The organism is Streptomyces sp. NBC_00271 (assembly GCF_036178845.1).
Taxonomy (GTDB): Bacteria; Actinomycetota; Actinomycetes; order Streptomycetales; family Streptomycetaceae; genus Streptomyces.
This window is the reverse complement of record NZ_CP108070.1, coordinates 10,035,929-10,149,032: the sequence shown is the minus strand read 5'-3', so window position 1 is coordinate 10,149,032 and position 113,104 is coordinate 10,035,929. Positions and strand designations below refer to the sequence as shown.

At 70.4% G+C, this 113,104-nt stretch carries 111 protein-coding genes, 9 pseudogenes and 1 riboswitch (2 of these 121 cut by a window edge); of the genes and pseudogenes, 50 read left to right on the top strand and 70 right to left on the bottom strand.

Features of this window, described 5'->3' with window-relative positions; translation table 11 throughout:
* A protein-coding gene (locus OG798_RS46210; RefSeq protein ID WP_095850996.1) for a sugar ABC transporter ATP-binding protein crosses the window boundary here: on the bottom strand, nt 1–506 show its start. Its footprint begins 1,012 nt before the window's first position; 506 of the gene's 1,518 nt are visible here — the first part of the coding sequence; it begins with the start codon at nt 504–506; its stop codon lies off the left edge, out of view.
* Nucleotides 507–835: 329 nt separating this feature from the next.
* On the opposite strand from OG798_RS46210, the gene rhaI reads away from it, so the two are divergent.
* The 7 genes from rhaI (at nt 836) to OG798_RS46175 (ending at nt 9,808) form a co-directional block, all read left to right on the top strand.
* Nucleotides 836–1,996, top strand: coding sequence for an L-rhamnose isomerase (gene rhaI / locus OG798_RS46205; RefSeq protein WP_095850997.1), 1,161 nt, complete (start codon nt 836–838; stop codon nt 1,994–1,996).
* Between the two features lie 146 nt (nt 1,997–2,142).
* Complete coding sequence (locus OG798_RS46200) at nt 2,143–4,182, top strand: bifunctional aldolase/short-chain dehydrogenase (RefSeq protein ID WP_328759052.1); 2,040 nt, start codon at nt 2,143–2,145, stop codon at nt 4,180–4,182.
* Nucleotides 4,179–5,627: a rhamnulokinase gene (locus OG798_RS46195; protein ID WP_328759051.1), complete on the top strand. Its 1,449-nt coding sequence runs from the start codon at nt 4,179–4,181 to the stop codon at nt 5,625–5,627. The genes OG798_RS46200 and OG798_RS46195 overlap by 4 nt, the downstream gene beginning before the upstream one ends.
* A gap of 96 nt (nt 5,628–5,723) precedes the next feature.
* Complete coding sequence (locus OG798_RS46190) at nt 5,724–6,479, top strand: (Fe-S)-binding protein (RefSeq protein WP_097223753.1); 756 nt, start codon at nt 5,724–5,726, stop codon at nt 6,477–6,479.
* Entirely contained in the window at nt 6,476–7,957 is a 1,482-nt protein-coding gene (locus OG798_RS46185) for a LutB/LldF family L-lactate oxidation iron-sulfur protein (RefSeq protein WP_328759050.1), read from the top strand. The genes OG798_RS46190 and OG798_RS46185 overlap by 4 nt, the downstream gene beginning before the upstream one ends.
* A complete protein-coding gene (locus tag OG798_RS46180; RefSeq protein ID WP_121414037.1) occupies nt 7,954–8,601 on the top strand; it encodes a LutC/YkgG family protein in 648 nt (215 codons plus the stop codon). The genes OG798_RS46185 and OG798_RS46180 overlap by 4 nt, the downstream gene beginning before the upstream one ends.
* Before the next feature lie 22 nt (nt 8,602–8,623).
* On the top strand, nt 8,624–9,808 hold the full coding sequence (locus OG798_RS46175; RefSeq protein ID WP_120986569.1) for an ABC transporter ATP-binding protein: 1,185 nt from the start codon (nt 8,624–8,626) through the stop codon (nt 9,806–9,808).
* 145 nt (nt 9,809–9,953) lie between these two features.
* Here OG798_RS46175 and OG798_RS46170 read toward each other — a convergent pair whose 3' ends face one another.
* Nucleotides 9,954–10,352: a hypothetical protein gene (locus tag OG798_RS46170; RefSeq protein WP_121414038.1), complete on the bottom strand. Its 399-nt coding sequence runs from the start codon at nt 10,350–10,352 to the stop codon at nt 9,954–9,956.
* A complete protein-coding gene (locus OG798_RS46165) occupies nt 10,349–10,897 on the bottom strand; it encodes a hypothetical protein (protein ID WP_328759049.1) in 549 nt (182 codons plus the stop codon). The genes OG798_RS46170 and OG798_RS46165 overlap by 4 nt, the downstream gene beginning before the upstream one ends.
* A gap of 400 nt (nt 10,898–11,297) precedes the next feature.
* On the opposite strand from OG798_RS46165, the gene OG798_RS46160 reads away from it, so the two are divergent.
* Nucleotides 11,298–12,137, top strand: coding sequence for a DUF1206 domain-containing protein (locus tag OG798_RS46160; RefSeq protein WP_120986565.1), 840 nt, complete (start codon nt 11,298–11,300; stop codon nt 12,135–12,137).
* Between the two features lie 25 nt (nt 12,138–12,162).
* On the opposite strand, the gene OG798_RS46155 is transcribed toward OG798_RS46160, so the two are convergent.
* The 21 genes and pseudogenes from OG798_RS46155 to OG798_RS46060 form a co-directional block, all read right to left on the bottom strand.
* The gene (locus tag OG798_RS46155; RefSeq protein WP_328759048.1) at nt 12,163–13,098 is read right to left on the bottom strand and encodes an ABC transporter substrate-binding protein; all 936 of its coding nucleotides are present in this window, start codon (nt 13,096–13,098) and stop codon (nt 12,163–12,165) included.
* Entirely contained in the window at nt 13,095–13,766 is a 672-nt protein-coding gene (locus OG798_RS46150) for an ABC transporter permease (RefSeq protein WP_097223759.1), read from the bottom strand. The genes OG798_RS46155 and OG798_RS46150 overlap by 4 nt, the downstream gene beginning before the upstream one ends.
* A complete protein-coding gene (locus OG798_RS46145) occupies nt 13,763–14,443 on the bottom strand; it encodes an ABC transporter permease (RefSeq protein ID WP_067360371.1) in 681 nt (226 codons plus the stop codon). The genes OG798_RS46150 and OG798_RS46145 overlap by 4 nt, the downstream gene beginning before the upstream one ends.
* 463 nt (nt 14,444–14,906) lie before the next feature.
* A complete protein-coding gene (locus OG798_RS46140) occupies nt 14,907–15,701 on the bottom strand; it encodes a SigB/SigF/SigG family RNA polymerase sigma factor (protein WP_351527002.1) in 795 nt (264 codons plus the stop codon).
* Nucleotides 15,702–16,468: 767 nt separating this feature from the next.
* Nucleotides 16,469–17,290, bottom strand: a complete 822-nt coding sequence (locus tag OG798_RS46135) for an SDR family oxidoreductase (protein WP_328760166.1) — start codon at nt 17,288–17,290, stop codon at nt 16,469–16,471.
* 384 nt (nt 17,291–17,674) lie between these two features.
* Nucleotides 17,675–18,763: a hydrogenase expression/formation protein HypE gene (hypE, locus tag OG798_RS46130; RefSeq protein ID WP_328759047.1), complete on the bottom strand. Its 1,089-nt coding sequence runs from the start codon at nt 18,761–18,763 to the stop codon at nt 17,675–17,677.
* Complete coding sequence (hypD, locus tag OG798_RS46125) at nt 18,756–19,880, bottom strand: hydrogenase formation protein HypD (protein WP_095851011.1); 1,125 nt, start codon at nt 19,878–19,880, stop codon at nt 18,756–18,758. The genes hypE and hypD overlap by 8 nt, the downstream gene beginning before the upstream one ends.
* On the bottom strand, nt 19,877–20,185 hold the full coding sequence (locus OG798_RS46120; RefSeq protein WP_095857564.1) for a HypC/HybG/HupF family hydrogenase formation chaperone: 309 nt from the start codon (nt 20,183–20,185) through the stop codon (nt 19,877–19,879). Before OG798_RS46120 ends, hypD begins: the two co-directional genes overlap by 4 nt.
* Nucleotides 20,186–20,205: 20 nt before the next feature.
* On the bottom strand, nt 20,206–22,611 hold the full coding sequence (gene hypF / locus OG798_RS46115) for a carbamoyltransferase HypF (RefSeq protein WP_328760165.1): 2,406 nt from the start codon (nt 22,609–22,611) through the stop codon (nt 20,206–20,208).
* A 14-nt stretch (nt 22,612–22,625) separates the two neighbouring features.
* Nucleotides 22,626–23,396, bottom strand: a complete 771-nt coding sequence (gene hypB, locus OG798_RS46110) for a hydrogenase nickel incorporation protein HypB (RefSeq protein WP_328759046.1) — start codon at nt 23,394–23,396, stop codon at nt 22,626–22,628.
* Between the two features lie 3 nt (nt 23,397–23,399).
* Complete coding sequence (gene hypA / locus OG798_RS46105; RefSeq protein ID WP_120986554.1) at nt 23,400–23,795, bottom strand: hydrogenase maturation nickel metallochaperone HypA; 396 nt, start codon at nt 23,793–23,795, stop codon at nt 23,400–23,402.
* A gap of 172 nt (nt 23,796–23,967) precedes the next feature.
* Nucleotides 23,968–24,072, bottom strand: coding sequence for a DUF6893 family small protein (locus OG798_RS56765; protein WP_373558897.1), 105 nt, complete (start codon nt 24,070–24,072; stop codon nt 23,968–23,970).
* Nucleotides 24,073–24,083: 11 nt separating this feature from the next.
* Complete coding sequence (locus OG798_RS46100) at nt 24,084–24,644, bottom strand: hydrogenase maturation protease (RefSeq protein ID WP_095851014.1); 561 nt, start codon at nt 24,642–24,644, stop codon at nt 24,084–24,086.
* The gene (locus OG798_RS46095; RefSeq protein ID WP_121414045.1) at nt 24,641–26,089 is read right to left on the bottom strand and encodes a hypothetical protein; all 1,449 of its coding nucleotides are present in this window, start codon (nt 26,087–26,089) and stop codon (nt 24,641–24,643) included. Before OG798_RS46095 ends, OG798_RS46100 begins: the two co-directional genes overlap by 4 nt.
* Complete coding sequence (locus OG798_RS46090) at nt 26,086–26,793, bottom strand: DUF6084 family protein (protein ID WP_097223765.1); 708 nt, start codon at nt 26,791–26,793, stop codon at nt 26,086–26,088. Before OG798_RS46090 ends, OG798_RS46095 begins: the two co-directional genes overlap by 4 nt.
* Nucleotides 26,790–27,446, bottom strand: coding sequence for a DUF5947 family protein (locus OG798_RS46085; protein WP_095851017.1), 657 nt, complete (start codon nt 27,444–27,446; stop codon nt 26,790–26,792). The genes OG798_RS46090 and OG798_RS46085 overlap by 4 nt, the downstream gene beginning before the upstream one ends.
* Nucleotides 27,443–28,054: a hypothetical protein gene (locus OG798_RS46080; RefSeq protein ID WP_095851018.1), complete on the bottom strand. Its 612-nt coding sequence runs from the start codon at nt 28,052–28,054 to the stop codon at nt 27,443–27,445. Before OG798_RS46080 ends, OG798_RS46085 begins: the two co-directional genes overlap by 4 nt.
* Nucleotides 28,051–29,835 (bottom strand): nickel-dependent hydrogenase large subunit, encoded by a 1,785-nt coding sequence (locus tag OG798_RS46075; protein ID WP_054232508.1) that lies wholly within the window; start codon nt 29,833–29,835, stop codon nt 28,051–28,053. Before OG798_RS46075 ends, OG798_RS46080 begins: the two co-directional genes overlap by 4 nt.
* A gap of 85 nt (nt 29,836–29,920) precedes the next feature.
* Complete coding sequence (locus tag OG798_RS46070) at nt 29,921–31,009, bottom strand: hydrogenase expression protein HypE (protein ID WP_095851019.1); 1,089 nt, start codon at nt 31,007–31,009, stop codon at nt 29,921–29,923.
* A gap of 49 nt (nt 31,010–31,058) precedes the next feature.
* On the bottom strand, nt 31,059–32,870 hold the full coding sequence (locus tag OG798_RS46065) for an enoyl-CoA hydratase-related protein (RefSeq protein WP_328759045.1): 1,812 nt from the start codon (nt 32,868–32,870) through the stop codon (nt 31,059–31,061).
* A gap of 160 nt (nt 32,871–33,030) precedes the next feature.
* Nucleotides 33,031–34,268: pseudogene (locus tag OG798_RS46060) on the bottom strand (family 43 glycosylhydrolase).
* A gap of 124 nt (nt 34,269–34,392) precedes the next feature.
* Between OG798_RS46060 and OG798_RS46050 the strand changes: the two are divergent.
* The 3 genes from OG798_RS46050 to OG798_RS46040 all read left to right on the top strand — a co-directional run bounded on the left by OG798_RS46050 (nt 34,393) and on the right by OG798_RS46040 (nt 36,322).
* Nucleotides 34,393–35,283: an LLM class F420-dependent oxidoreductase gene (locus OG798_RS46050; RefSeq protein WP_328759042.1), complete on the top strand. Its 891-nt coding sequence runs from the start codon at nt 34,393–34,395 to the stop codon at nt 35,281–35,283.
* 173 nt (nt 35,284–35,456) lie between these two features.
* On the top strand, nt 35,457–35,855 hold the full coding sequence (locus OG798_RS46045) for a hypothetical protein (RefSeq protein ID WP_095851021.1): 399 nt from the start codon (nt 35,457–35,459) through the stop codon (nt 35,853–35,855).
* Between the two features lie 71 nt (nt 35,856–35,926).
* A complete protein-coding gene (locus OG798_RS46040) occupies nt 35,927–36,322 on the top strand; it encodes a hypothetical protein (protein WP_328759041.1) in 396 nt (131 codons plus the stop codon).
* A 2-nt stretch (nt 36,323–36,324) separates the two neighbouring features.
* Here the strand turns inward: OG798_RS46040 and OG798_RS46035 are convergent, their stop codons facing one another.
* From OG798_RS46035 to OG798_RS46025, 3 genes are all read right to left on the bottom strand, one after another.
* Nucleotides 36,325–37,197: a class I SAM-dependent methyltransferase gene (locus tag OG798_RS46035; protein WP_328759040.1), complete on the bottom strand. Its 873-nt coding sequence runs from the start codon at nt 37,195–37,197 to the stop codon at nt 36,325–36,327.
* A 19-nt stretch (nt 37,198–37,216) separates the two neighbouring features.
* Nucleotides 37,217–38,034 (bottom strand): IS5 family transposase gene (locus tag OG798_RS46030; protein WP_443054100.1). Its coding sequence is split into 2 segments (ribosomal slippage): nt 37,217–37,702 and nt 37,705–38,034, totalling 816 coding nucleotides; the frame shifts between segments, so codons are not numbered across the junction.
* Nucleotides 38,035–38,177: 143 nt separating this feature from the next.
* Nucleotides 38,178–38,771, bottom strand: coding sequence for a helix-turn-helix domain-containing protein (locus tag OG798_RS46025; RefSeq protein WP_328759039.1), 594 nt, complete (start codon nt 38,769–38,771; stop codon nt 38,178–38,180).
* A gap of 215 nt (nt 38,772–38,986) precedes the next feature.
* Between OG798_RS46025 and OG798_RS46020 the strand changes: the two genes are divergently transcribed.
* On the top strand, nt 38,987–39,445 hold the full coding sequence (locus OG798_RS46020) for an ATP-binding protein (protein ID WP_120986547.1): 459 nt from the start codon (nt 38,987–38,989) through the stop codon (nt 39,443–39,445).
* A 70-nt stretch (nt 39,446–39,515) separates the two neighbouring features.
* Here the strand turns inward: OG798_RS46020 and OG798_RS46015 are convergent, their stop codons facing one another.
* The 4 genes from OG798_RS46015 to OG798_RS46000 form a co-directional block, all read right to left on the bottom strand.
* On the bottom strand, nt 39,516–39,851 hold the full coding sequence (locus OG798_RS46015; protein WP_095851026.1) for a hypothetical protein: 336 nt from the start codon (nt 39,849–39,851) through the stop codon (nt 39,516–39,518).
* Nucleotides 39,852–40,108: 257 nt separating this feature from the next.
* Nucleotides 40,109–40,477, bottom strand: coding sequence for a hypothetical protein (locus OG798_RS46010; protein ID WP_095851027.1), 369 nt, complete (start codon nt 40,475–40,477; stop codon nt 40,109–40,111).
* Nucleotides 40,478–40,577: 100 nt separating this feature from the next.
* The gene (locus OG798_RS46005) at nt 40,578–41,012 is read right to left on the bottom strand and encodes an ATP-binding protein (RefSeq protein ID WP_121414052.1); all 435 of its coding nucleotides are present in this window, start codon (nt 41,010–41,012) and stop codon (nt 40,578–40,580) included.
* A gap of 113 nt (nt 41,013–41,125) precedes the next feature.
* The gene (locus OG798_RS46000) at nt 41,126–41,386 is read right to left on the bottom strand and encodes a WhiB family transcriptional regulator (protein ID WP_095851029.1); all 261 of its coding nucleotides are present in this window, start codon (nt 41,384–41,386) and stop codon (nt 41,126–41,128) included.
* A gap of 258 nt (nt 41,387–41,644) precedes the next feature.
* Between OG798_RS46000 and OG798_RS45995 the strand changes: the two genes are divergently transcribed.
* The 3 genes from OG798_RS45995 to OG798_RS45985 all read left to right on the top strand — a co-directional run bounded on the left by OG798_RS45995 (nt 41,645) and on the right by OG798_RS45985 (nt 42,995).
* Nucleotides 41,645–42,349 (top strand): GAF and ANTAR domain-containing protein, encoded by a 705-nt coding sequence (locus OG798_RS45995; protein ID WP_095851030.1) that lies wholly within the window; start codon nt 41,645–41,647, stop codon nt 42,347–42,349.
* A 132-nt stretch (nt 42,350–42,481) separates the two neighbouring features.
* Entirely contained in the window at nt 42,482–42,748 is a 267-nt protein-coding gene (locus OG798_RS45990; RefSeq protein ID WP_121414053.1) for a DUF6400 family protein, read from the top strand.
* On the top strand, nt 42,735–42,995 hold the full coding sequence (locus OG798_RS45985) for a hypothetical protein (protein ID WP_054232522.1): 261 nt from the start codon (nt 42,735–42,737) through the stop codon (nt 42,993–42,995). The genes OG798_RS45990 and OG798_RS45985 overlap by 14 nt, the downstream gene beginning before the upstream one ends.
* Nucleotides 42,996–43,005: 10 nt before the next feature.
* Here the strand turns inward: OG798_RS45985 and OG798_RS45980 are convergent, their stop codons facing one another.
* From OG798_RS45980 to OG798_RS45970, 3 genes are all read right to left on the bottom strand, one after another.
* Nucleotides 43,006–44,106 (bottom strand): PP2C family protein-serine/threonine phosphatase, encoded by a 1,101-nt coding sequence (locus OG798_RS45980; RefSeq protein WP_328759038.1) that lies wholly within the window; start codon nt 44,104–44,106, stop codon nt 43,006–43,008.
* A 361-nt stretch (nt 44,107–44,467) separates the two neighbouring features.
* Nucleotides 44,468–45,058, bottom strand: coding sequence for an ester cyclase (locus OG798_RS45975; protein WP_328759037.1), 591 nt, complete (start codon nt 45,056–45,058; stop codon nt 44,468–44,470).
* 95 nt (nt 45,059–45,153) lie between these two features.
* Nucleotides 45,154–46,185 (bottom strand): medium chain dehydrogenase/reductase family protein, encoded by a 1,032-nt coding sequence (locus tag OG798_RS45970; RefSeq protein ID WP_095857568.1) that lies wholly within the window; start codon nt 46,183–46,185, stop codon nt 45,154–45,156.
* Between the two features lie 214 nt (nt 46,186–46,399).
* Here OG798_RS45970 and OG798_RS45965 point away from each other — a divergent pair.
* Nucleotides 46,400–47,567: pseudogene (locus tag OG798_RS45965) on the top strand (S1 family peptidase).
* 77 nt (nt 47,568–47,644) lie between these two features.
* Here OG798_RS45965 and paaK read toward each other — a convergent pair.
* Nucleotides 47,645–49,000 (bottom strand): phenylacetate--CoA ligase PaaK, encoded by a 1,356-nt coding sequence (paaK, locus tag OG798_RS45960; RefSeq protein WP_097223770.1) that lies wholly within the window; start codon nt 48,998–49,000, stop codon nt 47,645–47,647.
* Nucleotides 48,997–49,386: a hydroxyphenylacetyl-CoA thioesterase PaaI gene (gene paaI / locus OG798_RS45955; RefSeq protein WP_121414055.1), complete on the bottom strand. Its 390-nt coding sequence runs from the start codon at nt 49,384–49,386 to the stop codon at nt 48,997–48,999. Before paaI ends, paaK begins: the two co-directional genes overlap by 4 nt.
* Nucleotides 49,387–49,533: 147 nt before the next feature.
* Here paaI and paaN point away from each other — a divergent pair, with 147 nt between their 5' ends.
* The 10 genes and pseudogenes from paaN to OG798_RS45905 all read left to right on the top strand — a co-directional run bounded on the left by paaN (nt 49,534) and on the right by OG798_RS45905 (nt 59,354).
* Nucleotides 49,534–51,258 carry a phenylacetic acid degradation protein PaaN gene (paaN, locus tag OG798_RS45950; RefSeq protein WP_121414056.1) on the top strand — a complete coding sequence of 575 codons (1,725 nt, stop codon included), beginning with the start codon at nt 49,534–49,536 and terminating at the stop codon, nt 51,256–51,258.
* Nucleotides 51,251–52,473, top strand: a pseudogene (locus OG798_RS45945) (thiolase family protein). Before paaN ends, OG798_RS45945 begins: the two are co-directional and overlap by 8 nt.
* 38 nt (nt 52,474–52,511) lie before the next feature.
* The gene (locus OG798_RS45940; protein WP_328759036.1) at nt 52,512–53,258 is read left to right on the top strand and encodes an enoyl-CoA hydratase/isomerase family protein; all 747 of its coding nucleotides are present in this window, start codon (nt 52,512–52,514) and stop codon (nt 53,256–53,258) included.
* Nucleotides 53,255–54,130 carry a 3-hydroxyacyl-CoA dehydrogenase family protein gene (locus OG798_RS45935; RefSeq protein ID WP_328759035.1) on the top strand — a complete coding sequence of 292 codons (876 nt, stop codon included), beginning with the start codon at nt 53,255–53,257 and terminating at the stop codon, nt 54,128–54,130. The genes OG798_RS45940 and OG798_RS45935 overlap by 4 nt, the downstream gene beginning before the upstream one ends.
* Nucleotides 54,131–54,241: 111 nt before the next feature.
* Nucleotides 54,242–55,240, top strand: a complete 999-nt coding sequence (gene paaA, locus OG798_RS45930; protein WP_328759034.1) for a 1,2-phenylacetyl-CoA epoxidase subunit PaaA — start codon at nt 54,242–54,244, stop codon at nt 55,238–55,240.
* The gene (gene paaB / locus OG798_RS45925) at nt 55,237–55,539 is read left to right on the top strand and encodes a 1,2-phenylacetyl-CoA epoxidase subunit PaaB (protein WP_067360480.1); all 303 of its coding nucleotides are present in this window, start codon (nt 55,237–55,239) and stop codon (nt 55,537–55,539) included. Before paaA ends, paaB begins: the two co-directional genes overlap by 4 nt.
* A 10-nt stretch (nt 55,540–55,549) precedes the next feature.
* Entirely contained in the window at nt 55,550–56,377 is an 828-nt protein-coding gene (gene paaC / locus OG798_RS45920; RefSeq protein WP_328759032.1) for a 1,2-phenylacetyl-CoA epoxidase subunit PaaC, read from the top strand.
* A complete protein-coding gene (paaD, locus tag OG798_RS45915; RefSeq protein WP_328759030.1) occupies nt 56,371–56,889 on the top strand; it encodes a 1,2-phenylacetyl-CoA epoxidase subunit PaaD in 519 nt (172 codons plus the stop codon). The genes paaC and paaD overlap by 7 nt, the downstream gene beginning before the upstream one ends.
* The gene (gene paaE, locus OG798_RS45910) at nt 56,889–58,007 is read left to right on the top strand and encodes a 1,2-phenylacetyl-CoA epoxidase subunit PaaE (protein ID WP_328759029.1); all 1,119 of its coding nucleotides are present in this window, start codon (nt 56,889–56,891) and stop codon (nt 58,005–58,007) included. Before paaD ends, paaE begins: the two co-directional genes overlap by 1 nt.
* A gap of 456 nt (nt 58,008–58,463) precedes the next feature.
* Nucleotides 58,464–59,354, top strand: coding sequence for a CAP domain-containing protein (locus OG798_RS45905; protein ID WP_328759028.1), 891 nt, complete (start codon nt 58,464–58,466; stop codon nt 59,352–59,354).
* Between the two features lie 341 nt (nt 59,355–59,695).
* Here OG798_RS45905 and OG798_RS45900 read toward each other — a convergent pair.
* Both OG798_RS45900 and OG798_RS45895 read right to left on the bottom strand, forming a co-directional pair.
* Nucleotides 59,696–60,850: pseudogene (locus OG798_RS45900) on the bottom strand (PP2C family protein-serine/threonine phosphatase); the annotation flags it as partial.
* 98 nt (nt 60,851–60,948) lie between these two features.
* Nucleotides 60,949–61,707 (bottom strand): IclR family transcriptional regulator, encoded by a 759-nt coding sequence (locus OG798_RS45895; RefSeq protein ID WP_121414063.1) that lies wholly within the window; start codon nt 61,705–61,707, stop codon nt 60,949–60,951.
* Between the two features lie 205 nt (nt 61,708–61,912).
* On the opposite strand from OG798_RS45895, the gene OG798_RS45890 reads away from it, so the two are divergent.
* Nucleotides 61,913–64,342, top strand: a complete 2,430-nt coding sequence (locus tag OG798_RS45890; RefSeq protein ID WP_328759026.1) for a SpoIIE family protein phosphatase — start codon at nt 61,913–61,915, stop codon at nt 64,340–64,342.
* 55 nt (nt 64,343–64,397) lie between these two features.
* Here OG798_RS45890 and OG798_RS45885 read toward each other — a convergent pair whose 3' ends face one another.
* On the bottom strand, nt 64,398–65,411 hold the full coding sequence (locus tag OG798_RS45885; RefSeq protein ID WP_328759025.1) for a helix-turn-helix transcriptional regulator: 1,014 nt from the start codon (nt 65,409–65,411) through the stop codon (nt 64,398–64,400).
* Nucleotides 65,412–65,507: 96 nt separating this feature from the next.
* Between OG798_RS45885 and OG798_RS45880 the strand changes: the two genes are divergently transcribed.
* Nucleotides 65,508–65,906 carry a VOC family protein gene (locus tag OG798_RS45880; protein WP_095851047.1) on the top strand — a complete coding sequence of 133 codons (399 nt, stop codon included), beginning with the start codon at nt 65,508–65,510 and terminating at the stop codon, nt 65,904–65,906.
* 61 nt (nt 65,907–65,967) lie between these two features.
* On the opposite strand, the gene OG798_RS45875 is transcribed toward OG798_RS45880, so the two are convergent.
* The 4 genes from OG798_RS45875 to OG798_RS45860 form a co-directional block, all read right to left on the bottom strand.
* Complete coding sequence (locus OG798_RS45875) at nt 65,968–66,864, bottom strand: hypothetical protein (protein WP_257017432.1); 897 nt, start codon at nt 66,862–66,864, stop codon at nt 65,968–65,970.
* A 334-nt stretch (nt 66,865–67,198) separates the two neighbouring features.
* The gene (locus OG798_RS45870; RefSeq protein WP_095851049.1) at nt 67,199–67,951 is read right to left on the bottom strand and encodes a CbtA family protein; all 753 of its coding nucleotides are present in this window, start codon (nt 67,949–67,951) and stop codon (nt 67,199–67,201) included.
* A 23-nt stretch (nt 67,952–67,974) separates the two neighbouring features.
* Nucleotides 67,975–68,196 carry a CbtB domain-containing protein gene (locus OG798_RS45865; protein ID WP_054232543.1) on the bottom strand — a complete coding sequence of 74 codons (222 nt, stop codon included), beginning with the start codon at nt 68,194–68,196 and terminating at the stop codon, nt 67,975–67,977.
* A gap of 35 nt (nt 68,197–68,231) precedes the next feature.
* A riboswitch (cobalamin riboswitch) is annotated at nt 68,232–68,380 on the bottom strand.
* Between the two features lie 120 nt (nt 68,381–68,500).
* Complete coding sequence (locus OG798_RS45860; protein WP_121414066.1) at nt 68,501–69,811, bottom strand: MFS transporter; 1,311 nt, start codon at nt 69,809–69,811, stop codon at nt 68,501–68,503.
* 81 nt (nt 69,812–69,892) lie between these two features.
* Here OG798_RS45860 and OG798_RS45855 point away from each other — a divergent pair, with 81 nt between their 5' ends.
* Nucleotides 69,893–70,867, top strand: a complete 975-nt coding sequence (locus tag OG798_RS45855; RefSeq protein WP_328759024.1) for a phytanoyl-CoA dioxygenase family protein — start codon at nt 69,893–69,895, stop codon at nt 70,865–70,867.
* Here the strand turns inward: OG798_RS45855 and OG798_RS45850 are convergent.
* Genes OG798_RS45850 through OG798_RS45820 form a run of 7 tightly spaced genes read right to left on the bottom strand, consistent with a single transcriptional unit; the run spans nt 70,854 to nt 78,148 of the window.
* Entirely contained in the window at nt 70,854–71,972 is a 1,119-nt protein-coding gene (locus OG798_RS45850; RefSeq protein ID WP_328759023.1) for a hypothetical protein, read from the bottom strand. The two genes, OG798_RS45855 and OG798_RS45850, sit on opposite strands and share 14 nt — an antisense overlap.
* 18 nt (nt 71,973–71,990) lie before the next feature.
* A complete protein-coding gene (locus tag OG798_RS45845) occupies nt 71,991–73,166 on the bottom strand; it encodes a GNAT family N-acetyltransferase (protein ID WP_095851053.1) in 1,176 nt (391 codons plus the stop codon).
* Between the two features lie 57 nt (nt 73,167–73,223).
* A complete protein-coding gene (locus OG798_RS45840) occupies nt 73,224–73,760 on the bottom strand; it encodes an adenylate kinase (RefSeq protein WP_143669650.1) in 537 nt (178 codons plus the stop codon).
* Entirely contained in the window at nt 73,748–74,563 is an 816-nt protein-coding gene (locus OG798_RS45835) for an HAD family hydrolase (protein WP_183121363.1), read from the bottom strand. Before OG798_RS45835 ends, OG798_RS45840 begins: the two co-directional genes overlap by 13 nt.
* A gap of 5 nt (nt 74,564–74,568) precedes the next feature.
* Nucleotides 74,569–75,252, bottom strand: coding sequence for an SAM-dependent methyltransferase (locus tag OG798_RS45830; protein ID WP_095851056.1), 684 nt, complete (start codon nt 75,250–75,252; stop codon nt 74,569–74,571).
* Between the two features lie 33 nt (nt 75,253–75,285).
* Nucleotides 75,286–77,136, bottom strand: coding sequence for a B12-binding domain-containing radical SAM protein (locus OG798_RS45825; protein WP_147474132.1), 1,851 nt, complete (start codon nt 77,134–77,136; stop codon nt 75,286–75,288).
* A 19-nt stretch (nt 77,137–77,155) separates the two neighbouring features.
* Nucleotides 77,156–78,148: a thymidylate synthase gene (locus tag OG798_RS45820; protein ID WP_097223783.1), complete on the bottom strand. Its 993-nt coding sequence runs from the start codon at nt 78,146–78,148 to the stop codon at nt 77,156–77,158.
* Between the two features lie 378 nt (nt 78,149–78,526).
* Between OG798_RS45820 and OG798_RS45815 the strand changes: the two genes are divergently transcribed.
* Genes OG798_RS45815 through OG798_RS45800 form a run of 4 tightly spaced genes read left to right on the top strand, consistent with a single transcriptional unit; the run spans nt 78,527 to nt 81,682 of the window.
* Nucleotides 78,527–79,222: a hypothetical protein gene (locus tag OG798_RS45815; RefSeq protein WP_177324041.1), complete on the top strand. Its 696-nt coding sequence runs from the start codon at nt 78,527–78,529 to the stop codon at nt 79,220–79,222.
* Nucleotides 79,223–79,263: 41 nt separating this feature from the next.
* Nucleotides 79,264–80,004: an energy-coupling factor transporter transmembrane component T family protein gene (locus OG798_RS45810; RefSeq protein ID WP_179436343.1), complete on the top strand. Its 741-nt coding sequence runs from the start codon at nt 79,264–79,266 to the stop codon at nt 80,002–80,004.
* The gene (locus OG798_RS45805; protein WP_328759021.1) at nt 80,001–80,870 is read left to right on the top strand and encodes an energy-coupling factor ABC transporter ATP-binding protein; all 870 of its coding nucleotides are present in this window, start codon (nt 80,001–80,003) and stop codon (nt 80,868–80,870) included. The genes OG798_RS45810 and OG798_RS45805 overlap by 4 nt, the downstream gene beginning before the upstream one ends.
* Entirely contained in the window at nt 80,870–81,682 is an 813-nt protein-coding gene (locus tag OG798_RS45800; protein WP_097223784.1) for an energy-coupling factor ABC transporter ATP-binding protein, read from the top strand. The genes OG798_RS45805 and OG798_RS45800 overlap by 1 nt, the downstream gene beginning before the upstream one ends.
* A 253-nt stretch (nt 81,683–81,935) precedes the next feature.
* On the opposite strand, the pseudogene OG798_RS45795 reads toward OG798_RS45800, so the two are convergent.
* Nucleotides 81,936–83,716 (bottom strand): annotated as a pseudogene (locus tag OG798_RS45795) (FAD-binding dehydrogenase).
* Between the two features lie 160 nt (nt 83,717–83,876).
* Here OG798_RS45795 and OG798_RS45790 point away from each other — a divergent pair.
* Nucleotides 83,877–84,395, top strand: coding sequence for a PadR family transcriptional regulator (locus OG798_RS45790; protein ID WP_328759020.1), 519 nt, complete (start codon nt 83,877–83,879; stop codon nt 84,393–84,395).
* Between the two features lie 19 nt (nt 84,396–84,414).
* Complete coding sequence (locus tag OG798_RS45785; RefSeq protein WP_328759019.1) at nt 84,415–85,395, top strand: NADPH:quinone reductase; 981 nt, start codon at nt 84,415–84,417, stop codon at nt 85,393–85,395.
* Between the two features lie 79 nt (nt 85,396–85,474).
* Here the strand turns inward: OG798_RS45785 and OG798_RS45780 are convergent, their stop codons facing one another.
* The gene (locus OG798_RS45780; RefSeq protein ID WP_328759018.1) at nt 85,475–85,834 is read right to left on the bottom strand and encodes an Lrp/AsnC family transcriptional regulator; all 360 of its coding nucleotides are present in this window, start codon (nt 85,832–85,834) and stop codon (nt 85,475–85,477) included.
* Nucleotides 85,835–85,990: 156 nt separating this feature from the next.
* Here OG798_RS45780 and OG798_RS45775 point away from each other — a divergent pair, with 156 nt between their 5' ends.
* The 3 genes from OG798_RS45775 (at nt 85,991) to OG798_RS45765 (ending at nt 87,954) form a co-directional block, all read left to right on the top strand.
* Nucleotides 85,991–86,758 carry an AzlC family ABC transporter permease gene (locus OG798_RS45775; RefSeq protein ID WP_328759017.1) on the top strand — a complete coding sequence of 256 codons (768 nt, stop codon included), beginning with the start codon at nt 85,991–85,993 and terminating at the stop codon, nt 86,756–86,758.
* A complete protein-coding gene (locus OG798_RS45770; RefSeq protein WP_121414075.1) occupies nt 86,751–87,077 on the top strand; it encodes a branched-chain amino acid transporter permease in 327 nt (108 codons plus the stop codon). Before OG798_RS45775 ends, OG798_RS45770 begins: the two co-directional genes overlap by 8 nt.
* 70 nt (nt 87,078–87,147) lie before the next feature.
* Complete coding sequence (locus tag OG798_RS45765; protein WP_328759016.1) at nt 87,148–87,954, top strand: thioesterase family protein; 807 nt, start codon at nt 87,148–87,150, stop codon at nt 87,952–87,954.
* A gap of 24 nt (nt 87,955–87,978) precedes the next feature.
* On the opposite strand, the gene OG798_RS56760 is transcribed toward OG798_RS45765, so the two are convergent.
* Both OG798_RS56760 and OG798_RS45760 read right to left on the bottom strand, forming a co-directional pair.
* Nucleotides 87,979–88,044 (bottom strand): multicopper oxidase domain-containing protein, encoded by a 66-nt coding sequence (locus OG798_RS56760; RefSeq protein WP_121418177.1) that lies wholly within the window; start codon nt 88,042–88,044, stop codon nt 87,979–87,981.
* A gap of 14 nt (nt 88,045–88,058) precedes the next feature.
* A pseudogene (locus OG798_RS45760) lies at nt 88,059–88,289 on the bottom strand (IS110 family transposase); the annotation flags it as partial.
* Between the two features lie 306 nt (nt 88,290–88,595).
* Between OG798_RS45760 and OG798_RS45755 the strand changes: the two are divergent.
* The gene (locus OG798_RS45755) at nt 88,596–89,216 is read left to right on the top strand and encodes a transposase (RefSeq protein ID WP_328759015.1); all 621 of its coding nucleotides are present in this window, start codon (nt 88,596–88,598) and stop codon (nt 89,214–89,216) included.
* A gap of 563 nt (nt 89,217–89,779) precedes the next feature.
* Here OG798_RS45755 and OG798_RS45750 read toward each other — a convergent pair.
* Together OG798_RS45750 and OG798_RS45745 are read right to left on the bottom strand one after the other, a co-directional pair.
* Nucleotides 89,780–90,538: a PIG-L family deacetylase gene (locus OG798_RS45750; protein WP_121418178.1), complete on the bottom strand. Its 759-nt coding sequence runs from the start codon at nt 90,536–90,538 to the stop codon at nt 89,780–89,782.
* Nucleotides 90,539–90,579: 41 nt separating this feature from the next.
* The gene (locus OG798_RS45745; protein ID WP_095851070.1) at nt 90,580–91,626 is read right to left on the bottom strand and encodes a LacI family DNA-binding transcriptional regulator; all 1,047 of its coding nucleotides are present in this window, start codon (nt 91,624–91,626) and stop codon (nt 90,580–90,582) included.
* A 108-nt stretch (nt 91,627–91,734) separates the two neighbouring features.
* Here OG798_RS45745 and OG798_RS45740 point away from each other — a divergent pair, with 108 nt between their 5' ends.
* The 3 genes from OG798_RS45740 (at nt 91,735) to OG798_RS45730 (ending at nt 94,171) form a co-directional block, all read left to right on the top strand.
* Nucleotides 91,735–92,913, top strand: coding sequence for a phytanoyl-CoA dioxygenase family protein (locus OG798_RS45740; protein ID WP_328759013.1), 1,179 nt, complete (start codon nt 91,735–91,737; stop codon nt 92,911–92,913).
* Between the two features lie 92 nt (nt 92,914–93,005).
* Nucleotides 93,006–93,152 carry a hypothetical protein gene (locus tag OG798_RS45735; RefSeq protein ID WP_179856957.1) on the top strand — a complete coding sequence of 49 codons (147 nt, stop codon included), beginning with the start codon at nt 93,006–93,008 and terminating at the stop codon, nt 93,150–93,152.
* A complete protein-coding gene (locus OG798_RS45730; protein WP_328759012.1) occupies nt 93,152–94,171 on the top strand; it encodes a Gfo/Idh/MocA family protein in 1,020 nt (339 codons plus the stop codon). The genes OG798_RS45735 and OG798_RS45730 overlap by 1 nt, the downstream gene beginning before the upstream one ends.
* 63 nt (nt 94,172–94,234) lie before the next feature.
* Here OG798_RS45730 and OG798_RS45725 read toward each other — a convergent pair whose 3' ends face one another.
* Genes OG798_RS45725 through OG798_RS45715 form a run of 3 tightly spaced genes read right to left on the bottom strand, consistent with a single transcriptional unit; the run spans nt 94,235 to nt 96,818 of the window.
* Nucleotides 94,235–95,254 carry a Gfo/Idh/MocA family protein gene (locus OG798_RS45725; protein WP_328759011.1) on the bottom strand — a complete coding sequence of 340 codons (1,020 nt, stop codon included), beginning with the start codon at nt 95,252–95,254 and terminating at the stop codon, nt 94,235–94,237.
* A gap of 11 nt (nt 95,255–95,265) precedes the next feature.
* Nucleotides 95,266–96,138, bottom strand: coding sequence for a sugar phosphate isomerase/epimerase family protein (locus OG798_RS45720; protein ID WP_443054094.1), 873 nt, complete (start codon nt 96,136–96,138; stop codon nt 95,266–95,268).
* A gap of 47 nt (nt 96,139–96,185) precedes the next feature.
* Nucleotides 96,186–96,818, bottom strand: coding sequence for an aldehyde dehydrogenase family protein (locus OG798_RS45715; protein ID WP_328759009.1), 633 nt, complete (start codon nt 96,816–96,818; stop codon nt 96,186–96,188).
* 628 nt (nt 96,819–97,446) lie between these two features.
* Here OG798_RS45715 and OG798_RS45710 point away from each other — a divergent pair.
* Nucleotides 97,447–99,795, top strand: a complete 2,349-nt coding sequence (locus tag OG798_RS45710) for a GH92 family glycosyl hydrolase (protein WP_328759008.1) — start codon at nt 97,447–97,449, stop codon at nt 99,793–99,795.
* Nucleotides 99,796–99,818: 23 nt separating this feature from the next.
* Here the strand turns inward: OG798_RS45710 and OG798_RS45705 are convergent.
* Nucleotides 99,819–100,068, bottom strand: a pseudogene (locus tag OG798_RS45705) (MFS transporter); the annotation flags it as partial.
* 11 nt (nt 100,069–100,079) lie between these two features.
* On the opposite strand from OG798_RS45705, the pseudogene OG798_RS45700 reads away from it, so the two are divergent.
* Nucleotides 100,080–100,268: pseudogene (locus tag OG798_RS45700) on the top strand (IS5/IS1182 family transposase); the annotation flags it as partial.
* Here OG798_RS45700 and OG798_RS45695 read toward each other — a convergent pair.
* From OG798_RS45695 to OG798_RS45655, 9 genes and pseudogenes are all read right to left on the bottom strand, one after another.
* Entirely contained in the window at nt 100,265–101,650 is a 1,386-nt protein-coding gene (locus OG798_RS45695; protein WP_328759007.1) for an ankyrin repeat domain-containing protein, read from the bottom strand. The pseudogene OG798_RS45700 and the gene OG798_RS45695 sit on opposite strands and share 4 nt — an antisense overlap.
* A 511-nt stretch (nt 101,651–102,161) precedes the next feature.
* Nucleotides 102,162–102,821, bottom strand: coding sequence for an NADPH-dependent F420 reductase (locus OG798_RS45690; protein ID WP_328760163.1), 660 nt, complete (start codon nt 102,819–102,821; stop codon nt 102,162–102,164).
* An 81-nt stretch (nt 102,822–102,902) separates the two neighbouring features.
* Complete coding sequence (locus OG798_RS45685; protein ID WP_121414084.1) at nt 102,903–103,838, bottom strand: SDR family oxidoreductase; 936 nt, start codon at nt 103,836–103,838, stop codon at nt 102,903–102,905.
* Between the two features lie 165 nt (nt 103,839–104,003).
* Complete coding sequence (locus tag OG798_RS45680) at nt 104,004–104,138, bottom strand: hypothetical protein (protein WP_328759006.1); 135 nt, start codon at nt 104,136–104,138, stop codon at nt 104,004–104,006.
* Between the two features lie 57 nt (nt 104,139–104,195).
* The gene (locus tag OG798_RS45675; RefSeq protein WP_306458578.1) at nt 104,196–104,411 is read right to left on the bottom strand and encodes an NAD(P)-binding domain-containing protein; all 216 of its coding nucleotides are present in this window, start codon (nt 104,409–104,411) and stop codon (nt 104,196–104,198) included.
* Nucleotides 104,412–104,460: 49 nt separating this feature from the next.
* Nucleotides 104,461–105,084, bottom strand: coding sequence for an NADPH-dependent F420 reductase (locus tag OG798_RS45670; protein WP_121414085.1), 624 nt, complete (start codon nt 105,082–105,084; stop codon nt 104,461–104,463).
* A gap of 246 nt (nt 105,085–105,330) precedes the next feature.
* Nucleotides 105,331–105,714 (bottom strand): annotated as a pseudogene (locus tag OG798_RS45665) (SDR family NAD(P)-dependent oxidoreductase); the annotation flags it as partial.
* 29 nt (nt 105,715–105,743) lie between these two features.
* Nucleotides 105,744–106,571 (bottom strand): HARBI1 family protein, encoded by an 828-nt coding sequence (locus OG798_RS45660; RefSeq protein ID WP_328756145.1) that lies wholly within the window; start codon nt 106,569–106,571, stop codon nt 105,744–105,746.
* Nucleotides 106,572–106,673: 102 nt separating this feature from the next.
* Entirely contained in the window at nt 106,674–107,078 is a 405-nt protein-coding gene (locus OG798_RS45655) for an SDR family NAD(P)-dependent oxidoreductase (protein ID WP_328759005.1), read from the bottom strand.
* 208 nt (nt 107,079–107,286) lie between these two features.
* Here OG798_RS45655 and OG798_RS45650 point away from each other — a divergent pair, with 208 nt between their 5' ends.
* From OG798_RS45650 to OG798_RS45630, 5 genes are all read left to right on the top strand, one after another.
* Nucleotides 107,287–108,198: a LysR family transcriptional regulator gene (locus OG798_RS45650; RefSeq protein ID WP_328759004.1), complete on the top strand. Its 912-nt coding sequence runs from the start codon at nt 107,287–107,289 to the stop codon at nt 108,196–108,198.
* Nucleotides 108,199–108,505: 307 nt separating this feature from the next.
* Entirely contained in the window at nt 108,506–109,039 is a 534-nt protein-coding gene (locus OG798_RS45645; protein WP_328759003.1) for a GNAT family N-acetyltransferase, read from the top strand.
* Between the two features lie 138 nt (nt 109,040–109,177).
* Nucleotides 109,178–110,050: an IS110 family transposase gene (locus tag OG798_RS45640; protein ID WP_328759002.1), complete on the top strand. Its 873-nt coding sequence runs from the start codon at nt 109,178–109,180 to the stop codon at nt 110,048–110,050.
* A 300-nt stretch (nt 110,051–110,350) separates the two neighbouring features.
* Nucleotides 110,351–110,530 (top strand): hypothetical protein, encoded by a 180-nt coding sequence (locus tag OG798_RS45635; protein ID WP_328759001.1) that lies wholly within the window; start codon nt 110,351–110,353, stop codon nt 110,528–110,530.
* A 441-nt stretch (nt 110,531–110,971) separates the two neighbouring features.
* Nucleotides 110,972–111,202 (top strand): LuxR C-terminal-related transcriptional regulator, encoded by a 231-nt coding sequence (locus tag OG798_RS45630; protein WP_328760162.1) that lies wholly within the window; start codon nt 110,972–110,974, stop codon nt 111,200–111,202.
* Here the strand turns inward: OG798_RS45630 and OG798_RS45625 are convergent.
* Entirely contained in the window at nt 111,150–112,259 is a 1,110-nt protein-coding gene (locus tag OG798_RS45625) for an MFS transporter (RefSeq protein ID WP_328759000.1), read from the bottom strand. The two genes, OG798_RS45630 and OG798_RS45625, sit on opposite strands and share 53 nt — an antisense overlap.
* A 305-nt stretch (nt 112,260–112,564) precedes the next feature.
* On the opposite strand from OG798_RS45625, the gene OG798_RS45620 reads away from it, so the two are divergent.
* Nucleotides 112,565–113,104 carry the 5' portion of an AraC family transcriptional regulator gene (locus OG798_RS45620; RefSeq protein ID WP_121414091.1) on the top strand. The gene runs 534 nt beyond the window's last position, so the window shows 540 of its 1,074 coding nt (coding positions 1–540); it begins with the start codon at nt 112,565–112,567; its stop codon lies off the right edge, out of view.

Below are 113,104 nucleotides of genomic sequence, written 5' to 3'. Positions count from 1 at the left end.
CGGGCGTCGAAGGAGAGCGCCTTGGCGATCTCGACGATCTGCTGGTCGGCGATGGACAGTCCGCGCGCCGGGCGGTCGGGGTCGAGTTCGACACCGAGTCGCTTCATCAGGGCGGCGGTCGCCTCGTGGGTGGCCTTGTGGTCGATACGGCCGAGGGCGCGCCGGGGCTGGCGGCCCATGAAGATGTTCTCCGCGATCGACAGGTCGGGGAAGAGGGTGGGCTCCTGATAGATCACCGCGATGCCCGCGTCGCGGGCGTCGGCGGGACCGTGGAAGACGGTGGGCTCACCGTCCAGCAGCACCCGACCGGCGTCCGGTCGGTGCACGCCGGCGAGCGTCTTGATGAGGGTCGACTTGCCCGCGCCGTTCTCACCGGCGAGAGCGTGCACCTCGCCGGGGAACAGTTCCAGGGACACGTCCCGCAGGGCGCGTACCGCGCCGAAGGACTTGGAAATGTCCTCCAGCGCCAGTACGGGGGCCGGACCCGCGTCGGACCGGTGGGTCATGTGAGCTCCTCAACGACGCGGGCGGCGAGGCCTCACGACGTCGTGAAAGGTTTCAACTAGGTTGCCGGGACGTTAGGCAGGTTGCCCAGGTCACGTCAATGGGTGCGGGTCGAAATTTTCGATAGCCGATGGTCACAACCGAGTCACGAAGGGCGGTCTTCATCCAGGGGCTTGACACGCCTTCGGACGGCTCATAGCTTCGGCGTTCTGAATCGTTTCAGATCGTTTCAGACGGAAGAGCTGTTCCGATCAGGCAGAAGTGCAGTTCGGACCCGACTCCACAAGTCGTTCGAAACCGAAGCCACACCCGAAGTCACAGGAGCCCCGAAGTGACCGAGCTTGCCGCGGTGAAGACCGCCCTCAAGACCCAGGCAGTAGAGACGCCCTCGTGGGCGTACGGGAACTCGGGAACCCGCTTCAAGGTGTTCGCGCAGCCCGGAGTCCCGCGCAATCCGCGCGAGAAACTGGACGACGCCGCCCAGGTGCACGCCTTCACGGGGGCCGCGCCGACCGTCGCGCTGCACATCCCCTGGGACAAGGTCGACGATTATGGGGCGCTGGCGAAGTACGCGCAGGAGCGCGGCCTGAAGTTGGGCGCGATCAACTCCAACACCTTCCAGGACGACGACTACAGGCTCGGCTCGATCTGTCACCCGGACGCCGCCGTCCGCAGGAAGGCCCTCGATCACCTGCTCGAGTGCGTGGACATCATGGACGCGACGGGTTCGAAGGACCTGAAGCTCTGGTTCGCCGACGGTACGAACTATCCCGGTCAGGACGACATCCGTGAGCGCCAGGACCGGCTGGCCGAGGGCCTGGCCCAGGTCTACGAGCGACTCGGGGACGACCAGCGAATGCTGCTGGAGTACAAGTTCTTCGAGCCCGCCTTCTACATGACGGACGTCCCGGACTGGGGCACGGCGTACGCGCACTGCCTCAAGCTCGGCCCGAAGGCGCAGGTCGTCGTCGACACCGGGCACCACGCGCCCGGCACCAACATCGAGTTCATCGTCGCGACGCTGCTGCGCGAGGGGAAGCTCGGCGCGTTCGACTTCAACTCGCGGTTCTACGCCGACGACGACCTGATGGTCGGTGCTGCCGATCCCTTCCAGCTGTTCCGGATCATGTACGAGGTGATCCGCGGCGGTGGCTTCACGCCGGACGTCGCCTTCATGCTCGACCAGTGCCACAACATCGAGGCGAAGATCCCGGCGATCATCCGTTCCGTGATGAACGTGCAGGAGGCGACGGCGAAGGCGCTGCTCGTGGACGGTGCGGCGCTGGCCGACGCGCAGCGTACCGGGGATGTGCTCGCGGCCAACGCGGTGATCATGGACGCGTACAACACCGATGTGCGGCCGTTGCTGGGTGAGGTGCGCGAGGAACTGGGGCTGGATGCGGATCCCGTCTCGGCGTACCGCCGATCCGGGTGGGGGGAGAAGATCGCGGCGGAGCGAGTTGGTGGGCAGCAGGCGGGGTGGGGGGCCTGAGCAGCTGAGTCTCGTCTGCCTGGTTCGGCTTGTCGCAGGCTGCGGGCCTTATGTGGCTGGTCGCGCAGTTCCCCGCGCCCCTGAGGGGCGCGCCGCAGCACAGGTACGTCACTCTCTTCACTCTTCTTTCTCTAAGGATTAGGAACATGACATCCCATCCCGAAGCCGCCGCTCTGTTGGCTCGGTCGCACCGGCTCGGTGCTGATCCTCGTAATACCAACTACGCGGGCGGCAATGCCTCCGCGAAAGGCACCGACACCGACCCTGTGACCGGCGGTGATGTCGAGCTGATGTGGGTGAAGGGGTCGGGTGGGGATCTCGGGACGCTGACCGAGTCGGGGCTCGCCGTGCTGCGGCTTGACCGGCTGCGGGCGATGACGGAGGTCTACCCGGGGGTGGAGCGAGAGGACGAGATGGTCGCCGCGTTCGACTACTGCCTGCACGGCAAGGGCGGCGCGGCCCCGTCCATCGACACGGCGATGCACGGGCTGGTGGACGCGGCCCACGTCGACCATCTGCACCCCGACTCCGGGATCGCGCTGGCCTGCGCGGCGGACGGCGAGAAGCTGACCGCCGAGTGTTTCGGCGACAGTGTGGTGTGGGTGCCGTGGCGCCGGCCCGGCTTCCAGCTGGGTCTGGACATCGCGGCGGTCAAGGAGGCCAACCCGCGGGCGATCGGCTGCGTCCTGGGCGGGCACGGCATCACGGCGTGGGGCGACACGGCGCAGGAGTGCGAGCGGAACTCGCTGCACATCATCCGCACCGCCGAGGCGTTCCTCGTCGAGCGTGGCAAGGCGGAGCCCTTCGGGCCCGTCGTCGAGGGGTACACGGCCCTGGAGGCGTCCCGGCGCCGGGAGCGGGCCGCGGCGCTGGCGCCGTACGTCCGGGCCCTCGCCTCGCAGGACAAGCCGCAGGTCGGTCACTTCACCGACTCCGACGTCGTCCTCGACTTCCTCGCGAGCGCCGAGCACCCGCGCCTCGCCGCGCTCGGCACCTCCTGCCCCGACCACTTCCTGCGGACCAAGGTCCGGCCGCTCGTCCTCGATCTGCCGCCGACCGTGGAACTGGACGCGGCGATCGCGCGGCTGACGGAGCTGCACGGTGAGTACCGCGAGGAGTACGCCGCCTACTACCAGCGGCACGCCGACGCCGACTCCCCCGCGATGCGCGGTGCGGACCCGGCGATCGTGCTCATCCCCGGTGTCGGCATGTTCTCCTTCGGCAAGGACAAGCAGACCGCGCGCGTGGCCGGCGAGTTCTACGTCAACGCGATCAACGTGATGCGGGGCGCCGAGGCGGTCTCGGCGTACGCGCCGATCGAGGAGTCGGAGAAGTTCCGCATCGAGTACTGGGCGCTGGAGGAGGCCAAGCTTCAGCGGATGCCGAAGCCGAAGCCGCTCGCCACCCGGGTGGCGCTGGTGACGGGGGCGGGCAGCGGGATCGGCAAGGCGATCGCCGAGCGGCTCGTCGCCGAGGGCGCGTGCGTGGTGATCGCCGATCTCGACGCGGAGAACGCCGCCGAGGTCGCCTCCTCGCTGGGCGGCCCCGACAAGGCCGTCGCCGTCACCGTCGACGTGACCTCCGAGGAGCAGATCGCCGAAGCCTTCAAGGCGGCGGTGCTCGCCTTCGGCGGCGTCGACCTGGTGGTGAACAACGCCGGCATCTCCATCTCCAAGCCGCTGCTCGAGACCACCGCGAAGGACTGGGACCTCCAGCACGACATCATGGCCCGTGGCTCCTTCCTCGTGTCGAGGGAGGCGGCGCGGGTGATGATCCAGCAGAAGCTGGGCGGGGACATCGTCTACATCGCGTCCAAGAACTCCGTCTTCGCCGGTCCGAACAACATCGCGTACTCCGCCACCAAGGCCGACCAGGCGCATCAAGTACGGCTCCTTGCCGCCGAGTTGGGCGAGCACGGCATCCGGGTGAACGGCATCAATCCCGACGGGGTCGTGCGCGGCTCGGGCATCTTCGCGGGCGGCTGGGGCGCACAGCGCGCGGCGACCTACGGCATCGAGGAGGAGAAGCTCGGCGAGTTCTACGCCCAGCGGACGATCCTCAAGCGCGAGGTGCTGCCCGAGCACGTGGCGAACGCCGTGTTCGCCCTGACGGGTGGGGATCTGACCCACACCACCGGTCTGCACGTCCCGGTCGACGCGGGTGTCGCGGCGGCCTTCCTGCGATGAGCGAGCACGTGAAGAGCTTCGCCGCGGTCGACCTCGGCGCGTCCAGCGGGCGCGTCATGGTCGGCCGCATCGGCCCCGAGGCGCTGGAGCTGACGGAGGCGCACCGCTTCCCGAACCGGCCGGTGCGGGTACCCGAGGGGCTGCGGTGGGACATCCTCTCGCTGTACGCGGGGGTGCTCGACGGACTGCGGGCGGCCGGGCAGGTCGACTCCGTCGGCATCGACAGCTGGGCCGTGGACTACGGGCTGCTGGACGCCGACGGCGCGCTGCTCGGCAACCCGGTGCACTACCGCGACGCCCGCACCGAGGGGGTCGCGGAGAAAGTGTGGGCCACCTTGCCCGCCGCCGAGCTGTACGCGGCGACCGGGCTCCAGTACGCGCCCTTCAACACCCTGTACCAGCTCACGGCGGCCCGCTCGACGGCACAACTCGGCGCCGCCGAGCGGCTGTTGCTCGTTCCCGACCTGCTGGCGTACTGGCTCACGGGCGAGGCGGGCACGGAGATCACCAACGCGTCGACCACCCAGCTGATCGACCCGCGCACCCGTGACTGGTCCCACGACCTCGCGGACCGGCTCGGGATCGACCTCAAGCTGTTCGCGCCGCTGCGGCAGCCGGGCGACCCGGCCGGTCTGCTGCTCCCGCGGGTCCTGGAGGAGACCGGGCTGAGGAGCCCGGTCCCGGTGACGACCGTCGGCTCGCACGACACCGCGTCCGCGGTCGCCGCCGTCCCGGCGGCGGGCGAGCGGTTCGCGTACATCTGCACCGGCACCTGGTCCCTGGCGGGTCTGGAGCTGGAACGGCCGGTCCTCACCGAGGCGAGCCGCGCGGCCAACTTCACCAACGAACTGGGCCTCGACGGCACGGTCCGCTATCTGCGGAACATCATGGGGCTGTGGCTGCTCCAGGAGTGTGTACGGGAATGGGGGCAGCCCGATCTGGGTGAGCTGCTGCGGGCCGCCGCGGAGGTGCCCGCGCTGCGGTCGGTGGTGGACGCGGGCGACGCCGCCTTCCTGGCCCCCGGCCGGATGCCGGAGCGGATCGCCGACGCCTGCCGGGAGTCGGGACAGCCCGTGCCCGCGTCGCGCGCCGAGATCACCCGTTGCATTCTCGACTCCCTCGCGCTCGCCCATCGCAGGGCGATCCGCGAGGCGGAGGCGCTCGCCGACCACCCGGTCGACGTCGTCCACATCGTCGGCGGCGGCACCCGCAACGAGCTCCTGTGCCAACTGACGGCCGACGCCTGCGGACTGCCGGTCGTGGCCGGCCCGGCGGAGGCCGCCGCGCTCGGCAACGTCCTCGTCCAGGCCCGCGCACACGGTCTGGTCGGCGACCGTACGTCGATGCGGCGACTCCTCGCCCGTACGCAGCCGTTGCGGCGGTACGAGCCCCGGGGCGACGCGGCGGCCTGGCGCGCCGCGGAGGACCGGCTCACCCGTCCGTGAACGGCGACTCGCCCGTGTCCATGAAACAGGGGCTCCCCTGCCGCTCTCGCTCCGCGTACCCTGCACTCATCCGATGATCGATCCCAAGGAGCCGCGATGCGTGTCGCCCTGTTCCTGACCTGTGTCAACGACACGCTCTATCCGGACACCGGCCGCGCCGTGGTGAAACTGCTGACCAGGCTGGGCGTCGAGGTCGACTTCCCGATGGCGCAGACCTGCTGCGGGCAGGCACACTACAACACCGGTTACCGGCATGAGGCCGAGCCACTGGCCCGGCATTTCTCCGATGTCTTCGGTGAGTACGAGGCGATCGTGACGCCGTCCGGGTCGTGCGGCGCGATGGTGCGGGAACTGTATCCGCGGATGGGTGAGCGGGCGCGGGCGGAGGGCCGCGGGGACACCCTCGCGGCCACGCTCGCCCCGGTCGTGCCGAAGACGTACGAGCTCACCGAGTTCCTGGTGGATGTGCTCGGCGTGACGGACGTCGGCGCGTACTACCCGCACACCGTCACCTACCACCCCACCTGTCACGGGCTGCGCAGTCTCGGGCTCGGCGACCGGCCGCGCCGGCTCCTCCAGGCCGTCAAGGGGCTCGAACTGCGCGAGTTGCCGGGCGCGGACGAGTGCTGCGGCTTCGGCGGCACGTTCGCCGTCAAGAACCCCGATGTCTCGGCCGCGATGGGCGCCGACAAGGTGCACAACGCCGAGTCGACGGGTGCGGAAGTGCTGTGCGCCGCCGACAACTCCTGTCTGATGCACATCGGCGGCACGATGGCCCGGCTGGAGACGCGGATGCGGCCCGTGCACATCGCGGAGATCCTGGCCGGTACGGAAGAGGAGCCGAGCGCATGAGCGGTGGCACGTTCGTCGGTATGCCCGCGTTTCCCAAGGCGGCGCACGAGGCGGTCAACAACCCGACCCTGCGCGGCAATCTGCGCCACGCCACCCACACGATCCGCGCCAAGCGGGCGGTCGCCGTCGCGGAACTCGACGACTGGGCCGCGCTGCGCGAGGCCGGCAAGCAGATCAAGGACCACACGCTCCGTCATCTCGACCGCTACCTCGTGCAGTTGGAGGAGTCGGTCACCGCGGCCGGGGGCATCGTGCACTGGGCCGCCGATGCCGACGAGGCCAACCGGATCGTCGCCGACCTGGTGAAGATGACCGGGGAGAGCGAGGTCGTCAAGGTCAAGTCGATGGCCACGCAGGAGATCGGCCTCAACGAAGCCCTGGAGGCCGAGGGCATCCACGCCTACGAGACCGATCTCGCCGAGCTCATCGTGCAGTTGGGCAAGGACCGGCCCTCCCACATCCTCGTCCCGGCCATCCACCGCAACCGCGGCGAGATCCGCGACATCTTCGCGCGCGAGATGGGCGAGTGGGGCCGGCCGGCGCCGGAAGGCCTCACCGACACGCCCGCCGAACTGGCCGAAGCCGCCCGACTGCACCTGCGCGATAAGTTCCTGCGCGCGAAGGTCGGCATCTCCGGCGCCAACTTCATGGTCGCCGAGACCGGCACCCTGATGGTCGTGGAGTCCGAGGGCAACGGCCGGATGTGCCTGACCCTCCCCGAGACGCTGATCTCGGTCGTCGGCATCGAGAAGATCGTGCCGACCTGGCAGGACCTGGAGGTCTTCCTCCAGACCCTTCCCCGCTCCTCGACCGCCGAGCGTATGAACCCGTACACCTCGATGTGGACGGGCACCACGGATGCGGACGGCCCCCAGACCTTCCACCTGGTCCTCATCGACAACGGCCGCACCGACACGCTCGCCGACGAGGTCGGCCGCCAAGCCCTGCGCTGCATCCGCTGCTCGGCGTGTCTCAACGTCTGCCCGGTGTACGAGCGCGCGGGCGGCCATGCCTACGGCTCGGTCTACCCCGGCCCGATCGGGGCGATCCTCAGCCCCCAACTCCGGGGCACCGCAAGCGAGATCGACGCCTCGCTCCCGTACGCCTCCTCGCTCTGCGGCGCCTGCTACGAGGTCTGCCCGGTCGCCATCGACATCCCGGAGGTCCTCGTCCACCTGCGCGAACGGATCGCCGAGGGCGGTCAGGCGACGCGGGAGGGCAACAAGGTCGTCCTCAAGCCCGCCAAGGGGCACGCCGCCGAGCGGGCGGCGATGCGGGCAGCCCGCTGGGCGTTCAGCCACCCCGGCGCGCTGCGCACCGGCCAGCGGCTCGCCTCCCGGACCCGCCGCTTCCATCCACGCTCGCTGCCCGGTCCGGGCAAGGCATGGAGCGACACCCGGGATCTCCCGACAGTGCCCGCGGAGCCGTTCCGCGACTGGTGGCAGCGTACGCACGGCGGAAAGGACACGGACAAGTGAGCAGCAGGGATCTGATCCTGGGGCGGGTGCGGCGCGCGCTCGCCGACGTGCCGCGGGACGACACGCCGTACGAGCAGGCCGTTGAGCGGGGGTACCTGCGCGAGCACGGGGGGCGGAGTGTCGAGCAGACGGTGGATCTGCTGGCGGAGAACCTGGCGGACTACCGGGCGATCGTGCACCGCACAGACGCGGAAGAACTGCCGTACCTCATCATGCGGCTGCTCGCCGCGCGGGGACCCCAGTACGTGCTCGTTCCCCCGGGGCTCCCGCCGGAGTGGATGTCGGCCGCCGATCCCACCCGCGTGCACGACCGCGCCGCGAGCACGCCGCACGAACTCGACAAGGTCGAGAGCGTGGTCACGGGCTGCGCGCTCGCCATCGCCGAGACCGGCACCCTCGTCCTGGACGGCGGCCCGGACCAGGGACGCCGTCGCATCACGCTGGTCCCCGATCACCACATCTGTGTCGTCCGCGTCCCCGATCAAGTCGTCTCCTCCGTGCCTCAGGCCCTGGAGCGCCTGGATCCGACCCGCCCGCTGACCTGGATCTCCGGCCCTTCGGCGACCAGCGACATCGAGCTCGACCGGGTCGAGGGGGTGCACGGTCCGCGCACCCTGGAAGTGGTGCTGGTGAGCGGGGAGTGACCTGCGCGGTTAGCGTGAGGAGATGATCCGGTTCGAACAGGTCACCAAGCGCTACCCGGACGGCACGACGGCCGTGGACGGCCTCTCGTTCGAGGTCGCGGAGGGCGAACTCGTCACGCTCGTCGGCCCGTCGGGCTGCGGCAAGACGACGACCATGATGATGGTGAACCGGCTGATCGAACCGACCTCCGGCCGGATCTTCGTGAACGGCCAGGACGTCGCCACGGTCGACCCGGTGCGGCTGCGGAGGCGGATCGGGTACGTCATCCAGCAGGTGGGCCTGTTCCCGCACCGGACGATCCTCGACAACACGGCGACCGTGCCGACGCTCATCGGCTGGAAGAGGGCGAAGGCGCGGACGCGCGCCGCGGAGCTGCTCGATCTGGTGGGCCTGGACCCGAAGACGTACGGCTCGCGCTATCCGGAACAGCTGTCGGGCGGCCAGCGCCAGCGGGTCGGGGTGGCCCGGGCGCTCGCCGCCGATCCACCCGTACTGCTGATGGACGAGCCCTTCGGGGCCGTCGACCCGGTGGTCCGGGAACAGTTGCAGGACGAGTTCCTGCGCATGCAGGAGGCCGTGCGCAAGACGGTGCTGCTGGTCACGCACGACATCGAGGAGGCGGTACGGCTCGGCGACCGCATCGCGGTGTACGGGCAGGGCCGCATCGAGCAGTTCGACACGCCGGGGGCCGTGCTGGGCACCCCGGCCACTCCCTACGTCGCCGAGTTCGTCGGCGCCGACCGCGGGCTGAAGCGGCTGTCGGTCACCGACATCGAGCCCGGCGACCTGGAACAGCCGCCCGTCGCCCGCCTTGACGAGCCCGCCGAGACGGCGGTCGCCCGCTTGCGCGCGCAGGGCGCGCGATGGGCGGTCGTCCTGGACGCGGAGGACGATCTGCACGGGTGGGTGGGCGTCGACGAGTTGGCGGCGGGCGGGTCCGTCGGCGACCGCGCCCACCGAATGCTGCACTCTCCGGGGGACACCCCCGGCCCCCCGGCATGGGTCCCGGTGGGCGCCCCGCTGAAGCAGGCCTTCAGCGTGATGCTCCAGCACGACGCGGGCTGGGTCGCGGTACTGGACGGGACCCGCTTCCTCGGCGTACTCACCCCGGCGAAACTGCACGAGGCGCTGCGGCGGTCGGTGGACGCGGATGCGCGGGGGGTGCGGCGGGGGCAGGTGTCGTTCGACTCGATCTCCGATGCGTGAGCGCTCCGCTGGGTTGGGCCGTGGGGTGCGGGTCGGATTTTGGCTGCGGAGTGCGGGTCGTGCTTTGGCTGCGGGGCTGTTGTGGCTGAGCGCGCAGTTCCCCGCGCCCCTTCGGGGCGCCCCTTGGAGCGTCCCCCGGCGCGACTCAGGGCAGGGCGTTCTGCAGGTCGACGAGCACGGCGTGTGCCAGCTCGGCCGCTCCGGTGCCGGCGCCCGCGGCAGCCCCCGTGGCCGCGCCGGCCGCCACCGATGCGAGTACGGTCCTGATCCGGCCCAGCAGACCGCGCAGGCGTCCCACGTCCGGCTGGGACCGGGCGGCCTCCGCCAGAGCGGCCTCGGCGTCCTGGCGCACGGCGGTCTCGTCCTCGGCCGCCAGGCCGAGCGTCTCCAGCGCCGCGAGCAACGACCGTACGACCTCGGCGAGCCTGGCGCTCGCCCCCTCGTCGGCCGTCACGTACTGATGCTGGGTCACGTGGTGACCGCCGATCGCGATCTGGCTGCCGTGAATGGGCCCGTGGAACTGGGCACCGCCCGAACTCGTCAACGTACGCCTCCTGAACCGGAGTTCTCTTCCGGCGCGCTACCGAGGACAGCCTCCAGGCGAGCCGACAGGGCCGCCAGACGGGCGGTGAGCGGGGCGCCGCCGAGCTGCCCGGCCAGGCAGGCGAGGATCTGCTCGACGGCCCTGCGGACACGTTCCTCATTGATCCGGGGGCGGCCCAGCTCCACCTTGATCACCGCCGCGGCCTGCCGAATGACGTACTGCGAGTAGAGGTCGAGCCCCAGCCGATCGACTTCGACCCGCAGCGTTTCCACCACCTGTACGGGGTCGGCACGCCGCGCCGGCTGGAACTGCGCCCGGTACAACTGCTCGGGCCGTAAGTCGGTCCGATTCTGGGTGACATTCCCTTGGGAGTTGATCGCCACCTGGCTGTCGGTGATCGGGCCGAAGACATACACCAACGGAGTTGTCGGCTCGTCGGGACGCAGGCGGCTGATCTGCTCGGGGCTCGGCTCACGGGCCAGGCGCAGCAACCTGTCGTAGTCGGCGTAGTCGATGAGCGGGTGCACGTCCGAGTTGTCTCGCACGCGCCGAACCTCCTGCACTCGACTGGTCGGCTGCCGCGCCGGCGGCTCAACCTCGTGCCATCGGCTGGTGGGCTGCCTCGGTGGCAGCTCAACCCCTTGCCCCTGACTGGTCGGCTGCCGCGCCGGCGGCTCAACCTCGTGCCATCGGCTGGTCGGCTGCCTCACTTCCGGCTCAGTCTCGGTGGTGGGCCGGGGCGTGGCCTTGGCCTGAGTAGATTTGCTCTGAGTCCGGAATCGCGCACTGCCCATGTGAACCCCCCGTGGCAAAGCATCCCTCTCCAGCGTAGCGAGCCAAGGGCCGGGAGGAAGGCCTCATCCGGCATCGGAACGCCGCAATCTGGCCACTCCCGCACACGTATGTCTCTCCGATGCGAGGGCACCCGTTCCGCGGGAGGTCCACATGAACGCAAGTGCGACGGCACGGACCGGACGCATCAAGGCTCGGCGCGCGGCGAGGGGCTCGGGGGTGGAGTACGCCGCCCGGGCGGGTCTGACCGCGCGGGGCGTGATCTACCTGCTGGTCGGTGTGCTGGCACTGCGGATCGCCTTCGGGGACGGGAAGAAGCAGGCGGACCGCAACGGTGCCGTCGCGGAGATCGCGCAGCAGCCCTTCGGCGCGGTGCTGCTGTGGGCGCTGACTGTCGGCCTCGTCGGCATGGCGTTGTGGCGGCTGTCCGAGGCGTGCTTCGGTTCCGCCGGGCCGGACGGCCGGGCGGCGAAGAAGCGACTGCTGTCGGCCGTGCGCTTCGTGTTCTACGCGTTCGTCGCCTACTCGGTGCTGTCGTTCGCGGCGGGCTCGGGCAGTGGCGGGAAGGGTTCGAGCGACCAGCAGTCGCGGGATGTGACGGCCAAGGTGCTGGATCTGCCTGCGGGGCAGTGGATCGTCGGAGCCGCCGGAGTCGGCATCGTCGTGGCGGGTCTGCTGATCGGCGGGCGGGCCGTGTTGCGCAAGTACCACAAGAAGCTGAAGCTCGGTCAGATGTCGGCGCGCACGCGGCGGCTGGTGGATGTGACCGGTGTGGGCGGTGGCGCGGCGCGCGGGCTGGTGTTCGCCGCGGCGGGGTGCTTTGCCGTGCGCGCGGCGATCGACTACGAACCCGACCGGGCGAAGGGACTGGACGACACGATCCGCTCGTTCGCCCACACCCCGGCGGGACCGTGGCTGCTGGTGTGCGTCGCCGCCGGCCTCGTGCTGTTCGGTCTGTTCTCCTTCGCGATGGCCCGCTGGCGCCGGGTCTGAGGGCGCCTGAGGGCCTCTGAGGGCGTCACTTCAGCAGACCCTTGTCCTTCAGATAGGTCCGCGCCACGTCCTCGGGCAGCCGTCGCCAGCTGTCCACCTGCCGGTTCATCGATGCCAGGTCCGCGGTGGTGAGTACGTCGTTGAGCTTGCCGAGTGCCTTGGTGACGCCCTCGCTGCCGGCTCGCGAGCGGTTGATGACGGGCACGATGTAGTCGGCGTTCTGCAGATGTTTGTCGTCGGCGAGGAGGACGAGGCCGAACTCGTCGAGCGTCGCGTCCGTCGTCGTGGTCAGGAGCATCTGGTCCTGACCACTCTGCACGGCCCGCTTCGCCTGGGTGGTGCCCACGCCCTTCGGGTCGACGCCGGTGATGTCGATGCCGTACGTCTTCTTCAACCCCGGCTCGCAGTAGGGCCGTTGGACGCACTCGTCGCCCGCCGCGAGCCGTACCGGAAGATGGGACGCGCCGAGGTCGCTGAGCGTCTTCAGGTGATGCTGCCCGGCGTACGCCGCCGTCACCGCGAAGGCGTTCTGGTCGACGGCCCTGCCGGGGTCGAGGACGGTGAGGCCGCGCGGTGCGGCGAGCGACCGGAGCGCCTTCATCGTGGTGGCGAGATCGGGTGAGCCGACGGGCGGCGCGTCCGCCCCGTGGGTCTTGGCGTTCAGCCAGTCGGCGAAGGTGGCCGCGTACTCCGGTACCACGTCGATCTGGCCGGATTCCAGGGCGGGTTCGTAGAGTTCGCGGTTGGCGACCGTCAGCATGGAGGTCTTGTATCCGGCCTGGTCGAGCAGCAGCGCGTACATCTGGGCCAGCAGGTCGCTCTCGGTGAACCCGGCCGAGCCGATGGTCAGGTGCTTGCTGTCGCCGGGTGGCGCGGTGACCGCGCCGCGGTTCTCCAGGGACGGGCCGCTGCCGCAGCCGGTCAGCAGGACCAGGCTCAGCAGGGCCCCGCCTCGCCTCATCGGATGCCCCTCGCCCAGCGTGGTGCCAGCCGTTCGGCGATCTCGAAGATTCCCTCGACGATCAGGGCGAACACGGCGACGAGTATCGCGCCGGCGACCACCTGCGGGGTGCTCGCCAGGTTGAAGCCCGCGGTGATGATCCGGCCGAGTCCGCCGCCGCCCGCGAGCGCGGCGATCGTGGCGGTCGCGACGAGTTGGACCGCGGCGATCCGTACGCCGTTCATGACCATCGGGAGCGAAAGCGGCAGTTCTACGTGCAACAGCATCTGTCGGCCGGTCATCCCCATGCCTCGCGCCGAGCGCACCACGCTCCGGTCGACCTCGCGCATCCCGACGTAGGCGTTGGTGAGCAGCGGTGGTACGGCGAAGAGGACCAGCGCGACGACGGTCGGGCCCTCGCCCCACTTGCCGAGCGGGGTGAGCAGCAGGAGGACCAGTACGGCGAAGGTGGGGACGGCGCGGCCGATGTTGGAGATGTTGACGGCGAGCGCGCCGCCCTTGCCGAGGTGGCCCAGGACGAGGGCGACGGGCAGCGCGACGAGGCAGCTGATGACGAGGCAGACGACGGTCAGGACGAGGTGCTGGGCGAGGCGGTGCCAGACGCCGTCGTCCCCGGACCAGTGCGTGGGGTCGCCGAGCCAGTCCCAGGCCCCGGTCAGGGCGTTCATCCGCGGGCCGCCCGCGTCCAGGGGGTGATGAGCCGCTGTACCGCGAGCAGAAGGAGGTCCGCGGCGACGGCGATGACGACGCAGAGTACGGACGCGGTGAGGACCTGCGCCTTGAAGTAGGTGTTCATGCCCGCGTAGATGAGATTGCCGAGTCCCCCGAAGCCGACGATCGCGCCGACCGTCACCAGTGAGACCGCCGAGACGGTGGCGATGCGCAGTCCGGCCATCGAGGCGGGCACCGCGAGCGGCAGTTCCACGGTGAGCAGGAGGCGGATGGGCCCGTATCCCATGCCGCGGGCGGCCTGCCGGGTCTCCTCGGGGACGGCGCGCAGGCCCGCGAGGATGTTGCGGACGAGGAGGGTCAGCGAGTAGAGGACGAGTCCGGAGACGACCAGCGTGGCCGACAGCCCGTACACGGGCAGGAGCAGCGAGAACATCGCGAGGGACGGGATGGTGTAGAGGATCGTGGTCACCGCGAGGACGGGTCCGGCCGCCCAGCCCCAGCGCCGGGCCAGGACGGCCAGCGGCACCGCGATGACGAGTCCGACGAGCACGGAGACCGCCGTGAGCTGGAGGTGCTGGACGACCGCGTCCAGGAGGATCTGGCGGCGCGTGCTCAGATACTCACCGCAGATCCACTCGTTGCGGGCGAGACAGTCGTCCGGGGGCGCGGTCACGCGTCCATTCCATCGGAGGCGGGCGGGAGTCGGCGCGTTCTGGTGACCCGTACGGGGTGTCGCTGAGTACACCCCGCGCTACGGTTTCCGCCGCCAGGATCCAGGCTCCGGAGGGGACGATGACGTCAGACGCCCGTTCGGGAGGCGCCGAACCGTGCGACACGCCGCAGGAGTCGGCTTCGCCTTCCGACACGGCGGACCGGATGGTCGAGCTGTGGGAAGAGGCCGACCAGCACAGCACACGACCTGGAGGACACGCTCGACAAGTACGGACCCACGCAGATCCCCGACAGTCACCCGGCCCCATAGGCGCGGAATTTGTTTGGATCTGATCCTCCCAGGTAGTTCAGAAAGAGGTGGCCCGCTGGCCAACCGCTCCCGGGAGGGTTCGGCAGTGAGCTCGCCTCCGACCGCCCGGCCGGGGCAACCCCCCGGGCGGCCGGGTGTGCCCACCACCCGTGGGCTATGCCGCATCGGAGAGCACCTGTTCGCGCAGGGTGGCGCAGCAGTCGCTGAGGAGGCGCGAGACGTGCATCTGCGAGATGCCGAGCTGATCGGCGATGCAGCTCTGCGTCATGCCCTGGAAGAAGCGCAGGTAGAGGATGGCCCGTTCGCGCTCGGGGAGCTCGTGCAGGGCCGGCTTCACCGACTCGCGATCGATGACCAGGTCGAATCCGGTGTCGCGCGCGCCCAGCGCGTCGTTGAGCGCGTAGCCGTCGTCCCCGCCCGGCAGTTCGGCGTCCAGGGAGAGCGCGGAGAAGCTGTCCAGGGCCTCGAGACCGGTACGTACCTCGTCCTCGGTCAGGTGCGCGTACGCGGCGATCTCGGCGACGGTGGGTCGTTGGCCCTGCATCGTCTGCGACAGGTCCTTGAGGGCCGCGCGCACCCTGTTGCGCACGTCCTGGACGCGGCGCGGGACGTGCAGGGTCCACATGTGGTCGCGGAAGTGGCGCTTGATCTCGCCGGTGATGGTCGGGACGGCGTAGCTCTCGAAGGCGTTGCCGAGCTCGGGGTCGTAGCGGTCGACGGCCTTGACCAGGCCGAGCGCGGCCACCTGATTGAGGTCCTCGACCGACTCGCCCTTGCCCCGGTAGCGGCCGGCTACACGCTCCGACATGGGCAGCCAGGACCGGATGATCTCCTCGCGAAGCGCCTCCCGCTCGGGCCCGGCGGGCAGGCCCGCGAGGCGGACGAAGGCCGCGGCGGTGTCGGGGGCGTCGTCATGGGGGTGTCTTTTGGTGCCGGACGTCATGCGCATAGTGCTCACAACTCCCTCAGGGGTTGCCGACGGGGCAGTCCCCATGGGAGGGCGCGCACAAAAAACCGGACGGGAGACCATCCGGCGATCTGGCGGACCAGCTCCCACGGACGTGCCTCCTGTCCGAAGCACTGATAGGACAATTCCCCCATACCGGTCACCCAAACAAGCGCGAAACAATCCCGGAGAATCATCCAAGGGGAGTGACGCCGGGCGAGGGGGCGATTCTGGAGCGTCATGCATCGTCCGCGAATCCATATCCGTACGCCGCGAATTCACCGCACGATCTCCGCCTCCGCGACGCGCGATTTCCACGCTCTCCGCAATGCCGCCGAGCAATTCACCGCGCAACGCGTCGCGCGAACGAGCGATTCGGCGCCGGATTCACGGGGCGGATCCGAGGCGGGGCGCATCGGCACAGGTGACGAGCCGACCCGCCGGAACAACGCGCGTACGAGTCGCGCCCCACGGGCACGTGACCCCGGATTCACCCGGACCTCCGCCGACCGTTCACGGGGCAGCCGCACCGTGGAAATCTAATACTCATTGAGGAGAACGCAATTCTCGCCTGTGCGACCGTAACTGTTCAGTCAACGCCCATATCGGAGGACTGACGCGATAGCCCTTTATCCGAAGCCGGCCGAGGGCAGCTGGACCGAGCACTACCCGGACCTGGGAACGGGAGTGGTGTCCAGTTCAAGGAGTTCGCGCTCCAGGACGCCGGCACCCTCGTGGGCATCCAGCGGGCGCTGGAGTCGCGTAGGGACTCACGTGCGGCCGGCTCGGGTCCGGACGGCGGCGCACACCCCGCCGTCCACGAGGAGGTCGATCCCGCTGAGGAAACCGGCCTCGGACGACAACAGGAAGGCGACGGCCGCGGCGACGTCCTCGGACCGCCCCTGCCGGCCGAGCGGAGTCTGCCGCAGCAACCTCTCCGTCCCCGGATGGCTCACGGATTCCTGCCGCCCCTGAGGAGTGTCGATCAGCCCGGGGGACACCGAGCAGACACGGGCACCGAGCGGGCCGATGCGCACCGCCTCGCGCTGGACGAAGCGGTGCACCCCGCGCTTGGCCCACGCGTACGCGATGCCGGTGTCCTCGACGCCCGGCCCGACGGCCTCCTGGACGCGGTCGAGGAACCCCTCGTCGAGCGGGTCGTCCAGCACCGCGTCGACGGCCGGGGCGGGACCGGTGCCGCCGAGCAGCGGGGCCATCGACGCGAAGCACACCAGGGCCGTGCCCTCGGTCGCGAGCGGGCGAAGCGTCCGGGCCAGCAGCGCGGTCCCGACGAGGTCGACGGTGAAGATACGACGCCAGTCGGCCATGGTGGGCGAGATGCCCGCGGCGTGGGCGACGGCACGCAGGGTGCCCAGTTCGCCGACGCGTGCGGCGAGTCCGGCCAGAACCGCGGCATCGGTGATGTCGAGGACGAACGGTTCGACGACGGCCCCCTGCCCGGTGGCGGACAGGTCCCTGGCGGCCGCGGTCACGGTCGCCTCGTCCCGGTCGACGAGGAGCAGCCTGTCCACCTGGTCGGCGAGCCGCCGCGCGCAGGCCAGACCCATCCCGCGGCCGGCGCCGGTGACGATCCCGACGGTCGTGCGCTCATCCCCCAGAACCGTTCCAGGCTCTGCTGGGCCACCCGGCTCACCAGCTCGACGCGGTAGCCGCTGGCCGGGCTGCGCAGGAACACGAACGGGGCGCCGCCGGTACCCTTGCGCGTCGCCTCCCGGACGAAACCGTGGCGTTCCAGTTCGACGGCGTGATGCACGGCGCCGCCGACCGCCGGCTCCCACAGGGTCCCCGGGACGCGTCGGACGATCTCGAGACGGGGTGTCGTCGTTGAGTTCAACCGCAGCAAAGAAGTTCGTTCTTCAAAATGAGAACGATATTCTCACGTGCGGTCGGGCAGCGCAATGGAAGGACGGGAGCGCGGGTGAGACGGGGCGCCCGCGCCGCCGTCCCGCCACGCGTCAGCAGATCCTCGGCAACTGTTCCCCGATCGGCAGGTCGACCACCCGGGTGCCGCCCAGCCCGGTGCGGGCCACCACCATGCCCGGATGGGCGTCCACGGCCTCGCCGATGATCCTCGACTCCGTGCCCAGCGGGTGCGCCCGCATGGCGTCCAGAACGGCGTCGGCGTGCTCGCGGGGCACGAACGCCACCAGCTTGCCCTCGTTGGCCACGTACATCGGGTCGAGGCCCAGCACGGCGCAGGCGTTGGCGACGGCCGGTGGGACCGGGACGTCACGCTCCCGGATGACGACGCCGGTGCCCGAGGCCGCCGCGATCTCGTTCAGGGCGGCGGCCAGCCCGCCCCGGGTGGGATCGCGCAGCACATGCAGATCCGGGGTGACGGCGAGCATGGCGTCGACCAGACCGCCGAGCGCCGCACAGTCGCTCTCGATCTCCACCCCGAACTCCAGGCCCTCACGCACGCTCATGATCGCCACACCGTGCACGCCGATCGCACCGCTGACCAGCACGACATCGCCGGGCACGACCCGCTGCGGGCGCAGGTCGACGCCCGCCGGGATGAGCCCGATCCCGGCCGTGTTGATGAAGATCCCGTCGCCGTGCCCGGCCTCCACCACCTTGGTGTCGCCGGTCGCGACCTCGACGCCCGCGGTCCGCGCCGCCGCGCCGAATGCCTCGGCCACGCGGGCGACGGTCTCCATCTCGACGCCCTCCTCCAGGATGAAGCCGCAGGAGAGGTAGGCGGCCCGGGCGCCGCTCATGGCGAGGTCGTTGACGGTGCCGTTGACGGCGAGGTCACCGATGCTGCCGCCGGGGAAGAACAGTGGCCGCACCACGAAGGAGTCGGTGGAGAAGGCCATCCGGACACCGCCCAACGACAGTGCCGCGGCGTCGCCCAGCTGGGCGAGCACGTCACCGCCGAACGCGGGCGCGAAGACGTGCTGGACGAGTTCGGCGGACAGGGCTCCGCCTCCCCCGTGGCCCATGACGATCCGCGGCTGGTCGCGCAGCGGCGCCGGGCAGGTCCAGGCGGCGGGGTCGAGTACGGGCGTACGGAGTTCGGTGGTGCCGATGGTCTCAGACAACGGGGGTCGCCTCCCGGGGCGCGGGGGTGAGGTCCAGGCGCCGGTAGAGGTAGTACGCGGCGCAGGCGCCCTCGCTGGAGACCATGGTGGCGCCGAGCGGGGTGCGAGGGGTGCAGAGCGTGCCGAACGCCTCGCACTCGTGCGGCTTGAGCAGGCCCTGCAGGACCTCGCCACTGCGGCAGGCGGCCGGTTCGCGGGTCTGGATGCCGTCGACCGAGAAACGGTGCTCGGCGTCGTACTCCCGGTACTTCGGGGACAGCCGCCAGCCGCTGTCGGGGATCACCCCGATGCCGCGCCAGGCCCGGTCGGTGACCTCGAAGACATCCTCCAGCATGGCCCGCGCCGCCGGATTCCCTTCCGGGCGGACGGCACGGGGGTAGGCGTTGTCGACGGTGTGCTCGCCGCGCTCCAGCTGCGCCACGGTCCGGCGTACGCCTTCGAGGATGTCCAGGGGCTCGAATCCGGTCACGACGATCGGGACCCGGAAGCGCTCCGCCAGTTCCGGGTACTCCCCCACCCCCATCACGCTGCACACGTGCCCGGCCGCCAGGAAGCCCTGGACGCGGCAGGTCGGTGACTGCATGATCGCCTCGATGGCGGGCGGTACGCGGACGTGGGACACCAGCAGGCTGAAGTTCGGGATGCCGAGCTTGCGGGCCTGATACACCGTCATCGCGTTGGGCGGCGCGGTCGTCTCGAAGCCGATGCCGAAGAAGACGACCTCGCGGTCGGGGTTCTGCTGGGCGATCCGCAGGGCGTCGAGCGGCGAGTACACGACCCGTACGTCGCCGCCCGCGCTCCGCACCTGGAACAGGTCCCGTCCCGTGCCGGGCACCCGGAGCATGTCGCCGAAGGAACAGAAGATCACCCCCGGCCGGGAGGCGATCTCCAGCGCCTTGTCGATGACCTCCAACGGGGTCACACACACGGGACACCCCGGACCGTGGATCAACTCGACCTGGTCCGGCAGGAGTTGGTCGATGCCGTGGCGGATGATGGTGTGCGTCTGTCCGCCACAGACCTCCATCAGCGCCCATGGCCTGGTCACCGTGGAGTGGATGTCGTCGAGCAGCCGACGTGCCAGGTCGGGGTCCTGGAACTCGTCGATGTACTTCACTTCCGCGCCTCCTCTCCCGCGGACGGCAGGGTCTCGCCCACCTCTGCGGCCATCTCCCAGGGGTCGCCGAACTCCTCCTGCAGCAGGCCGAGGGTGGCGAACAGTTCGAGCGTCTGCTTCGCCGACTCCTCGTCGAGGCGCTGCAGGGCGAATCCGACGTGCACGATGGCGTACTCACCGACCTGGAGGTCGGGCAGGTACTCCAGGCACACCTCCTTGACCACACCGCCGAAGTCGACGTTGGCCATCCGGGTGCCGTCCCGTTCCTCGATGTCCAGCACTCTGCCGGGTACCGCCAGGCACATGAGCCTCTCCTCGCTGTTGGTCAGTCGTTGGCTCGGGTACGGTCCTCGGCGCGCGCGGCCACCACTAGCTGCCCGAGGGCCAGACCGCCGTCGCCCGGCGGGACCAGGCGGTGGCGCAGGACCGTGAATCCGTCCGCGCCCAGGGCCGCCGCGCAGGCGGAGGACAGCAGCGAGTTGGCGAACACCCCGCCGGTCAGGGCCACCGTCTCCACCGCGTGCCGTTCGCGCGCCAGCACACAGACGCGGTGCACGAGACCGGCGACGGCCCGATGGAAGCGCGCCGCGACGACGGCCGGTCCGGCCCCCGAGCGCAGGTCCTCGACGATCGCCGCGAGCACAGGTGCGGGATCCGCGAGGACGGGGCCCTCATCCGCACCGCCGCGTGAACGGTCGGTCATTCCTGCCGGTCGTAGGGCGAACGCGTACGCGACAGGGTCCCCGGCGGGAGCCTCCAGCGCCGCGGCCTCCAGCTCCATCGCCGCCTGGGCCTCGTAGCCGGCCGCGTGGCACACGCCCACGAGGGAGGACACCGCGTCGAAGAGGCGGCCCATGCTGGAGGTGGGGACACAGTTCAGGTCGCGCTCCAACTGCCGCTTCAGCACGCGCCGTTCGTCGGGCGGGCAGGCACTCGCGCAGGCCAGCTCGTCCGACCAGTCGATCCCCGCCGCGCGCAGATGCGCGAGCGCCATCCGGTACGGCCGTCGCACCGCCGCGTCACCGCCGGGCAGCGGCACATACGCGAGGTGCCCGAACCGGGTGAAGCCGTCGTAGTCGGCGAGCAGGATCTCCCCGCCCCACACCGCCCCGTCGTCGCCGTAACCCGTGCCGTCGAAGGCGACCCCGATCACCGGCCGGCCGCCGTCGAGCCCGTGTTCGGCCATCGCGGCGGCGACATGGGCGTGGTGGTGCTGGACGCGTACGACGGGCCTGCCCGACGCGTTCCGGTCGGCCCAGCGCGCCGAACGGTATGCGGGGTGCCGGTCCGCCGCGAGCAGTTCGGGACGTACGGGGGTGATGGACTCCAGTTGGGCCACGGCGCGTTCGAAGGCGTGCTGGGTGGCGAGGTCGTCCATGTCGCCGATGTGGGCGGAGAGCCAGGCCCGGCGGCCCTCGCCGAGGCAGAGCGCGTTCTTGAGGTCCCCGCCGACGGCGAGGGCCGGACGCACCGGGACCGGCAGGGTCAGCGGCAGGGGCGCGTAGCCGCGGGCACGGCGCAGCGGCAACAACGCGCCGTCGCACACGCGCACCACGGAGTCGTCGCACGGCACATGGATCGGCCGGTCGTGGGTGAGCCAGCCGTCGGCCAGCCGCGCCAGCCGCTCCAGCGCCTCCCCGTCGTCGGTGACGATCGGCTCACCGGACACGTTGCCGCTGGTCATGACGAGCAGTAGGGGTCCCTCGGGGTCGCCGGGCAGTCCGAACAGCAGGTGGTGCAGGGGGGTGTACGGCAGCATGACGCCGAGGTCGGGGCTGCCGGGCGCGACGGAGTCGGCGGGCCGTGGTGCCCCCGCCACGGGTACCTCCCTGCGGCGGCGCAGCAGCACGATGGGCCGGGTGGCGCCGTCGAGCAGGCTCCGCTCCTCGGCGCCGATCCGTACGAGGTGCCAGAGGTCGTCGAGGCTTCGGGCCATGACGGCGAAGGGTTTGTCCCCTCGGGCCTTGCGGCGGCGCAGCAGGGCGACGGCTTCGGGGTTCGTGGCGTCGCAGGCCAGGTGGTAGCCGCCGAGGCCCTTGACCGCGAGGATCGCGCCGCCCGCCAGGAGCCGGCGAGCCTCGGCGACCGGGTCCGCTCCGGCGACGGGCTCCGGAGGGCCGCTCACGCCCGGTCGGGGGACGAGCAGCCGCAGTCGCGGGCCGCAGGCCGGGCAGGCGACGGGTTGCGCGTGGAAGCGGCGGTCGGCCGGATCGGCGTACTCGCGGGCGCAGTCGGAACACATCGGGAAGCCGGCCATGGTGGTGTGGGAGCGGTCGTAGGGCAGGCCGGTGACGATGGTGAACCGGGGGCCGCAGTGGGTGCAGTTGATGAAGGGGTGGCGGTGACGCCGGTCGGCGGGGTCGGCGAGTTCACGCAGGCAGTCGGCGCAGGTGGCGGTGTCCGGCGGGATCAGGGTGCCCGCCGGGCCGCCCGTGCGGGAGGCGAGGATGGTGAACGCGGCGTCACCGGTGACGGGTACGTCGTCGTGGTGCACGGAGTCCACGCGGGCCAGCGGCGGTGCCTGGACGGCGATGCGGTCGCAGAAGCGGGCGACGGCCGAGGGGGCGCCCTCGACCTCCGCGATGACGCCCTCGGGGGTGTTGGTGACATGGCCGGACAGTTCGAGGCCGGTGGCGAGGGTGTAGACGTACGGGCGGAAGCCGACGCCCTGCACGACACCCCGTACGGTGACCCGTCGGCGCAGCGGTGTCCCGTCGGCGACGGCGGCCATGGAGGGCGGACCGCTCACGATTGGGTGTGCGCCATGGCGCCGGCGCCGTGCGGGTGCTCGTGGCCGTGATGTGGGTGGGTGTGTGAGGCGCCGTCGGGTCGGCGTGCCATGACGGGCTCGTGGAGCGGGACGCCGTCCGCGGCCGCCAGCGCCCGGTCGAGCAGGGCTCCGACGCCCCGGTTCCGGCGGGCCGAGGTCAGCAGCACGTCCACTCCAGGGTTGACCCGCTGGACGTTCGCGCGGAACGCCGCCTCGTCGAACTCGACGGCCTCGGCGATGTCGGTCTTGGTGACCACCACCAGGTGGGCGAGGCCGAAGGCGGTGGGGTACTTGAGCGGCTTGTCCTCGCCCTCGGTCACGGAGGCGAGCACCACTCTCAGGGTCTCCCCGAGGTCGTAGGAGGCCGGGCAGACGAGGTTGCCGACGTTCTCGACGAACAGGAGCCGGGTGTCGTCGGGCAGCCAGTCCTCCAGGTGGCGGCCGAGCATCGCGGCCTCCAGGTGGCACAGCCCGTCCGTGAGGACCTGCTTGACCGGGACGCCCGACCGGGCCAGCCGCTGCGCGTCGTTCTCGGTGGCGAGGTCGGCGGTGAGCGCCGCGACGGGCACGGACCGCTCGCGCGCGAGCCCCAGTTCACCCTCCAGCAGGGCGGTCTTGCCGCTGCCGGGGCTGGAGAGCAGGTTGACGACCGTGGTGCCGCGGGCCGCAAGGCCGGCGCGCAGGGTGTGCGCGGTCTCGTCGTTCTTGGCCAGGACGGCCTGCTGCAGGTCGACCACACGGCACATGGTTCAGCGCTCCTCGGAGATCGGTTCGCGGGGGTGGGCGTGCGTCGGGCCGTCCTCCCACTGCACGCTGAGGATCTGGAGTTCCCTGCCCGTCAGTAGCTGCGTGGTGGATCCGCCGCATCGCGGGCAGGTCAGCGCGGGCGGCATGCCGACGGCCCATTCGTGCGCGCAGGGTGCGCAGCGGGCCCGTCCCGGCACGGCCTCGGTGACCAGTTCGGCGCCTTCCAGCACGGTTCCGGCGCAGGCCAGTTCGAAGCAGAAGGAGAGGGCGTCGGGTACGACACCGGCCAGTTCGCCCACCTGAAGCCGCACCGAGCGCACGGCCGTGACGTCACCGGCCCGCTGTGCCGCCTCTTCCACCTGGCCGATCACCGCCATCGCGAGGGACATCTCGTGCATCGATCGGTCTCCGTCTCGGGCAGGGCGTCCGCCGCCCCTCATTAGAGGGGAGGCGTCCGAGGGCGGCGGACCGGCACGCCGTCGCCGGCCGGCCGCGTACGCCGTTCGCCGCAACGGCACGGCGCGGTGCGGCAGAAGACGGCGGAGGGCGTACGACCGGGAGGACGTCGGCTCACATGCTCCTGATCCGCAGGTAGCGTCTGAGGTCGGGCAGGATCTGCACGAGGACGGCGGTGACAACGGCGGCCAGCGCGCCGCCGACGAGGGTCTTGATCATGGCTTCTCTCCTCACTTCGCGGCTTCGCCGACCGTGGCCCGCGGCGCGGACTCTCCCGGTTCGTCGGCCCGCAGCAACTCTTCGATCAGCCGGACGGCCTCCGGCACGGCGGCCGACACCGGCGGGCTGAGCCCGATTCCCTCCTCGACGGAGGCGGGTTCGCATCCCACGACCAGCGTGCGGCGCGGCGGCTGCCCGCCGGTGGTGGCGCAGAGGGTCCCCAGCAGCGCGAGCACCGTGTCGGGGGTCATCCGGTGGCCGTCGAGCGCGACGCCGTGCGGCTCGCCCGCGTCGGCACTGTCGTGTTCGATGACGTACAGGGTGCCGGGGCGCTCGCCGCGCGCGGTGGCGTCCACCAGGATCAGGGTGTCGTAGCCGTCGAGGACCTGGTACGCGAGGTGCACGCCTCGTACGCCGATGTCCACGGCCTCGACGTGCGGGGGCAGTTGCCGCCCGGCGAGTGCGCGCACGGTCTCCACGCCGAAGCCGTCGTCCCCGAGGAAGATGTTCCCGATCCCGGCGACGAGGACCTTGCCGCTCTCCCGGCGGGGTGGGTCCGCGGGCGGGCTCATGCCTCGTCCTCCAGCGGTTCGACCTCGTCGGGCTGGAAGTAGAGGAAGCGGCCCTGTTCGCGGCGGATGTCGGCGCCCGGATCGTCCTCGACCGTCACCGCCAGGTGCACTCCGCCGTCCACGTCGTGCAGCACGGCCTCGACCTTCGCCGTACGGCCCGCCACGAACAGGTCCTGTGCGTCGGTGCGGCGCAGCCCGGGCCGCAGCAGCACCCTGCTTCCCGCGCCCAGCGAGCGGCCGTCGACGACGATCCGGTCCTGCCCCGGGTCGAAGCCGGCGTCGCTCGCCGGGTCCCACCACGGGGTGTCGGGACGCGGCACGCCGAACTCGTCGGGGAAGCCGTCCGCGACGGGAGCGGACGCCCTTCCGGTCGCCGCGCCCGCTCCGGTCACCTCGCGCAGACTGCGCACCGCCCCGTGGAGGCGCTCCAGGACCTCGGGCGGCATGGTGTCCGCCAGGTCGATCACGGCGGCCGCCCGGTCGTCGGTGCCCCGGGCCTCGCGCTTCTCCTCGTCGGTGAGCGCGGCGGTGCGCAGGGCGAGGATCTCGTCGATCTCGGTGGCGTCGTACAGGGCCCCGGGGCTTTCCGGGGCGATCGCCGGGTGGTCCTCCAGGATGATCGGCGAGGACAGCACCACGTCCGCGCGCCCGGGTTCACCGGCGAGGACCGGCCAGGTGTGCAGATTGCGGCAGGACGCGACCGCGTGCTTCGCCCACTCGGGGGGATCCGTCATCGACAGGAACGACCCCGCGCCGAGTCCCATGAGGAGGTGGGTGGCGACCAGGGAGCGCGGGAGGGCCGCGTCCCGGTCGGCCGCGGTGCCGTCCGGGGGTGTCCAGGTGCTGGTGTTCTCGACGATCGCGGTCAGCCGCAGCACGCGGTAGGGCCCGTCGAGTTCGCTCGCGGACAACCGGAGTACGCCGCTCGTCTCCTCGTAGCGGCGGACCATCCGGCCGACGACGCGACCGCTCTCGTCGAGGACGGGCTCGGTGTCCTCACCCGCGGGGCGGTCGAAGGGGACCCGCACGCCGTCGCCCAGGAGTTCGTCGACGGGCACGACCGCCTCGACGCGCTCCTCCGTTCCCTCGTCCCAGGGGACCAACGTCCGGTCGCCGAGCCGGAGTTCGGGAACCGTCTCGAAGCCGCCGTCCGGGCGCGCCCGCTGGACCGTGCGGCGCCGGGCGCGCAGGAAGCGCAACTCGACCGCGAGGGTGGCGTCCGCCTTGGGTTCCATCAGGCATTCGGTGTGCTGGAACTCGTGCTCCTCGCAGTCGGCTCCCCAGGCGGGCGGGACGAGCACGCCGAACTGCCAGCGCAGCCGGTTCTTGGCCGCGGAGGCACGGTACGGGTAGAGCACATAGCCCTCGAAGAGGACGGCGTCGGCCACCTGCCGGGCGACGGCGAGGCGGGCCTCGGTCTCCGGGGCGAACGTGGTCACGCTCACGGAGCGGTCCTTCCGGTGGTGCTGGTAGTGCTGGTGATGCCGGTGAGACTGAATCTTCGGGGTGGTGCGGGAGCCGCCCCGCCGCTCTCGTCGAGCAGGGCCCGCACGGTCGCCTCCCAGGAGGGCAGGGCCCGTCGGGAGCGGAAGGCGAGCAGGGCGTCCATGGTGTCGCGGGGCAGCCGGATCCAGCCGCAGCCGGGGAAGTGCTGTTCGACCATCTCCCGCCAGGTGGCCACCGGCATCCGGAAGACCGCCTCCCGGTCCCACGGGACGGGTTCGACGCGAAAGCCGCCCGCTCCGGTGAACGCCGTGCCGGAGAACAGCATCAGCAGCGGCACTTCACCGCTGGTCAGCGCATCGAAGTAGCGGGTCGCGGCGATGTCCATGTCGTAGGTGCACGGCACGACGAGGTCCGTCTCGGTCTCCCCGGTGAAGGCGGGGACCATGACGGAGACCTGGGCGAACTGCACCGGTTGGAGGGTGCTGCCCCAGCGCGAACGTTCGCCGAAGAGATCGGCGAGCCCCTCGGCCTCCGCGGTCTCGTAGCCGCGCTTGGCGGGCTCGATACGGATCTGGCAGCGCAGCGCCATGGCGTGGACCGGTTCGTCGCCGGTCGCGGTGATGCGCAGCCGGAAGACCAGGGTCGGTCCGGCGGCGAACCGGTCCGCGCGCACGCCGGTGCAGGTGAAGGCGAACTCCGTCACGCCGGGCCCTCCTCGCGTACGGGGCGGGCGCGTCGCTCGACGTGTGCGAAGAAGGTGTCGAGGGCGGCGCGGGCCTCGGCGCCGCCGTCGAAGCCCTGCCACAACAGGCGCATCCGGCCGACCAGTTCGTAGCAGATGTCGACGGGCACGAGATAGCACTCGCAGCGGCCCTCGTGGCGGCGCAGCAACAGCGCCTCCACATCGGGTTCGAGCAGTTCGGCGAGGCGGCTGTCACCGAGGACGGAGCTCCATGTCGCCGGATCGAGTTCGCTCTCGGTGGCCCCGGCCGGGCTCGGATAGAGGGCCACCAGCCGGTCGAGCGCGGCGTTGCGGAAGAAGAAGGCGACGCCGACCGGGATCTGCAGCGCCTCCCAGGCGCCCTCGTCGAGCTGGTGGTCCGGGTCGGTGAGATAGCGGTCCGGAACCGCGCGGAAACGGCCGCGTGCGGCGCCCGGCTGTTCCATCAGCAGGGCGCAGGACGTACAGGCGCAGACGATGGCCCGGTGCTCGATGTCCACCAGGTGGCGGTGGCGTGCCTCGTCCACCGCCACCGCGCACAGTCCGCACCGCTCCGGCCGCGGTTCACGTCCGGTCAGGAACCTGCGCAGCCCGGAGTCGCGCGTGGCCGGTCGGGGGGCCGGGGGCGCGCTCATGGGGCCTTCGCCGGTGCCGGTCCCGCGGTGGTGGCGGTGCGGGTTCCGGGCCCGTTGCCGATCTGGAGCAGCGTGGGCTCCCCCGTGCGGCCGGCGGCCTGTACCTCGACCGCCGTGACCTCCGGCGCGAAGCAGGCCAGCGCGTCCTCGGCCGCCTGCTGGGCCGTCGTACCGCTCGCCGCGCAGCCGCATCCGCCGCCTCCGGCCGCCCGCAGCCGGAGGGTGCCCGTCTCCTCGTCGAAGTCCACGACGTCCAGTTCGTGATTGCGGACGCTGTCGAGCGCGCGGGTGATGCGGGTCGTCCGGTCCTCGGGATGCAGGTCGTGCAGGACGAGGAGACTCGCGACCAGTTCGTCGCCGAGCAGGCCCGCCAGGGGATCACCGGGGGTTCTGCGGCCCACGGGCGTGGACAGCAGGTGGAGCATCCGGGCCAGGCCCGCACCGTAGAAGTCCATGAGGGCCTGGACGAGTTCCTCGGCCGCCGCGCGGGCGGCCGGGTCACCGGTGGTGGCGAGCCGGTCGAGTACGTCCTCGATCCGCTGCCCGGTGCGCACCGCGTCGACCGCCGGTGCCGTCCTCGTCGCGTCGATGGTCGTGCCCGCGCTCATCCGCCCAGTCCGCTCAGGCCGGTGGGCATGTGCATCTTCTGGACGGTCTTGCCGCCACCGACGTACATGTGCACGCCGCACGGCAGACAGGGGTCGAAGCTGCGGACGGCACGCATGATGTCGATGCCCTTGAAGTTCTCCGGGGAGTTCTCCTCGAAGATCGGCGTGTTCTGCACGGCGTCCTCGTACGGGCCGGGCGTGCCGTAGGTGTCCCGGGTGCTGGCGTTCCACGGGGTCGGCGGGTACGGGTGGTAGTTGGCGATCTTGCCGTCACGGATCACCATGTGGTGGGAGAGCACACCGCGGACCGCCTCGGTGAAGCCGACGCCGATGCTCTCGTCGGGCACCTCGAACTTCTCCCAGGTCTGGGTGCGTCCGGCGCGGACCTCCTCCAGCGCCTTCTCCGCGAAGTGCAGGGCGACGGCGGCGGTGTAGGCCTGGAAGTAGGTGCGTGCGCGGTTGCGTTCCAGCGCGTTGCTCCAGCGCGGGATCTTCCACTCGAAGGTGGTCTCAGGCTTGGTCATGGTGCGCGGCAGGTTGATGACCACGCTGTGGCCGGTCGCCTTCACATAGCCCGTGTCGACGAGGCCGGACAGGGCGGTGGACCACAGACGGGCGATGGGGCCGCCGCCGGTGTCGAGGGCGAGGTGGTCCTTGCCGTCGAACCAGCGGGGCGACATGACCCAGCTGTACTTGTCGTCGAAGTTCCGCTTCTGCGGGGCGGGGATGGTGTGCTGGTTCCACGGGTGGCGCGGGTCGACCGGGTTGCCGAGCGGGTCGTGGGTGACGAACTGCTCCTGGCCCTCCCAGTCCTCGTAGTACGAACTGCCCAGCAGGATGCGGATACCGAGGTTGATCTTGGTGAGGTCGTTGGTGACGAGCTTGCCGTCGACGATGATGCCGGGGGTGACGAACATCCGCCTGCCCCAGTCCGTCATGTTGGCGTAGGTGAAGTCGCAGTACTCGGGGTCGTTGAGCGCGCCCCAGCAGCCGAGCAGCACCCGTCGGCGTCCCACTTCCTCGTACCCGGGCAGGGCCTCGTAGAAGAAGTCGAACAGGTCGTCGTGGAGGGGGACGACGCGCTTCATGAACTCGACGTAGCGCATCAGTCGGCTGAGGTAGTCCGTGAAGAGCTGGACGGAGGCGATGGTGCCGACGCCGCCCGGGTAAAGCGTGGAGGGGTGCACATGGCGGCCCTCCATGAGGCAGAACATCTCCCGGGTGTAGCGGCTCACCTGGAGCGCCTCGCGGTAGAACTCGCCTTCGAGGGGGTTGAGGGACCGCATGATGTCGGCGATCGTCCGGTAGCCGTGCTCGGCGGCGTGCGGCGCCTCGGTGCGCTCGGCGAGTTCGAGGACGCCCGGGTTGGTCTCCTTGACCATCTTCTCGCAGTAGTCGACCCCGACCAGGTTCTCCTGGAAGATGTTGTGGTCGAACATGTACTCGGCGGACTCGCCGAGGTTGATGATCCACTCACCGAGGTGCGGGGGCTTCACGCCGTACGCCATGTTCTGCGCGTACACCGAGCAGGTGGCGTGGTTGTCCCCGCAGATCCCGCAGATGCGGCTGGTGATGAAGTGCGCGTCGCGGGGATCCTTGCCGCGCATGAAGACGCTGTAGCCACGGAAGACGGACGAGGTGCTGTAGCACTCCGCGACCCGCTTCTGCTTGAAGTCGATCTTCGTGTGGATGCCCAGGCTGCCCACGATCCTCGTGATCGGGTCCCAGGCCATCTCCATCAGGCCGCTACCGTCGCCGGCCGCCTTCGTCTTCGGTGCCATCGTGTGTGTCGTGCCCTTCTTCGCGCGGGTGGTCCGGGAGGGTGTGGACGGGCTGGTGGAGCTGTGTCTCAGGTGGGGCGGGGGTTCACCACGGCGGCCGGTATCCAGTGGTGATCTTGTCTCCCGTGTGGCGCCACTTCGGCTCCTTGTCCACGGTGTTGGTCGTGAGCGACCTGAGTCTGCGGATCACCGCCCCGTAGGCGCCGCTGGCCGTGACGGACAACTTCGCGCCGGGAGGTTCGTCCATGAACGGCATGAACTTGTCGGGGAACCCGGGCATGGTGCAGGCGATGCAGATGCCGCCGACGTTCGGACAGCCGCCGATGCCGTTCATCCAGCCCCGCTTGGGCACGTTGCACTTGACGACCGGTCCCCAACAGCCCAGCTTCACCAGACACTTGGGCGAGTCGTAGGTCGTCGCGAACTCACCCTGCTCGTAGTAGCCCGCGCGGTCGCAGCCCTCGTGCACGGTGGCGCCGAACAGCCAGGACGGGCGCAGCTTGTCGTCGAGCGGGATCATCGGGGCCGAGCCGGCCGCCTGGTAGAGCAGGTACGTCAGCGTCTCGGCGAAGTTGTCGGGCTGGATGGGGCAGCCCGGGACGCACACGATGGGGATGCCCGCGTGCGACTTCCACTCCCAGCCGAGGTAGTCGGGCACGCCCATCGCGCCGGTCGGGTTGCCCGCCATGGCGTGGATGCCGCCGTACGTGGCACAGGTGCCGATGGCGACGACGGCGAGCGCCTTGGGCGCGAGCCGGTCGATCCACTCGCTGGTCGTGATCGGCTGGCCGGTCTCGGGGTTGTCGCCGAAGCCGCACCAATAACCCTCGGGCTTGATCGACTCGTTGGGGATGGACCCCTCGACGACCAGCACGAACGGATCGATCTCGCCCCGCTCGCCCTTGAAGAACCACTCGATGAACGTGTCCGCGCCGCCGACCGGACCGCATTCGAAGTCGATGAGGGGCCAGTGAACGGCGATCTTGGGCAGCCCCGGCAGAGCGCTGAGCGCGATCTGTTCGATGCTCGGCTGCATGGCCGCCGTCAGCGCGACGGAGTCACCGTCGCAGCTCAGCCCGGCGTTGATCCAGAGGATGTGGATCGTGGGCGTCTCGTCGGCGGGCGCACCACCGGCGTTCGTCGCGCCGGCCGTACTGGGTGTCGCCGCTGTCATGGGACCGCCTCCTCGGGGAGGTGAGGGACAAAAGCTTATATTTCGACCATCAGCTCTCTTCGTACCAGCCATCCGGCCGACGCGAGAGGTCATCCAGGGCCGTTCCAGTGACACGCGCCCTCGTGGACCGGTCCGCTCCCGCCGCCGCCCTCGTGGCCGTGGTCGCCGCGAGGCCGAGGTGCGGCGGGGTGGACTCCGGTCGGCGCTTGTGGACGAAGGCGCGGCGCAGTGCGTGGTAAGGGGCGTCCGGGTCGTCGAAGGTGCGGCGCATCCTGCTCAGCTCCCGCTCCCGGAAGGCGGCCAGGGGCTCGCCGCACTCCTGGCGTTCCAGTTCGGCCTTCTTCGCGGCGATCCGGGACGGTGATCCCGGCAGCGCCGCCAGCCGGGCCGCGAGGCGGCCGACCTCCGCGGCGAAGTCCCCGGGGCCGCAGTCGACCACCCGGTCGACGAGCCCGAGGTCGCGGGCGCTCGCCGCGCTCATCGGCAGGGCCTCGCCCAGCAGCCGGTCGGCCGTCGCCCCACCCACGCGGCGCGGCAGGGTGTACGTCCAGTACTCCGAGCCGTACAGGCCCATGAGCCGGTAGTGCGGGTTGAGTACGGCGCCGGCGCGGCACCAGACCTCGTCGGCGGCGAGGGCGAGCATCATCCCGCCCGCCGCGGCGTTGCCCGCGACGGCGGCGACCACCAGGCGGTCCGTGGTGGTCAGGACCGCCTCGACGAGGTCGTCGACGGCGTTGATGTTGGCCCAGGACTCGGCGGCGGGGTCCTCGGCGGCCTCGATGACGTTGAGGTGGATTCCGTTGGAGAAGAAGTCCCGCTGCCCGCCCAGCACCAGCACCGAGGTGGGCCGCGCGCATGCCTGCCGGTAGGCGTCGAGAAGGCGTCGGCACTGCGTGGTGCTCATCGCTCCGCCGGGGAACGAGAACGAGAGGACTCCGACGCTCCCCTCCTCCCGGTACCCGATGTCCGTCCAGGTGCGCCGGCGCGGGTCCGCGCAGTCCGGTGCGGCGAGCTCCGGCAGGGACGGCAGCCGGTCGCCGAGGGCCTGTGCGGCGGGCAGTTTGTAGGTGGGCGGCTGTCCCTGAGCGCGCCTGCGCCGCAGCTCGGGGATCCAGACGGCGCCGTCCGTCGTGGCCCGGCAGACCGCGCCGGCCCGGGTGGCCAGCAACTCCCCCGGGGCACCGCGCAGGCCGCCCTCGGGGTGGCCGCCGTGCAGGTACCACTCGGCGCCGCACAGCACGTCCAGCACGCCGGGCTGCGAGTCCGCCGCGCGCAGCTTGCGCAGGACGGTCTCCGTGGAGTCGGCGTCCCAGTCGATCCGCCGGACGCTCTGGTCGAGGTACGGCCGGATGCGCACCGGGGTGTATTGGGCGTGGGCCGGGCCCTGTGGTCGCGGGGTGTGGGTCCCGGAGGCGAAGCGTTCCACGGCGAGCAGGACGGCCGTGAGCGCGGCGTCGGCGATCTCGCCCCGGTACAGGTCACTCTTGCCCACCGGCGGGACCACGCAGTCGACGGACGCCCAGACGTCCCCGGCGTCCATGTCCTCGACCGCCTGAAGGACCGTCACCCCCCATCGGTCGGCGCCCCGCTGGATCGCCCAGTCCAGCGAGGACGGCCCCCGGTCCCCGAAGGGCCCCGGGTGGACGATGAAGCACGGGTACGCGGCCCACACCTCGCGGGGGATCGCCGTCTTCAGCATCGGCGCGAGCACGAGGTCCGGCGTGTGCCGTCGGACGGCCTCGGCCAACGGGTGCCCGGGCAGCGCGAGTTCCACCGCGACCGTGTGCCCGTGGTCGCGCAGTTCGACGTGGACGCGCTGGGTGAGGCTGTTGAAGGCGCTGGCCACGAGCAGGATGTGCACGGCGGGCTCCGGCGGCGGACGGTGCGGGCGGCGACGCCCCGGTCGACTGCGATGCTCGGACACGCCGGACCGCCGGGCCCCGACGACAGGCTGAGGGGTCACCCGAAAGCGGACGCCTACCCGCCACCCGGCGGCCCGGTCCTGATCCGAACGACAGGCCCTACATGCGGTACGTCGCCTCGTCGAAGTCGGCGGGCGGGCCACCCCCGGTCAGGTCCCAGGCCCAGAGTCCGACGAACGCGCCGGTGAACCCGAGGACGCGGATCCGGTCGCCCTCCAACTCCTCGGCGTGTTCGTCGGAGAACACGGTCGCGTCGAGTGTCGGGCCGAGGGGACGCCAGCCGGGGCCCGTGTCGTAGCGGAAGCGCAGGGCTGATCCGTCGAGGTCGAGCCCGAGGCGCAGCCGCGTGGTGTCGCCGAGGGGTTTCCCGCCCGCTTCGTCGACGGTGAGCTCGCCCCGGTCGCATGCCGCCACGCGCAGCACCGCACGCCCCTCGCCGTCCGCGGTGACGTGCAGGAAGTACCAGTTGCGGGTGTTGCCGTCGTGGCCGTCGTGGCCGTCCGGGCGTGGGTCTGTGCCGTCGGTAAGTGGGTCGGGGGCCGGTATCTCCAGGGCGGGCAGGCCGCTGGGGGTGCGCGGCCATCCGTCCGGGGTCCAGGTGACGGGTGCCAGCGCGGTCTCGCGGCCCAGGCCGCACGGTCCGTGCCGTGTGTGCGGCCGGGCGACGAGGTAGGCGAGGTACGACAGGCCGCCGGGGGTGTCCACCAGGCTGCCGTGCCCGGCCTTCTGGAGGGGCAGGTCCGGGTGGTGGCGGGCGGTGATCAGGGGGCCCGCGGGGTCGCGTTCGTAGGGGCCGGTCAGGGTGCGCGAGCGGGCGACGGTGACCTGGTGGTCGTAGCCCGTGCCGCCGTCCGCGGTCAGCAGGTGGTACCAGGGGCGACGCCAGTCGTGGACCAGGTTCAGCAGCCGGCTGTCGGCGCCGTCGTGGAAGAGGGAAGCGTCGAATCCGCGCGCGTGCAGCGGCACCGGGTCGGACCAGGGCCCGTCGTTCGACTTCGCGGTGACCAGGTGGTTGGGGCTGTCGGTGAAGCCTCCCGCGTGCGTCGACACATTGCTGTGGACGAGGTGGAACAAGCCGTCGGCGTGGCTCAGGTTCGGCGCCCACACCCCGCCGGAGTCGGGACACCGGTCAGGTCGAGCAAGCGGGTGCTGTCCAGGGCGCCGCCCAGGGGCCGCCAGTGCACGAGGTCCCTGGAATGGTGCAGCCGTACCCCCGGACACCACTCGAACGTCGAGGTCGCCAGGTAGAAATCGGCTCCCACGCGGAGGATGGACGGGTCCGGATGCGAGCCGGCCAGGACCGGGTTCCGGACGACCTGCGCGGTCCGCTGCCGCATACGTCTCCTTCGACGGGCGATGATCGAGAGCAGGTGATCGAAGAGGACCGTAGTGTCGAACACGTTCGCAGGCAACGGTGGTTCCTCCGCCGGCAGCCCGTACACACCGAAGGGATCGGAATCGATGAACGACGTCACGACCGAGAGCCAGGTCCGCTCGCTCAAGGAGGCCGTCGGGCGGTACGGCATCTGGAGCGGGGGCCTGCGCTCGGAGGATCCGCAGGGGCGTGGCGAGCGCGCCGAAGCCGCCGCCGAGCTGGAGCAACTCGGCTTCGGCGCCGCCTGGTTGGGCGGAAGCAGCAGCGCGGAGAACGCGGCGCCACTCCTCGCGGCGACCGAGCGGCTCATCGTGGGGACCAGCATCCAGAGCATCTGGACACAGGACGCCTTCGCGAGCGCGGCGGGCTTCGCGGAGCTGGAGACGGCCCACCTCGGCCGCTTCGTGCTCGGCCTCGGGGTGAGCCACGCCAAGATCGCGGACCAGTACCGTCGCCCCTACGCGAGCATGGTCGCGTATCTGGACGAGCTGGACGCGAAGGGAGTGCCCGCGGGACGCCGGATGCTCGCCGCCCTCGGCCCGAAGATGCTGGAGCTCTCACGTGACCGCGCCGCCGGGGCGCTCCCCTACCTCGTGACGCCGGAGCACACCGCGCAGGCCCGCGAGATCCTGGGCGAAGTCCCGCTGCTGGCACCGGAGTTCAAGGTCGTCCTGGAGACGGACCCGGACCGCGCCCGCACGCTCGCCCGGGGCGTCCTCTCCTTCTATCTGTCGCTGCCGAACTACACCAACAGCTTTCTGCGGCTGGGCTTCGCCGAGTCCGACTTCGCGGACGGCGGCAGCGACCGTCTCGTGGACGCGATGTTCGCCTGGGGCGACGAGGACCGTATCCGTGCCCGTGTCGAGGCCTTCCACGCGGCGGGCGCCGACCATGTGGCGCTCCAGGTGGTGACCGGACAGACCCCCGACTCCCTCCCGCGCGAGGAGTGGCGCCGACTGGCGGGCATCCTGCTCTGACTCTCCCCCGCGCTTCCAGGTCCTCGCCGGTCCCCTCCGTGGTGGCTCACATGGTGTAACGCGCTACACCATCGATCCGGGGGGCCGGTCCCTCGTGGCGGCGGGCGGGCGACGGGATCGTTGACGGCAGAGATCGCAACGGACCAGCGCGTCCCCTGCCGAAGGAAAATCCCGTGAAGTCACTGCTCGCCGCCGTACGGTCGTTCGTCGCCAACCTGCTGCTCTGGTCGTTCTTCGTGGGCGGCCTCGCCGCGAGTTCCGCCTCCGGCGCCGTCCTCGACGGCACGCAGAAGGACGTGGCCACGTACGCCGGTATCGCCGTGTCACTGGTGGCCGGCTCGCGCATCGCGAAGAAGCCGCAGATCAAGGCGTTCCTGTCGACGCCGCCGGTGCTGTGGTTCCTGTTCCTGTTCAACGGCGCCGTGGCCACGGTCTGCTACTTCACCATGGACGGCGTGAAGGGAATCATGGCCGCCGTCGGCATGGGTCTGGTCTCACTGGGCGCCGCCGGCGGCCTCGTCGCAGGCCGCCGGAAGAAGCTGGTCCGGGCGGTCGACCAGCCCTGGTACTGACCGGCCGGCCCACCCCGCTTCCGCTGCCCCCTCGCCCCGTCACGCCCGAATTCCTCTGAAGGGACCCTCCCATGGCCACCGCCCGCCGACGTGGACGCCGCGTCGCCGCCACCCTGGCCACCGTCGCCCTGACCGCCGGGCTCGCCACCGGCTGCGACGGCGTCGACAACTCACTGGACTGCCTGCAGAACGCCGACACGATCGCCGACAGCCTCAAGGCGATCAACGAGGCCGGCCTGGACGCCGCGAAGGATCCCGCCCGGACCGACAAGTCCATCGAGACCATCTACAAGAACCTCGACAAGATCGACGACAAGACGAACGACGGCAAGGTCGACAAGGCGGTCGACAAGCTCGACAAGGCCGTCGCCGACTACAACAAAGCCATCCTGAACGGCGACACGAACCCGGACTCCAGCAAGATCAATGACGCGGCCGAGGAGCTGAAGAACGTCTGCACGTCGTAACGTCAGGTGCGGCGTGCGGCCCACACCGTGCGCTCGGTGCGCACCCTCAGGTCGATGCGGCGCAGGATGCTGTGCGGGCTGCCGGTGTCGAGCAACCGGTCGAGAGCGGCCAGGTCCTCGACCGTCAGGGCGGATGCGACGCCGCCGCGCATACGGCGCAGACTGCTGAGCGCGTAACGGCCTGCCGCTTCGGTGCGGGGCGGGCCGATGTCGACGGTGACGGTGCGCTCGCCTTCGACGGTGAAGCCGGCCTTTGTCAGCTTGGTTCCCCAGTCGGCGCCGCGGTGGGGGACCTGCTCGGCATGATGGTGGTCGAGTGCGGCATGGCAGCGCTCCTCCAGACCGGGAGCGTCCTCCGGGGCGTCTTCGGGCAGGAACCGGGGGAAGCCGGCCAGCTCGACGACGGCGAACAGCCCGCCCGGTGCCAGCAGGTCGTGGACCTGGCGCAGGGTGCGGTCGGGGTCGGGCATGTGGTGCATGGAGGCCGACGCCCAGACCAGCTCCGGCGTGCCGAGTTCGGGCCACGCCGTCGCGTCGAGGTCGGCCCGCACGATGCGCACACGGTCGGCCGCACCGGCTGCGGCTGCCTTCTCGCGCAGACGGTTCAGGTGGGCGGCCGACAGGTCGACAGCCGTCAACTGCGCCTCGGGAAAGCGCTCGAGCAGAGCGAGGGTCCCGGCTCCGGTCCCACAGCCCAGATCCACGATGCGGCGGGGGTCGGTCCCGATCGGCAGCCAGGTGGTGATGGACGCGAGGTGTTCGGCGAGCACTTCCGCGTCCAGGTCGAGGATCTCCACCTGGTCGCCTGTGTCGTGCCCGTGCTCGTGAACATGGTGCGCGCCGTGGGGCGCTGGGTGCGGGGAGGGGTGGTTCATGCGCCCACGCTAACTGGCCCTAACAAAGCCGCTGTACGTGTCGGTGGGTGATCAGGCAGACGGCGAGACCGAGGAAAGCTTCGTGGATGTCGTCACGCCGTTCCCAGCGGATGCGCAGGCGGCGGAAGCCGTGCAGCCAGGAGATTGTGCGCTCGACGACGTAGCGGAAGATGCCCAGGCCGGAGCCGTGTGGCTGGCCTCGTTTCGCGATCACGGGGCGGATCCCGCGTTGCCAGAGCAGGCGGCGGTACTTGTCATGGTCGTAGCCGCGGTCGGCCAGCAGCGCGTCGGGCCGTCGGCGAGGTCTGCCGACCAGGCCGGCGACCGCCGGGATCTTGTCGAGCAGGGGCAGGAGCTGGGTGACATCGTTGCGATTTCCGCCGGTCAGCGTTACCGCGAGCGGGATGCCCTGCCCGTCGACGATGAGGTGGTGCTTGCTGCCCGGCCGTGCGCGGTCGACCGGGCTGGGACCGCTTTTGGGCCCCGCCGAGCAGCCCGGACGTGGGAGGAGTCGATCACCGCCCGCGACCAGTCCAGCTGGTTCTTCGACCGCAGTTCCTTCAGCAGCACCACGTGTAACTGGTCCCAGACGCCGGCCTCGTTCCAGGCGGCCAGCCGTCGCCAGCAGGTCATTCCCGAGCCGAAGCCCAACTCCTGCGGCAGATACTCCCACTGGATGCCGGTGTGCAGCACGAACAGGATCCCGCACACTGCCTGCCGGTCCGGCACTCGAGGTCTGCCTTCCACCAGCTTCGGTCCCGGCGCGGGCAGCAACGGCTCGATGAGCGACCACAGTTCATCCGACACGATCCACGGCCTCGACTGACGTTTCCCCACGACCAGACCAACGAGCAGACAAGCCAACAGTCACATGATCAACAGCTTTTGTTAGAGCCAGTAAGCGGGCCCTCCGCGTGTGAACTGGCGGGTTGCTGAATACGCAAGACGATGGCCTGCTGGACTGCGGAACACGCAAACGGTCACGCTGACGGGCGGTTCACTTTCCCGACGTCCTCGCCACGCTGGTGACCGCGGCGGGCGTCACGGTCGAAGATGCCCAGGATCTCGCACGGTCCGCCCTCGGCGCCGATGGCGTGCGGGAGCATCGTGGGGAACTCCGCCGCCTGGTTGGTCTCGATCCGCAAGCGCCGATTGCCCAGCAGCAGGCACGCGGTGCCGGAGAGGACGACGAGCCATTCGCGGCCCGGGTGGGCGCGCATGCGCGAGGGGTTGTCGGGCGGCGGGTCGGTCATGCGCTGGCGTACAACGGTCATGCCGGGTTCCGCCTTGATGGGCCAGCGCATCAGCCCGTGGGCCGCGTCGATCATCGGGTGGGAGACGACGTCGTCCGCGGCGGTCTCGACCAGTTGGTCGAGGGAGGTGTCCAGGGCGCGGGCGAGGGTGACGAGCTGGTCCAGCGCCAGGCGGCGCCGGCCGTTCTCGATGCGGCTGAGCGTGGACTGGCTGACCCGGGCGCGGGCGGCCAGCTCCTCCAGGGACCAGCCCTGAGCCACGCGCAGGGCGCGAATGCGTTTGCGTACCAGGCTGTCCAGCTCACCGTTGTCTTGCGCCATGGGCAACATCGTATGCCTCTACGGCAAGGTGCCGTCAGCCTCGTAGATCGTGGCGGCCACCGTGCTCGTCGCGCAGGGCGGCCGTGTCGGAGCGGTCGCCCCACACGGAAGGTGTACGTGTGACCGTCACGGTCCGACAGCGTCCTGCCGCAACGGACAGGTTTGCGCTGGGCCTCCCAGGTCAGGCGTAGTGGTAGAACGCAGAGGAGAGAGGCATGTGTGCGGAGCACCGGACGAACTCCCCCGACACCACGACCGTCCCCGGCCGGCTGCGTTCACCCGGACCGCGCAGCCCGGCCGAAGTGCGCGAGGCGGTCAGGCACGCGCTCGAAGAAGACGTACGACGGTCCGGCGGGCGCGACAGCGCGGGCGATGCCCTCGCCGTCGGCGACGCCCTGCTCGTCGCCTCGGAACTCACCACCAACGCGATGCTGCACGGCGGCGGTGTCACCGAGTTCGAGGTGATGCTGGCCGACCGGGAAATACGTCTGTCGGTGAGCGACCACAGCCGGGAACTGCCCACACCGGCAGAGCACCCCGACGAGCCGGGATCCATGAGGATCGGAGGCCATGGCTGGCCGATCATCTGCCGCCTCGCCCGCGACATCACCATCGCGGAACTCCACACCGGCGGCAAGCGCATCACGGCCGTCGTACCGCTCTCACCGCACTAGGGCTGGGACCACCAGGGCTGGGACGACGACACCGTCGTACTCCTGTGGTCGGCCGCGGCTCGGAACGAGTTCACGCCGTGAGGGCCTGGCGGGGCGTGCCGGTCGCGGAGGGTGCGCCTCGCACCACGGGGCGCACGGGGTACGTGGTCTTCGCCGGATCCACCACCGGGTCGCCCAGCTCGATCCGACCCGCCGCGTGCAGCGCGTCGCACTCGTCCGTGGGCAGGGCCACGTAACAACCACCGCGCCCGGAACCGGAACTGAGGGGCTGCCAGTAGCCGTACCGGCGCCGCCCGTTGGCATGCACGGTGAGGCAGACGGCAACGCGCTGGACGGTGATCAGACGCAGGACCTCGGCATCGCCGGGGCCGAGCGGAGCGGGCGTGCGCGGGAGGGATCGGAGCATCGTCAGCGGTCTCCGTTCAGGGCTCGCGGCACGGCACGGCGTCGGAGAGCGGGCGTCATGTGCGGGCGGCCTTTCGACGGACGGGTTCGATCGCGTACCGCCGGGAGCGGTGACGTTCTCGCTGCTCAGCATTGTTGCGGAGGGCACTGACAATGCGGTCGGGGTTGCTCCGGGGCACACCGCACACCGCCGATCCAGGTCCTGAACCCGGTCCCGGTCCGGGTCCGGTCCGGGTCCGGTCCGGTTCCGGGTCCCGTTCACCGCTGGTGCGGCAGTGGCTCTACGCGAGGGGCAACGGGGGCACGGCCGTCGCGAGCGTCCTGCTCGCCCTGGACGAAGGGGTCGTCGGCGGGGTCGTAGGGTCCCTCGTGGTCGGCGAGTGTCCCAGTGACCCGCTCCCACTCCTCGGCCTCCGACCGTGCGACGACCGCGTCCCGGCCGGTGAGCGAACCCGCGCGAGCCGCCTTGCGGGCGGTGGCCAGCGCGGACCTCGCCTCGTGGTGGCGCATTCCCGTGGCCGCGCGGCGTACCCGCGCCCAGGCGGCACGCTCTTCGTCGGAGGGCTCCGGCACCTCGTCACCCGTGTCGTCGACGGGACCGGACGCTCGGTGCTGCTCCAGGCTCACTGCTCCACCTCGTTCAGGTGCGGGGGCTGCTGATGTGTCCTTCGGCAGTCCCGTGTGCCCCGGTCGCGCGAACCGACACCTGCCGGCGGCGAAGAAGCGCTCACCAGGGCAGGAAGGCGTGCACGTCCTTGCCGTCGGGCCGCACCACGACGCTCACCTGGTGGCAGAGCGCGTGGACGAGGTGCCAGCCGATTCCGCCCGCGCCGTGCGCCGGGTCGACGCGGCGCGGCGCGGGCGGCGTCGTGCTGCTGTCGCGGAGCGTGACATGCACGCCGTCGAAGGTGGGGCGGATCCGGAGTTCGAAGGGGCCGGGAGCGTACTGGACGGTGTTCGCCGCCAGCTCCGTCACCACCAGCAGGATGTCGTCCCAGTGCTCGGCCGCTCCGGGCGGTGACGTCCGCGCGAGTGCGCACAGATAGTCGTCCGCCACGAGGCGGGCGTCGGTCACGTTGCGCAGCTGTCCGGGAAAGGTGCTGGTGAGGCCCGGGGGCTCGTCGCCCGGCACCTTCTCGTCCCCGTTCGGGTCGCTTTCCATCGCGCCTCCCCGGTCTCGTCGGCGGGATGTCTTGCTCTTCCTCGCCCCACGCGCCTTCGCACAGGGTGTCCTCGCACCGCGCGGGCGTCGCCCACCCTTCGCGACCCGCGTGCCTACGATCCGGTGTCCCGGGACCTGCGGGCGACCGTACGCCGCCTCAGCGCGCGCCGTTCGGTCTCACTCGTACCGCCCCAGACGCCGATGGTCTGCCCCGTGTCGAGCGCCCAGCTCAGGCACTCCTCACGGACGGGGCAGTGCCGGCAGACGGCCTTCGCCTCCTCGATCTGCGGCAGCGCGGGACCTGTGCTGCCGATGGGGAAGAACAGATCGGGGTCGACGCTCCGGCAGGCCGCGGACTCGCGCCAGTCGTTCATGGGGGCCTCCTGTGATCGCGATGGTCTTGCGCGATCCGTTGTTCGTCGGACTTCGGTCCTCCTTCGGGTCACCCTTGATCGCACCTGCGAAACAGACGGTTTCGCGGGGACGGCGCGGTTTGAACGAGGAACGACGCGGACAGCCGTGTACGGGCACGGCGCCCCCACCCGCCCGTCCGGCGCGGCGGGGACGCCCGAGTGGCAAGATGGGATCGCGGATGAGCGTCGGCGGCGCTTCGACGAACAAGCAGGTGGCACATGTCCCATGAGCCCGGCGAGGTCTGGGAGCAGTTCGCCGTCGCCCTGGCGGACATGGCGCGGGATCTGCTGGCCCAGGACACGGTCCAGGGCACACTGGACCGCGTCGTGGAGCATGCGTCGGTTCTGATCAACGGCTGCGACGACGCCGGCATCCTCACCGTGCGGCGGGGCGAGGTGCGTCCTCTGGCGGCGACGAGCGACGTGGTGCGACGTGCGGACCGGATCCAGCAGGATCTGCGGGAAGGCCCGTGCTTCGACGCCGTGACCGACCGTCAGCAGATCTACACCATCGAGGACCTGAGCCGGCCGCATGAGCGCTGGTCCCACTTCGCCCCCGAGCTGAGAAGGCTGGGCATGGGGAGCGTGATGGGCTTCCTCCTCTTCACCGAGGACGACGAGCTCGGGGCCCTCAACCTGTACTCCCGCCGGCCGCGCACCTTCGACGAGGCCGCTCAGCGGGCCGGCTGGATCCTCGCCTCGCACGCGGCCGTGGCCTTCTCCGCGGCCCGTACGCATCAGCAGCTCGGTGACGCCCTGGAGACCCGTCACGAGATCGGCGAGGCCATGGGCATCCTCATGGAGCGCTACGCGCTGACCGAGGACTCGGCGTTCAAGCTGCTCAAGAAGGCGTCCCAGGACCACAACATCAAACTGCGCGAGATCGCCCGCCGCATCTGCGAAACCGGCGAAAAGCCCAGTTGACCGCTCCGGGCGCAACGGGCGGCGATCCGGCATGAGCGACCCGGCAAAGACCGTCGAAACCGCCGCCGACCTGCTGTGACTTCGACCACCCCCTCTTGCCCCGGCAAAGAAGGCATACCTAAGTTTCGTTTCATGGCCCCACATAACCCCCCGCCCCCCGACGGCACCCCCGCGCTGGTCGACTTCTCCGTCGACCTCAGCGCGCAGGAGGTGCAACGACAGGCCCAGGTCCTGGCCGCCCTCGGCCCCGACTGGGACCCGATGGAGGTCATGCGCGGCGAGGAGGCCGCGTACGACCTGCTGTACTCCGGTCTCGACGAGGAGCAGCAACGCCTGTACGACGACCTGGTCGCGGCCGGCGTGCTGCCCCCGCGCGGAGGCGGCCATGCTGCCGCTTGACCCGCAGGCGGACCGCGGGCGCCGTGCCTGGGTGAGCTGTCCGAACTGCAACGACAGTCGCGGCTGCGCACCGTGCGAGCAACGGCGCACCTGCTCCGACCACTGGCGCTATCTGCTCTCCAACACCGGCAGCCTGCTCCACCTTCAGTGCCCGTCCTGCACGCACGTGTGGGTCCACGAGAGCGGCTTCGGTGCCACCCGCTCCCTGTGGAACCGCATCACGAGCGGCCGCCCGGATCCTCGCTGATCGCCCCGGCTCAGAGCACGTGCGGGTCGGTGGGTGCCCGCGGTCCGTCGGGGATGTAGTAGGCGATGAGGGCGGCCGTGTCGTCGTTGAGACGGTTGTCGCTGTAGGCGAGCAGATCGTGGTGGAGCCGGTCGAGGAGTTCTCGGGGCGGGAGGAGGCCCCAGGAGCGGATGCGCTGGACGAGCGGGTAGAAGGCGCCGTCCCGGTCGCGTGTCTCGGTGACGCCGTCGGTGTACAGCAGGAGCTGGTCGCCCGGCCGAAAGGGATGTTCGTCGGTGCGGTACGGCTCACCGACGAGCACACCGAGGTTGAGGGGCGGTGAGGACCGGTCCGTCTCCAGTTCGGTGACTTCGGCGGCGCTGATGAGCAGAGGGGGCGGGTGGCCGCAGTTGACGATCCGCACGACACGGTCGGGACTCACGATTTCCGCGAAGACCGCGGTGACGAAGCGCTCGGCCATGTCGCTGCTGGCGTAGTCGGCGGCCCGGCGGCTCATGCTGGTCTCCACCCGGCCCGCCAGGGCGGCGAGGTCGGGCTCGTCGTGGGCGGCCTCCCGGAAGGCGCCGAGCAGGGCGGCGGCGGTCTCCACGGCGAACAGACCCTTGCCCCGGACGTCGCCGATCACGAGGCGCAGGCCGTACGTCGTGGGCACCGCCTCGTAGAGATCGCCTCCGACGTGTGCCTCCGCGTCGGCGGAGAGGTAGAAGCTCTCCACCAGGATGTCACCGACGCGGTGCGGAACAGGCCTGAGCAGGACGCGCTGGGCGATCTCGGCCACGAAGCGCACGGTGGCCAGCGTGCGCTCCCGTCGCATCCGGCTGACGGCCAGGATGGTTCCCAGAGTGCCGATGAGAACGGTGCAGAAGTAGGCGGCCACGTAGTGGCGGTCCCACAGGTAGCCGACGGAACGTCCCGCACAGCACGGGGTACCGGCCAGAACCCCTTCGAGCGCCACGGCGAAGACGGTGACACAGACGACCATCACGGGGCCGTGGGCGAAGGCGGCCACCAGCGGGAGAGCGATCAGCAGGAAGCTCACCGGCCACTGCACGGGCGTGATGGGCTCGATCAACAGGACGGCCGCGACGTAGAAGAGGGGGAGCCAGCGCATCCACATGGGGGGTGCCGGCAGTGAGCGGCCCGTGCTGTTCGGGTGCGGCGCTGGGCTCGCCGCCTCCGCGCCACGGCCCCGCCACCTCACGGTGTCCCGCGACGCTGTGCGAGGGGCGGGAGCGCGGACACCAGCAAGGCAGGGGAGTGCACCGAGAGCGGGCCCGCGAGCGGACGACACGACTGACGGCTCGTTTCATGCAGCCTGTTCACACGGAACTCCTGGCACACGGTTTCGGCAGGACGCCCAGCCTGCTGCGCCGCGGCACGGCGTACCCGTCATTGCTCCACTCAGCGGCATGTCAGGCACCGGACCGTGCCGACGACACACCCGTCACCGTCCCTGCCTCGGGGGGCGTGCTTCAGAGTGCCTGGAGCTGGGTGAGCAGGCTCAGGGTGTCGGTGTTGACCCAGTACTCCGCGAACCTGCCGTCCCGCATGCGGAGTGTGTCGGTGCCGGTGAAGGTGACCACGGTCCCCGGCTGGGCCTTGGCGCCGGGGAAGCCGCCGGCGTAGGTGCCGGTGGCCGTCCAGCGCACCGATGCGTAGCGGCCGTCGACCAGCGGGGGGACCTCGATGGTGAAGCGCAGGTCGCGGAATGCCGCGCGGGTCTGGCCGATCCAGGCCACCACGCCGTCGACGCCCCGGATGGAGCTGCCGTCACCGCCGTCGAGGAGGGCGGCGTGGACCCGGAAGCCGGGAGAGATGATGCCCGGGGCCTGGGCGACGTCGCCGTTCCAGAGCCGCAGCCACGCGTCGAGCATCGCCTTCGGCTTCTGCTCGGCCGCCCCACGGTCGTGAGCCGTGGCCGTCCGCTCGGCCGCGGTGGTCGGTGAGGTGTCCGCGGCGGCCGTCGTGGCGGTGAAGGCGAGGACGGCGATCGCCGCGGGGACGAGCAGTCGCGCCCGGTGACGCCTCGGGGTGGCGGGGGTCGCGGTGGGGGTGGCGGACATGGCGGTTCCTCGCGTTTCGGGTGAGGGAGGGATGGCAGGGGTGAGGTGTGCGATCGGCGGCAAGGTGCGCGTTCGGACGGCTGCGGAAGAACCTGCTACGGGTTCAGCACGACCTTCCCGGCGACGGTGCCGGACTCGGCCAGTCGCAGAGCGTCGGCGGCGCGGGTGAGGGGCAGTTGGGCGGCGATCTGGGCGGTGACGTCACCGCGCTGGAGGGCTCCGAAGACCTGGGTGAGGTCGGCGCGCAGTTGGGCCCGGAACCGGTTCTTGGCCAGCGCCCGCCCGGCCCAGACGTTGAAGAAGTAGGCGCGGCGACGGTTGGGCAGCGCGTTCCACAGCCATACCCGGCCGAGCAGCTTGAGCACGGGCCACTGCTTGGAGCCCTCGTCGTCCCGGGTGGAGGCGCTGCCGTACGAGACGAGCGTGCCGCCGGGCGCGAGGAGGTGCCAGGAGTCGACCGCGCTGCGGCCGCCGACGTGGTCGAAGACGGCGTCCACCCCGGCGGGTGCGAGCTCGCGGACCCGTGCGGCCACGTCCTCGGTGCGGTAGTCGACGGGGATGACGCCCCGCTCCCGCAGCGCGTCGTGGTGACGCGCGGACGCCGTGCCGATCACCTTCACGTCCGCGGCCTGGGCGAGCTGGACCAGGACCGAGCCGACGCCGCCGTTGGCACCGTGGACCAGGATGGTCTGCCCCGCGCGGACGCGTGCCTTGCGGTGCAGCATCTGCCAGGCGGTGATGCCGTTGACCACCACGGTCTCCGCCTCCGCCGCGCCGATCCCGTCGGGCACCGGCACCACGTCCGCCGCGTCGACGAGCACGTGGCTCGCCCAGCCGCCGACCTTGACCAGCGCGGCGACCCGGGTGCCGGCCAGAGCGGGCTCGACGCCGTCGCCGGTCGTGAGGATGGTGCCGACCAGGTCGTAGCCGGGCACGAACGGGAACGCAGGCTGGTCGTAGTACCGGCCGCGGCGCATCTGCTGCTCCGCGAAGGAGACCCCGGTCGCCTCCATCCGGATCACGACCTGGCCGGGGCCCGCGGCGGGCACGGCTCCGTGCCGGATCTCCAGCCCTTCCGGCTCCACCTTGCCCGGCAGTACGACCTCGACGAGTCCTTCGGCGTTCATGACGACCTCCACTGCGCTCCGCGTTGGTTACTCACTTCTGCGTTCGTTAGAAGTTATAACTCAACACGAAGGGGAGAGTCAATAAGTTTAGTGACACCCTCTAACTACAGGCGGCGACGGAACGACACCATTGACATGCACGCAACACGCTTCCAACACTGAACCCCAAAGGTCCATACCTTCTCCGGCAGTTGAGAATGGAAGGGGTTCACCCATGCGACGTGTTACGCGTCTTCGCTGGGGCCTGTCCGTCCTGTTGGCCCTCGGCACGTGCACTCTGGGGCTGTTGCCCGTCGACACGGCGACGGCACAAGCGTCCAGTTCCCGCCCCCTCTCCCCCGGCCTGGTCACCGCCATGCAGCGGGACCTCGGCCTCACCGCGTCGCAGGCCCGCACCAGGGGCGAGCGTGAAACCGCCGCCGCCGAGCTCGCACCACGGGCCGAACGGGCGGCGGGGCGGACGTTCGGCGGTTCCTGGTACGACCCGGCGCGCGGCACCCTCGTCGTAGGAGTCACCGACACGGGCACCGCGGCGGCCGACGCCGTACGAGCCACCGGCGCCACGGTCGTACGGGTCGCGCACAGCGCCCGGATGCTGGACGCGGCCAAGGCCGCCCTCGACGACACCGCCACGTCGGACGGCGCCCCCACAGCCGTCCGCAGTTGGCATGTCGACCCGCGCACCAGCAGCCTGGTGGCCGAGGTCCGCAAGGGCGCGGAACACAGCGCGACGGTCACGGCGTTCCTGGCGCCCGCGCGCGAGGCGGGTCTGCTCACGGTCCACAGCTACGCCACCGGGCAGACGCCGCGCACGTTCTCCGCGGGCACCGTAGGCGGCGACCCGTACTACATCAACGGCAACACCCGCTGCTCCATAGGCTTCTCCGTGGTGGGCGGCTTCGTGAGCGCCGGACACTGTGGCTCGGCCGGCAGCTCGGTGGCCGGCTGGGACGGCTCGGCGATGGGCCGCCGGATCGTCGTTCCCGGGCAACGACTACTCGTACATCCGGATCGGCAACGGCTGGTGGACCGTACCGGTGGTGCTCGGCTGGGGCACCGTCAGCGACGTACTGGTCCGCGGCTCGGCCGTGGCCCCCGTCGGCTCGTCCATCTGCCGCTCCGGCTCCACCACCCACTGGCACTGCGGCACCGTGCTCACCCAGAACGAGACCGTCAACTACAGCCAGGGAGCCGTCTACGGCCTGACCGGCACCAGCGTCTGCGCCGAACCCGGCGACTCCGGCGGCTCGTTCATCACCGGCGACCAGGCCCAGGGCGTGACCTCGGGCGGCTGGGGCAACTGCACGAGCGGCGGCCAGACCTGGTTCCAGCCCGTGAACGAGATCCTCAGTACGTACGGACTCACCCTCGTCACCGCCTGACGGCCATGGGCCGCGGGCCGAGCGTTCCCCGCTCGGCCCGCGGCCCGTGGAGAAACGCTCCCGCGGTCACCCGCAGGTCACTGCTGACGGAGATCCTTCACCCGGCGGAGCTTGCCCATCGAGCGCTCCAGGGTCTCCGGGTCGACGATCGCCACCTCGACGGTGACCCCCACGCCGTCCTTGACGCCCTGGGCGATCGTCTTCGCGGCCGCCTCCCGCTGCTCGGCCCCGGCCCCGGGACGCGCCTCGACGCGGACGGTCATGTGGTCCATCCGGCCGCGCCGGGTCAGCTGCACCTGGAAGTGCGGGGCGACCGCGGGTGTGCGCAGCACGATCTCCTCGATCTGACTCGGGAAGACGTTCACACCGCGCAGGATGATCATGTCGTCGGAGCGGCCGGTGATCTTCTCGATGCGGCGGAAGGCGGGCCGGGCGGTGCCGGGCAGCAGCCGGGACAGGTCGCGGGTCCGGTAACGGATGATCGGCAGGGCCTCCTTGGTGAGGGACGTGAAGACCACCTCGCCCTCCTCGCCCTCGGGCAGCACGGCGCCGGTGAACGGATCGACCACCTCGGGGTAGAAGTGGTCCTCCCACACATGCAGCCCGTCCTTGGTCTCGACGCACTCCTGCGCCACCCCAGGGCCGATCACCTCGGACAGGCCGTAGATGTCGACCGCGTGGATGTCCATGCGCTCCTCGATCTCACGGCGCATCGCCTCCGTCCACGGCTCGGCCCCGAAGATGCCCACCTGGAGGGAGGTCGTGCGCGGGTCGACGCCCTGCCTCTCGAACTCGTCGAGCAAGGTGAGCATGTAGGACGGGGTGACCATGATGATCTCGGGCTCGAAGTCCTGGATGATCTGCACCTGGCGGGCCGTCATGCCACCGGAGGCGGGGATCACCGTACATCCGGCGCGCTCGGCGCCGTAGTGCGCGCCCAGGCCGCCGGTGAACAGGCCGTAGCCGTAGGAGATGTGCACCTTGTGCCCGCGCCGGCCGCCGGCCGCACGGATGGAGCGGGCGATCATGTCGGCCCACATGGAGAGGTCGTTCTCGGTGTATCCGACGACCGTGGGGCGGCCCGTGGTGCCACTGGAGGCGTGGATGCGCCGCACATCCGCCATCGGGACGGCGAACATGCCGAAGGGGTACGTCTCCCGCAGATCCGCCTTGGTGGTGAAGGGGAACCGCGACAGGTCCTCCAGGGAGCGGCAGTCGTCGGGCTTGATCCCGGCCTCGTCGAACTTCCTGCGATACAGCTCCACGTTGGCGTACGCGTGCCGCAACGTCGCCCGCAGTCGGTCGAGTTGGAGCTCCCTCAGCTGCTCACGGGTGAGGCGCTCGCCCTCGTCCAGCAGATCCTGGGGAAGCGGCTCTCCCAGGCGGTCCGGGCGGGGTCCCGTGGCCGCGCCGGCCGTCGCTGCGGTGTTCATCGCGACTCCTTCGTCGTCGTGCCTCTGATACTGCGGCTGCGTCCGCGGAACTCCGCGATCACCTCGTCGCCGCGCAGCACGCTCACGTCGTAGATGCCGCTGCGGCCGAACCGGGTGCGCTCCCGTGCCGTGGCCACCAGGGCATCACCCTCGTACGCCGGGGCGACGAAGTCGATGTCGGCCCCGGCCGCGACGGTCACCGGTCCGTGGCTGTTGCAGGCGCAGGCGAAGGCGGTGTCGGCGAGCAGGAACAGATAGCCGCCGTGGGCGATCCCGTGTCCGTTCACCATCGCCGGCGTCACGGTCATCCGGAGCACGGCGGTCCCTTCACCCTGCTCGAGAAGCTCGATGCCGAGCGCCCGGGACGCCTCGTCCGCGGCGAACATCGCCTCCGTGGGCGTCGCCCCGGCCGATGTCGCACCTGTGGCCTGCGTCACCTTTTTCACCACCTTGTGTCCCGACCGAACATTCGGTTAGCGTGCGGCACGGCCTAGTAATCCAGCATCACCACTGCCTGTCAAGAGGTGGAACGCATGCCCCAGAACCTCCCCGAGCGTCCGGACTTCTTCGCCCGTCACCGCGCCCTGCTGGAGCAGGCGGTCGCCGCCACCGCGAGCCGCGGCCACTGGACCCCGTATCCGGAGTCGCCCAGCAAGTCGGTGTACGGGGAGGACGCGGCGAAGGCCGGGGAAGCGGCCTTCCATGAGCGGCTGGGCGGTCACTTCGAGCTGCCCGGCCACCCGGCGAGCGGCACGACATCCGCCACGGAAACCTCCCCGTACGGCTTCCCGCTCGATGTCACCTACCCCCGCCTCGCACCGGACGAGGCCGTGACCGCCGCGCAGGCCGCCACCGGCCCCTGGCGTGCCGCGGGCCCCGACGCCCGGGCCGGTGTGGCGGCGGAGATCCTGGCCCGGCTGAACGCCGCGAGTTTCGAGATCGCGCACGCCGTGCAGCACACCACCGGCCAGGCCTTCGTGATGGCGTTCCAGGCGGGCGGACCGCACGCCCAGGACCGCGGTCTTGAGGCGGTGGCGTACGCCTGGGCGGAGCAGAAGCGCCACCCGGGGGCGGCCCGCTGGAGCAAGCCGCAGCGCAAGGGCGGTCCGCTGCTGATGGAGAAGAAGTTCACGCCGGTCGGACGCGGGGTGGCGCTGCTGATCGCCTGCAACACCTTCCCGACCTGGAACGGCTACCCCGGTCTGTTCGCCAGTCTGGTCACCGGCAACCCGGTCGTCGTCAAGCCGCACCCGGGCGCCGTCCTGCCCCTGGCGATCACCGTGCGGATCGCGCGCGAGGTGCTGACCGAGGCCGGCTTCGACCCGAACCTGGTGATCCTCGCGGCGGAGGGCGCCGAGGAACGTACGGCTGCGGCGTACGCCCTCCACCCGGACGTACGGATCATCGACTTCACCGGCTCCACCGCCTTCGGGGACTGGCTGGAGACCCACGCCCGCCAGGCCGCCGTGTACACGGAGAAGGCGGGCCTGAACACCGTCGTCCTGGATTCGACGGACGACTACCGCGGGCTGCTGGGCAACCTGGCCTTCTCGCTGTCCCTCTACAGCGGGCAGATGTGCACCACCCCGCAGAACCTCCTCGTCCCCCGGGAGGGCTTCGCCACCGACCAGGGCGTGAAGACCGCCGACGAGTTCGCCGCCGACCTCGGCGCGGCGCTCGACAAGCTGCTCGGCGACCCCGCCCGCGCGGCCGGCACACTCGGGGCGATCGTCAACGACGGGGTGCGGGAGCGACTGGAGGAGGCGGCCGGGCTCGGTCGTACGGTGCGGGCGTCCGCGCCGGTCGAGCACCCCGAACACCCGGACGCGGTCGTCCGTACGCCGCTGGTGGCCCGGCTGGACGCGGACGCCGACCGGGAGACCTACACGCGCGAGTGGTTCGGGCCGATCTCCTTCGTGATCGCCACCGACTCCACCGAGCACAGTCTGCGGATCTTCCGGGAGACCGTGCGCGCGCACGGCGCGCTGACCGCCGCCGTCCACTCCACCGACGAGGACGTGCTCGCCGCCACCGAGCTGGCGGCCCTCGACGCGGGAGTGCACCTGTCGGAGAACCTCACCGGCGGCGTCTTCGTCAACCAGTCCGCCGCCTTCAGCGACTTCCACGGCAGCGCAGCCAACCCGGCGGCCAGCGCCACTCTCTCCGACCCCGCCTTCGTCACCGGCCGTTTCGCCACGCTCCAGTCGCGTCGGCCCGCCACCGCCGAGGAACACACCGAGGAGTCCGCAGATGCCTGACGAGGTCTTTCTGATCGACGGTGCCCGCACCCGCAGGGCCGGTACGGGGGCGCGCTGGCCTCCGTACGGCCGGACGACCTGGCGGCCCTGGTCGTCGGCGAGGCGGTGCGGCGCAGTGGGATCCCCGGCGAGGCCGTGGACGAGGTGGTCCTCGGCGCGGCCAACCAGGCCGGTGAGGACAACCGGGACGTGGCCCGCATGGCCGTACTGCTCGCCGGCCTCCCGCACACCGTGCCCGGCTACACCGTCAACCGGCTGTGCGCGTCCGGGCTGACGGCGGTCGCGAACGCGGCCCAGGCGATCCGGTCCGGGGAAGCCGACCTCGTCGTCGCCGGCGGTGTGGAGTCGATGACCCGCGCACCCTGGGTGATGGCCAAGCCCGGCACCCCGTGGGCCAAGCCGGGCGAGGTGCACGACACCTCGCTGGGCTGGCGCTTCACCAACCCGCGTTTCACGTCCACCGACCGCGCCGTACCGGCGGGCGCGGGTCCCGAGACGGCCAAGGTGACCCTGTCGATGGGAGAGACGGCCGAAGAGGTCGCCGCGCTCGACGGCATCACCCGCGCCGACTCCGACGCCTTCGCGCTGCGCAGCCACCAGCGGGCGGTGGCCGCGCAGGAGGCCGGCCGCTTCGACCGCGAGATCGTGCCGGTGCGGGTGAAGGACGGCGAGGTCACACGCGACGAGGGTCCGCGCCCCGGCACGACCCTGGAGAAGCTCGGCACCCTGCGGACCATCTTCCGGCCGGACGGCATCGTCACGGCCGGCTCCTCCTCGCCGCTGTCCGACGGCGCAGCCGCGCTGGTGGTGGCGAGCGCGGCGGCCGTCGAGCGGTACGGGCTCACCCCGCGCGCCCGGATCATCACCGCCGCCTCGGCCGGCGTACAGCCCAACCTGATGGGGCTCGGCCCCGTCCCCGCCACCGAGAAGGCCCTTGCCCGGGTTGGTCTGGAGAGCGGGGACCTGGACGCGGTCGAGCTGAACGAGGCCTTCGCCGCGCAGGCACTCGCGGTGATACGGCGGTTGAAGCTCGACGAGGAGAAGGTCAACGCCGACGGCGGTGCGATCGCGCTCGGCCATCCCCTCGGCTGCTCCGGCGCCCGCATCCTGCTCACGCTGATCGGCCGCCTGGAGCGCGAGGACGCCCGCCGGGGCCTGGCCACCCTGTGCGTGGGTGTCGGCCAGGGCGTCGCGATGCTCGTGGAGCGCGTGTGAGCGCCGCGGACGAGTCCCCCGCCGGTCGAGGAGCGCCTATGAGCGGCATGTACGAGACGTTGCTGGTCGAGGAGCGCGACGACCGGGTCGTCGTCACCCTGCACCGCCCCGAGGCCCGCAACGCCATCAGCGGGCTGATGATCCGTGAACTGCACGCCGTGTGCGACCTGCTGGAACGTGACCCGAAGTTCCTGCTGCTGACCGGGCACGGCGGTGTCTTCGCGGGCGGCGCCGACATCGCGGAGCTGCTGCGACGCGGGCGCGACGAGGCCCTTCAGGGCATCAACAGCCGCCTGTTCGAACGGGTACGCAGACTGCCCATGCCGACCCTCGCCGCCGTCGACGGCTGGGCGCTGGGTGGCGGCGCCGAACTCTCGTACGCCTGCGATCTGCGCATCGCGGGACGGGAGGCGGTGTTCGGCAACCCCGAGCCGGGGCTCGGCATCCTCGCCGCGGCCGGGGCCTGCTGGCGGCTGCCCGAGCTGGTCGGCGAGTCGGTGGCCAAGCAGGTGCTGCTCGCCGGACGGAACCTGGACGCGCGGGCGGCGCTGGCGGCCGGGCTGGTCATCGATGTCGTACCGGCCGACCGGCTCCTCGAGGAGGCGCACGCGCTGCTGGACCGGATGGCCCGCTCCTCGGCCGCGGCCCTGCGCCTGACCAAGCTCGTGGTCGACTCGCCGGGCGCCCATCCGGTCGCCGACGACCTGGCGCAGGCCGTGCTGTTCGAGGGACAGGACAAGCGGGAGCGGATGACTCGCTTCCTGGAGAAGAGGAGCAGCGTATGAACACCGCCGTCACCGGCACCGCGTCCGCACCCTCCGTCGTGGGTGTGATCGGCGGCGGCCGGATGGGCGCCGGTATCGCCCAGTCGTTCGCGGCCGCTGGCTCGTCCGTGACCGTCGTGGAGAGCGGCGAGCACGCCGCGGCCGCCGCGCTGGACCGGGTCGCCACCGGGCTGACGCGGGCCGCCGAGCGCGGCAGGCTCGACGCGCCCGCCGAGGACGTGCTCGGCCGGGTCACCGTCGTCGGCTCGGTCGACGAGCTGCCACGGACGTCCGACCTCGTCGTCGAGGCCGTCCCCGAGGACGCCTCGCTCAAGGCCCGGCTGCTCGCCGCCGCCGAGCGGGCCCTGAGCCCGGCGACCGTCCTGGCCAGCAACACCAGCTCCCTGTCGGTCACCGACCTCGCGTCGGCGCTCTCCCGCCCCGGGCGCTTCCTCGGCATGCACTTCTTCAATCCGGTACCGGCCTCCGAGCTGATCGAGATCGTCGTCGCCCCGGAGACCGAGGACGCGACCGTACGGCTGGCGCTCGCCTGGACGCACGCCCTCGGCAAGAAGGACGTCGTCGTCAAGGACTCCCCCGGGTTCGCCAGCAGCCGCCTCGGCGTGGCGCTGGGCCTCGAGGCGATCCGCATGGTCGAGGAGGGGGTCGCAGGGCCGGAGGCCATCGACGACGCCATGAGTCTCGGCTACATGCACCCCATGGGCCCGCTGCGCCTGACCGACCTGGTCGGACTGGACGTACGCCTCGCCATCGCCGAGCACCTGCACGCCACGCTCGGGGAGCGCTTCGCGCCGCCGCGACTGCTGCGTGACAAGGTCGCGCGCGGCGAGCTCGGGCGGAAGACGGGACAGGGCTTCTACGCCTGGCCCTGAGCGGCCCCGGCGGCGCCTCGGGCCCTGCCCGGCCGCACGAAAGTCTTGCCCGTCCGGAAGAAACCCGTCACACTGGAACCGAACGAATGGTCGGTAGGGAAGCTGGTATCGATGACCACGACACACTCCGCCGCCACCGGCGCCGACGGCGTCGGGCCGGCGGCCGAAGAGCGGCTCCAGGAGCAGTTCGACGCGACCGTCGCGCGTGATCAGCGGGTCGAGCCGCGCGACTGGATGCCCGACGGCTACCGCAAGACGCTGATCCGGCAGATCGCGCAGCACGCGCACTCGGAGATCATCGGCATGCAGCCGGAGGGCGAGTGGATCACCCGCGCGCCGTCGCTGCGCCGCAAGGCCATCCTGTTCGCGAAGGTCCAGGACGAGGCCGGGCACGGGCTGTATCTGTACTCGGCGGCCGAGACCCTGGGCGCGGACCGGGCCGACCTCACCGAGCGGCTCATCGAGGGCCGGCAGAAGTACTCGTCGATCTTCAACTACCCCACCCTGAGCTTCGCCGACGTCGGTGTGATCGGCTGGTTCGTCGACGGCGCCGCGATCTGCAACCAGGTGCCGCTGTGCAGGAGTTCCTACGGCCCGTACGCGCGCGCCATGGTGCGGGTCTGCAAGGAGGAGTCGTTCCACCAGCGCCAGGGGTACGAGCTGCTGCTGACCATGATGCGCGGCACCGACGCCCAGCGGGCGATGGTGCAGGACGCGGTGGACCGCTGGTGGTGGCCGTCGCTGATGATGTTCGGGCCACCCGACGACAACTCCCCCAACTCGGCCCAGTCCATGGCCTGGAAGATCAAGCGGCACAGCAACGACGAACTGCGCCGGCGCTTCGTGGACATGACCGTGCCGCAGGCCGAGAAGCTGGGCGTCGTCCTGCCCGACCCCGAGCTGCGCTGGAACGAGGAGAGCGGACACCACGACTTCGGCACCCCGGACTGGGACGAGCTGATGCGGGTCATCAAGGGCGACGGACCGTGCAACGCCGAGCGGATCTCCCGGCGGCGGACGGCCCACGAGGAGGGCGCCTGGGTCCGCGAGGCGGCCACCGCCCACGCGGCCAAGCAGAGCGAGCGAGCCCGGAAGGAAACGGCGGCATGAACGACATCGACGGCAAGAAGGACGGCTGGCCGCTGTACGAGGTGTTCGTACGGGGCAAGCGCGGACTGAACCACGTACACGTCGGCTCGCTGCACGCCGCCGACGACGCGATGGCCCTGACCCACGCCCGTGACCTGTACACGCGGCGCAACGAGGGCGTGAGCATCTGGGTGGTGCGCTCGGAGCACATCGCCGCCTCCACCCGCGACGAGAAGGACCCGTTCTTCGCGCCGAGCGCCGACAAGGTCTACCGCCATCCGACCTTCTACGACATCCCCGACGACGTCCCGCACATCTGAGGAGCAGGGCATGAGTGACGACCACGTCTACCTGACCCTCGCCGAGGGACACGAGGACGACACCCGCTGGGCGTACGGCACCGGCTTCGAGGACCCCCTGCACGGGGTCGACACCACCGTGCCGGACGGGCTGGACGCCGCTGAGCTGGCGGCCTGCTGCGTCGTGCTCGCCGACGACGCGCTCGTGTCCGCCCAGCGACTGGCCGAGTGGACCACCCGTGCCCCCGAGCTGGAGGAGGAGGTGGCGCTCGCCAACATCGGCCTCGACCTGCTCGGCCAGGCCCGCCTGCTCTACGCGCGCGCCGGCCAGGTGGACGGCACGGGCCGCGACGAGGACGCCTACGCCTACTTCCGCGACGCCGACGACTTCCGCAACGTACGCCTGGCCGAACTTCCCAACGGGGACTTCGCGTTCTCCGTCGTGCGGCTCCTGGCACTGTCCAGCTGGCGACTCGCACACTTCGAGCGGCTCGCCGCGCACCCCGACCCGGTGCTCTCCGCCATCGCCGCGAAGGGCGTCAAGGAACTGGCCTACCACCGCCAGTACGCGGCCGAGTGGGCCGTGCGGCTCGGCGACGGTACGGCGGAGTCCCACCGCAGGATGCGTACGGCGCTGGAGCGGGTCGCCCCGTACCTGGGCGAGTTGTTCACGGCCTACGACGTACGGGACGAGGTCGTCGCCGTGTTGCGTCAGGTGACCGAGGCGGGCGGACTGCCCATGCCGGTGTACCGGCCGCTGCCCGGCTGCGGACGCGCGGGCGAGCACACCGAGCATCTGGCGCCGCTGCTGGCCGAGTTGCAAAGCGTGGCCCGCGCCCACCCGGGGGCGACATGGTGAGCGTACTGACCGATGCGCGACGGGCCCGGCACATCGCCGAACAGGTGCCCGACCCCGAGCTGCCCATGCTCACCCTCGCCGACCTGGGCGTGCTGCGCGAGGTGTCGCTCGCCCCCGACGGCACGGTCGTCGCGAGCCTCACGCCGACCTACTCGGGCTGCCCGGCGATGGCGGAGATGCGCGCCGACGTGGCCGCGCGGCTTGCCGCCGCGGGATACGAGCGCGTCGAGATCCGTACCGTCCTCGACCCGCCGTGGACCAGCGACTGGATCACCCCGGCGGGCCGCCGCAAGCTCGCCGCACACGGGATCGCCCCGCCCGGCGCCGCGCCTCGGCGCCCGGCCGGTCCGGTACCGCTCGTGCTCACCACCACCCGGCGGGCCGCCGTGCCCTGCCCGCGCTGCGGCTCGGCGGACACGGAGGAGACCTCCCGCTTCGCCGCCACGTCCTGCAAGGCGCTCTGGCGCTGCCGCGCCTGCCTGGAACCGTTCGAGTACGTCAAGGAGATCTGATGGACGACCTGATGGAGTCGGCCGCCCCCGCCCCGGCGGTACGCCCGCGTACCCGCCGTCGGCCGGCCTTCCACTCCCTGCGGGTCGCCGCCGTGCAACCCCTGTGCGAGGACGCGGCCGCGGTCAGCTTCGACATCCCTGCGGAGCTGGCCGAGGAGTTCGCCTTCGCCCCCGGGCAGTCGCTCACCCTGCGGCGCGAGATCGACGGCCGTGACGAGCGCCGCTCGTACTCCATCTGCTCGCCGGCCGGATCGGTGCCGCGCATCGGGGTGCGGGTGGTGCCCGGCGGTCTGTTCTCCGCCTGGCTGGTGCGGGAGGTACGCCCCGGAGACATGGTCGAGGTCATGGCCCCGACCGGCGCCTTCACGCCCGACCTCGCCACCCCCGGCCATCATGTGCTGATCGCCGCGGGCTCCGGCATCACCCCCATGCTGTCCATCGCCGAGTCGGTGCTGGCCGCGGACTCCCGCTCGACGGTCACCCTCTTCTACGGCAACCGGCGCACCGACACCGTGATGTTCGCCGACGAGCTGGCCGACCTGAAGGACCTCTACCCGGCCCGGTTCCAGCTCGCCCACGTCCTCTCCCGCGAGCCCCGCGAGGCCGAGGTGCTCTCCGGCCGGCTGGACGCCGAGCGGCTGTCGGCGCTCGTCGGCTCGCTGGTCGACGTGGCGGGCGCGGACCACTGGTGGCTGTGCGGCCCGCACGGCATGGTCCGCGACGCCCAGCGGGTGCTGGCCGGGCTCGACGTGCCGGCCGACCGGGTCCACCAGGAGCTGTTCTACGCGGACGACGAGCCCGTGCGGGAGGTGCACCACCAGGACACGGCCGCCGTGGGCCCGGTCAGCGAGGTCACCATCACGCTCGACGGCCGCACCACGACCGCCGCCCTGTCCCGCGGTCGGAGCATCCTCGACGGCGCCCAGAAGACCCGCCCCGACCTGCCCTTCGCCTGCAAGGGCGGCGTGTGCGGCACCTGCCGGGCCCTGGTCACCGACGGCAAGGCCGACATGCGCCGCAACTTCGCCCTCGAACCCGCCGAGGTCGACGCGGGGTATGTCCTTACCTGCCAGTCGTTCCCGGTCACGGAGACGCTCGCCGTCGACTACGACAGCTGACGCGGTCCTCCATCACCATCGCGATCTCCATCGTCGGGAATGGTTGTGGCAGCTCGGCGTGACATCCGTCACGCCGAGTTCGCGTATCAACGTGGTGCGGTAGTACATGGCGCCTGGGCGATATAGCCAGACTTGCCACCCGCAATCCGACATACGTGCGCATGTCCCTCTGACATATGCCAACCGTGATCGCGTCACGCCGCCCTCCGGGCACATGAAGCCTTCTGACGGATCGTCAGGCCATGGCGCGCTCCGGTCAGCCGGGTCTGCACACCCATACGCCCGATTCAAGGACGTTCGGGGTCTACGAGGCCGGGTAGTAGTCGCGCTCGTTGCCGCTTACTCACGCAGGTTTTAACAATGGCGGCCCCAAATGGCGTCACCACAGCTCAGGCACAGTCCCGGTGCGGAGCCGGCCCACCGGTGGCGCCCCCGCGACGACCGAGCGAGGCCCGCATGAGCAAGCACCGCAGGAAGACGCGCCACCGGCAGATCACCATCGCTGCCGTCGTGCTGAGCGCGCTGGCAGTACCGACCGCCGCCATGGCGTGCATGAACGACCAGAGCGCCCCGGACGCGAAGTCCTCCGGTCAGCGGCAGAGCTGGAAGAACTGGCAGAACGCGTCCCTGCAGGAGCGCGCGTCCCTGAAGGAGCGGCGGAAGGGCGGCGGGTGGACCGCGCATCCCCAGAAGCCCACTTCGCAGGCCACCACCGCGCCCTCCGCGCCGGTCGCGACGGAGCCCGCCGCGCCCGAGGCACCCGCCTCCGCGACTCCCGCCGCACCGGAGGCGCCCGCCTCGACGGCACCCTCCGCGCCCGAGGCCCCTGCCTCGTCGGCACCCTCCGCGCCCGAGGCCCCTGCCTCGTCGGCACCCGCCACACCCGAGGCACCCGCCTCTACGGCACCCTCCGCGCCTGAGGCCACCGCCAGCGCGTCCCCGAGCACCGCGGGCACGACGGCCCCGGCATCCGCCGCCGTGACTCGTGTCGTGGCCCTGGTCAACAGTGAGCGCGGCAAGGTCGGCTGCTCCCCGCTGACCCTGAACGCGAAGCTCTCGAAGGCCGCCCAGGATCACAGCGCGGACATGGCGAGCCACCAGAACATGTCGCACACGGGCTCCGACGGTTCGGATCCCGGCCAACGCATCACGACCGCCGGTTACACCTGGAGTGCGTACGGCGAGAACGTCGCGTTCGGATACTCCACCCCCGAGGCGGTCATGGCGGGCTGGATGTCCAGTCCCGGCCACAAGCGCAACATCCTGGACTGCGACTTCAAGGAGATCGGCGTGGGTCTCGCACAGCCCGGCAGCTACTGGACGCAGGACTTCGGCGCGGCCCGTTGACCTACGCCTCGCGGCGGCCCTCGTCAGCCTCCTCCGTTGCGCCCGCACGGTGTGAAGGAGCCGAGCGCAACACCCGGGTCCGCCGGTTCGCCGACCCGCTCGGCGAACCGGATCCGGCTGCCCCGGGGCGGGACGGAGCCGGGGCAGCCGTCGCGACCGGTCTCGGCCACCGGTTCGGGACCGGCCGTGTATGGAACGCCCGGGTAAGGAAGGGCCGGGTCGTGCGCCGCCGGGTCGGAAGCTGCCAGGTCGGAAACTGCCGGGTCCTGGACCGCCGGGTCCTTAACCGCCAAGTCGGCAACCGCCAGCCCGGAAACCGCCGGGTCCTGGACCGCCGGATCGGCACCCGCCGGGTCCGCAACCGCCGGCTTGTGGAGCAGGAGCAGCGCCGCGTCGTCGTGCAGTCGGCCGCCCACATGCGCCAGCAGTTCGTCGTGCAGCGCGGTGAGCGTGCGCGCCGGTTCGTCGCACAGGTGGCGCGCCAGTCCCTCGGCCAGCGGGTAGAACTCACGGTGGTGGTTGCGGGCCTCGGTGACCCCGTCGGTGTAGAGCAGCAGCTGATCCCCGTCGGCGAAGGGCAGCACCTGGAGGCTGGGAGTCTCGCCCGTGAGAGCGCTCAGCCCGAGCGGCGGGGCGGGATGGGTGGGATCCACCGGCACGACACCCCCGGACGCACGCACCAGCAGCGGCGGCGCGTGTCCGCAGTTCACCACCTCCAGATGCCCTGCCTGCGGGTATCCGGCCACAACGGCGGTGACGAAGTCGTCGGTACCGAGGTTGCGCGCCAGGCTCCGCTCGATCCTGGCGACGACGGCGAGGAGGTCGGGCTCGTCGTAGGCGGCCTCCTGGAAGACACCCAGGACGAGTGCGGCGGTGCTCACGGCCGGCAGCCCCTTGCCGCGCACATCCCCGACGATCAGCCTGACGCCGTACGGAGTGGGCACCAGCGCGTAGAGATCCCCGCCGATACGGGCCTCCGCCGCCGCCGCGCTGTAGCGGACCGCCACCTGAAACGGCCCGACCGTCGCCGGTACCGGCCTCAGCAGCGCGTGCTGGGCGGCCTCTGCGACCGAGCGGACGGCCGCGAGCACCCGCTCACGACGTCCCCGCAGCGCGCCGGACAGGCCACTCGCGAGAGTGACGGCCGCCAGCGCGGACAGCACGGCCACCAGTTCGCGGCCCGGCACACCGTCCCGCATGCCGAGCGCGGCACCCAGCACCGCGGCGAGGAGACCGACGCAGAAGACCCCGCGCGGCCCGCTGGTCGTGGCTGCCAGCGCGGGCCCGGCCACGAGCAGGGAGAGCCAGATCACGCCTGCTCCGCCGACGAGGCCGACGAGCACGACCCCGAGAACGATCAGCACGGACAGTACCGGCGTACCAGAAGCCAGGTGTGCGGCAGCGCGTGTCCGGGCCGACGCCCCGGGACCGGCCACACGGTTCCTGAACAGCCCTATCGGCCAGGGGGCGCCGCCATGGTCTCGGGCCTGACTCATGTTTCGTCCGCAGTCCTCACCGTGCGCCACCCGCACTCCTAAAATGTCCGTTTCATCCAGGAAACGGGTTCGGGTCGGACGCGACAAGGACAGGGATTTCAGATAGTGAGCGAGAGGCTCCTGGTCACGCGGTTCGCGGTCGGCGTCAACCGCTCCAGAACCTCCTCGAGCCGGGAGAGCCGGTTCACCGGCAGCGAGACACCGAGCGAGCCGAGTGTCTCCCCGCTGTACACCGGCACCGCGACACACACCGTCCCCAGCGAGTACTCCTCCAGATCCGTGACGGCCGGAGCCATCGGCGAGGAGTCCAGCCGCCGCAACAGTTCCCACGGACTCGTGATCGTCCGTGGCGTGAGATCCGCCAGGGGATGCCGCGAGAGGTAGTCCTCGCGCGACTCGTCGTCCAGCTCCCGCAGCACACACTTGCCCAGCGCGGTCGCGTGCCCCGCGTCCTCCATCCCCACCCACAGATCCACCCGCGGCGCCCGGGGACTGTCGACGATCTCCGCGACCCGGATCTCGCCCTCCTCGTAGAAGGTGAGATAGGCGGCAGCCGTGATCTCGTCCCGCAACGCCGCCAATGTGGGACGCACCCGCCCCAGCAACGCCTGTCCGCGCCCCGAGCTGTGCAGCGACTGGACCTTGTCCCCCAGCACGAACCCGCCGTCGCCCAGCTTCCGCACATAGCCGTCGTGCACCATCGTCCGCAGCAGGTGGTACGCCGTGGCCAGGGGCAGCCCCGTCTCCCGTGCGAGCTGCTTCGCCGGCACACCGTTCTCGTGCGCGCCCACCGCCTCCAGCAGACGAAACGCCCGCTGCACGGACGTGATCAGCGTGGGGCCCTCACGAACACCCATACGACCAGAGTGCGCCGGTCAGGCGACACGAGCAAGGCGGCAACGCCCCACCCGACTGCGCGTACGGATCGGGCGTACGGCCGATGCCCTGGCTTGAGGGCGGAACGGCGCCGCGGGAGGCTGGAGACGACGCCCTCGATGTGCGCCCGGTTACCTCCGGGCGCTCCTCAGGGCTCCGCCGAGGCGAGGACGAGGGTAAGAACCCATGGATAGCGAGCACGTCGCATCCGGAGGCAAGGTGCCGACGCCCGTACCGGAGGACTCCGCTGTCGTCGTCGACGCCCGGGGTTCGGTCATGGTGTGGAGTGCCGGAGCCACGCAGCTGCTCGGCTACGAACCCGAAGAGATCGTGGGCCGCCACGCCACCGACCTGCTCGCCGCCGACCTGCCCGCCTCCGCGCGGCGCCACATCGCCGAAGGGCGCCAGTGGGCCACCGAGGTGGCCCTTCGGCACCGGGAGGGTGGTCGTGTCGTGGTGCGGCTCCGGGGAGCCCCGCTGGTGGACGCGGCGCGCCGGAGGCTCTGGCTGGTGACCGGCGCGGCGCTGACGAACCCTGCCGGACCGTCCGACCCGAATGCGGCCGCGATGTGGGGCCGCACGCTGGCGCAGCTCCCGCTGCCGGTGGCGGTCTACGACCTCGATGCGCGGCTCGTGGCCGCCAACGAGGTCATGACGCGGGTGATGGGCAGGACCGAGAAGGAGATGCGGGGCCTGACGCTGTGGGAGATCGAGCCGAGCTGGCCCTTCGACGAGTACGACCGCCTCCAGCGGGAGGTGCTGCGCACCGGTGAGATGATCTTCCATGAGCAGCACGGCCAGGCTCCCGGCGAGACGCGGGAGCATGCGTGGTCGATGTTCCTGTCGCCGTTGAAGGACGAGAACGGCACGGTGCACGGGCTGTCGGCGACCGTGTTCGACACCACCGAGCAGTACTGGGCCCGACAGCGTCTGGCCGTGCTCAACGACGCGAGCCTTCGCATCGGCAGCACCCTGGATGTGACCCGAACGGCCGAAGAGCTGGCCGAGGTGGCTGTGACCGGGTTCGCGGACTTCGTCACCGTGGACCTGCTGGAATCCGTGGCGCAGGGCGAGGAGCCCCGGTCGGTGCCGCCAGGCGAGTCGGTCACGGTCCGCCGCGCCGCGCAGCGATCGGTACTGAAGGGATGCCCGGAGTCGGTGGTCGCCTCGGGCGGCACGGGGCGCTACCCGGCGGATTCGCTGCCGGTGCTGGCGCTGGTCAGCGGCCGGGGCACCCGGCACCGGTCGGACGACCCGGCGCTGCGGGCGTGGGTCGAATCATCCCCGGCCCGTGCCGCGACCGTGGGCAAGTACATGATCCACTCGGTGATGATGGTCCCCCTGCGGGCCCGGGGGGTGACCCTGGGCATGGTGCACTTCCTGCGGCACCGGACGCCGGAGTCCTTCGGCGAGGACGACCTGCTGCTCGCGGAGGAGATCGTCGCCAGGGCGGCGGTGAGCGTGGACAACGCTCGCCGCTACACCCATGAACGCCGCACGGCGCTGGCACTCCAACGCAGTCTGCTGCCCGAGCGGCCACCGGCTCTCACGGCGGTGGAGGTCGCCTACCGCTACCTCCCGGCCGGTTCCGGAGCCGACATCGGAGGGGACTGGCTCGACGTGATCCAGCTGTCCGGCGCGCGGGTCGCCCTGGTCGTGGGCGATGTGGTGGGCCATGGCATTCAGGCCTCGGCCACGATGGGGCGCCTGCGGACCGCCGTACGAACTCTCGCGGACGTCGATCTCGCCCCCGACGAGTTGCTCACCCAGCTCGACGACCTCGTCATCAGGCTCGACCGGGAAGAGGGTCCGGAGGCGCGCGGACGGGCGGAGGAGACGTCGGGTGAGGTCGGGGCCACCTGCCTGTACGCCGTTTACGACCCGGCGTCCCGCCGCTGCACCATGGCACGCGCCGGGCACCCGCCGCCCGCCCTGGTCACCGCGGACGGCACCGTGCGGTTTCTGGACCTGCCCGCCGGGCCGCCGCTCGGCCTCGGCGGTCTGCCGTACGAGTCCACCGAGGTGGAGCTCGGTGAGGGAAGCCTGCTCGCTCTCTACACCGACGGCCTGGTCGAGACCGCCGACCGGGACATCGGCGTCGGGCTCGAACTGCTGCGCCGGGCGCTCAGCAGTCCGGCCGACACGCTGGAGGAGACCTGTGACCAGGTGCTGAGCACCGCATTGACCAGCCCTCCCGCCGACGACATCGTCCTGCTCCTGGCCCGTACCTCCGCGCTCGACGCCCGGCAGATGCGGACCTGGCACCTGCCGCTGGATCCAGCGGCCGTCGCCGGGGCCCGCAAGGTGGCGGGCGAACAGGTGGCCGCGTGGGGGCTGGACGAAACGGCGTTCGCCACCGAGCTGATCGTCAGCGAACTGGTCACCAACGCCATCCGTTACGGCGAGGCGCCGATCCGGCTACGCCTCATCCGCGGCTCCACGCTCATCTGCGAGGTCTCCGACGGCAGCAACACCGCCCCCCATCTGCGCAGAGCCCGGGTCTTCGACGAGGGCGGGCGCGGGCTGCTGCTGGTCGCCCAGGTCGCCGAGCGCTGGGGCAGTCGCCAGACCCCCACCGGCAAGACCATCTGGGCCGAACAGCCACTGCCCGCCTGACACCAGCACGCCCCCCGCGCCGCCACCGGCGCCGACCGTGACGGTGGTGGCGGGCTCACGGCACCGGTCGTACCTCGGGCGGACGCCGCCGGGCGGAGTTCACGAGCCGGTCGGCGAGCGCGACGACGAGATCGCGGAGCTCGTCGGGTCGCTCGATCACGAAGGGCAGATCGAGCGACGCGAGCACCGGAGGCAACCAGTCGAGCCGTTCCACACGCAACCGGACACGCGACCAGAGCTCGGCATCACCGTCCGCGCGTCCCAAAGCCCGCGGCTCCTCGACGATCGCGACGCTGGCCGGAAGCCGGACACGGATCTGCTCGACCGTCCCCCGGATCCACAGGATCACTTCGTGCCGGTACGGAGCCTCGGCGAACCCCGACACGACGCGCCGCGCCGGATCGAGTCCCGCGGGCGGCTCGAAGGAGCCCGGCAGGGACCTCGCGTCCGCGATGCGGTCGAGCCGGAACGTGCGGTCCGCACCGCTCTCGGGCTCCGCACCGGTTACGTACCACCGGCCCGAGTGGACGACGAGCCCGTACGGGTGCACCGTGCGGGCGCTGTGCCGGCCGTCTCCGGCGGTGTATTGGATCGAGATCGGCCGGCGATGGCGGATCGCGTCGGCGATCGGAAGCAGGACCGCGCTCTCCGGTGCGGCCGTCTCGTCGGGCGGAGCGGTGAAGGCGAGGGAGTCGAGCACGGCGTCGAGCCTTCGAGCGAGGTGCTTCGGCAGGACGCGCCGGATCTTGGCCGTGGCCGTCTCATGGGCGGTGCCCGTGGTCGTCGGCAGCCCGGCTCGGCGACCGGCGATCAGGCCGAGCAGCACGGCCAGCGCTTCGTCGTCGCCGAGCATGAGCGGAGGCATGCGGTGGCCGGGGGCGAGCCGGTACCCGCCGTAGCGGCCGCGCACCGATTCGACGGGCACATCGAGGTCGACCAGGTGGTCCACATACCGGCGCACGGTGCGTTCGTCGACGTCGAGCCGCTCGGCGAGTTCGGCGGCGGTCCTGATGCCGCCCGACTGCAGGAGCTCCAGCAGGGTGAGCACGCGAGCTGTGGGCCTGGGCATGCTCAGAAGTATCCCCGCGATACCGGGCGGAATGTGTCCGCTATCTCTCCTAGCCTCCGTGAGTACGCATCCCACCGAACTCACCGGGAGATCATCGTGAACCTCGTCTCGATCCGCGTCATCACGGGCGATGTCGCACGCCTCGTCGACTTCTACGAGCGCGCGACCGGCATCCGGGCGAGCTGGTCCCACCAGGACTTCGCCGAGCTCCGGACGGCGTCAGCCACTCTCGCGATCGCCGGCGTCCGCACCGTGCCGCTGTTCGCGCCCGACGCCGCCCGTCCGTCCGACAACCGCTCCGTGATCATCGAGTTCCTCGTCGACGACGTGGACGGCGTGTACGAGAACCTCACCGGCTTCGTGGAGGACTTCGTCAACAAGCCCACCACCATGCCTTGGGGCAACCGTTCGCTGCTGTTCCGCGACCCCGACGGCAACCTCGTCAACTTCTTCACCCCGGTCAGCCCTGACGCCGTCAAGAAGTTCGCTTCCTGACGACGCCGAGGCGGAGCCGGCGGGCTGGGCTACGCCGCGAAGGTGACCCCTCGCGCCGTGGTCATGAGCGGCGTGCGCGGCGGGACGCGTACACCGCCCCGGCACCGAGGGCGACCACCAGGGCCGCGCCGCCCGCGAGGGTGCCGACCGGCGCGCTCGCACCCGTCTCCGCCAGCGGCGGCCCGCTGTCGCTGGGCGACGGCTTGGGCGTGGCGGGCGGCGTCGACTCCAGCGGGGGCACGTCCGGCGTCGTGGGAGGCGTGGTGGAGGGCTTGGGGCTGGTCGGAGGCGGGGTCGTCTCCTCGGCGGGAGGCTGTCCGCCCGCGGGAGTCGTGGGCGTGACCGGGGTGGCGGGAGTGGTCGGGGTCGACGGCGTCGGGGTGGGCGAGTCCGACGGGCCGGGGGTGCACGGCTGTTCGCCCCCGTTCCACGCCGCTATGAGGTGGTAGGGGGTGACGACGTTGTCGGGCTCGTAGGGCACGGGGCCGTGTCCCTCCCCCGTCTTCCCGTCGTAGGTGATGTCGTCGCCGTACAGGTCGATCTGGCCGTAGCAGTCCGGCGCCTTCACGGTGAGCTTCTGCCAGGTCCGCTTCGCGTCGTCCGTACCGGCGACGTCGTCGGCGGTGAGGTAGACCGTGGCCTTGTCGACCAGGCTCTGGTGTCCGGAGACGTACCAGTTCGGCCCCTCGGTGGTGTATTCGGCGAGGGACACGGGGTACTTGCAGCCCTCCCCGACCGTCTGGCCCGGAGCCAGCCGGACCTGGACGCTCCCGGGAACGGTGTCCCATTGATGGAACCCGCCCTGCGAGGTCCAGTCGGCGCCCACGACGTTTCCGTCGGCGCCGACGATGCGGTACTGGACCGTGGCGGACTCGCACGCCCCGGCGGTCGTGGCACTGGCCACCCCCGCGCCGAGCAGGGGCACGGCGGAGGTGGCGAATGCGGTTGCGGCGAGCACAGCCAGAGTTCTGGAGTGTTGCGAACGCGACAAGATGAGCCTCTGTGAAATCGAAAGTGTGGGAGGTGATGGCGCGCGAGTGACCGACGCGGACGGCAGAACGGGATGACCCGACGCAGAACCGGCGGCAGGCATGCCGCCCAAGCCACTCGTGTCGCTTCGCTCACTTCAGACGCGGCGAAGCGAGCTGGATTCTTTCAACTCTTAACAACTCCCGTCAATCCTTCACCGGTTGACCACTCTCTCCACGGAACACACCCCGATGGTAGGGGACTTACAACACGAGAAGGCCCCCGGATGGTTCCGGGGGCCTTCACTCGTGTGGCGCGTCAGGTCAGCTGGGGACGGCGACCCGTCCGCTCGCGGCGGCCGTCACCGGCTTGGGGTTCAGCAAGCGCTCGGCCAACTCGCCGAAGACCAGGCCGAATCCGCCCCACAGGACGGTCTGTATGGCCAGTGCGGAGAGACGGAACCGCCACAGCAGGGTGGCCGGGAAGTCCTTCGGCACCTCGTTGATGACCGGCAGGAACGCGTACGCCAGACCGATCACGACGGCGAAGGCGGCCACCGCGCCAACGGTGGCGTACCAGGTGCCGATCCTGGGTGCCAGCCGCTTGCCCAGGATGGTGGCGGCGATCGCGAGGAGCACGCTGAGCACCATCATCAGGAAGTACAGGGTGGTCCGCTTGCCGATGGTGTCGGCGTTGCCGACCGACGGCGGGTTGGCCGGGTACTTCAGGAACGGCACGACGTACACGGCCAGCAGCGCGCAGCCGGACAGCAGCAGTGCGGTCGCCCGCGGGCTGAAGCGGCCGACGCGGCCGAGCGCGAAGGAGAAGGCCAGCGCGGCGATGCCGCCGAAGGCGACGCCGTAGACCAGGACGCCGGTGGCGAGACCGGCGGTGGACTGCAGAGACCGGGAGACGATCTCCATCTCGTGCTCGTGGGAGTGGGCTTCCTCGAAGCTGATCGCGCTGTCGACGTTCGGCTCACCGAGGAAGTAGGCGGCAACCAGGGCGAGCAGGCCGGCACCGAGGCCGGCCAACATGCCCCGCACGAGCAGATTTCTTACCGTCGCGGAGTTCATGGGAGTGCTGGGGTTCCCCTCGGTCAGTGGCAGGGGAAGCCGAGAAGGTGGCGGGCGTCGTGTACCCACTCGTGGACGTCCGAGCCGGAGACGACGGAGGTGGCGCCCTGTTCGGCACCGACGAAGTACAGCAGGACGAGCATCAGAATGCCGAAGAAGACCGCCCACGGAGCAATCGCCTTGAGCGGCAGCTTGGCGGGAACGACGGGGGTGGTGGTTGTCGGCTGGGCGACGGTCTGCGCCATGGCAGGGCCTCCTCGGGAGTTCGCGTCCCATCTCGGTGGTGCACTGGACGACGGCTACGGGTCTGACTCACAAGGGGTCCCAGCGGGCTGGAGCCTCTCGTTCACAGTGGCGCGACCGTGCCGGTTTCCCACCGGCTTCCGTCTTGCCGTCATCGATATCGCACCGACCGTACCGCGTGTCGGGTGTGGGGCCAAGACCGCGCCACCTGGCGTGATCTTCCTCTCGCACCAGGTGGGCGGTCCCCTGTGAACAGCGGGTCAGCCGTGGCGGAACCCGGCTGAGTTCGGGGCCCCGGCCTCGCTCTCAGACCGAGGGGGACCGGTCCGCGTCCTGGGACTCGGGCGTGTCCGTCGTACGACCGAGCTTCTGTGCCTCCTCCAGCGTGCGAGCCCCGCGGAGGGGGGAGAACGTGAGCCAGAACGAGACGACCAGGTAGGAGACCCCGACGGCCCACAGGGCCGTGCCGGGTGACAGGGCGTCAGCCAGCGCACCGCCGACGAGGGCTCCCAGGGGCAGCGTCCCCAGGGCGACAAGGCGGTAGCTCGCGGTCACCGCGCCGATCTGGTGCTCCGGCGGAATGGCCTGCCGCAGGCTGACGGCGAACACGTTGAACAGTGCGACGCCGAAGCCGTTCACCATCATGGCGACCGACGCGAGCACGGCGACGTACCCGCCGACCTGGCTGACGGCGGGTACGAGCAGCAGACCCACCGCGGCCAGCACCGCACCCAGGGCCAGCACACCGCCGACGGCCCACCGTCGGGTGAGCCGGGTGGCGCAGAGCGAGCCGATCAGGGCCCCCACACTGCCGATGCCGGTGATCACGCCCACGGTGGTGCCGCTCATGTCGAGGTCACGGACGGCGAACACCAGGAAGACGGTCAGGAACGCCTTCTCGTGCAGGTTCGATAGGCCGGCCTGAACGCACAGGTCCCGGATCGGGCGCAGGGACCACGTGTAGCGGAGCCCGGAGCCGATCGCCTTCAGCGCCGACTCACGTGGCTGTTCGGGGGCCTTGACGCCCCGCAGCAGCAGACCGCTCACCGCGGCACCGGCGGAGCATGCGGCGGCCACCGTCAGGGTCGGCGACGCCCCCAACTGGCCGACGAGGAAGCCGGCCGCGGCCGGACCGGCGAGGGTGCTGACCGAATACGTCGCCTGGTGCAGGCCGTTGGCCGCGGCGATGGAGTTCAGCGGCAGGAGCCTGGGCAGCGTGGACTGGTAGGCGACTTCGTAGAAGACGGTGGCGACACCGATCACGGCGGCGGCGACGACAAGTTGGCCGAAGTTCAGCCCGTCGGCCGCCTGGAACGCGGCGAGCACCGCAAGCGCCGCGCCCTGAGCGACACTCGCGGCGACGAGGGTGCGGCGCGGCGGATACCGGTCGACCATGACACCGGCGATCAGCGAGAGCACCACGACGGGGACGAACTGCACCGCCGAGACGAGTCCCACGCCCGTGCCGTCCGCATGGAGGTAGGTGACCGCGATCAAGGGTAGGAGAAAACTGGTCAGCTGTCCGCCGAAATGCGCCGAGGTTTCTCCGAGCCAGATGTTGCGGAAGTCTTTGTTGTCCGCGATCAGGATTCGAATATCCTTGTCGAATATGGCCACCGCAACCCCCGGTCAAGTCTTCATGAAAAAAATCACGGCAACGCTAGCATGGCGCACCATGGTCCGCTAGCGTGCGGGTGGATGTCGCTGTTGCACCCCATTCACGGTAACAGGAGTCGCGGAATGTACGACCATTCAGGACTTACCGCCGAGGAAGTCGAACTGCTCCCGTCCGAGAAAGATGTCCGGCTTTATTCGGAGCGTGGCTGGTATTTGTCGGAGAAGCTGCTCACCGACGCCGAAGTGGACGCCCTGACCGACGCGAGCGAGCGCTACTACGCTGGTCAGCGCGATCGGGAGCTTCCGAAACGGCCGGACCGACTGGCCGACTGGACCCCCGCCGACGGAGATGTCCAACGCAACAACGACTACATCCACTACCAAGACGAAACGATGAGGAAAATCCTGAGGAAACCCATCATCGGGGCGGTGGCCGCCCGCTTGGCACAGACTCCTGGAATACGCGTCTTCCAGGCCACACTGATCTACAAGCCGCCCATCGCCGAAGAGAAGTCGAACATTGTCTCCTGGCACTTCGACAAGTATTTCTGGCCCACCTGCTCGTCGGACGAAATGCTCACCGCCTTCATTCCGTTCCACGACTGCACCGAGGAGTCGGGCACGATCACCATGGTGAACGGAAGCCACCGCTGGCGGCATCGGCACGGCGCCGCCCGGCCGGTCGGTGATCCTCAGGATGTGGGGCGCGACTATCTCCTGAACGGTGACGCGGAGCGAAACGGCGCCGTGGTCGAGAAGGTTCCGGTGCACATTCCCAAAGGACACATGACCTTCCACCACTGCCTCCTCTACCACGGCAGCGGCGCCAACCGCAGTCCCCGGCCGCGCCGGGCCATCTCCTTCCATCTCCAGGACGGGACGAACACCTACCGCGACCACACCCTGTCCGACGGCCGGCAGGAGCCCTACAAACACGATTTCCTGGTCCGCAGGACTGCCGCCGGTCAACCGGACTACTCCGACCCGGAGTTCTGCCCGGTGCTGTGGCCCGTCGGCGAGCCCGGCGGCCCGGAGGCCTCCCTCACAGGGGAGTGACGCGGGTCAGGTCCCACTCCTCCTCGCTCATGCCGGCGCCCGCCTCCTCACGGACCGCGTCGGCGAGAGCCTGGTCCGCCACCGTGTCCCGTCGCAGTCCGGCGGGCGCGGTGGCCGGCAGGGGAACGACGGCCGCCCACAGGGGGTGCAGCGAGGCCCCCCGGTGAACCTTCGCCTTCAGGGAGGAGGGCCCGAGGTGGAGCGTGGTCATCGCGTTGCGTTCCATGTGGTGGAGCGGTTCGTAGTAGACGGCGTTGAAGTACTCGTAGGTGTTGCGCGTCCGCTCGTAGTCGAAGCCGGCCACCCGGGCGTAGAAGGTGTCCCGCCAGGCGAAGCACAGGCTGGCGCCGACCAGTTCCCCCTTCTCGTCGACGCAGCGGAACACGGTGCTCAGGTCGTCCAGGCAGTTCGCCTGGACGGTGAGGAACGTGTGGATCTCCGCGAGGTCGAGGGAGGCGTTGTACCGGTCCATGGTCTGGCCGACCAGTGGCGCGAACTCGTCGACGCACGCGGACAGCGGGGCCGTCTCCACGTGCAGCCCGGAGTCCGTGAAGCGCCGGATCTCGTACTCGCGCTTGCGGACGTTGCGGCCGAGCAGCTGACGGTAGGACTCGAAGGTGCCGACGTCGTTGTGCACCACGGCCTCGGCGGCTCGCAGCTGCGCCCGCACCCCGAACCGGCCCGCGAGCAGCCGCAGACTGTCGGTGGTGAGGAAGTCGAAGAGCAACGCGTCGCAGCCGAGCGCCGCGGCCCTCTCGGCGGCACCGGCGACCAGGGCGTCGAGCGCCTCCCCTGCCGTTCCGGGATCCTTCGGCAGCAGAAACTCGTTGTGGTAGCCGGTACGGGTACCAAGTCTGAGCACAGTGTGGCCCTCGGACACGTCCGGCAGGGGCGGTGCGTTCTCCGACGGGAAGTCGTAGTACGGCGTCCCCGCGAGGAGTTGGCCGTCGGCCTCGACCGTGAGGTAACCCGGGGTGGCGAACTCGGGCCGCTCCTGACCCCGCAGCCAGGCATGGCTCTGGTAGAAGCAACTGCCCGGCGCGAGCGCGTCCCAGGCCTCCCGGTCGATGTCGTCGATCGTCTCGAAGTGCCTCACATCAGGCATGTGCCTTCCTCCCCTTGCTCACAGCAGCCAGTCGTCGGTGTTCAGCCCACCCACCACGTACTGGCCGTACTCGGCGCCGAACGCCTCCGCCTCGGCCCGGTTGCGCTCGCGGACCTTCGTCCCGTCCGCCGCCAACGGCCGGTCCACTCCCACGAACACGCTGTACAGGGGATGCGGCTGGGCGCCGCGCGCCAGCTTCGCCTGGAAGGTGCCCAGACCGAGGTGGATCGCCCGCACGGTACGACCGGCGCCCGACTCGATGGGGTGGTAGAAGACCAGGTTGAAATAGTCGGCCACGTTGGGCACCGAGTAGTCGAAACCAGCCACGCGCGCGTAGAGCGTGTCGCCGTGCCGGTAGCGCAGCGCGAAACCGATGGGCTGCCCGGCGTCCTCGTCCAGGAGGAGCGTGCTGCGGTCGCCGAGGTGGCGGCCCTGGCGGTCGTACACCGCTGCCGCGCGCTCCTCGCCGTACGCGTGTCCGTGCTTGCGCATCAGCGCGCTGTTGAGCGGGGCGATCTCCTTGACGACTTCGGGGAGGGAGACCTCGCGGATGGTCCTCCCGCTGCGGCCGAAGTCCCTTCTCTCCCGCCGGGCCCGGGGCCGTCGGCCGGAGGGCAGCCAGGCGAAGTAGTCGTCCAGGTTCTGCCACAGACCGACGGGCAGGACCGTCTCCACGTCGTGGTAGAGGACCACCGCCCCGTCCTCGGCATGGGCCTCGGCGACCTCCAGCGCCTCCGCCCGGGGCAGGTAGTAGTACCCGAGCACGTCCGCTTCGGCGGTTCGGGCGAAGTCGAGGGTCCGCGCGGTGAGCGCCTGCACCGCCTGCGCGCGCTCCTGTGCCGTCGCTCCCTCGCGGCCCGGCAGTTGGCCGCGGAACTCCGACCAGCCCGCGCCGAACACCATGGGCCGGGCAGCGAGTTGGGCATGCCTCTCGTCGTCGATCAGACCGGCGAGCAGGTCGGCGGGGGTGTAGAGCAGGTGCGGCGGACGAGTGAACGCGTACGCCTCGGCTCCCGCGACCGGCGTTCCCTGCGCGTCACGCGCCAGCAGATAGCGGGCGGCGGCTCCGGGCGGCAACTCCTCCGCGCGTACACCGGCGAAGCCGCTGCTGGAGTAGATCGTTCCGCCGATCACCAGAGCATCCCATTCCGCCGCCGGCAGCTGGTCAACGGAGTCGTACGAGGAGACGTGCATGGGGGAAACTCCAGAAAAGGTGGATCGGATGAGTGTAGGGGGAAACGGTGCCGGGGTTCATTTCAGCAGAGAGCGCACATCGCTGTCGCGCGTGTGCAGGAGCAGGATGCCGGTGTCGCTGAGCTCGTCGAACAGCCTCTGGTTGGCGAGCCGTTGGGAGTTGCGGACCTGCACGGCGTACCAGAGGATGGACCGGGGGCCGACGACGGTCCAGAACGTTTCCCGGACGCCGCCCCAGAGTTCCTCACGGCGTATCCAGCGCCGTACGGTACGGCGCAGCAGGCGCGGCCAGGTGACACGCAGCGGCGGATCCGTCCACACCACGCAGTCCGCTCGGTGGGCGAAGGCCTCGACGCTCGCGGCGAACTGACCGTCGACGACCCAGGTGTCGGCCGTCAGTTCCCGTTCGACACCGGCGAGGAAGACCTCCGTGGGCACCGGTGTCCAGGCCGGTCCCCAGAAGAGGGCGTCGAGCGTGACGGGCGGGATGCCACGTTGTTCGGCGAGGGCGCGGGCGAGGGTCGACTTGCCGCAGCCGGGACCACCCACGATCCACACCCGGCGGGCCTCCGCAAGGGTCTTCACACGTGGCACAGACACATTCCCTCCAACCAGGCGGCCACGCCGTCGTCGTCATTGCACGCGGTGAGGGCGTCGGCGGCCTCGCGTACGTCCGCGCTCGCGTTCGCGACGGCCACGCCGAGGCCCGCGGCGGCGAGCAGCCCCGTGTCGTTGGGCGCGTCGCCGAAGGCTACGACCCGGTCCCAGCCGATGCCGAGGCCGGCGAGGACCGAGGCCACCGCGGACACCTTGTCCGCCTCCGGGGCCGACACCTCCAGCAGTCCCGGCCCCGAGGAGGTCCACCGCACCGGCCCCCGCACCCCGAGTGCCGCAGGCGGAGCGGCGGAATCGATGTGCACCATCAGGCACAGCACCGGCGAGCCGTCCGGCACGTCAGCGACGCGCAGGGCCGTCCCGGCACCGCTCGCCAGGATGTCGGGCCAGCCGGGGCCGATCAGTCGGTCGTGCTCCCGGTCCACGGCCCAGGGGCGCTGCCCCAGCGTCGCGATCTCGGCGCGGACGGTGGCGGGTGTCATCGCCCGGATCCGTCGTACGCCCCCGCCGTCCAGATCGCTGACGACGGCGCCGTTCGACGACACCAGGAAGGCGCCCAGGCCGGACGCGGCGGACAGCAGCCGGCGGGCGGACCAGGCCGGGCGGGCCGTCGCGAAGACGACGCGGGTCCCCTGTGCGGCGACCGCGCGCAGCGCCGCCACCGCGCGCTCGCTCACGCTGCCGTCGGACAGCAGCAGTGTGCCGTCGAGATCGGTGACCACGACAGCCGGGCGGCTGTCCCCCCGGATGCGGGGACAGCCGCTGAGATGCGTTCCGGTCACGAAGGTCACTTCTCCCGAGCGGGCTCACGGGGCGGCGGCATGCGGTGGGCGATGGCGGCCGCGTACCGGTGGTAGTGCCACTGCTCGTAGCCGAGGTGGCTCTCGCCGCGGATGCCCAGGTCGGCGTTCTCGAACAGCTCCCAGCCGGGCCGGGTGACGATCCGCTCCATCTCGGTGGCCGTCGGGTAGTAGCCGCAACTCCGCTCGTCGTCGTTGAGCCCGATCAGGTACTCGCCGAAGAAGAGTCCGCCCGGAGCGACCATGTCCATCGCGTGGTGGACGAGTGCTTCCATCGTGTGGGCCCGGTTGGGCGGCATCGACCACAGGCCGCTGCCCAGTACCAGTTGGAAGTCGCCTTCGGCAGGCAGGGTCATGTAGTCCTGCTCCACCACGGTGCACCGGTCCTCCAGGCCCTCGGCGGCGAGCCGTTGGCGCAGGCCCACGATGTCGTGGTGGCCGTCGACGAGGTCGAGTTCACCGCCGTTGAGGAAGAGGTCGTCGCTCTCCACGCCGACGACCTGCCAGCCCGCGCGCAGCAGGGGCAGGGCGAACTTGCCGTCGGAGACGCCCAGGACGCAGGCGCGCGGCTGGACGCGCCGGGCGTATTCGCCGAGCGGGATGTAGCGGGCCAGGGCGGGGAAGTAGGAGTAGTAGTCGCCCCAGTAACTCTTGCGATCGACGTCAAGCACGCGCCCTCCCAAGGCTGTTGTCGGTGATGATGGTCATCTGGCCGCCTCGGTCAGCGGCTCGGCCGCGCTGTTGCGGACGGTGCCCCAGCGCTCGGCCGCGGACTTGTGGATGTACCAGATGTCGTCCTCGGTGAGCAGTTGGGAGACGACCTCCGGATAGGCCTCCTCGAAGTACGTGTACGGGGGCCTGTTGTCCTTGCGCGAGTGATAGTCCAGTCGGTCCTGGCCGTGTGCGGCGGTGATCGCCGTACCCGGATGGTAGGTGAGGATGTTGGGGCTGGCCATGACGAGCAGTTCGTCGTCGATCAGCCGGCCGATCTGCTCGATCGTCTCCTCGATGGTCTCCCGGCTCTCGCCGTCCAGACCGAAGAGGACCGAGCTGCCGACCCGGATGCCGTGGCCCCGGATGATCGCGAGTGCCTCGCGCACCTTGCCCACCCAGGCCTCGGGGTTACGGCGCAGCAGGTTCTTGCCCACGTGGGCCATCACGCTCTCGGCCATGCTCTCGATGCCGATGTAGATGTAGGTGCAGCCGCTGCGGCGCATCAGGTCGAGCGCAGCGTGCACCTCGTCGGCCTTGGCACGGTTGAGCACCACGTCGACGGTGAGCTGTCCGCCCCACTCCAGGCGGGTGCCGCCGGGGAGGTCCGTGCCCTGGCGCAGCAGGTCCTGGCAGAACTCGGTGATCGCCTTCCAGTTCCCGCCCCAGAACACCGGGTCGTCGAAGAACACGGCTTCCGCGCCCCAGTCCATGAGCCGGCGGACGCGCTGTGCCACGTGCTCGGTCTCGCTCACCGCGAAGCGGGTGGGCCGCTGGGAGACCTGGATGCTCTCCGAGCAGAAGGTGCATTTGAACGGGCAGGAGTCCAGCGTCATCATGTGCGCCGTACGGCTGCCGAGGGGGTGGCTGCCCGCCTCGGTGAAGACGCCGAAGCGCGCGCGGATGGAGAACGCCTCGTACGGCGAAGGGAGTTCGGCCGAGCCGAGTCGCTCGCCCCGCACCGGCACCACCACGGCCTCACCGGGGCATAAGCCCACGATCGTGCCCGAACCGCGGAGTGTTTCCTCGGCGTCGGCGACCAGCGCGAGGGCGTCGAGCACCGCCGCGTTGTCGGTCGGACCGAAGCCGGGCGTGACCGTCAGGGACAGGGCGCGCAGCAGCAGGTCGAGCAGGGGTGCGCCGTCACCGGCGACCACGAAGTCGACGACCTGAGCCGCGCGGCCGTCGCGCACGACCTCCACCGTGCTGCTCCAGGAGAAGTCCGCCGTGCCGTCGGCGTCGCGGTACTTCATCGTTTCGTCGGCGTGCCGGCCGCCGAGGACGACGACGCAGTGGGGTGCGTGGGCCTTGGCCAGCTCGGCCATCTCCAGGGCGTACCGGTGGGCCGCCGACACCGCGCTGAGCAGGAGGACCTTGGGCTGGAGCGCGCGGAGCTCGGCGATGAACCGCTCCTGGGCCACCTCGTCCCAGATGCGGGGGTCGAAGACGTGGCCGTCGGTGGTCCGGCTGTCGGCGATCAGCGTGGTCCGCGGCCCGTTCGCCGTGCGGCGGTAGTCGTCGTCCGGGCAGTGCCCCCAGTCGGGGCAGACGTCGTCGAGGGACGGCTCCTCGGGCAGCCCCGCGCTCAGGCGGGCCACCGAGCGCTGGATGGTGAGGGTCAGTGCCGAGTACAGGCACATCGGATCACCCGGATAGGCGACCTCCCCGCCTCTGCTGGTCGCCACCGGGACCAGGGCGGCCATGACCGGATAGGTGAACCGGGCCTCGCCCGGGTACGCCGTGAACAACCGGCGCCGCCGGACGACGAGTTCCGTCACTTTCCCGCCTGGTGCCGCCGCGTCCGGACGGTGCGGCTTCAGCGGGGTACGAATCGTTGTCCTCACGTGTGATTCCCCGGCGCGATCAGATCGCGGCGATGAGGTTCGCGACGCCACCGTTCGACGCCGGGCTGGTCACGAGCGACGTCGTGTCGCCCAGCTTGCGGTAGGCGTGGGTGGCCAGGCAGGCCCGGGCCACGTCGGCGAACTCGGTGTTCGCCTTGTGCGTGGCGATCTCGTCCACGGTGGAGACGTCGCCCGACTGTGCCGCGAGCCGAAGCCGCCGCTCGAAGTCGATGAGTTCGCGCGCGGTCTCCCGGCCGCCGTCCGGGGTGCCCGGGAACGCGGGCAGCGCCACGGCCTCGACCGGCGCTTCGGTGACCTTCCGGGCCAGCTCCACCTCGTTCTCGTAGAAGTGGAAGGTCCCCGACTGGTGTATGTACGGGCCGCTCGGGACGTTCAGCAGCGAAGCCGCGTACTGCTGCATCCCCATGAAGAGGAAGGCGTCGTACGGCAGGACCGTCAGCGCCTGCTGGGCTCGCATGACGGTGATCCAGGTGAGCGCGCCGTCCCTGAGGAAGAGGTGGACGCCCACGGCGCACGGGTACTCCCGCGACTGGCGGAAATTGTCCTCGGGCTGCAACACCAGGGCGAACGCACGCCGGTGGGCGGGGTCGCGCTCGATACGGCCGACCACTTCCTCCAGTTGGTTGCCCCTGGAGGTCAGCAGCCGATGGCCGAAAGCACCACTCAGCGTGTGCTGGTCGTCCGAGTACTCATGGGCGCCGCGGCGGTAGTACGCCGGGGTGTCGACGTCGTTGCGGCCGTCCAGGGACCAGGCGAGCAGACCGAAGCAGTAGGAGAGATTGACCGGAAGGTGCGGGGTGACCGCGAGACAGGAGGTCGGGTCGGCGATACGGCTCTGGTAGGCCAGGAGCTCACGATACGGACGGTCGTTCTGGCCGAAACCCGAGGCTTTGGAGAGCGGATCGCGCACCGAGTCCACGTCATTGCCGTCCGCGAGTACGTCGCGCAGCCCGGCCGTGTAGGAATCCGCAAACGACTGGTAGTTGGCCATGACATCTTCCCCGTTTCCACTGATAGACGAAAAACTCGCCACCTGCCTTCAAAACGGACAAAGCGACATCCGCGGCGAGCTCGGTTTCAATCGAGTAGAGCGTTGAAGATCTTCGTTTGTCAATGACGTTTTCAATTCCCTGACGAAGGGAAATACGTCCCCGTCTGGCGGACGCGAGTCGGTGTTGACACCGACGACTCGGCCTCTGCATGATGACCGGCGGCCAATGGGGCCTGCCCACACACGGGGGTGGCAGATCAAGTGACAGGCCGGATTTTGTTAAACCCATGGCGCCTCTCTCCACGTTGGCGTATCGGGATCGGCGCGATAATCGTCGCCATCACTTACGGGGGGCTGATTTCAGCCAAACCCGATTCCGTGCACGGCGGCGTGGGCGGCCCGGCCGCCCTGCTCGCCCTGTGCGGTTACACCCTCGGGGCGATGCTGATCGTCTCCGGCGCGGTGGCAGGGCTGCCGACGACGACCGTGGCCCTGCTGCCGGTGGCGATCACCATCAACATCGTGATGGGAAAGATCGTCTACTTCAGCGGCCTGCCGCTCCAACTCGACTCGATCGGCACCGTGCTCGTCGGCGTCCTGGCCGGACCGGCCGCGGGCGCCGCCACCGGGGCTCTGGCCAGCATCGTCGTCGGGATGACCATCACGCCCGGAGCTCTGCCCTACGCGGTGACCGCCGCCCTGATCGGCTTCATCGCGGGAACCCTGGCGCGGGCCGGCTGGTTCCGGCGCCTGCCGACCGCCCTGCTCGCGGGAGGTGTGATCGGCGTGGCCGCCGGCATCGTCTCGGCCCCCATCACCGCCTTCGTCTTCGGCAACGCCGGCGGCACGGTGGGGCAGTCGGCCGTCATCGCGACGTTCCAGGCCTACGGAAACAGCATGCTGAAGGCCGCCAGCCTGCAAGGGCTGGTCGCGGACCCCCTGGACAAAGCGCTGACCGTCGCACTGGCCCTGACCCTGCTGGCGGGCCTGCCCTCCGGCTATGTGCACCGTTTCCCCTTTGTGCAGCAGCATCGGGTACTGGCGGTTCACCGCCTCATGCCGAGAAGGACGTGACCCGCATGGACATATCCCCGCACGCGACCGACGACTCCCCCGTGCACCGGCTGAATCCGCTCACCAAGCTGACCTTCGCGGTCACTGTCACCGTATCCGCATTCGCCCTCACCATGACCTGGTGGCCGCTGCTGCTCTTCTGCGCCACGGTACTTCCCATGGTGATGATTTCAGGAACCCTGCGTAAATTCGTGCCCATGCTTCTTGCCCTGTGGGTGCCCGTCGCGCTCACGGTTTACCTGATTCAGGGCTTTTTTTATCCGGACACTCACCGGGTGGTGGCTGAAATCGGCCCCCTGGAATTGAAATATGAGGGCCTGGTTTTTGCCACGCAGACCGCACTGCGTCTCCTCGCGCTCATGGGGGGATTCTTCCTGCTTCTCCTCACCACGCAACCCGGCGCGCTGATGAGCGCGATGACACAGCGCGGCATGTCGCCGAAGACCGTCTACGTCGTCTCGGCCGCCCTGCAGATCGCGCCCGCCCTCACCACCCGGGCCCAGGGCATCATGCACGCCCAGCAGGCGCGCGGCCTGCCGGTCACGGGGCTGCGCGGCCGGGTCCGGGCCCTGGTTCCGATGGCCGGGCCGCTGATCCTCGGTGCCCTCACGGAAGTGGGGGACCGTGCGGTGGCCATGGAGACCCGGGGTTTCGGCACCACCCGCCGCCCCACGTATCTGACCGAGGTGCCGGACACCGCGGCACAGCGGGGCGCCCGGACCGTCATGGGACTGTGCGCGCTCACCGCCGTCGTCACCAACGTACTCGGAGTGCTCCGGTGATCGAATTCAGGGACTTCTCCCTCACCTATCCGACCGGCTCCCGACCCGCCCTCCAGGACATCGATCTCACTGTGCCGCGTGGCCAGTTCTGTGCCGTGGCCGGCGCCGACGGCGCGGGCAAGACCACCCTCGCGGGAGTCATCAGCGGCGTCGTCCCGCAGATGACCGGCGGCGAGACCACGGGATCGGCACGGGTGGGTGGGCGGCTGTTGGCGCAGACGCAGCCGTCCGAACTCGTCGGCGAAGTCGGCCTGGTCATGCAGAATCCGTTCAACCAGCTGTCGGGAGCACGGTTCTCGCTGCGCGAGGAGCTCGCCTTCGGTCTGGAGAACCTCGGCGTCGAGCGGGCCGAGATGATCCGACGCGTCGATCGGGTCATGGCCGACCTGAGGCTCACCCCCCTGGCCGACCTCTCCCCGTACGAAATCTCCGGGGGGCAGCAGCAGCTTCTGGCCATCGGATCGGCGTTGGTGATGAGACCGGCCGTCTTGGTGCTCGACGAACCGACCTCACAGCTCGACGCGGTGGCGACCGGCATGGTGTTCGAGGTGCTGGAGACCCTCCGGGCGCAGGGCGTCACCGTCATCCTGTTCGAGCACCGGCTGGAACGGCCGGCCCGGTGCGCGGACCGCGTCCTGATCCTGAACGAGGGGCGGATCGCCGCAGACGGGCCGCCGACCGATGTCCTCACCGACCCCAGGCTCACGGAGTGGGGAGTGGCCCCGCTGCGCTACACCACGGCCGCACGCCGCGCCGCGGGGCGCGGCCTGTGGGAGTCGGACCGCCCGCTGCCGGTGACCCTGGAGGCGGCGGCGGAAGGATTCACCGCCTCGCTGAAGAGCACGAGAACCGCCGGAGGCATGTGATGGTGCTGCGCGTCGACTCCCTCTCCCATCGCTATCCGAACGGAACGACCGCGCTCGCGGACGTCTCGCTCACCGTCAGGGCCGGCGAACGTGTGGCGGTCGTGGGTCCCAACGGGGCGGGCAAGAGCACGCTGGCCCGGCACCTGATCGGCATCGCCCGCCCCACGTCGGGGACGGTCACGGTGGACGGTCGCGATGCCGCCGGGCTCGAGATCGCCGAGCTGGCCCGCAGCGTGGGCTTCGTGTTCCAGAACCCGGACGACCAGCTGCACGCCGCCACGGTGGCCAAGGAAGTCGGCTTCGGCCCCCGCAACCTCGGCTTCCCTGCCGAGCGCCGGACCGCCCTCACGCAGTGGGCACTGCAGGTCACCGGTCTGACCGGGGAGGCGAACAGTCATCCCCGTCATCTGTCGTTCGGCGAGCGCAAACGGGTCGCCTTCGCCTCGGTCCTCGCGATGGACACCCCGATCATCGTCCTGGACGAACCCACCACCGGCCAGGACCACCGCTCCCTCGTCCTGCTCGAAGAACTCATCGAAGACCTGCACGAGCGGGGAAAGACGATCATCGCCATCACCCATGACACGGACTTCTGCGCGGAGAACTTCGACCGGGTCGTCGTCCTGTCCGAAGGCCGCGTGCGGTGGGACGGTCCCGTGGAGCGCTGGCTGGAGGGAGACAGGAGCCCGTCGATGTCCGCCTTCGAACAGCCCCAGATGGCCCGACTCGGCCGACGACTCGGCTGGCCCGCACCCGTCGCCACGGTCGACAGCTTCCTGGACCAGCTGACCGACCACGCCGCGGCTCGGTGACGAGGAACGCGGCGAGCCCCGTCGGGCGCCGTCCGCGTCCTCCTCCACACTCGCGGCCTCGCCGCCGAACTCGATCGCGCCTCGGCGGCCGCGTCTCCGAGCCGGTGCGCCCGGAGGTGGCCGCGCGGGACGTGTTGTCCACCTGCCCCATCACCCACCGACACGTCCAATGTCTTTGTCAGGACCACTGAGTTGCCGGTGGGTGGAGAGTCGTCGCGCGCGCCGGGAGCCGAGTCTGCGACCGACGTGCGGCTCAGATCGCCGCGGCCGCCGCGCGTCCTGCCTGGCGTCCGGAGAACAGGCAGCCGCCGAGGAAGGTGCCTTCCAGGGAGCGGTATCCGTGCACCCCTCCGCCGCCGAATCCCGCGACCTCACCGGCCGCGTACAGACCGGGAACCGGGGCGCCGGAGGCATCCAGAACGCGGACGGAGAGATCGGTCTGCAGGCCGCCCAGGGTTTTGCGGGTGAGGATGTTGAGCCGCACTGCGATCAGCGGTCCCGCACTGGGGTCCAGGATCTTGTGGATCGCGGCGGTGCGGCTGAGCGAATCCCCCGTGTAGGCCAGCGCGTTGCGGATGCCCATCACCTGGACGTCCTTCGTGTACGGGTTGTCGATCTCCCGGTCCCGCGCCTCGATCTGCCGCTGGAGATCGGCCAGTTGGATCAGGCCGTCGCCGGTCAGCTTGTTCATCCCGGTGACGAGTTCGGAGAGGCTGGAGGCGACGACGAAGTCGACACCGTTCTTCTTGAACTTCTCGATCGGCTCCGGCGTCTGCCAGATGCGCGAGAGAAGCTTCAGGATGTCCTTGTTGGTGAGGTCCGGGTTCTGCTCGGAACCGGAGAGCGCGAACTCCTTCGCGATGATCTTCTGCGTGGTGACGAACCAGGAGTAGTCGTAGCCGCTGTCGGTGATCGACTTGAGGGTGTGCAGCGTGTTGTAACCGGGCATGTCGGGGGCGGAGAAACGCTTGCCGGTCGCGTCGAACCACATCGACGACGGTCCCGGGAGGATACGGATGCCGTGGTTGGCCCAGATCGGGTCGTAGTTCCTGAGGCCCTCCGTGTAGTGCCACATCCGGTCGGGGTTGACGATACGACCGCCCGCCGCCTCGGTGATCCCCAGCATCCGCCCGTCCACATACGCCGGCACACCGGTGACCATGAACTTGGGCGGGGTGCCGAGCCGGGCCGGCCAGTTCTGCCGTACCAGATCGTGGTTGGCGCCTATCCCGCCCGAGGTGACGATCACGACCGGAGCGCGGAGCTCGAAGTCACCCACCACCGTGCGGTAACTGGCCTTGCCGCGCGCCGCCGTACTGGGCTCGAGGACCGCGCCACGCACACCCGTCACGACACCGCCGGTGCGCACGATCTCGTCGACGCGGTGCCGGAACTTGAAGGTCACCCTCCCGCTCGCGACCGCGGCCCGCACCTGCTTCTCGAACGGCTCGACCACGGCCGGACCGGTACCCCAGGTGACATGGAAGCGGGGCACCGAGTTGCCGTGTCCGTCCACGAGGCCGCCGCCGCGCTCGGCCCAGCCCACGATCGGGAACCAGCGGATCCCCAGCCCGTAGAGCCAGGACCGCTTCTCCCCCTCGGCGAAGTCCACATACGCCTCGGCCCACTTGTGGGCCCAGTAGTCCTGACCGCCCGGGTCGTCGACACCGCGGTCGAAGCCTGCCGTGCCCAGCCAGTCCTGCCACGCCAGTTCGCGGGAGTCCTTGATTCCCATCAGCCGCTGTTCGTCGGAGTCGATCAGGAACAGACCGCCGAAGGACCAGAACGCCTGGCCTCCCAGGTTGGACTCGGGTTCATGGTCCAGGAGCAGTACCTTGCGCCCCGCGGCGGCCAGTTCGGCCGTCGCGACCAGACCGGCGAGGCCACCGCAACGACGATCGCGTCGGCGTCCGCCGACCCGGCCGCGAACGCCGGTAACGCTTGCGCGGCGAGGGCGGCACCGGCGACCACGCCGCCGGCCACCGTCAGGGCTCTTCGTCTGCTGATCACCGTGGGGGACGCCGAATTCTCCATGAGGCGCCTTCCGGAAGAGGTACGGGAGGTGCGTGAGGTGCGCCAGACACACGAGGGTGTGCCGGGACACTTCTGTTGTTACCGCCGGTAGCACCCAGGAAAGCCAGGCCGCGCGGGCGAGGTTGCGACCGCCCCCCGAACAAGCCGTGAAGATGGCGGCATGCTGGAACTGGCGATCCTGGGTTTCCTCGCCGAGGGGCCTCTGCGCGGGTACGAACTGCGGCGCCGCGTCGCGCAGTTGTCCGGGTACACGCGGCCGGTCAGCGAGGGCAGCCGCTACCCGGCCATCAGCCGCCTGACCGGAGCGGGCCTGCTGGAGCGGCGCACCGAGCCCGGCGCAGGGGCCGCGCGGTACGTGCTGACCCTGACCGAGGCGGGCCGTGCCGAGATGCTGAAGCGGCTGCGCAAGCCCGCCGACCACGAGATCACCGACTTCACCCGCTTCTTCACCGTCCTGGCGTTCCTGGAGGAACCGGCGAGCTTCTTCTACGACGGCGACCGGCCCCTGCACACGGAGGAGGTCCCCGACCCCTACCGGCGAGGCATGCTGCTCACCGCCCGCGCCACCGGCCGCGCCGAGCGGGCCTGGCTCCGCGAGGTCCTCGGCGAGGACGCGCCCGAGGCCGGCGCCGCGCGCACCGAGAACACTCCCCCTACGCTCGAAGAACCCGCGAGCTGAGAGACGACGGAGGTTCCACGTGCTTGCGTCCTGGTACGACGAACAAGGCCCGGCCGCGGCCGTGCTGGGGGTCGGCGAACTCCCCGACCCCGAGCCCGGCCCCGGTGAGGTTCGAGTCCGTGTCACCGTGTCGGGGGTGAATCCCGGAGACACGAAGAAGCGGCGCGGATGGCTCGGCTCGTCGATGCCGTATCCGCGGGTGATTCCGCACAGCGATGCCGCCGGGGTGGTCGATGCCGTGGGGGACGGTGTCGACGCGCGCCGGGTCGGACAGCGGGTCTGGGTCCACGGCGCCCAGTCGTACCGGCCCTTCGGCACCGCCGCCCAGTACACCGTCGTACCCGAGGACCTGGCCGTTCGGCTGCCCGACCACCTCGGCGACGAACTCGGCGCGAGCCTGGGCATTCCCGGGATCACCGCGCACCGGACCGTGTTCGGCGACGGGCCGGTGGAGGGGAGGACCGTGCTGGTGCACGGAGTGCTCGGCGGGGTCGGCTCGCTGGCCGCTCAGCTCGCCCGCTGGGGCGGAGCCACCGTGCTCGCCACCGTCCGCCGCGGCGACGACCTGGACCGCGTCGACCCGGCGGTCGTGTCCCACGCCGTCGCCCTCGACTCCGCCGACCCGGCGGCGGCAATCCGCACGTACACGCCCCAGGGCGTGGACCGCATCATCGAAGTGGCACTCTCCGACAACGCCGACCTGGACACCGCCGTCGCCGCGACGGACGCGGTCATCGCCGCCTACGCCACCCGGGCCGACCGGACCGAAATCCCCTTCTGGCCGCTGCTGTTCAAGAACGTCACCCTGCGGCTGCTCGGCAGCGACGACTTCCCCGCCGAGGCCCGACGCCAGGCCGCCCGCGACCTCACCGCCGCGGCCGCCGTGGGCGCGCTCACCGTCGACGTCGGCGACCGCTACCCGCTGGAGGACATCGCCAAGGCCCACGACCGCGTCGACGCCGGCGGCCGGGGCAGGGTGCTGGTGACCATCCCCCACTGACCGTCCCCGACCGACCGGGCCACCATCGCGGGACGCCCAGCGGGACGGCCGACGGCACGGCCGACGGGACGGCCGGTCATCAGGCCGTCTTCACCACCTTCATCGTGAAGTGTGAGGTGACGTTCTTGATCCGCGGGATGGTCATCACGTGCCCGCTGAGGAAGGCCTCGTAGGCGGACAGGTCCGCGACCGCCACGCGCACGAAGTAGTCCGGGCTGCCGAACAGTCTCCTCAGCTCGATGACCTCCTCGGCCTGCGCCATGGTCTGCTCGAAGCGCTCGACCGTCTCCGCGTCCTGGGCTTCGAGACTGAGGTCGATGAGCACCTCGAAGGAGCGACCCACGGCAACGGGGTCGATGACGGCCCGGTAACCGCGGATGACACCGTCGGCCTCCAGCCGCTGCACGCGCCGCAGGCAGGGCCCTGTCGTGAGCCCCACCCGCTGCGCCAGCTCGACGTTGGTCAGCCGCCCGCCCGCTCCAGCTCGGCAATAATTGCCAGATCGATCGCATCCACGTCAGAAGATTGCACGCCAGACCGCCGGGTGCGCAATCTTCGAAACCACATGGCGCGCGTTTTTCGGGACGATAAACACATGCACCACGACGTTCCGTCCCGCGCGGCCACACCGGAAGCCGCCCCGGCCGCGGCCCGGGCTCCCGCCGAGCGGCGCCGGCAGATCACCCTGGGAGTCCGCGACTCCTTCTCCGCAGGCTTCGGGATCTTCCCCCTGGGTATCGCTCTCGGCCTGCTGATCATGCAGGCCGGCCTGCCCTGGTGGCTCGCCCCCGCGCTGTCCCTGGCCGCGTTCGCCGGCTCCCTGGAGCTGCTGCTGGTCGGCATGATGGCCACCGTCACCCCCCTGGCCGCGGTCGCGCTGACCGTCCTCGTGGTCAACTTCCGGCACGTCTTCTACGCCTTCTCCTTCCCCCTCCACCTGGTCAAGCACCCCGTCGCGAAGGCCTACGCCGTCTACGCCATGATCGACGAGGCCTACGCCGTCAACGCCTCCCTGCCCGAGGCGGAACGCTCGGCGCCCCGGCTGCTGGCGATGCAGATCGCCTGCGAGACCTACTGGGTCGGCGGCGGTCTGGTCGGGGTCGCTCTCGGCGCCGCGCTGCCCGCGCCGATCAAGGGCCTGGAGTTCGCCCTGTGCGCCCTGTTCACCGTGCTCACCCTGGACGCGTTCCGCTCCCGCAGCGAACTCCCCTCCGTCCTGCTCGCCGGCGCCGGCGCCGCGCTCGCGCTCGTACTGACCCCGGGTCACGCCCTGTTCACCGCGCTGCTGATGTTCGTCGGCCTGCTCCTGGTGCGCCACACGCTCACCACGCGCCGACCCGCCCAGGAGACCATCGATGCCTAGCACCTCGTATCTCGTCACCGTCCTGGCGATCGTCTTCGTTCTCACCTTCGCCCTGCGCGCCCTGCCGTTCGCGGTCCTGCGCACCCTGCGCGGCTCGGCGCTGGTGCGGCAACTGTCCGTGTGGATGCCGGTCGGCATCCTCGCGATCCTCGCCGTGACGGCCCTGCACGGCACGATCACGCGGGACCCGCACGGAACGGGGTACGCACTGCTCGCGGTCGCCGTCACCATCGGTGTCCACCTGGCCTTCGGCCGCCGCACGATCCTGAGCGTGGGTATCGGCACCGCCGTCTACGTCGTCCTGCTCAATACTCTGTGATCACCCCTGTGATCAGCAGTTTGAACAGCAGTTTGAACAGCCCCGCGAACCTCCCGAGGAGAAACGTCCGTTGAACACCGGCGCCCCGGTCCCCGACAGCTACTACGAGCGCATCGACGAGCACCGTTACAAGCCGACCGCCCACGCGGGCGGAGCCTGGGACCCCGACGAACAGCACTTCAGCCCGCTCGGCGGCCTCGTCGTCCATGCCATCGACCGTCATCTGGCCGGCCGACCGGACACCGGTCTGGTCCTGGCCCGGATCAGCTACGACATCCTGGGCCGCCCCGCCCTCGACGAGTGCGAGATCCGGGTGGAGACCATCCGCCCGGGCCGCACCATCGAGTTGCTCGAAGCCGTCGTGCTCATCGCCGACCGGCCCGTGGTCCGTGCCCGTGCCTGGCTCCTCGCCACCGTCGACACCTCCGCCGTCGCCGGCGGCCCCGACGACCGGCTGACCCCACCCCAGGCGCTCACCCCGTGGCCGATGGCCTCGGTGTGGCCGGGCGGATACATCGCCTCCCTGGACGTCCGCCCGCTCGCACCACCCCAGGCGGGCCGTACGACCGCCTGGATCTCCACCCGCCACGCCCTGGTCGCCGACGAGCCCAGCAGCACGCTCGCGTCCTACCTCACCCTCGTCGACACCGCCAACGGCATCGCCGTACGACAGCCGCCCACCGTCTGGATGTACCCCAACGTCGACCTGACGGTCCACCTCCACCGCCGGCCCGAGGGCCCCTGGACCGGCCTGGACACCACGGTCACGTTCGGCCCCACCGGCCAGGGCCTCACCAGCACCGTCCTGCACGACCTCAACGGCCCGGTCGGACACGCGCAACAGATCCTCACCGTCCGCCCCGTACCGGGCCGGTGAGCACGGACGACACCTGCGGCGGGGTCACTTGTCGATCTGGAGTACCGCCATCATCCCCGCGTCCTCGTGGTTGAGGACGTGGCAGTGCAGGACCGTCTTGCCCGGTCACGCCGCATGCGCGCCTGGTCCGCGATGATCGCGGCGTCGCACACATCGGTCTTGCCTTCACCGCGGTGAGCACCGGCTGCGCGGTTCACGGTGCGACCCGGGATGTAGAGCAGCTCTTGCCCGTGGTTGCTGACTCGACGGGACAGCATCTTGGTGCCCTCGGCGTCGATGACGACACAGTGGTGATGGGTCTTGCCGGCATCCAATCCGGCCCAAATCCGGCTCATTGCGCCTCCGGAAATCGTCGCGTACCTGGTTGTCCACAGACGACTTCGTCGACGCGTCCCTACACAGCGATCTTGCTCGCACATCCCAATTGGCGGCCGAGTCGTCATGGGGTGCCGGGCGGCCAATCGGTTGTCCTCGGTCGCCACCGACATCTTCGGCGTCTCCGGCCGCTCGATGATCGAGGCCCTGATCGCCGGTGAACGAGACCCACGGGCGCTCGCCGAGATGGCCCGCGGCTGCATGGGGTCAAGAAGGCGGCCCTGGCCGAAGCCCTCACCGGCCAGTTCGAGGACCACCATGCGTTCTTGTGCCGGACGTTACTGGACAGCATCGACTTCCTCAGCGGCCAGATCGACGCACTGACCGTGCGGACCACCCAGGCCGTCGAGGAACTGCCGTGCCCAGATCCGAGCGGTGGCAGCCGGCCCGGTGCCGGGGCGGACCTGGTGGCGAAGCTGGTCACCATCCCGGGCGTCGGGGTGCGGACCGCCCAGATACTGCTCGCCGAACTCGGCCCGGACATGACTGTCTTCCCCACCGCCGACCATCTCGTCTCGTGGGCGAAGTTCGCGCCACGGACCATGCAGTCGGGAGGCAAGAACACGTCCGGCCCCACGGGCAAGGGCAACCCGTGGATCAAGGGTGCCATCGGTGAGGCTGCGCTGTCCGCCTCCCGGTCCAACACCTTCCTCGGCGCCCGCTACAAGCGCATCGTCAAGCGCCGCGGCCGCAAGAGAGCCCTGGTCGCCATCGGCCATTCACTCCTGGTCGTCGTCTGGCACCTGCTCAACGAACCCGAGACTCCGTACACCGACCTCGGCTCCGACTACCACCAGCACCTCGTCGACCCCACCCGTCGAACCCGCGACCTGGTCCGTCAGCTCAAAGCCCTCGGCCACGACGTCACCCTCACGCCGGCAGCCTGACCAGCAACCCCGTCCAACCCCTGGCCAACGACGGGCGCAGCCTGCCCTGGTGCGGGGAGATTTTCCGTTCAGACCCTAGCCGGGCAAGCCCTTGTATAACAGCACGACATCACTTGCAGAAATGCCGTAGACCCCGTCCGTGAGATAGCTGGCCGGCGGGGTCTCCTGCGTCCGTCCCAGGCCGTGGGATCCCTCAAAAACCCGGACACAACGAGAAACGGGCCCCTGCGATGACTTCCGTCACCTGCAGAGACCCGTTCCGTCGGTCCTTCACACCCCGCAGCCAGTGCGAGTGCGGCAAGTGCGGATCCGATGACGGTCCGGGTGCGACGGGCATATGCGGACAAGCTGAACTCCCATGCACTGCACATAGGGAAAACGGGCGGCCGTGAGCCGCCATCATGCATCGGTAAATCAGGTGAAATCGGTCATGACCCCGAGGAGCGGGGCGGGCATCACCTTGATGAGCGAGCCCGTTCCCCAACGCTCCGGGCCGACGGGCCCCGCCTCACGGCCCTTCTGACCCGAGCGATCGCACTTCGACTCGACTCAGGGCCGCAGGGTCAGGCGGTCAGTTCCCTCTGGGCCGGGGCCGCGGTCATGGGGACGTGGCGGATGTACCACTCGGTGGCGAACAGCCGCTCCCGTGCCTCCGGCGAGAGACCGGCGATCACCCCAGGCAGAGCTCCCCGCTCGACCTCGGAGCGGTGCGCCAGTACGGCGGCGATCTTCCGTTCCATCCAGGGGCCGACATCGACAGTCGCGGTGACCTGTTCGTCCGGAACGCTGTACACCGTCTTGCGCGCACCGATCACGTCTCTCAGCGCCGGCACGGCCGAGTGCGGGTGCGTGGCCAGGTAGAGGGCACGCGGCTGCCAGGGGGCACCGGCATCGGGGTAGAGCTGCCCAAGCCCTGCCGCTTGGGCGGCGAGCACGGTCACCCGATGGGTGTGGACGTGGTCCGGGTGACCGGGCAGCCCGCCGTAGGCGTCATGGGTGACCATGATGTCCGGGCGGAATGCGCGGATGTGCGTCACCAACCGCCGCACCGCCTCGTCGAGCGGCGCATCGCAGAACCGCACACAGCCCGGGGCCGACTGCGGTACACGCGCATCGGCGTAGCCGAGCATCCGCGGTTTGCCGGCGCCGAGGATCCGCAGCGCCTCGGCCAACTCCGCGGCCCGCGGGGTGTCCGCGGCCCAGGTCGCCGTGACAACCGCGGTGCGCGCACCCGCAGCTGCGTGACAGGCGAGCACCCCGCCGGCCGACAGTGACTCGTCGTCCGGGTGCGCGAAAACCGCGAGCAGGCTCGGCACGGACACGGGCACGGACAGACCACCTTCCGGGATCGAGCCTTTCGGTTTCAGTCGGCGACCGGCATGGACGGAGCACCCGGTGGCATGTTGAACGGCGTGACCACCTGGATGGCCGAGGGCAGCGACGGTCCGTCGTCGGGGAGTGCCTTGTGGGCGCGCATGATGATCTGACAGGCGCGGCGCATGTCCTGGCGCAGGTCATGGTGGAGGACCGCGGACAGGCGACGCTCGCGCAGCAGGCGGGTGTTGTCGTGGTCGAGGTCGTGGGCGATGAACGCCTCGCATGCCCGCCCGAGCGCGTCGAAGGCGTCGAGGGTGGCGAGGTTTCCCCCGCCCGCGGAGTAGACGGCGATGATGTCCTCGTCCCGCTTCAGTGCCTCCAGGACGAGATCGTGCTGGGTGGCGTCCAGGCCGTCGCTGTCGGTGACCTCCACCAGGGATCGTCTGGGGTCGGCGAGGCGCATCGCGCTGCGGAAGCCCATCTCGCGTTCCTCCTCGCCCCGGAAGGAGCCCCGGCTGATGGTGGTGAGCACGTTGCCGGGCCGCTTGCCCAGCCACTGTCCGAGGAGGTAGGCGGCGGTGGCCCCGGCCGCCCGGTTGTCGATGCCGACGTACGCCAGGCGTGCGCTGTGGGGCAGGTCGGTCACCAGGGTGACGACGGGGATGCCGGCCGCGACCAGCCGACCGACCGCGGCCGCGATCTCCGGCTCGTCGGGGGCCTTGAGGATCACGCCCTGCGTACCGCGCTTCGCGATCTTGTCCAGGGTGGCGATCAGTTCGGCGGGAGGGCAGGTCTCGCGGAAGTGGAAGCGCGAACGTACGAGAGCGGGATGCAGGGAGGGCAGTTCGGCTTCGAGTGCGTCCCGTACCGCGGTGGAGAACCGCTCCGGAGTCTGCATCACGATGTCGATCATGAAGGTGCGGCCACCGAGCCGGACCTGGCTCTGCTGGCGGTCCAGGTCCTTGATGGCTTCGTGCACCTCCCTGACGGTGCTCTCCGTCACGTTGCCCCGCTCGTTGAGGACGCGGTCGACCGTGGCCGTACTCAGTCCGGCCTGCCGGGCGATTTCCCTGATCGGGTAGCGGTGTCGCATGACTGATCCCCAGAGCCGATGATGCACTTTTGATGTATCGACAAGCATTGAATGATGGGTTGAGGTTCTCAAGACTGGCAGAAATGCACGGACTGCGAAAGGACCCGGATGTCTCCCACAGCCGCAGGAGCGCGGACTTGGCTGACCGAGGCGGACTGCGATCTCGAGGTGTTCCGCTCGCTCGTGGAGCAGCGCACCGACCCCGCCGACCACCCCTCGGCCGAGCGGGTCGAACAGAACGTCCCGCTGTACGACAGCGATCGGCTCCGCTCTCTGGCGATCTCCCCGGAGGGCCGCCGGAGCGTGCAGGACGAGTTGGTCCGGGCTCTGTCGGACGGGCCGGGCATCGTGGTCCTCAAGGGCGCCTTCCCGGACGCGGCCGTGGTGGACGCGGCGTCCGAGGCCTTCCGCGCGCTGATCGAGGAGGAGCGCGCGAGCGGCACGGCCCGCGGCGACCACTTCGCCAAGCCCGGCGCGAACGACCGCGTCTGGAACGCCCTGGACAAGGTGGCCGTACGGGCGCCCGAGGTGTTCGCCGACTACTACGCCAACGACATGCTGGAGCTGATCGCCGAGGCCTGGCTCGGCCCCGCCTACCAGGTCACCTCACAGGTCAACGTGGTCAACCCGGGCGGAGTGGCGCAGAACGTCCACCGCGACTACCACCTCGGCTTCCTCTCCCAGGAGCGCGCCGCGACATACCCGGCGCACGTCCACCGGCTCTCGCCGGTGCTGACCCTGCAGGGCGCGGTGGCCCACTGCGCCATGCCCGTCGAGTCCGGCCCGACCCTCTACCTGCCGCACTCGCAGAAATTCGAGCCCGGCTATCTCGCCTGGCGACTCCCGCGGTTCGTCGAGTACTTCGACGCCCATCACGTCCAACTCCCCCTGGAGAAGGGCGACGCGGTCTTCTTCAACCCGGCACTCTTCCACGCCGCCGGGCACAACCGTTCGGCGGACATCAGGCGCATGGCCAATCTGTTGCAGATCTCCTCCGCCTTCGGCCGCGCCATGGAGTCGGTGGACCGCGAGGCGATGGCGAACGCGCTGTTCCCGGTGCTGCTGCGCCGTAAGTCCGAGGGCGTCTCGGAGGACTGGCTGCGCCGCGTGATCGCGGCCACCGCCGAGGGCTACCCCTTCCCCACCAACCTCGACCTCGACCCGCCGGTGGACGGTCTCGCCCCGCCGTCCCAGGCGGACACCCTCCGGCGGGCCGTCGCCGAGGACTGGGACCCCGAGCGGCTGCGCCAGGAACTGCAGGCGGCCACCAAGCGCCGCCAGAGCTGAGAGCGACACGGCACTCATGGGACTTCCCGAGGACAAGGTGGTCCTCGGGAGCAAGGGCTGAGCCGCCCCCGGGCAGAAGGAGCACGAACCTCGTGCGCATAGGAATCATGGGGCTGGGCCGCATCGGCGCCTTCCATGCGGAGACCCTCGCCGGGCTGGACGGGGTGGACTCCCTGGTTTCACCGACCCGGTGGCTCCACGAACACCGACCCGTACGACTCGACGAGGTGCGCAAGTGATGACGGACGAACCCCTGCGGATCGGAGTCCTGGGCGCGGCCCGGATCGCCGAGCTGTCGATCGTGGGACCGGCCCGGACGACCGGCCACCGCCTGGTCGCGGTGGCCGCCCGCGACCGCGACCGTGCCGAGGCCTTCGCTGCCACGCACGGCGTGGAGCGGGTGGCGGACTCCTACGCCGAGCTCGTCGCCGACCCGGAGATCGAGGTCGTCTACAACCCGTTGGCCAACAGTCTGCACGGGCCGTGGAACCTGGCCGCGCTCCAGGCCGGCAAGCACGTCCTCACCGAGAAGCCGTCCGCGAGCAACACGGAGGAGGCGGCCCAGGTCCACGAGGCCGTCGCCAAGGCGGGCACGGTGTTCATGGAGGGCTTCCACTACCTGTTCTACCCGGTCACCCGGCGCCTGCACGAGCTGCTGGACAGCGGGGAGTTGGGCGACCTCCGGCACGTGGAGACCATGGTCGCCATGCCCGCGCCGCCTGACGACGACGTACGGTGGCAACTCCCGTTGGCGGGCGGTGCGTTGATGGACCTCGGGTGCTACAGCCTGCACGCCCAGCGCATGCTCGTGCCGTGGGCGGGTGGGGCGCCCCGGCTGGTCGCCGCGCGCGGCGGTGAGAAGGGTCAGGCGGCGGGAGTCGACGAGTGGCTGGACGTCGATCTGGAGTTCCCGGGCGGCGCCACGGGCAGCGCCCGCTGCCACATGGCCCACGACACATGGCAGATGAGCTGCCGCGTCGTGGGCTCGCGCGGCGAAGCCACGGCGGTGAACTTCGTACAGCCGCATCTGGACGACCGGGTCGTCGTCCGTACGGCCGCCGGTGAGCGCACCGAGGAACTCGGCCGCCGGTCCTCGTACACCTACCAACTCGAGGCCTTCGCCGCCCATCTGCGGCGCGGGACGCCGCTGACGCTCGACGCCGACGACGCGCTGACCACGATGCGGCTCATCGACGACTCCTACCGGGCGGCAGGGTTCCCGGTACGGCCGCGTACGGTCCTACCGGCCGCGGCATGACGAAGAGCGAACGGGAGAGGGCGGTACCGGTCCGGTACCGCCCTGTCCCGTTCCGTGTGCGGCCTACCGGTAGAAGGCAGGCCGCTCGATCAGCTCGACCTCCACACGTCGCCCCTCCCGCTGGGAGAGCACGCCCGCCTCGCACACGGCTGCGGCCGCGTAGCCGTCCCAGACGCTGGGGCCCGTGATCTCGCCACGTCGGGTCGCGTCCACCCAGCCCTGGACCTCACGGTCGTACGCGTCCTCGAAGCGCTCGACGTAGTCCGGTGTGATGCGTCCGCCCCAGCGGCCGTCGGAGCTCAGCCTCGGCCCGTGCTCGTCACCGATGCGTACGGTGCCCCGCTCGCAGACCGCTTCGGCCTGCACCTGGTAGCCGTAGCCGCAGTGACCGAAGATCTCGACGTCGACCAGCGCGCCCAACTCGGTTTCGAGGAGGACGAATTGGGGGTCGTTCATTCCAGCAGGAGCGTGCGACGTCGGGGCCGGCTTGTGCACGGTGACCGCCGTGATCTCCTGGTCGAGGAGCCAGCGGGTCACGTCCATCTCGTGCACCACCGAGTCGTTGATGAGCATCTCGTTGGTGAACCACGGCGGCATGGACAGGTTCCGGTGCCGATGGTGCAGCATCAGTGCCCTGCCCAGCTCCCCGCCGTCGAGGAGCCGTTTCAGCTTCACGTATTCGGTGTCGCACCGCCGCATGAAGCCCACTTGGATACGCCGGTGCCCGAGCCGCTGCTCCGCCGCCAGGACGCGCAGGGCGGAAGCCGCGTCGGGGGTGAGCGGCTTCTCGCACAGCACCGGCAGGTCACGGCCGAGGGCCTCGAGCAGGGCCGCCTCGTGGGCGGCTCCCGGGGAAGCGATGAGGACGGCGTCCACGTCCTGCGCTGCCATGGCCGCCGCCGGTTCGGTGTACGCCGTGCAGCTCTCGATGGCGTCCGCGAGCGTCTTCGCCCGTTCCGCCTCGATGTCGACGACGGCTGTCACGCGTGCCCCGCTGACGACGTCGTGGAGTCTGCGCACATGATCCGCGCCCATCTTGCCGGTGCCGACGACGGCAACACCCAGTGCTCGCCGAGGTGACATGTTCGTGATGTCTACTCGACAGCGCGCAGCACCGTGCGCAGATGCTCGGCGCTGGCCCACACATCCTCGACCGGCCCCTTTCCCTTGGGCTCCTCGGTCAGGATGGTGTCCTGTTCCAGGACGTACCAGCCGTCGTAGCCGCGCGCGCCGAGGTGGGTGACGATGGCCTGGACGTCCACGTCCCCCGCACCCAGCGGGCGATACATGCCCTTGCGCACGGCCTCGCTGTAACCGAGCTGTCCGGACCGGACCTTGGCGGCGAGGGAGGCGTCCACATCCTTCATGTGGGTGTGGGCGATGCGCTCGGGCGCCTGGCGGGTGAGCTCTGCGGGGTCGGTGCCGCCGATGAGCAGGTGCCCGGTGTCGAGGCAGAGCGAGACCGCCGAGTGTTCCAGGACGCGTCGGACCTCGTCGCCGTTCTCGATCATCGTGCCGACGTGCGGGTGCAGGACGGCGCGTACGCCGCGTTCGGCGGCCAGCGAGGCGAGCCGGTCGAGGTTGGACAGCAGCAGCTTCCAGCCGTCGGCGTCGAGTTCGGGGCGGGAGTCGTAGCCGTCCTGGCCGGTGACGGCCGACAGGACGAGGACCTCCGCCTTCGAGGCGGCGTAGCTCTCCAGGAGCTGTTCCACCTCGGGCAGCGGGTCGTGTCCCGGCACATGCAGCAGCAGCGGGGTGAAGCCGCCGACCGCGTGGAGGTCATGGTGGGCGAGAACCCGGGCCATGGCGTCCGGCTCGCCGGGCAGGAAGCCTTCGGGGCCGATCTCGGTGGCGGCCAAGCCGACTTCTCGCATCTCGTTCAGCACCCGTTCGGGCGTCAACTGGTAGCCCCAGCCGGGGACTTCGCACACGCCCCAGGAGATGGGCGCGCCGGCGATCCTGTTCAAGGGTGAGTTCAAAGGCGAGGTCAAGGGCGAGTTCGTGGATGAGGTGGTCATGCCGTGGCCTTTCGGTCGTTCCAGTCGGGGTTGGCGATCGCGGCCGGCGAGCGGCCCGCGAGGACGTCCGCGACACCGCGGGCGGCGTCGACGAAGGTGAGCGGGCCATCGCGCAGGCCGGTGCGGACGGGGCGCGCGTCCTGACCGGCGGCGAGCGCGACGGGACCGTGGTGACCCCGGCCGTCGTGGGCGCCCGCGACCAGTTCGAGATCGGCGTCGGGCAGGACGACGAAGGGGCAGAAGGCTCCCCGTTCGAGGGAGAGCTTCTTCACCCCGGCGACGTGTGCGAGGTGTTCGCCGGTCGCGGTGGCGCCGGTGAAGGAGATCTCCCGCACGCGGAGGTCGGTCACGAGGGCGTCGCCCAGCACCGCGCCGGAGCCGACCAGCACCGAGAGCACGCCTTCGGGAAGCCCGGCGTCCACGAAGCACTCGGCGAGCTCCAGCGCGGTCAGCGGTGTGGAGGTGGCCGGCTCGAGGACGACCGCGTTGCCCGCCGCGAGTGCGGGCGCCAGTTTGTGCAGCACGAGCAGCGCGGGGTGATTGAACGGCGTGATGGCCACCACGACACCGCACGGCCGGCGCAGCGTGAAGCCCACCTCGTCCCGGCCGGTGCCGCGGTTGGCGTCCAACGGCAGGGTCTCGCCGTAGAGTTGGGTGCCCTCGAAGGCCGCGACTCCGCGCTGATGGTCCGCGCGATCTTGGCGGCTCGCTGGTCGGCGAACTCCGCCGCCGCGAGGGCCACCTCGACGTCCTCGGGGCCGGCCACCCCGAAGGTACCGACCGTCGAGCCGTCGAACGCCTGCCACCGGCTTCCGATGAGTGGTTCCACAGGCGCCATCGCCTTCTCCCTCCAGAAGCCGTCAAGGTTGGTCAGCCAACGGCCAGGCCGTCACATGGCCGCAACGGTAGGTGGAGCGCAGGGCATTACTGAAGGGGCAGAATCCATCATTATCCCATCATTGGGCGCATCTTCTTTCCATCACCGGTGCCGCCCGGCTTCAGCGGTACCGGCGGGAGTTCGGGAGCGGGCAGGGGGCCCTTGCGGCCCTCTTCGATGCCCTGCTGGGAACGGCCGGCCCACGTTGTACGAACGCACCGTCGACCGGCTCGCGTGATCGGTCGCGGAAGACTGCGGGTTCGTGGTCCGCTGAACTGCTCGCCCACTCGAAGTACTTGACGATTACGTGTACACGACGAAGAATGAGCGCGCTCCGCGCTTGACAACGTTGTCTAGGCTTCGAGGAGGCATTCCCGCCCATGGGATGGACTCAACGACTACGCGATGCGGGGATGGTGGTGGCGACCACCATCCTCCTCGGCGGCTCCCTCGCGGTTCCGGCGGCTCGGGCGGCCGTCCCGCCGAGCGCCCCGCTCACCGATCTGGTCAACCCGTTCATCGGAACGGAGAACGAAGGCAACACCTACCCCGGCGCGGCGGTGCCCTTCGGCATGGTGCAGTTCTCGCCGGACACCGGCCACAACACCGGCTACGACTACTCCCAGAATCACATCCGCGGCTTCTCCCTCGTCCACCTCTCGGGCGTCGGCTGCGGCCTGGGCGGCGACCTGCCCGTGCTGCCGACCACGGGTGACGTCACCGAGACGGACTACGCCAAGTACGAGGCGGAGTTCAGCCACGACAGCGAGCGGGCGAGCCCCGGCTCGTACCGGGTCGACCTGAAGACCGGCATCGAGGCCGAGCTGACCGCGACCGCCAGGACCGGGGTGCAGCGCTACACCTTCCCGGCCACGGACAAGGCCAACGTCCTGCTCAACGCGGGGCAGTCGCTGCACAGGACGATCTCCACCAAGGTCGAGATCCTCGACAACCGCACGGTGCGCACCGCCATCACCGGCAGCGGCTTCTGCCAGGACACCAAGCCGTACGCCGTCTACACGGTCACCCGCTTCGACCGCCCGTTCACCACTTCGGGCACCTGGAACGGCGATACCGTCACCGAGGGTTCCAAGGAATCCGTGAGCGCGGGACGCAACGGCGCCTTCGTCCGCTTCGACACGACCAAGGACCGGACGGTCGAGGCGACCACCGCGCTCTCGTACGTGGACGCCCGCGGCGCCGCCCTCAACCTCCGCTCCGAGGGAGGCCGTTCGTTCGACGCCATCCGGAGGCAGGCGCACCGCACGTGGGAGGACCGGCTCGACGACGTACGCGCCCAGGGCGGCGGTGACAACCTGCGCCGCACGTTCTACTCATCCCTCTACCGGTCCTTCCTCGCGCCCAACATCGGCAGCGACGCCGACGGTCGCTACACCGGCTGGGACCAGCGGGTCCACCGCGCACAGGGCTTCACCTACTACCAGAACTGGTCGCTGTGGGACACCTACCGCACCCAGTCGCAGCTCCTCTCCCTGCTCGCGCCGCGTGAGGCCAGGGACATGGCGATCTCCGTCATCAAGATCGACGAAGACAGCGGCTGGCTGCCCAAGTGGGGCTACGGCACGGTCGAGACGAACATCATGACCGGCGACCCGGTCACCCCGTTCCTGACCAACGCCTACCAGCAGGGCCTGCTCAAGGGATACGAGGAACGGGCCTACCGCGCCCTGAAGAAGAATGCCGACGGGGTGCCGCCCGCCGATTCGCCCGCGGTGGGCCGCGAAGCCAACAAGGAGTACATCGCGAACGGCTTCGCGCCTTACGTCAAGGACCGCCCACACGCGAAGCCGGGCGACTCGGACTACGACCACGGAGCCTCCGCGACCCTGGAGTACGCCCTGTCGGACGCCATGCTCGGCGCGATGGCACGGGATCTGGGCCACGACGCGGACGCCGCACGCTATGCCGCACGGTCCCAGAACTACCGGAAGATCTACGACGGTTCGACCGGCTTCTTCCGCGCGCGGGATGCCTCCGGCACCTTCACCGGACCGGCGGACCCTGCCCTGAGCGAGGGCTTTCACGAGGGCACGTCCTGGCAGTACCAGTGGCTCGTGCCGCAGGACCTGCCGGGCATGGTCGACCTGATCGGCGGCAAGCAGACGGCCAACGACCGGCTCGACTCGTTCTTCGCGTACGAGCAGCTTCTGAAGGACCCGGCGAAGACCGCACGAGAGGTATGGGTCAACGGCCCGTACGACTACTACAACGCGGACAAGTACAACCCGCAGAACGAGCCCGACCTGATCGCCCCGTACACGTATCTGTCGACCGGTCAGCCGTGGAAGACGACCGATGTGGTGCACGCCGCGCTGACCTTGTTCACGGACACGCCGACCGGCATGACCGGCAACGACGACCTCGGCACGATGTCCGCCTGGAACGTGCTCTCGTCCATCGGGATCTTCCCGGTACAGCCCGGCTACGACACCTGGGGCCTGTCGACGCCCGTCTTCGAACGGGTCGATCTGACGCTCGACCGGCGCTACTACCCGCGCGGCGCCCTGACCATAACGGCCACGGGCACCTCCGACCGTGACCGGTACATCCAGTCGGCGAGGGTCGACGGTTCCTCCTACGGCCGTACGTACCTGACGACCGAGTCGCTCCGAGGCCTGCGGTCGCTCTCCTTCACAGTCGGCGCCGAACCGTCCGGCTGGGGGACGTCCGCCGACGCGGCCCCGCCCGCCCTGGGGCCTACGCGGTGAGGCGGTCATCGGGCGGTACGTCGAACGCCCAAGCCTTGCAATCCACGACCACTGATCATCGCGACAACGGACGAGGCAAGGACGCACACCACTGAACCCAGCACCAGCGGGACACAGCGGATGAGCCGCATGCGCCGTTTACCGACCAGGTCTCCGGGCCAACCTGACGCGCGCACGCAGACCGCGGCCACCAGCAGGGCGACGGTGATCATCCGGGCAGCGCTGGACGGTACCGAGGATCCCCGGCCATTCCCCGATGAGAGGCGTCACCAAGCTCGGTCGATCTGTCCAGCACGACCCTGCAGTACCTCTCCGGCCTGTTGACGGCTCGGCGTCGAGAGCGGAACACGCGCTGGCGCCGGCTGACAGCGGGCCGGGAGGCCCTGCTGGTGTTGGCTCACCCGCGGTGCGGGCATACCTACGCCCGACTCACGGCCGGGTTCGGCGCTGGGATCGCCACCGTCTACCGTCACGGGGCTGCGCGCCGAGCTCCACACGACCGGCTGCGCGACAAGGTCCGGGAGAAGGAGGGCCGCTTGGCGGACCCGACGGCCGCGATCGTGGACTCGCAGTCGGTGCGGGCGGCTGGCGCGTCCTGTTCCTTCTGGCGCTGCTCGTACCGTGCGGGCGCGCCAAGGATCCAGGACCAGGCCTCGTACTCGTCGACGGGCCCCACCCTGCCGGCGCCGTCGACGCAGCGCGGATCGTCCCGCTCGGCCAGCCCATGGACGGCCCAGATGCGGGTCGGCTGGTCATCGTCGTCGAGCAGGCCGGCCAGAATGTCCCCGACGGCGGGTTCCGGATTCAGGCTGTGCGCGAGCCGATAGGCGGCGACCTTGCGGACGGACGCGTCGGTGTCCTGAGCCAGTGCGAGGAGGGCGTTCAGCCCCTCGGAGGTGAACGTCTGCCGCCCGGACCTTTCCGAGTCGACGATTCTCAGGGTCGAGGCAACCCGCGCACGTACCTGCGGGGCGGAGTGGGCGAGGAAGGAAAGCCCCAGTGGTTCGATCCTCGGATCCTCATGCTGGCCAAGGCCGGACAGGGTCTCGGCCAGGACGTCCGGGTGTTCCTCCTCCGCCGCCCAGCCGAGGAGGAACTCGAGCGTGCGCTGTTCGAACGGGCTCGGAGCGTCCGACATGGGATCCCCGAGGTTGAGGGAGATCAGGACCTCCGCGCCGAAGCGGCGGTGCAGGGGATCAGGGTGAGCCCGCAGTGCCGTCGCACCCTCCCAGGTCTCATTGTCCTGCCTCTGGGCAAGAGTTCTGGTGATCTCCCACCAGGCGGCGTGCTCCCAGTCGGGGTACTCAAGTGCGCACGCGCGGGCGGCCAACTCGTCAATGCCCGGGTGGAGTCCGAAGTGTTCCTCGAGGAGGGTGAGGATCCCTGTGTGGCCGTCGCGGACGGTCATTCCGCCGAGCCGGAGCTCGTGGTAATCGGCGGACCATTCCCTGTCCCGGATCCGGACCCGCTCGACCGGGTCCGAGGCGCTGGTTCGCTCCCGCAGCATGGCGACCGGGCCCACCTCATGCCACTGCCGGGCGCGTGCCAGCAGTTCCACGCGGGTGGCCTCACTGAGCTGGGCCGCTTCACCGAGCAGGCAGTGGGCGAGACCGATGGAGCCGCTGTCGACGGCCCGCAGTCGGGGTGTGGTCCCGTCGGACAGTTGGCGGTCCGGATCCGCGCCGCCTTCCACCAGGTAGCCGGCGATCGTCGAGTTGAATGCCGAGATGGCCAGGCAGAGTGCGGGGCTGCCCTGCTCGTCGACGGCGTCGGGATCCGCCCCGTCCTCCAGCAGCAGTCTGACCGCGTCCTCGTCCCCGCTCCGCACCGCCGTAATGAGTGGGTCCTCGCCCATGCCCCGCCCCCTTGTTGCACTCGATCACCGGCCCTACAAGCAGCCGCAGGCCGGGAGAAACGTCGCCGGCCAAGTCCGTCACACCGCCCCCGGGGCCGAGCCAGGGACTGAACATCCGGGCGTCGGGCCGCTGACGATCGGCGGTCGATCCCGAGCCTCGTCCTGTGCGGAACCCACTGGCTAAGGCAGCCTGTCACACCCGCTGGACCTGGAGCGGTCACCGCGTGATCATCAACGGCTGTGTGGACTCCTGAAGATCGTGTTGTGATCGCGGACAACAGCATAGACGCCGCCTGTTGGCGTTCAATGTTCGATCAGGCCATGGCCGGGATCGCGGGCCGGTTCAAGCGGGTGGAGCCGCGGGCGACTGCCCGCGCAGCAGGTCAGCCATGTCCGCACCGGCCTGGCGGATCCGGACGGCAACGAGTTCTGCGTCATGGCCCCGCCCGGCACCTACCCGGACGGGGCCATGACACGGTCGGGCTGTACCGCGGTCCACGCCAACTTGCGGTTACCGCGTTGCGGTGGCCAGTGCCGCGCGGATGGCGTTCTCGCCAGCCGGCTGGCCCTTCTCGTTCGAGAACGGCCCGTACGGGGTCCCCCATACCGGCGTGCCCGTCGCCTGCCGCCAGCTGTCGGCCAGCGGTCCCGCGTCCACCACGCCGTACCCGATGGATTCGATGAATTCGGTCACTGCCGCCTTCGCCAACGCGGAGTCCCCGGCGATCGGCAGGTACGAGCGGTCGGCCGCCCCCGCCGGCCGGGCGAGTGACAGCAGGTGCTTGAAAAAGATGGTGTTGAACGCTTTCACGAGCATGGCGTCCGGGATATACCGCAGAAGCAGCTCGCTCGAGGTGAGCAACTCGCTGTCGAGCTCGGGGAAATGCCCGTCGCGCCCGGGGCCGTAGTTGCACGTGTCGATGACCGTCTTGTCGGCCAGTGGCGCGGCGGGCAAGTGGGGGAAGGCCTTGACCGGCACCGTGACCACGACGATGTCACCGGCCGCCGCGGCCTCCCCGCCCGTCGCCGCGGACGCCCGGGGCCCCAGTTCCGCGGCCGTGTCCGCGAGCGTTTCGGGACCGCGCGAGTTACTGAGCACGACTTGATGCCCGGCCTCGACGGCGAGCCGCGCGATGGTACCGCCGATGTATCCGCTTCCGATGAATCCCACAGTCGTCATATCCTCGGCGTCCCTCCAGAAGAGCCGAACCCTTGTCATTTGCCGGACCCGTTGCGATTCGGGTCCCTGCCGTCAGCCGGCGGAGAAGTAATGGCCGTTGTCCAAATCGGCGAGCAAGCCGGGCTGAGCGGGTTCCCAGCCGAGGGTCCGGCGGGTGATGAGGTTGGACGCCGGGTAGTTCTGCGTGACTATGTTCGCGAGGAACCCGAAGTATCCCGGCACCATCAGTACGTCCGCGGGAACGCTCACGGCGGGCAGGCCCAGACGGCGGCCAATGGCCTCGGCGATCTCGCGGAGCGGGATCGCCCCGTCTCCAACCGCGTGCCAGTATTTGCCGGCCGGCCCCTTCTCCAGCGCCAAGCGGAACAAGGAGGCGACATCGCGGACGTGCACGGCGTTCCACAGGTTCGCGCCGTCTCCGGGGTAGCCGACGAAACCCTTCTCCTTCGCGAGCGCGATCAGCTGCACGAGGAAGCCGGCACGATCGGTCGTACTGTGCGCGATGTTGGCAATCCGCACGACCGAAGACCGCACTCCCCTCTCGGCGAGGCCGATCACGGCGGTTTCTACGACGTTGCGAACCCGCAGGGTGCCCTTGTACTCATCGCCGCCGGGAAGTGCCGGGTCCTCCTCGGTGGCCGGCCGGCCCAGGTTCCCTGGCGAGCCTATGCTCCCCGCCGCGACAAGCGGCTTTCCGGTTCCCGCCAGCGCCTCGCCGTACGCGAGCATGATCGGGAGCTCCGCGGCGGCCACGGCGTCGATCCCGCCGGAGGGAAGCAGGTCCTGCCTGTGCGCGACGTGGATGACGCCGTCGGAGTCCGCGGCCGCCTCCTTGAGCCCGTCGAGATCCTCGAGGTCGCCGCGACGCACCTTCGCTCCGAGCGCGGACACCGCCGCCGCGGCCGTGTCCGACCGGGCCAGGCCGGTGACCTCATGTCCGGCGGCGATGAGCTCGGGGATGATGTACGAACCGGAATGGCCGGTCCCGCCAGTGACGAAAACGCGCATGCGACTGCTCCTGGTGAGAGTAGGTGGAGGGGCTGCTTCTCCCCGTGCCGCAGATCCACTGTCGTGATGTGGCGCGAGAAGTGGTGGTGCGGGTGCGCTCAGCCGAGAATGCTGACGCCGAGGAAGAAGTCGGTGTGTTGACGGAGTGGGCAAAAGGCCCAGCTGCTACAGGGCGACGTTCTCCGGTGTCCGCGCCATAGCCAGCTTCCCGGTGTCCATCGGCCGCGGTCCCAGGCTCTCGATGAACGCCGACACGCCTGTCTTTGCCTGCGTGTCGTCGCCGGCGATGAACGCCTCCAATAGGCGACCCTCGGCTGGGCCGGCCGCCAGAACATGGGAGAACAGGGTGTTGAACGCCTAGACGACATGCGCGCCGGCGGGGGCGGCCTTGGCGATCTCCTGCGCGCCGGAACTGCCGTCGGGGGTGACAAAGCCCTGGAAATCGGGGGAGACGGGGTTGGTGATGTCGATGATGACCTTGCCCTGCAGTGCGTCCCCGTACTCGCGCACCACCGCCGTCGCGCCGGCGTACGGCACGGCGAGGACAGCGATGTCCCCTGCCGGGTCAACCATTGTCAGGGCGCACGGCGCCCTGCTCGCCGACTGCTCGGCCCCCGGGGGCTCAGCCGGTAAATTCGTTGACGCCGAGGGCGAAGTCCCCGTGGCCAACCCCGTGGCCGGCGAGGCCCACCGTGACCAGGCCCACTCCTTCCAGCCAGTGCGCCATTTTCAGGCCGCCGACGTCCAGCGGGCGCAGCCCGAGGCTCTCGATGAATGCCGCCACGCCAGCCTTGGCCTGCGCATTGTCGCCAGCGATGAAGACGTTGGGCCGGCCCTTCTCCAGGACATTGCGGAAGATGGTGTTGAACGCCTTCACCACGCTGGCGCTGGCCGGGGCCACCTTGGCGACTTCCTGCGCTATCGAGGTCTCCTCGCTGTGGGCCAGTCCGTCGAACGTGGCGTTGAAGGGGTTGCTGATGTCGACGACGACCTTGCCCGCGAGGGCGTCTCCGTACTCGGCAACGACCGGAACGACACCGTCGTACAACAGGGCCGTGATGACGATGTCCCCGGCCGGGACGGCGCCCCACTTGCCCGTCGTCGCGTCGCCGCCCAGAGCCTTGGCCAGGTCATCGGCCTTGGACTGATCGCGTCCCATGACCTCGACGGTGTTGCCGCCTGCCACCGCGAGCGTGCCGATGGTACGGGCCATGTTCCCCGTACCGATGAGGGTGATGCTGCTCATGAGGTGTGCTCTCTTCCTGTTCTCAAGGTGTCGCTCTGTCTCGTTCGTGCCGGGTCAGGCGCAGGGCGTCGGCCGCGACGTTTCCGGGTCAACTGCCGTGCTCTTCCCGGCACATCCGGCTCGTCAGCACGCGAATTCAGCGCCCGCGCAACACTTTGGCGTGTTGCGGATGTCCGCGTTCGGGATCAGTTCGTTGTGGCGACTGGGTTGTTGTGGGGTGTGCCAACGGCATTCCTGGTGTGTGGTTCAGATGGCGGTGGTGCCACCGTCGGTGACCAGTTCCAGGCCGTTGACGTAGCTGGAGTCGTCGGAGGCGAGGAACAGGGCGACGGTGGCGATTTCTTCGGGGCGGCCCATCTTTCCGCGGGGGATGAGGGACTCGAATGCGGCCATGGTCTCCTCGTCGAACAGTTCTTCCTGCTTGGCGGTGGCGACCTGGCCGGGGGTCAGGACGTTGACCCGGATCTTGCGGTCGCGCAGTTCGTTGAGCCAGACGCGGGCCCAGGCCTGCTGGACGGCTTTACTTCCCGCGTAGAGGCTCCAGCCGGGGAAGGCACCGAGGGAGGCGTTGGATCCGGTCATGAAGATCGAGCCGTTGTCGTTGATCAGCGGCAGTGAACTCTTCTCGGTAACGTCTCGTGACGTTTTGTGATCTTCGTTCAGGCGGTGCGGCCGTGCTCGAGCTGGAGCAGGACGAGGGCGGCTCGGGCGATGCGGGTGATGGCCGAGGGGTCGAGGCTGACCCTGCGCAGGGCCTTGAAAGTGACCTTCAGCAGGGCGTTGGCACGTTCGGCGACAGCGTGGACGCCTCGGATCACGGCGTTGAACGCCAGGTCGGGGTCGGCGAGTTCACCGCCCTTGGGCTTCTTGACCGGGTGGCGGAAGCCGGGCCCGGCGTTCTCGTAGCCGAGGTCGGTCAGGGTAGGGACGCCCAGGATGGCGGCGAGCCGGTTCAGGGCGTCGACCAGCCCGTGGGCCCGTGCGCAGGTGGTGTCGTGCTCGCGGCCCGGGCGGACCGGGGAGACCCAGAGGGGCCAGCCGTCCGGGGTGGCGATGACCTGCACGTTTCCTCCGTGGTGCTTGTGCTTCCCCGACCACCACAGGTCCGCGCCGTTGGGGCCGGCGGCGGCCACACGGTCGGTGCGGATGACCGTGCCGTCCAGGTTGAGGTGGGTGTACCCGGCCGCCGCCGCCCTCTCCAGCGCGGTGGACAGATCGGGAGCGTGGTTGGCGAGCACCGTCAGCCCTTCGTGCAGGTAGCGGTAGGCGGTCGGTACCGAGATGCCGTTGTCCCGGGCGAGTTGGGCCAGCCGGGTACCGTCGACGAACCAGCGCAGCACGAACACCGCCTGTTTGAAGACGCCCAGCGCGCGAGTGCCCTTGCGGGTCCCGAGCTGCTCGCGGTGCCCGCGCAGCAGCTTCGCGAGATGCTCGGCGGTCGCCCTGCGGACATCGAGCACGGCGGTGTAGGTGATACTGGACGCCACGTGGAGCCTCTGGTTGTACGGAACGTGATCTTCGCAGACTCGTTCCTACCAGGGGCTTCACTCATGTCTGACGCCGAGTCACCATCCCGCCGTCCGGCATCATCACACACCGCAACCGTCACGTTGCCGAGAAGACTTCAGTGCCTTCTGCACGGTGAACAGGGTGCCGCGCGCGTTGAGCCAGAAGGCGCGGTGGAACTGTTCCTCGGTGATCTCGCCGAGGACGGCGGGTTCGCCCATCCCGGCGCTGGCCCACAGCACGTCGATCGAGCCCTTTTCCCGCTTGACGGTGTCGTACAAGCGGTCCAGGTCGTCCAGTTCGGCCGCGTCACCCTGGACGGCGGTGACGTTGCGGCCGATCAGCTTGACGGCGTCGTCCAGTGCTTCCTGCCGCCGGGCCTGAATGAAGACGTGCGCTCCTTCCTCGACGAACAGTTTGGCGCCGGCCAGTGCCATGCCGGTGGATCCACCGGTGATCACCGCTACCTTGCCATCGAGCTTTCCCACGATCACTCCGTTGAATTGACGGGTATCCGAAACAGTGTGCTCATTCTGGGCCTGGACCCTGCTATCAAGTTCCGATGTCGAATTCTTGTGCCGAATTCGCTTCGGCCCCAATAGGCACCTGTTCAGGTTGCCATTGGCCTGAGTGGGTGTCCAAGACTTCTTTTGACCGTGGTGATACCCTGAAGGCATCACCGGACTGGGAGGCGCCATGGATCTGGACCTGCGCAAATTGCGCTACTTCGCCGCCGTGGCCGACCGGTTGCACTTCGGCCGTGCCGCCGATGAGCTACATATCGCGCAGCCGGTGCTCAGCCGGCAGATCCGCGCGCTCGAGCAGGATCTCGGCGCCTCGCTGTTCACCAGGGATCGCCACGGCGTAGCGCTGACCGACGCGGGCCGACAATTGCTGGCCGACGCCGGTCCGCTGCTCGCCTCCGCGCACGCGGTCCGCCGCAGGGTGTCCGTGGCCGCCCGCGGCAGACGGCGGCTGATGGTCGGTTTCCGGGCCGGCATCCCGGTCATCCCGGCGGCGCGGACGTTCGAGGCCCAGCACCCGGACGTGGTCGTGGACGTGCAGCGGATCGAAGGGGACGACCAGGCCCCGATGCTGCTCGACGGCCGCATCGACGTCGGCTATGTGCGGCTGCCCATCGACGAGGCCGGCCTGCGCGTCACCCCGCTGTACACCGAGCCGCGGGTGGCGGTGCTGCCCGCCAGCCACCGGTTGGCCGGCAAGGAGGAGGTCGCCGAGGCAGACCTGGCCGGCGAACCGCTGCTCTGGCATGCCGACCCGAGCACGCAGCCCACCAGGCGCCCGCACCCTAACGCCGGGTACCTGGTGCGCGGGGTGGACGAAACGCTCGAGCATGTCGCGGCCGGCCGGGGCATCTCGTTCCTGGCCCGTTCGGCGACCGTGTTCTACTCACATCCGAACATCATCTATGTGCCCATCCCGGATCTGGCGCCCGACCAGGTGTGCCTCGCGGTGGCGGCATCGCACACCTCGCCAGTGGTCGATGACTTCATCACCGCCGCTCAGGCGACGGCCGAGATCACGGCAGAATGTGGAAACTATGAAATGTGGCAGCTTGGAAGCGATGCCGTTTCAAAGCTCGGTTGAGCGGTCCGCCTGACAACAACAGCGCCAGCAGGGTGCACACACCCGCAGCAATTGCGAAGGCATTGAGCTCGGGGACGGAGGCGAGGTTGGCGCACAGTGAGAATCAATATCGTCGCGCGGCCGCTTCTGGAATGATGAAAATCAAGATCTCGTTGAATTCGTCAAAGGCACTGTCGATCAATTCGGGCGAGACACTTCCACTCCCGGCGGTGGCCGTCGCCAGTCCGGGGGCGGCCGGGCGGGACCGGCTCGCGATCGGGGGCGATCACAGGGACGCGGTGGCCTCGCGCGGAAGGTCCTGGCGTAGGTGGGCCCGGCCTATCGGCCCCTCGGGGAGGTCCGGTTAATCGACGGCCTCGCCGCGCAACTGCCGGACCCGGAGGCTGACCACCACTACCTCTGGATGGAGCCCGACTCCCGGCCCGGGACGGTGTCCGGGGAGGTCGAGTGGCTGGACGCCGACCAGGCGCTGCGGGTGGGCCCGCTGTTCGACCGCTTCTTTCCCGGCTCCTACGCCAAGCCGGGGGCGAGTGCTCATCGGTGGGCGGGAGTTGTCGCCGAGCCGGACGGCGAGCCACTCGCCGTGGCCGCCGACGCGTGGTCCGCGCGCGGCTGCGGATACCTGGCAGGCGTCGTCACCCACCCCGACGCCCGCGGCCGTGGCCTGTCCCGTGCCGTCTGCGGCTTCGTCCTGGACACCCTCGTTGAACGCCATGGCCGGGCCGCGCTGATGGCCGACGCCGACAACGCGCCCGCGATCACCACGTACCGGCGTCTGGGCATGACGGGGCGGCTGTTCCGCGCAATGCGCCTCAGGACGGCCCGAGGTCCAACGGGCTGAGCGTTCGTTCAGAACCCTTGATGGAAAGCCCCCGTGCCGATGAACAGCGCGGCGGTCGCTACAGCTGATCCCCGCATCGGGTCTGCGCCGACACAGGGAGGCGGACGGTGGGGCGGTTCATCGGTTTGGACATCCACCGTGACTTCGCGCAGATTGCGGCGGTCGAGGAGGCTGGTCACGGCCTGGGGCCGAGTGGATTGCCGACCGCAGGCGCTGCGGGAGTTCGCCGCCGGGCTGCGCCCGGACGACCAGGTGGCGCTGGAGGCCACTGGCAACGCGAGTACGGTGGCGGTGCTGTTGGAGCCGTACGTGGTCCGAGTGGCGATCTGCAATCCGGTCAAGACCCGGGCGATCGCCGGGGCGAAGGTCAAGACCGACAAGGTCGACGCCCGTAACCCGGCCCAGGTGCTGTCCGCTGACTTTCTGCCGGGCACCTGGCCGCCGGGCGAGCGGATCAGGATGCTGCGGCGCCTGTCGGCGCACCGGGCGGAGCTTGTGCGCGGCCGGATGGGGGTGAAGAACCAGGTCCAGGCAGTGCTGCACCGCAACATGCTGCCGCGGCCGCCGGTGACCGATCTCTTCGGCACCCGCGGCCGGGCCTGGCTGGAGCATCAGACTCTGCCGGCCGACGAGCGGCAGACCGTGGGTGCCCTGTTGCGTCAGCTTGACTTCTACGGTGCCGAAATCCCCGAGGTGGAACGGCGGCCGGCCGCCGGGGCGTTGGACGACCCGGTCGTGCGGCGCTTGATGACCATCCCCAGGGTGGACGCGATGACCGCGGTCACCGTGCCGGCTGCGGTCGGGGACTTGCACCGCTTCACCAACGCGGACGAGCTCGTGTCCTACTCCGGCGTGAATCCGCGGGTGCGCCAGTCCGGCGGGACACCTGCCCACCACGGCCGGATCACGAAGGCCCGCCTGAACAATCCCGTCATACGGCGGCGCGGTGGGGCCCCGCGGCCCCGCCGCCCCGACCCGGTCCTTCCACACCACCAGGCATCCCCCTCATGAGCCCCTCATGAGCCAAGCCGACACCACCCGCAGCAAGCGCCCCCGGTCGCGTTCGTCCGGGCGGCCAACCGTCCCGTCCGACCCCTGCTCGCCTCGCGTATGCACAGGATCCTCAGCAGATCCTGATGCTGCTGACCTACCGGCCACAAGTCCGGACGCCGGATCACCATTCCCGTCGGCTACTTCAACTGGGATCCTGGCACGGTCCTGGCCACCACGTTCTCGCAGAGCACCCGGATCCCCAACCTGCGCACCGGCCCCACCGTCCCCCTGCGCATCCGCGGGCGGGATTACGAGGCGGTGCCCACCGTGATCGAGGACAGCACCACGATCACCGAGCTGCTCGCCGAGTTCGCCGACCGCAAGTCACCGCGCGAGGCGAAGATGGTCGGCCTGCCCGGCGACCGCAAACCCACGCCCGAAGAGCTTCACGAGGCCGGCGAACCGAGTCACTTCCTCCTCTTCCGGCTCCAGACCTGACCGGGCACGGCTTGAGGACTCACTCGTCTGCGGTGTCCTCGCACAGATGATCGGTGAGGCCGATGGCGACCCCCGCAGGGCCGTTTCCTCTTCGGGCAGTTCCCCAGCCCCCGGACCGCGAACCAGACAGACGTACCCGGCATCCGCGCCGCCCTCGCTGCCGGCCCGGTATTCGACTGGCCGCGATTGGATGTCGATCCCCTGCCCACACGACAGGTGATTGCAGACAGCGAACCACCTCGGAGACACCGTCGGCCAGGACCCGGCTGCGCCGCCCCGGCCCCTGTACGGCCCCTGGGTTTCGTCATCGACCTCAAGGCAGCCGCACAGAGGCTCCGCCCACGCCGGCCACCCAACGCGAACGCCGCATATCTGGGGCGTCGGCGTGGCACCCGGACTGTGGCCGGCCTTGGCATCGGTCCTGGCCCGCCCCGGTGAGATCTGCGGCGGCATCGTCTACTTCGATCCAGCCGAGCGCTGCCGTTCGGGCACCTGCCCACCCTCACCCCACGTGAGCACGTGGTCATGGCCCTGGTTGGCACCGGACCGACCAACGACGAGATCGCCGAACACCTCTTCATTACCCCCTTCACCGTCGGGCATCGCCCGCATCTGCCTCTCATAGCGTTTGGGGGAGGCTCTCCATCCGGGCCGAGTTCGAAGGCCGGGTGAAATGGCGGGCGGCGGCGGGGACAAGAACCACCAGGGTGGCCGGTAGCGCGTAGGCGAGACGGAAGTGGCCGGTGGAGCCGAGCAGTCCGCTCAGGGCACCGCCGGTTACGACGCCGACGTAGTTGAAGAGGTTCAGGCGTGCCAGGACCGCCTCCGAGGCCGTGGGACTCAGCCGAGCGGCGGAAGCCAGACACAGCGGGGTCAGGACGGACGACCCCAGGCCCACCGCCCCGGCCGCGAGAACGGCGAACGGCCAGCTCGGCGCAGCGGCCAGAGCTGCCAGGGCGCCCGCGGCCAGCAGGGCCGCGGTGCGGACGACGGCGACCGCTCCGAGCTTCTGTACGAGCCGATCGGCAGCGGCTCGGCCGATGACCGTGCCAGCCTGGTAGGCCGCGTACGCCAGCGGCGCGACCGCGAGGGAGGCGGTGAGAGTCTGCCGGAGATAGACAGCCGACCAGGCCGAAACGGTGGATTCAACCACGTAGACGACCAGGAGAACCAGGCCGAACGGAATGAGCCGGACCCACAGACGGCGCCCGAGCGACGGCCGCGCGACGGCGTCCGAGGGCGGCGTAGGGGCGGGGAGGGCGTGTGTGTGCATACAGGAGACGAGCAGCAGGACGATGCCTGCTTGCAGCGTCAGGTCGCCGGCCACGGGCCACTCCAACCGGGCCGCCCCGGCGGTGAGCAGTGCCGCGAGCACACCGCCCACGCTCCATGCCGTGTAGAAGGAGCCGAAAACACTGCGGCCGTAGGCGCGTTCGATCTCAGCCGCCCGGGTGTTGACGCCGATGTCGAGGGCACCGACAGCGAGTCCGAAGAGGGCATACGCGCAGATGACGGCGGCCTGGCCAGGAGCCCAGCCGATCAGCACCAGCGCGGCAGCCACCGCGACCATGGCCCCGCGCGTCGTGGCGACAGGACCGGCTCGGCGGATCGCGGCCAGCCCCAGGAAGCTGCCGCCCCCTGCCGTCAGGGCCACCGCGGCCATCAACGCGGTCGTCAGGAGCGGAGCCAGTCCCAGGCGCTCGGTGACGGCGGGAACGGTCGTGTACACGGCTGCGACGGAGGCGCCCTGAGCGGCGAACGCGATGGTGGCGACCCTTCGGGCGCCGACCTTTGAGACCGGGCGCCCGTACCCAGCCCGGGATGATGCATTAAAGGACATGATGCTGTCGCGCCTTCATTTCCTGTGTGCGTGGGGACGGCCGGCCAGTCGGTGCGGGCAGATTGCGGAAACCGTAGCCAGGGGCGGAACGCGAGCGCAGGACGCCAGGGGCCGTACAGGGGACTTCGGAGGCCAGCGACGCGACCGGTGCTGCCCGGCCGCTTACAGTGGTCGCCCAGGAGAAGGTGAGCGCGATGTCCCTTGCCCCCGACCCCGCGAACTCTCCGGGGACCAGCCGCAGCACATCGGCGACGATCCAACCGAACATCCTCAGCTATCTCGTCACGGTCGCCGACGAGCGCGGCAACGATCTGCGACCCCTGCTTGAGCAGGTCGGGCTGGACGAGACGGTCATGCGCTCCGCCGCACTGAGGGTGTCGTACCGGCAGGGCAGCGCGGTGATACGTCGTGCGCTGGAGCTCACCGGGGACGAGCACCTGGGGCTGAAAGTCGGAGCGGCACAGCACCTGACCGCCTGGGGCCTGCTCGGCTTCGCCCTGATGGCCGACGACACTCTGCGGCACGCTATCGAGACGGGAGTGAAATACCAGAACCTGTCCGGGGCGATGGTGGTGTGGTCGGCCGGCATCGGCGAGGAGGACGGAGCCTTCGTGCTGCGCGCCGACCTCCCCGATCCGGCCACGGACCCGGCGGTCGCCGTCTTCCTTATCGAGGAGGGACTCGCCTCCGTGGTCACCCTGTCCCGGCTGGCCGTCGGCTCGGCCTTCGCGCCC

Coding starts and splice junctions, on each gene's coding strand:
- OG798_RS46200 (WP_328759052.1), top strand. CDS start 2,143: ATGACATCCCATCCCGAAGCCGCCGCTCTGTTGGCTCGGTCGCACCGG.
- OG798_RS46195 (WP_328759051.1), top strand. CDS start 4,179: ATGAGCGAGCACGTGAAGAGCTTCGCCGCGGTCGACCTCGGCGCGTCC.
- OG798_RS46190 (WP_097223753.1), top strand. CDS start 5,724: ATGCGTGTCGCCCTGTTCCTGACCTGTGTCAACGACACGCTCTATCCG.
- OG798_RS46185 (WP_328759050.1), top strand. CDS start 6,476: ATGAGCGGTGGCACGTTCGTCGGTATGCCCGCGTTTCCCAAGGCGGCG.
- OG798_RS46175 (WP_120986569.1), top strand. CDS start 8,624: ATGATCCGGTTCGAACAGGTCACCAAGCGCTACCCGGACGGCACGACG.
- OG798_RS46160 (WP_120986565.1), top strand. CDS start 11,298: ATGAACGCAAGTGCGACGGCACGGACCGGACGCATCAAGGCTCGGCGC.
- OG798_RS46155 (WP_328759048.1), bottom strand. CDS start 13,098: ATGAGGCGAGGCGGGGCCCTGCTGAGCCTGGTCCTGCTGACCGGCTGC.
- OG798_RS46150 (WP_097223759.1), bottom strand. CDS start 13,766: ATGAACGCCCTGACCGGGGCCTGGGACTGGCTCGGCGACCCCACGCAC.
- OG798_RS46140 (WP_351527002.1), bottom strand. CDS start 15,701: ATGCGCATGACGTCCGGCACCAAAAGACACCCCCATGACGACGCCCCC.
- OG798_RS46120 (WP_095857564.1), bottom strand. CDS start 20,185: ATGTGCCTGGCGGTACCCGGCAGAGTGCTGGACATCGAGGAACGGGAC.
- hypF (WP_328760165.1), bottom strand. CDS start 22,611: ATGGCCGCCGTCGCCGACGGGACACCGCTGCGCCGACGGGTCACCGTA.
- hypB (WP_328759046.1), bottom strand. CDS start 23,396: ATGTGCCGTGTGGTCGACCTGCAGCAGGCCGTCCTGGCCAAGAACGAC.
- hypA (WP_120986554.1), bottom strand. CDS start 23,795: ATGCACGAGATGTCCCTCGCGATGGCGGTGATCGGCCAGGTGGAAGAG.
- OG798_RS56765 (WP_373558897.1), bottom strand. CDS start 24,072: ATGATCAAGACCCTCGTCGGCGGCGCGCTGGCCGCCGTTGTCACCGCC.
- OG798_RS46100 (WP_095851014.1), bottom strand. CDS start 24,644: ATGAGCCCGCCCGCGGACCCACCCCGCCGGGAGAGCGGCAAGGTCCTC.
- OG798_RS46085 (WP_095851017.1), bottom strand. CDS start 27,446: ATGAGCGCGCCCCCGGCCCCCCGACCGGCCACGCGCGACTCCGGGCTG.
- OG798_RS46080 (WP_095851018.1), bottom strand. CDS start 28,054: ATGAGCGCGGGCACGACCATCGACGCGACGAGGACGGCACCGGCGGTC.
- OG798_RS46075 (WP_054232508.1), bottom strand. CDS start 29,835: ATGGCACCGAAGACGAAGGCGGCCGGCGACGGTAGCGGCCTGATGGAG.
- OG798_RS46070 (WP_095851019.1), bottom strand. CDS start 31,009: ATGACAGCGGCGACACCCAGTACGGCCGGCGCGACGAACGCCGGTGGT.
- OG798_RS46050 (WP_328759042.1), top strand. CDS start 34,393: ATGAACGACGTCACGACCGAGAGCCAGGTCCGCTCGCTCAAGGAGGCC.
- OG798_RS46040 (WP_328759041.1), top strand. CDS start 35,927: ATGGCCACCGCCCGCCGACGTGGACGCCGCGTCGCCGCCACCCTGGCC.
- OG798_RS46035 (WP_328759040.1), bottom strand. CDS start 37,197: ATGAACCACCCCTCCCCGCACCCAGCGCCCCACGGCGCGCACCATGTT.
- OG798_RS46025 (WP_328759039.1), bottom strand. CDS start 38,771: ATGGCGCAAGACAACGGTGAGCTGGACAGCCTGGTACGCAAACGCATT.
- OG798_RS46020 (WP_120986547.1), top strand. CDS start 38,987: ATGTGTGCGGAGCACCGGACGAACTCCCCCGACACCACGACCGTCCCC.
- OG798_RS46015 (WP_095851026.1), bottom strand. CDS start 39,851: ATGCTCCGATCCCTCCCGCGCACGCCCGCTCCGCTCGGCCCCGGCGAT.
- OG798_RS46005 (WP_121414052.1), bottom strand. CDS start 41,012: ATGGAAAGCGACCCGAACGGGGACGAGAAGGTGCCGGGCGACGAGCCC.
- OG798_RS46000 (WP_095851029.1), bottom strand. CDS start 41,386: ATGAACGACTGGCGCGAGTCCGCGGCCTGCCGGAGCGTCGACCCCGAT.
- OG798_RS45995 (WP_095851030.1), top strand. CDS start 41,645: ATGTCCCATGAGCCCGGCGAGGTCTGGGAGCAGTTCGCCGTCGCCCTG.
- OG798_RS45990 (WP_121414053.1), top strand. CDS start 42,482: ATGGCCCCACATAACCCCCCGCCCCCCGACGGCACCCCCGCGCTGGTC.
- OG798_RS45985 (WP_054232522.1), top strand. CDS start 42,735: ATGCTGCCGCTTGACCCGCAGGCGGACCGCGGGCGCCGTGCCTGGGTG.
- OG798_RS45980 (WP_328759038.1), bottom strand. CDS start 44,106: ATGCGCTGGCTCCCCCTCTTCTACGTCGCGGCCGTCCTGTTGATCGAG.
- OG798_RS45975 (WP_328759037.1), bottom strand. CDS start 45,058: ATGTCCGCCACCCCCACCGCGACCCCCGCCACCCCGAGGCGTCACCGG.
- OG798_RS45970 (WP_095857568.1), bottom strand. CDS start 46,185: ATGAACGCCGAAGGACTCGTCGAGGTCGTACTGCCGGGCAAGGTGGAG.
- paaK (WP_097223770.1), bottom strand. CDS start 49,000: ATGAACACCGCAGCGACGGCCGGCGCGGCCACGGGACCCCGCCCGGAC.
- paaI (WP_121414055.1), bottom strand. CDS start 49,386: ATGTTCGCCGCGGACGAGGCGTCCCGGGCGCTCGGCATCGAGCTTCTC.
- paaN (WP_121414056.1), top strand. CDS start 49,534: ATGCCCCAGAACCTCCCCGAGCGTCCGGACTTCTTCGCCCGTCACCGC.
- OG798_RS45940 (WP_328759036.1), top strand. CDS start 52,512: ATGAGCGGCATGTACGAGACGTTGCTGGTCGAGGAGCGCGACGACCGG.
- OG798_RS45935 (WP_328759035.1), top strand. CDS start 53,255: ATGAACACCGCCGTCACCGGCACCGCGTCCGCACCCTCCGTCGTGGGT.
- paaA (WP_328759034.1), top strand. CDS start 54,242: ATGACCACGACACACTCCGCCGCCACCGGCGCCGACGGCGTCGGGCCG.
- paaB (WP_067360480.1), top strand. CDS start 55,237: ATGAACGACATCGACGGCAAGAAGGACGGCTGGCCGCTGTACGAGGTG.
- paaC (WP_328759032.1), top strand. CDS start 55,550: ATGAGTGACGACCACGTCTACCTGACCCTCGCCGAGGGACACGAGGAC.
- paaD (WP_328759030.1), top strand. CDS start 56,371: ATGGTGAGCGTACTGACCGATGCGCGACGGGCCCGGCACATCGCCGAA.
- paaE (WP_328759029.1), top strand. CDS start 56,889: ATGGACGACCTGATGGAGTCGGCCGCCCCCGCCCCGGCGGTACGCCCG.
- OG798_RS45905 (WP_328759028.1), top strand. CDS start 58,464: ATGAGCAAGCACCGCAGGAAGACGCGCCACCGGCAGATCACCATCGCT.
- OG798_RS45895 (WP_121414063.1), bottom strand. CDS start 61,707: ATGGGTGTTCGTGAGGGCCCCACGCTGATCACGTCCGTGCAGCGGGCG.
- OG798_RS45890 (WP_328759026.1), top strand. CDS start 61,913: ATGGATAGCGAGCACGTCGCATCCGGAGGCAAGGTGCCGACGCCCGTA.
- OG798_RS45885 (WP_328759025.1), bottom strand. CDS start 65,411: ATGCCCAGGCCCACAGCTCGCGTGCTCACCCTGCTGGAGCTCCTGCAG.
- OG798_RS45870 (WP_095851049.1), bottom strand. CDS start 67,951: ATGAACTCCGCGACGGTAAGAAATCTGCTCGTGCGGGGCATGTTGGCC.
- OG798_RS45865 (WP_054232543.1), bottom strand. CDS start 68,196: ATGGCGCAGACCGTCGCCCAGCCGACAACCACCACCCCCGTCGTTCCC.
- OG798_RS45855 (WP_328759024.1), top strand. CDS start 69,893: ATGTCGCTGTTGCACCCCATTCACGGTAACAGGAGTCGCGGAATGTAC.
- OG798_RS45850 (WP_328759023.1), bottom strand. CDS start 71,972: ATGCCTGATGTGAGGCACTTCGAGACGATCGACGACATCGACCGGGAG.
- OG798_RS45845 (WP_095851053.1), bottom strand. CDS start 73,166: ATGCACGTCTCCTCGTACGACTCCGTTGACCAGCTGCCGGCGGCGGAA.
- OG798_RS45820 (WP_097223783.1), bottom strand. CDS start 78,148: ATGGCCAACTACCAGTCGTTTGCGGATTCCTACACGGCCGGGCTGCGC.
- OG798_RS45800 (WP_097223784.1), top strand. CDS start 80,870: ATGGTGCTGCGCGTCGACTCCCTCTCCCATCGCTATCCGAACGGAACG.
- OG798_RS45790 (WP_328759020.1), top strand. CDS start 83,877: ATGCTGGAACTGGCGATCCTGGGTTTCCTCGCCGAGGGGCCTCTGCGC.
- OG798_RS45775 (WP_328759017.1), top strand. CDS start 85,991: ATGCACCACGACGTTCCGTCCCGCGCGGCCACACCGGAAGCCGCCCCG.
- OG798_RS45770 (WP_121414075.1), top strand. CDS start 86,751: ATGCCTAGCACCTCGTATCTCGTCACCGTCCTGGCGATCGTCTTCGTT.
- OG798_RS45745 (WP_095851070.1), bottom strand. CDS start 91,626: ATGCGACACCGCTACCCGATCAGGGAAATCGCCCGGCAGGCCGGACTG.
- OG798_RS45740 (WP_328759013.1), top strand. CDS start 91,735: ATGTCTCCCACAGCCGCAGGAGCGCGGACTTGGCTGACCGAGGCGGAC.
- OG798_RS45730 (WP_328759012.1), top strand. CDS start 93,152: ATGACGGACGAACCCCTGCGGATCGGAGTCCTGGGCGCGGCCCGGATC.
- OG798_RS45725 (WP_328759011.1), bottom strand. CDS start 95,254: ATGTCACCTCGGCGAGCACTGGGTGTTGCCGTCGTCGGCACCGGCAAG.
- OG798_RS45710 (WP_328759008.1), top strand. CDS start 97,447: ATGGGATGGACTCAACGACTACGCGATGCGGGGATGGTGGTGGCGACC.
- OG798_RS45695 (WP_328759007.1), bottom strand. CDS start 101,650: ATGGGCGAGGACCCACTCATTACGGCGGTGCGGAGCGGGGACGAGGAC.
- OG798_RS45685 (WP_121414084.1), bottom strand. CDS start 103,838: ATGCGCGTTTTCGTCACTGGCGGGACCGGCCATTCCGGTTCGTACATC.
- OG798_RS45675 (WP_306458578.1), bottom strand. CDS start 104,411: ATGGTTGACCCGGCAGGGGACATCGCTGTCCTCGCCGTGCCGTACGCC.
- OG798_RS45670 (WP_121414085.1), bottom strand. CDS start 105,084: ATGAGCAGCATCACCCTCATCGGTACGGGGAACATGGCCCGTACCATC.
- OG798_RS45650 (WP_328759004.1), top strand. CDS start 107,287: ATGGATCTGGACCTGCGCAAATTGCGCTACTTCGCCGCCGTGGCCGAC.